Annotated in this window: 88 protein-coding genes and 2 riboswitches (1 of these 90 only partly in view); of the genes, 22 read left to right on the forward strand and 66 right to left on the reverse strand. The window is 34.3% G+C overall.

Going from position 1 to position 115,343, the window contains the following annotated elements:
* The 6 genes from hemW to BCR23_RS06640 form a co-directional block, all read right to left on the reverse strand.
* Window positions 1-225 carry the 5' portion of a radical SAM family heme chaperone HemW gene (gene hemW, locus BCR23_RS06615; protein ID WP_069634700.1) on the reverse strand. 945 nt of this gene lie to the left of the window's left edge, so the window shows 225 of its 1,170 coding nt (coding positions 1-225); its start codon is at window positions 223-225; its stop codon lies beyond the left edge, outside the window.
* A gap of 460 nt (window positions 226-685) precedes the next feature.
* Window positions 686-2,005 (reverse strand): sensor histidine kinase, encoded by a 1,320-nt coding sequence (locus tag BCR23_RS06620; RefSeq protein WP_069634701.1) that lies wholly within the window; start codon window positions 2,003-2,005, stop codon window positions 686-688.
* The gene (locus BCR23_RS06625) at window positions 2,002-2,715 is read right to left on the reverse strand and encodes a LytR/AlgR family response regulator transcription factor (RefSeq protein ID WP_069634702.1); all 714 of its coding nucleotides are present in this window, start codon (window positions 2,713-2,715) and stop codon (window positions 2,002-2,004) included. The genes BCR23_RS06620 and BCR23_RS06625 overlap by 4 nt, the downstream gene beginning before the upstream one ends.
* A gap of 369 nt (window positions 2,716-3,084) precedes the next feature.
* Window positions 3,085-13,908, reverse strand: coding sequence for a non-ribosomal peptide synthetase (locus BCR23_RS06630; protein WP_069634703.1), 10,824 nt, complete (start codon window positions 13,906-13,908; stop codon window positions 3,085-3,087).
* A 26-nt stretch (window positions 13,909-13,934) separates the two neighbouring features.
* The gene (locus BCR23_RS06635) at window positions 13,935-23,030 is read right to left on the reverse strand and encodes a non-ribosomal peptide synthetase (RefSeq protein WP_069634704.1); all 9,096 of its coding nucleotides are present in this window, start codon (window positions 23,028-23,030) and stop codon (window positions 13,935-13,937) included.
* A 2-nt stretch (window positions 23,031-23,032) separates the two neighbouring features.
* Window positions 23,033-26,155, reverse strand: a complete 3,123-nt coding sequence (locus tag BCR23_RS06640) for a non-ribosomal peptide synthetase (RefSeq protein WP_069634705.1) — start codon at window positions 26,153-26,155, stop codon at window positions 23,033-23,035.
* 629 nt (window positions 26,156-26,784) lie between these two features.
* Between BCR23_RS06640 and BCR23_RS06645 the strand changes: the two genes are divergently transcribed.
* The 5 genes from BCR23_RS06645 (at window position 26,785) to BCR23_RS06665 (ending at window position 31,235) form a co-directional block, all read left to right on the forward strand.
* Window positions 26,785-27,513: an ABC transporter ATP-binding protein gene (locus tag BCR23_RS06645; protein ID WP_069634706.1), complete on the forward strand. Its 729-nt coding sequence runs from the start codon at window positions 26,785-26,787 to the stop codon at window positions 27,511-27,513.
* Window positions 27,506-28,210, forward strand: a complete 705-nt coding sequence (locus BCR23_RS06650) for a hypothetical protein (protein WP_069634707.1) — start codon at window positions 27,506-27,508, stop codon at window positions 28,208-28,210. The genes BCR23_RS06645 and BCR23_RS06650 overlap by 8 nt, the downstream gene beginning before the upstream one ends.
* A gap of 4 nt (window positions 28,211-28,214) precedes the next feature.
* Window positions 28,215-28,445: a hypothetical protein gene (locus BCR23_RS06655; protein WP_069634708.1), complete on the forward strand. Its 231-nt coding sequence runs from the start codon at window positions 28,215-28,217 to the stop codon at window positions 28,443-28,445.
* A gap of 345 nt (window positions 28,446-28,790) precedes the next feature.
* On the forward strand, window positions 28,791-30,497 hold the full coding sequence (locus tag BCR23_RS06660; RefSeq protein ID WP_069634709.1) for an ABC transporter ATP-binding protein: 1,707 nt from the start codon (window positions 28,791-28,793) through the stop codon (window positions 30,495-30,497).
* 45 nt (window positions 30,498-30,542) lie between these two features.
* Window positions 30,543-31,235 carry a thioesterase II family protein gene (locus BCR23_RS06665; protein ID WP_069634710.1) on the forward strand — a complete coding sequence of 231 codons (693 nt, stop codon included), beginning with the start codon at window positions 30,543-30,545 and terminating at the stop codon, window positions 31,233-31,235.
* A gap of 301 nt (window positions 31,236-31,536) precedes the next feature.
* Here BCR23_RS06665 and BCR23_RS06670 read toward each other — a convergent pair whose 3' ends face one another.
* From BCR23_RS06670 to rimP, 10 genes are all read right to left on the reverse strand, one after another.
* Window positions 31,537-32,229, reverse strand: a complete 693-nt coding sequence (locus BCR23_RS06670) for a 4'-phosphopantetheinyl transferase family protein (RefSeq protein ID WP_083241906.1) — start codon at window positions 32,227-32,229, stop codon at window positions 31,537-31,539.
* 272 nt (window positions 32,230-32,501) lie between these two features.
* A complete protein-coding gene (gene ribF / locus BCR23_RS06675; protein WP_069634712.1) occupies window positions 32,502-33,443 on the reverse strand; it encodes a riboflavin biosynthesis protein RibF in 942 nt (313 codons plus the stop codon).
* Between the two features lie 17 nt (window positions 33,444-33,460).
* Window positions 33,461-34,381: a tRNA pseudouridine(55) synthase TruB gene (gene truB / locus BCR23_RS06680; RefSeq protein WP_069634713.1), complete on the reverse strand. Its 921-nt coding sequence runs from the start codon at window positions 34,379-34,381 to the stop codon at window positions 33,461-33,463.
* Between the two features lie 214 nt (window positions 34,382-34,595).
* Window positions 34,596-35,840 carry a coiled-coil domain-containing protein gene (locus BCR23_RS06685; protein ID WP_069634714.1) on the reverse strand — a complete coding sequence of 415 codons (1,245 nt, stop codon included), beginning with the start codon at window positions 35,838-35,840 and terminating at the stop codon, window positions 34,596-34,598.
* 294 nt (window positions 35,841-36,134) lie between these two features.
* Window positions 36,135-36,485, reverse strand: coding sequence for a 30S ribosome-binding factor RbfA (gene rbfA, locus BCR23_RS06695; protein WP_069634716.1), 351 nt, complete (start codon window positions 36,483-36,485; stop codon window positions 36,135-36,137).
* 32 nt (window positions 36,486-36,517) lie between these two features.
* Window positions 36,518-39,022, reverse strand: a complete 2,505-nt coding sequence (gene infB / locus BCR23_RS06700; protein WP_069634717.1) for a translation initiation factor IF-2 — start codon at window positions 39,020-39,022, stop codon at window positions 36,518-36,520.
* Between the two features lie 12 nt (window positions 39,023-39,034).
* Entirely contained in the window at window positions 39,035-39,337 is a 303-nt protein-coding gene (locus tag BCR23_RS06705) for a YlxQ-related RNA-binding protein (RefSeq protein ID WP_069634718.1), read from the reverse strand.
* Window positions 39,330-39,626 carry an RNase P modulator RnpM gene (gene rnpM / locus BCR23_RS06710; protein WP_069634719.1) on the reverse strand — a complete coding sequence of 99 codons (297 nt, stop codon included), beginning with the start codon at window positions 39,624-39,626 and terminating at the stop codon, window positions 39,330-39,332. Before rnpM ends, BCR23_RS06705 begins: the two co-directional genes overlap by 8 nt.
* A gap of 18 nt (window positions 39,627-39,644) precedes the next feature.
* Window positions 39,645-40,826, reverse strand: a complete 1,182-nt coding sequence (gene nusA / locus BCR23_RS06715) for a transcription termination factor NusA (protein WP_069634720.1) — start codon at window positions 40,824-40,826, stop codon at window positions 39,645-39,647.
* A 95-nt stretch (window positions 40,827-40,921) separates the two neighbouring features.
* A complete protein-coding gene (gene rimP, locus BCR23_RS06720; protein WP_069634721.1) occupies window positions 40,922-41,395 on the reverse strand; it encodes a ribosome maturation factor RimP in 474 nt (157 codons plus the stop codon).
* 460 nt (window positions 41,396-41,855) lie between these two features.
* Here rimP and BCR23_RS06725 point away from each other — a divergent pair, with 460 nt between their 5' ends.
* The 4 genes from BCR23_RS06725 to BCR23_RS06740 all read left to right on the forward strand — a co-directional run bounded on the left by BCR23_RS06725 (window position 41,856) and on the right by BCR23_RS06740 (window position 45,531).
* Window positions 41,856-42,671, forward strand: a complete 816-nt coding sequence (locus BCR23_RS06725; RefSeq protein WP_069634722.1) for a trypsin-like serine peptidase — start codon at window positions 41,856-41,858, stop codon at window positions 42,669-42,671.
* Between the two features lie 100 nt (window positions 42,672-42,771).
* Entirely contained in the window at window positions 42,772-43,701 is a 930-nt protein-coding gene (rnhC, locus tag BCR23_RS06730; RefSeq protein WP_069634723.1) for a ribonuclease HIII, read from the forward strand.
* Between the two features lie 159 nt (window positions 43,702-43,860).
* Window positions 43,861-44,370, forward strand: a complete 510-nt coding sequence (locus tag BCR23_RS06735; RefSeq protein WP_069634724.1) for a hypothetical protein — start codon at window positions 43,861-43,863, stop codon at window positions 44,368-44,370.
* A 615-nt stretch (window positions 44,371-44,985) separates the two neighbouring features.
* Window positions 44,986-45,531, forward strand: coding sequence for a lytic exoenzyme target recognition domain-containing protein (locus BCR23_RS06740; protein WP_069634725.1), 546 nt, complete (start codon window positions 44,986-44,988; stop codon window positions 45,529-45,531).
* 1,340 nt (window positions 45,532-46,871) lie between these two features.
* Here the strand turns inward: BCR23_RS06740 and BCR23_RS06745 are convergent.
* Both BCR23_RS06745 and BCR23_RS06750 read right to left on the reverse strand, forming a co-directional pair.
* Window positions 46,872-47,777 carry a hypothetical protein gene (locus tag BCR23_RS06745; RefSeq protein WP_069634726.1) on the reverse strand — a complete coding sequence of 302 codons (906 nt, stop codon included), beginning with the start codon at window positions 47,775-47,777 and terminating at the stop codon, window positions 46,872-46,874.
* A 244-nt stretch (window positions 47,778-48,021) separates the two neighbouring features.
* Window positions 48,022-48,936, reverse strand: a complete 915-nt coding sequence (locus BCR23_RS06750; RefSeq protein WP_069634727.1) for a helix-turn-helix domain-containing protein — start codon at window positions 48,934-48,936, stop codon at window positions 48,022-48,024.
* A gap of 1,567 nt (window positions 48,937-50,503) precedes the next feature.
* Between BCR23_RS06750 and BCR23_RS06755 the strand changes: the two genes are divergently transcribed.
* Window positions 50,504-51,013 (forward strand): hypothetical protein, encoded by a 510-nt coding sequence (locus BCR23_RS06755; protein ID WP_069634728.1) that lies wholly within the window; start codon window positions 50,504-50,506, stop codon window positions 51,011-51,013.
* 1,173 nt (window positions 51,014-52,186) lie between these two features.
* Here the strand turns inward: BCR23_RS06755 and BCR23_RS06765 are convergent.
* The 9 genes from BCR23_RS06765 to BCR23_RS06805 form a co-directional block, all read right to left on the reverse strand.
* On the reverse strand, window positions 52,187-52,489 hold the full coding sequence (locus BCR23_RS06765; RefSeq protein WP_069634730.1) for a DUF1292 domain-containing protein: 303 nt from the start codon (window positions 52,487-52,489) through the stop codon (window positions 52,187-52,189).
* A 45-nt stretch (window positions 52,490-52,534) separates the two neighbouring features.
* The gene (gene ruvX, locus BCR23_RS06770) at window positions 52,535-52,963 is read right to left on the reverse strand and encodes a Holliday junction resolvase RuvX (protein WP_069634731.1); all 429 of its coding nucleotides are present in this window, start codon (window positions 52,961-52,963) and stop codon (window positions 52,535-52,537) included.
* Window positions 52,960-53,229: an IreB family regulatory phosphoprotein gene (locus BCR23_RS06775; RefSeq protein WP_069634732.1), complete on the reverse strand. Its 270-nt coding sequence runs from the start codon at window positions 53,227-53,229 to the stop codon at window positions 52,960-52,962. Before BCR23_RS06775 ends, ruvX begins: the two co-directional genes overlap by 4 nt.
* 285 nt (window positions 53,230-53,514) lie before the next feature.
* Window positions 53,515-54,450, reverse strand: coding sequence for an ornithine carbamoyltransferase (gene argF / locus BCR23_RS06780; protein WP_069634733.1), 936 nt, complete (start codon window positions 54,448-54,450; stop codon window positions 53,515-53,517).
* On the reverse strand, window positions 54,443-55,600 hold the full coding sequence (locus BCR23_RS06785) for an acetylornithine transaminase (protein ID WP_069634734.1): 1,158 nt from the start codon (window positions 55,598-55,600) through the stop codon (window positions 54,443-54,445). Before BCR23_RS06785 ends, argF begins: the two co-directional genes overlap by 8 nt.
* Entirely contained in the window at window positions 55,597-56,349 is a 753-nt protein-coding gene (argB, locus tag BCR23_RS06790) for an acetylglutamate kinase (protein ID WP_069634735.1), read from the reverse strand. Before argB ends, BCR23_RS06785 begins: the two co-directional genes overlap by 4 nt.
* A 28-nt stretch (window positions 56,350-56,377) precedes the next feature.
* Window positions 56,378-57,409: an N-acetyl-gamma-glutamyl-phosphate reductase gene (gene argC / locus BCR23_RS06795; RefSeq protein WP_069634736.1), complete on the reverse strand. Its 1,032-nt coding sequence runs from the start codon at window positions 57,407-57,409 to the stop codon at window positions 56,378-56,380.
* Window positions 57,410-57,621: 212 nt separating this feature from the next.
* Window positions 57,622-58,011, reverse strand: coding sequence for a GyrI-like domain-containing protein (locus tag BCR23_RS06800; RefSeq protein WP_069634737.1), 390 nt, complete (start codon window positions 58,009-58,011; stop codon window positions 57,622-57,624).
* Between the two features lie 82 nt (window positions 58,012-58,093).
* Window positions 58,094-58,792, reverse strand: a complete 699-nt coding sequence (locus BCR23_RS06805; RefSeq protein ID WP_069634738.1) for a DUF554 domain-containing protein — start codon at window positions 58,790-58,792, stop codon at window positions 58,094-58,096.
* A gap of 237 nt (window positions 58,793-59,029) precedes the next feature.
* Between BCR23_RS06805 and BCR23_RS06810 the strand changes: the two genes are divergently transcribed.
* The 3 genes from BCR23_RS06810 (at window position 59,030) to BCR23_RS06820 (ending at window position 60,981) form a co-directional block, all read left to right on the forward strand.
* The gene (locus BCR23_RS06810) at window positions 59,030-59,782 is read left to right on the forward strand and encodes a threonine/serine exporter family protein (RefSeq protein WP_069634739.1); all 753 of its coding nucleotides are present in this window, start codon (window positions 59,030-59,032) and stop codon (window positions 59,780-59,782) included.
* A 211-nt stretch (window positions 59,783-59,993) separates the two neighbouring features.
* Window positions 59,994-60,470: a threonine/serine exporter family protein gene (locus tag BCR23_RS06815; RefSeq protein WP_069634740.1), complete on the forward strand. Its 477-nt coding sequence runs from the start codon at window positions 59,994-59,996 to the stop codon at window positions 60,468-60,470.
* An 82-nt stretch (window positions 60,471-60,552) separates the two neighbouring features.
* Window positions 60,553-60,981, forward strand: a complete 429-nt coding sequence (locus tag BCR23_RS06820; RefSeq protein ID WP_069634741.1) for a GNAT family N-acetyltransferase — start codon at window positions 60,553-60,555, stop codon at window positions 60,979-60,981.
* A 41-nt stretch (window positions 60,982-61,022) separates the two neighbouring features.
* Here the strand turns inward: BCR23_RS06820 and BCR23_RS06825 are convergent, their stop codons facing one another.
* From BCR23_RS06825 to yycF, 7 genes are all read right to left on the reverse strand, one after another.
* Window positions 61,023-61,871 (reverse strand): TIGR03943 family putative permease subunit, encoded by an 849-nt coding sequence (locus BCR23_RS06825; RefSeq protein ID WP_069634742.1) that lies wholly within the window; start codon window positions 61,869-61,871, stop codon window positions 61,023-61,025.
* Window positions 61,872-61,885: 14 nt separating this feature from the next.
* Entirely contained in the window at window positions 61,886-62,788 is a 903-nt protein-coding gene (locus BCR23_RS06830; protein ID WP_069634743.1) for a permease, read from the reverse strand.
* A 207-nt stretch (window positions 62,789-62,995) separates the two neighbouring features.
* Complete coding sequence (locus BCR23_RS06835) at window positions 62,996-63,802, reverse strand: MBL fold metallo-hydrolase (protein ID WP_069634744.1); 807 nt, start codon at window positions 63,800-63,802, stop codon at window positions 62,996-62,998.
* A gap of 53 nt (window positions 63,803-63,855) precedes the next feature.
* Entirely contained in the window at window positions 63,856-64,737 is an 882-nt protein-coding gene (locus tag BCR23_RS06840; protein ID WP_069634745.1) for a two-component system regulatory protein YycI, read from the reverse strand.
* Window positions 64,737-66,047 carry a YycH family regulatory protein gene (locus BCR23_RS06845; protein WP_069634746.1) on the reverse strand — a complete coding sequence of 437 codons (1,311 nt, stop codon included), beginning with the start codon at window positions 66,045-66,047 and terminating at the stop codon, window positions 64,737-64,739. The genes BCR23_RS06840 and BCR23_RS06845 overlap by 1 nt, the downstream gene beginning before the upstream one ends.
* A complete protein-coding gene (walK, locus tag BCR23_RS06850) occupies window positions 66,044-67,873 on the reverse strand; it encodes a cell wall metabolism sensor histidine kinase WalK (protein ID WP_069634747.1) in 1,830 nt (609 codons plus the stop codon). The genes BCR23_RS06845 and walK overlap by 4 nt, the downstream gene beginning before the upstream one ends.
* Window positions 67,874-67,879: 6 nt before the next feature.
* Window positions 67,880-68,584, reverse strand: coding sequence for a response regulator YycF (yycF, locus tag BCR23_RS06855; protein WP_069634748.1), 705 nt, complete (start codon window positions 68,582-68,584; stop codon window positions 67,880-67,882).
* Window positions 68,585-68,771: 187 nt separating this feature from the next.
* Here yycF and BCR23_RS06860 point away from each other — a divergent pair, with 187 nt between their 5' ends.
* Window positions 68,772-69,731 (forward strand): S66 family peptidase, encoded by a 960-nt coding sequence (locus tag BCR23_RS06860; RefSeq protein ID WP_069634749.1) that lies wholly within the window; start codon window positions 68,772-68,774, stop codon window positions 69,729-69,731.
* Window positions 69,732-69,785: 54 nt separating this feature from the next.
* On the opposite strand, the gene BCR23_RS06865 is transcribed toward BCR23_RS06860, so the two are convergent.
* On the reverse strand, window positions 69,786-70,151 hold the full coding sequence (locus BCR23_RS06865) for a MerR family transcriptional regulator (protein WP_069634750.1): 366 nt from the start codon (window positions 70,149-70,151) through the stop codon (window positions 69,786-69,788).
* 98 nt (window positions 70,152-70,249) lie between these two features.
* Between BCR23_RS06865 and BCR23_RS06870 the strand changes: the two genes are divergently transcribed.
* Window positions 70,250-71,017 (forward strand): SDR family NAD(P)-dependent oxidoreductase, encoded by a 768-nt coding sequence (locus BCR23_RS06870; RefSeq protein WP_069634751.1) that lies wholly within the window; start codon window positions 70,250-70,252, stop codon window positions 71,015-71,017.
* 61 nt (window positions 71,018-71,078) lie between these two features.
* Here the strand turns inward: BCR23_RS06870 and BCR23_RS06875 are convergent, their stop codons facing one another.
* From BCR23_RS06875 to BCR23_RS06905, 7 genes are all read right to left on the reverse strand, one after another.
* Window positions 71,079-71,744 carry an MIP family channel protein gene (locus BCR23_RS06875; protein WP_083241907.1) on the reverse strand — a complete coding sequence of 222 codons (666 nt, stop codon included), beginning with the start codon at window positions 71,742-71,744 and terminating at the stop codon, window positions 71,079-71,081.
* Window positions 71,745-71,941: 197 nt separating this feature from the next.
* Window positions 71,942-72,799 (reverse strand): DegV family protein, encoded by an 858-nt coding sequence (locus BCR23_RS06880; protein WP_069634752.1) that lies wholly within the window; start codon window positions 72,797-72,799, stop codon window positions 71,942-71,944.
* On the reverse strand, window positions 72,792-73,361 hold the full coding sequence (locus tag BCR23_RS06885) for a DUF1836 domain-containing protein (protein WP_069634753.1): 570 nt from the start codon (window positions 73,359-73,361) through the stop codon (window positions 72,792-72,794). The genes BCR23_RS06880 and BCR23_RS06885 overlap by 8 nt, the downstream gene beginning before the upstream one ends.
* A 139-nt stretch (window positions 73,362-73,500) precedes the next feature.
* Entirely contained in the window at window positions 73,501-74,148 is a 648-nt protein-coding gene (locus BCR23_RS06890; RefSeq protein WP_420809723.1) for a TIGR01906 family membrane protein, read from the reverse strand.
* A 1-nt stretch (window position 74,149) separates the two neighbouring features.
* Window positions 74,150-74,920 (reverse strand): TIGR01457 family HAD-type hydrolase, encoded by a 771-nt coding sequence (locus tag BCR23_RS06895; protein ID WP_069634755.1) that lies wholly within the window; start codon window positions 74,918-74,920, stop codon window positions 74,150-74,152.
* A gap of 6 nt (window positions 74,921-74,926) precedes the next feature.
* Window positions 74,927-75,586, reverse strand: a complete 660-nt coding sequence (locus BCR23_RS06900) for a YutD family protein (RefSeq protein ID WP_069634756.1) — start codon at window positions 75,584-75,586, stop codon at window positions 74,927-74,929.
* Window positions 75,587-75,620: 34 nt separating this feature from the next.
* Window positions 75,621-77,000, reverse strand: coding sequence for a bifunctional metallophosphatase/5'-nucleotidase (locus BCR23_RS06905; protein ID WP_069634757.1), 1,380 nt, complete (start codon window positions 76,998-77,000; stop codon window positions 75,621-75,623).
* A gap of 91 nt (window positions 77,001-77,091) precedes the next feature.
* Here BCR23_RS06905 and BCR23_RS06910 point away from each other — a divergent pair, with 91 nt between their 5' ends.
* Window positions 77,092-77,547, forward strand: coding sequence for a methylated-DNA--[protein]-cysteine S-methyltransferase (locus BCR23_RS06910; RefSeq protein WP_069634758.1), 456 nt, complete (start codon window positions 77,092-77,094; stop codon window positions 77,545-77,547).
* Window positions 77,548-77,671: 124 nt separating this feature from the next.
* On the opposite strand, the gene BCR23_RS06915 is transcribed toward BCR23_RS06910, so the two are convergent.
* From BCR23_RS06915 to BCR23_RS06945, 7 genes are all read right to left on the reverse strand, one after another.
* The gene (locus tag BCR23_RS06915) at window positions 77,672-78,097 is read right to left on the reverse strand and encodes an Asp23/Gls24 family envelope stress response protein (RefSeq protein WP_069634759.1); all 426 of its coding nucleotides are present in this window, start codon (window positions 78,095-78,097) and stop codon (window positions 77,672-77,674) included.
* Window positions 78,098-78,123: 26 nt separating this feature from the next.
* A complete protein-coding gene (locus BCR23_RS06920) occupies window positions 78,124-78,357 on the reverse strand; it encodes a DUF2273 domain-containing protein (protein ID WP_069634760.1) in 234 nt (77 codons plus the stop codon).
* Between the two features lie 12 nt (window positions 78,358-78,369).
* The gene (gene amaP, locus BCR23_RS06925; protein WP_069634761.1) at window positions 78,370-78,933 is read right to left on the reverse strand and encodes an alkaline shock response membrane anchor protein AmaP; all 564 of its coding nucleotides are present in this window, start codon (window positions 78,931-78,933) and stop codon (window positions 78,370-78,372) included.
* Between the two features lie 227 nt (window positions 78,934-79,160).
* On the reverse strand, window positions 79,161-80,342 hold the full coding sequence (locus tag BCR23_RS06930) for an AI-2E family transporter (RefSeq protein WP_069634762.1): 1,182 nt from the start codon (window positions 80,340-80,342) through the stop codon (window positions 79,161-79,163).
* Between the two features lie 258 nt (window positions 80,343-80,600).
* A complete protein-coding gene (locus BCR23_RS06935) occupies window positions 80,601-82,289 on the reverse strand; it encodes a ribonuclease J (RefSeq protein WP_069634763.1) in 1,689 nt (562 codons plus the stop codon).
* A gap of 31 nt (window positions 82,290-82,320) precedes the next feature.
* Window positions 82,321-83,193 (reverse strand): 4-hydroxy-tetrahydrodipicolinate synthase, encoded by an 873-nt coding sequence (gene dapA / locus BCR23_RS06940; RefSeq protein WP_069634764.1) that lies wholly within the window; start codon window positions 83,191-83,193, stop codon window positions 82,321-82,323.
* A gap of 180 nt (window positions 83,194-83,373) precedes the next feature.
* Window positions 83,374-84,438, reverse strand: coding sequence for an aspartate-semialdehyde dehydrogenase (locus BCR23_RS06945; RefSeq protein WP_069634765.1), 1,065 nt, complete (start codon window positions 84,436-84,438; stop codon window positions 83,374-83,376).
* Window positions 84,439-84,674: 236 nt separating this feature from the next.
* Here BCR23_RS06945 and BCR23_RS06950 point away from each other — a divergent pair, with 236 nt between their 5' ends.
* From BCR23_RS06950 to BCR23_RS06960, 3 genes are all read left to right on the forward strand, one after another.
* Window positions 84,675-86,321, forward strand: a complete 1,647-nt coding sequence (locus BCR23_RS06950) for an alpha-keto acid decarboxylase family protein (protein ID WP_069634766.1) — start codon at window positions 84,675-84,677, stop codon at window positions 86,319-86,321.
* A 106-nt stretch (window positions 86,322-86,427) separates the two neighbouring features.
* Complete coding sequence (locus tag BCR23_RS06955; RefSeq protein ID WP_069634767.1) at window positions 86,428-86,886, forward strand: S-ribosylhomocysteine lyase; 459 nt, start codon at window positions 86,428-86,430, stop codon at window positions 86,884-86,886.
* Between the two features lie 244 nt (window positions 86,887-87,130).
* Complete coding sequence (locus BCR23_RS06960) at window positions 87,131-87,844, forward strand: lipoprotein (RefSeq protein ID WP_069634768.1); 714 nt, start codon at window positions 87,131-87,133, stop codon at window positions 87,842-87,844.
* Between the two features lie 276 nt (window positions 87,845-88,120).
* Here the strand turns inward: BCR23_RS06960 and BCR23_RS06965 are convergent, their stop codons facing one another.
* On the reverse strand, window positions 88,121-89,422 hold the full coding sequence (locus BCR23_RS06965; protein WP_069634769.1) for an MFS transporter: 1,302 nt from the start codon (window positions 89,420-89,422) through the stop codon (window positions 88,121-88,123).
* Between the two features lie 475 nt (window positions 89,423-89,897).
* Complete coding sequence (thiT, locus tag BCR23_RS06970) at window positions 89,898-90,500, reverse strand: energy-coupled thiamine transporter ThiT (RefSeq protein ID WP_069634770.1); 603 nt, start codon at window positions 90,498-90,500, stop codon at window positions 89,898-89,900.
* A gap of 55 nt (window positions 90,501-90,555) precedes the next feature.
* A riboswitch (TPP riboswitch) is annotated at window positions 90,556-90,653 on the reverse strand.
* Window positions 90,654-90,812: 159 nt separating this feature from the next.
* On the opposite strand from thiT, the gene BCR23_RS06975 reads away from it, so the two are divergent.
* The gene (locus BCR23_RS06975; RefSeq protein ID WP_069634771.1) at window positions 90,813-91,910 is read left to right on the forward strand and encodes a zinc metalloprotease; all 1,098 of its coding nucleotides are present in this window, start codon (window positions 90,813-90,815) and stop codon (window positions 91,908-91,910) included.
* A 136-nt stretch (window positions 91,911-92,046) separates the two neighbouring features.
* Here the strand turns inward: BCR23_RS06975 and BCR23_RS06980 are convergent, their stop codons facing one another.
* The 15 genes from BCR23_RS06980 to BCR23_RS07045 form a co-directional block, all read right to left on the reverse strand.
* Window positions 92,047-92,508 carry a phage tail protein gene (locus BCR23_RS06980; protein ID WP_069634772.1) on the reverse strand — a complete coding sequence of 154 codons (462 nt, stop codon included), beginning with the start codon at window positions 92,506-92,508 and terminating at the stop codon, window positions 92,047-92,049.
* Window positions 92,509-92,683: 175 nt separating this feature from the next.
* Window positions 92,684-93,181: a hypothetical protein gene (locus BCR23_RS06985; protein WP_069634773.1), complete on the reverse strand. Its 498-nt coding sequence runs from the start codon at window positions 93,179-93,181 to the stop codon at window positions 92,684-92,686.
* A 202-nt stretch (window positions 93,182-93,383) separates the two neighbouring features.
* The gene (locus BCR23_RS06990) at window positions 93,384-94,355 is read right to left on the reverse strand and encodes a diaminopimelate dehydrogenase (protein ID WP_069634774.1); all 972 of its coding nucleotides are present in this window, start codon (window positions 94,353-94,355) and stop codon (window positions 93,384-93,386) included.
* 106 nt (window positions 94,356-94,461) lie between these two features.
* Window positions 94,462-95,133: a phosphatase PAP2 family protein gene (locus BCR23_RS06995; RefSeq protein ID WP_240482533.1), complete on the reverse strand. Its 672-nt coding sequence runs from the start codon at window positions 95,131-95,133 to the stop codon at window positions 94,462-94,464.
* 110 nt (window positions 95,134-95,243) lie between these two features.
* A riboswitch (M-box (ykoK) riboswitch) is annotated at window positions 95,244-95,411 on the reverse strand.
* A gap of 153 nt (window positions 95,412-95,564) precedes the next feature.
* Window positions 95,565-97,412 carry an ABC transporter ATP-binding protein gene (locus BCR23_RS07000; RefSeq protein ID WP_069634776.1) on the reverse strand — a complete coding sequence of 616 codons (1,848 nt, stop codon included), beginning with the start codon at window positions 97,410-97,412 and terminating at the stop codon, window positions 95,565-95,567.
* A gap of 15 nt (window positions 97,413-97,427) precedes the next feature.
* Window positions 97,428-99,809, reverse strand: a complete 2,382-nt coding sequence (locus BCR23_RS07005; protein WP_069634777.1) for an ABC transporter ATP-binding protein — start codon at window positions 99,807-99,809, stop codon at window positions 97,428-97,430.
* A complete protein-coding gene (locus BCR23_RS07010) occupies window positions 99,809-100,255 on the reverse strand; it encodes a MarR family winged helix-turn-helix transcriptional regulator (RefSeq protein ID WP_069634778.1) in 447 nt (148 codons plus the stop codon). Before BCR23_RS07010 ends, BCR23_RS07005 begins: the two co-directional genes overlap by 1 nt.
* 471 nt (window positions 100,256-100,726) lie before the next feature.
* Window positions 100,727-102,058 (reverse strand): phage tail tip lysozyme, encoded by a 1,332-nt coding sequence (locus tag BCR23_RS14730; protein ID WP_167352159.1) that lies wholly within the window; start codon window positions 102,056-102,058, stop codon window positions 100,727-100,729.
* 43 nt (window positions 102,059-102,101) lie between these two features.
* Entirely contained in the window at window positions 102,102-103,418 is a 1,317-nt protein-coding gene (locus BCR23_RS07020) for a peptidoglycan amidohydrolase family protein (protein ID WP_069634779.1), read from the reverse strand.
* Between the two features lie 529 nt (window positions 103,419-103,947).
* Window positions 103,948-104,094 (reverse strand): LPXTG cell wall anchor domain-containing protein, encoded by a 147-nt coding sequence (locus tag BCR23_RS15000; RefSeq protein ID WP_420809724.1) that lies wholly within the window; start codon window positions 104,092-104,094, stop codon window positions 103,948-103,950.
* 304 nt (window positions 104,095-104,398) lie between these two features.
* Window positions 104,399-105,169, reverse strand: coding sequence for a hypothetical protein (locus tag BCR23_RS07025; protein ID WP_071870091.1), 771 nt, complete (start codon window positions 105,167-105,169; stop codon window positions 104,399-104,401).
* Window positions 105,170-105,212: 43 nt separating this feature from the next.
* Window positions 105,213-105,587, reverse strand: a complete 375-nt coding sequence (locus BCR23_RS07030; protein ID WP_069634781.1) for an LPXTG cell wall anchor domain-containing protein — start codon at window positions 105,585-105,587, stop codon at window positions 105,213-105,215.
* A complete protein-coding gene (locus BCR23_RS07035; RefSeq protein WP_069634782.1) occupies window positions 105,568-106,245 on the reverse strand; it encodes a hypothetical protein in 678 nt (225 codons plus the stop codon). The genes BCR23_RS07030 and BCR23_RS07035 overlap by 20 nt, the downstream gene beginning before the upstream one ends.
* Before the next feature lie 58 nt (window positions 106,246-106,303).
* Window positions 106,304-106,822 (reverse strand): hypothetical protein, encoded by a 519-nt coding sequence (locus BCR23_RS07040; RefSeq protein WP_069634783.1) that lies wholly within the window; start codon window positions 106,820-106,822, stop codon window positions 106,304-106,306.
* Between the two features lie 13 nt (window positions 106,823-106,835).
* Window positions 106,836-111,653 carry a bacterial Ig-like domain-containing protein gene (locus BCR23_RS07045; protein ID WP_069634784.1) on the reverse strand — a complete coding sequence of 1,606 codons (4,818 nt, stop codon included), beginning with the start codon at window positions 111,651-111,653 and terminating at the stop codon, window positions 106,836-106,838.
* 320 nt (window positions 111,654-111,973) lie between these two features.
* On the opposite strand from BCR23_RS07045, the gene BCR23_RS07050 reads away from it, so the two are divergent.
* Both BCR23_RS07050 and BCR23_RS07055 read left to right on the forward strand, forming a co-directional pair.
* The gene (locus tag BCR23_RS07050; RefSeq protein ID WP_069634785.1) at window positions 111,974-113,500 is read left to right on the forward strand and encodes a helix-turn-helix domain-containing protein; all 1,527 of its coding nucleotides are present in this window, start codon (window positions 111,974-111,976) and stop codon (window positions 113,498-113,500) included.
* A gap of 242 nt (window positions 113,501-113,742) precedes the next feature.
* On the forward strand, window positions 113,743-115,212 hold the full coding sequence (locus BCR23_RS07055) for a helix-turn-helix domain-containing protein (RefSeq protein WP_069634786.1): 1,470 nt from the start codon (window positions 113,743-113,745) through the stop codon (window positions 115,210-115,212).
* Window positions 115,213-115,343: the final 131 nt, after the last annotated feature.

Consider the following 115,343-nt stretch of genomic DNA (forward strand, 5'->3'; position numbering starts at 1 on the left):
TGACGTTGGTGTTCCACCGCCAATATAGATTGTTTCAGTATCTTTACTTGGGTACTGCTCTTTTGTTAAACGTATTTCTGTTAAAAGACTTTGAATATATTCATCAACTGGCTGGCCTTCTAAAAAGACTTTGTTGAAGTCACAGTAATAACAGATATGTTCGCAAAACGGGATATGAATATACGCTGAGATACCGTTATTGTTTGGTTTGTTTATTTTTGACATTTGTTTATAAATCCTCCAAAAATTGTTTTTCTCACTGCATTGAAATATAGTATTATGATATGCAGTGAACAACATAACAGATAAGTCAACACTCTACAAGTATTAACTTTAGTTTGCTTGATACAATTTTATCATATAGTTATTTCAATGCTATGACAATATACGCAAAAAAATCCTTAATTTTCCGTAAGGATTTCGTTCAATTAATTACATTATACTAATAGAAAAGAACATCGATAGTCAAAAACAAAATGCTTCTTTACTGAAACAATTGCTAGCTACTCATTACAATTGTTAATTTTACAAAAAGCCAAAAAATCCACACTACTCTATATTTTCGTCGATTGCTCCTACCGATATTCCGACTGTTCTCTTTCATACTATACAATTAATTTTAGATAACATTTTTTAATTCCTATCTAAAAGCCCTTTGATCTAACACTACAATACTTAAAGGACACTATTCTTTGCTCGGAGCTTTCATCCATTCATTATCTGACAATGAAATAACAACGATAAACATGTTCCCCTGAGTCTTATTTGTAATAATTCCTTCATATTTTTCCACAACAGTCACAACACTCTTCATTCCCCAACCATGATGCTTTGTTTTGATTTTTGAACTTTTCCAAATATGTCCTTGTATCTGATATTCTTCCAAAAATGTATTTTCTAACTTTATAAACATCATCTGTTTAATCTTTTTAATAGTAAGCTTAATCATCCGATCCCCTTCTTGGATTTTCTCACAAGCTTCAATTGCATTATCTAAAATATTAGCTAGAATAGTCACCATATCATTATCTGCAATTTTCAATACAATAGGAACGTCGATTTCGATTTCATAAGAAATGTTTTCCTTTATCATTAGCTCTATTTTTCGATTGAGTAAAAGGTTGATTACACTATTTGAAGTAAATTCTTTCTGATAATAAGTTTCCAAAATAGGTTCAGAAATATTCGTGATATATTCCAGAGCTTTTTTAGTTTCCTCTTGCTCTATCATATTATGTAAAACCAACAAATGATTATTCAAATCATGATAAACTTTAGCATTAGCCTCATAAATTTCTCTAACTCTGTTAAAATTTTCTTGAGACATCTCCCGCTTTAACTCAATTCTCTCTTTTTCTTCTTCTTTTTCATAATACGTCATGCAAAGTATTATCAAAAAGAGGGTCAAAACCCCCAAAACAAAGAATCCTAATTGATTTGGAAGGAGTTCCTCATTGATATATTCAAATGAATGTTTTGAATATAATAAAAGAATAGTCATAATTGCCACCGAAAACAAAAAAAGTGCCATATAGTATTTAATGAAAAATTTTGTTCCTATTTTGGGAATAGCCAACCTATAGATCAGAGGTAAAAGTAAAAAAGAGATACCATGAAGCATATATACGAAAAAAACAGTTGTTTCGTAGTTATTTGATCTTATGGTTACCAACCACTTACTTAAAAATATTCCAAAACTATTATAAATAGTAACAATCAAAAAATGAACTGATATGGCCCCAATAATATATCTCAACTTCGTATCAAATAAATTCATAGATGTAACTACAATATATAGTATAGAAAAAAGAAGCGTCAAAATATTTGGAAGAAGCAGTAAATTAAATATATGAATAATAACTACTAATAAAATAGAAAAACAAAATACATATTGGATCTTTTTAAATTTTCCAAGTACTCTAATCGGAAAAATGAACATAAGCATTCGATAACCCACAAGTAATGAAATAAAAACAGTTATAAAATTAATGTTAAAAAAAGTCATAGTAAATGTCCTTCCCAGAACAAATTAATTCTGTATTTCAATCCCTTTAAATGGTTTCTACTTACTAATATTATTTCTCCATTTACTAAAACAGCTGATCCATTTTCAATTTTTACAATATACAATAAATTAACAATAATTCCTTTATCAATATAGATAAATTCTGAAGCGTTTAATTCAGAATAGACTGCTGCTAAGGCTTTTCTAACTTTTATAGAATCATTTTCAGTCATAAAAACTGTATTTTTTCCCTCTTTATAGATATACATAATATCATTCAAAGGAATTTTTTGAAATCTGTTTTTAGTTTGTACTAGATAATATTCCTTAATTTCTAAATTGATTGTTTTGATCGCATCCTTCACAGCAATTGGTAACTTTTCAGCGATTTTATTTTTGGGTATATATCTAAAAATAGCCAACTCAAAAGAGTCAATAGCGTACTCCAAATGAGAAGTAATGAATATAATGAGTACATTGGGATTTTTTTTCCTTACAAATCTGGCAATTTCCAACCCATTTATATTAGGCATTTCAATATCTAATAAAATTAAATCATAAACTTTTTCTTCATGATTAAATAGAAATACCTCTCCTGAACCAAATACATCTATCTCTGATAAAATTTTCTGTTCCTTTAAAATTGATTTCATCAGATTATACTCTTCCCTTAAGATTTTTTCATTATCATCTACAATACTTATTTTCATTTACTATTCCCCATAAAAACATTATAAAAAGCAACAAATACAGTATACATTATATCATATGTCACATAAAAAAAACAATTTCCTCTAAAATGAATATAAAATTGATGTTATTATAAAATTAATATTATATATATATTATGCAATTCCCACTTAAGCCTACGAGAATATTTTAAGCTAATAGATGGAACAAATGTCTATGCATCCTTCTCACACTTGAATCGTCAATTCTGGTCTTACTCTTTTCTGATAAATAAAAAAGAGTAAAACATTAGTTAGCTTCTGTACGAAGTTATACGCACAGAAAAACAGCTAATGTTTCACTCCTAAACTTAAAAATATTTTAGTTTATAAAAATCTCGTAGCGTCTAATTAATCAAGAAAATCAGATAATGAGACATAATAGTCTTCCTCATCCAGTTGACTGGAACGCCCCTTTGTCTTCTTTGCAATTTGCTCAACTGTTTCCAACATAAATAATTCCTCAAGACTTAACCTAATTTTCAAATTCATCTCAAGTAAATTAATTAATCTAATCGCCTTCAATGAGTTTCCACCAATATCAAAAAAGCTGTCTGTTACACAAAATCTCTCTGTTCCAAAAACCGTTGAAAAATGATCATAAATCTGCTGTTCCCAACTATCTCTTGGCAAGATCAGCTCTTTTTCTCGAACATTAAATTCTACTTCTGGCAAAGCTTTCATATCTATTTTTCCATTAATGGTTATTGGGAACTGTTCCATAAAGACAAAACTCTGAGGTATCATAAATTCTGGTAATTTTTCCATCAAATTTATTTTTATTCTATCAACATCAAGTTTGTCAGTTGTAATTAGATAGGCACTCAAATAATTGAACCCATTTTTTTGATTCAATCTTACCAATGCATTTTTTACTCCATCAATACATCTCAATACATTTTCGATCTCATTAAGCTCTATCCGATAACCATTTAATTTCACTTGATTGTCCATTCTACCAAGATAAATTAAATCGCCTTCAGCAGTCCACTTGACCAAATCTCCCGTCCGATAAATCTTTGCATTTTCTTCAGAAAATGCTAAACTGTCTTGAAATTTTTCTGACGTCAACTCTTTATTATTTAGATATCCTAGTGCTAAACCTGGTCCGGAGATGCATAGTTCTCCTGGCATACCTATTCCACAAACAGTGCCTTGTGAAAGAACTAATACACCTGTATTGGCGATTGGTTTTCCAATTGGAACAATCTCCCCAATGCTTTCTTTATTGGGGATTTCATAAAACAAAGTAAAGGTTGTCGCTTCAGTCGGTCCATAAACATTATATAGTCTCAAAGAATCTGCTTTATTTTCAAGAAATTGTCGAACGTGTCCAACTGATGTAGCCTCTCCCCCAAAATATAACTGTGTCAAATGGTTAAACAAATGCGGGTTAAGTTCTACATATTGATTAAACAACGCTGTTGTTATAAACATTGTATTGATTTTTTGTTTCTCCAAAACTTCTTCGAGACGCTCTACTGAAGACAATAGTTCTTTTTCTCCGATATATACTCTACCGCCGTTTACCAATGGTCCCCAAATTTCAAAATGTGCCGCATCAAATGATAACGAACCCATTTGAATAGTCACAATATCACTAAAATCAACATAGTTTGTATCTTTAACTAGTCTGACGATTCCTTGATGTGGTACAATTGTCCCCTTTGGATTCCCAGTAGTTCCAGATGTATAAATAATACAAGCCATATCTTCAGCTGAACATTTTACTGATTGGGTGTTGGCTGCTTTTTCCCAAAGTGGTAATTTACTCAGCTCAATCACATTAACAACTGATTCTAATGATATATGATCTTCCATACTCGGATAAAGAACACAAGACATCTTACTATCTGCTATTATATATTCTATCCTTTTTCTTGGATATTCAGGATCGATTGGGAGATACGCTGCTCCAGCTTTCAACACAGCAAGCATAGCAACGATAGAATCAGCTGTTCTCTCAGCCATAATTCCAACAATATTATTCTTTCCTATTCCGTTTGACATCAACAAAGAAGCAACCTGATTTGCTTTCCTATTCAACTCTTTATACGTTAGTTTCTGCTTGTAATCACTGATCGCTATCTGATTGGGATGTCTTTGAACCTGAATTTCAAATAGTTCTGTAACAGAATTATTTATCTTCCAGTTTGGATCATAGCCACTGAATTGATTTACAATCAACCCTCTTTCTTTTTGAGTAATGACGTTTAATTGAGAAACTAATTGACTTGAATCATTCAAAATACTTCTAATAATCGCTATCACTTGAGAAAGAATACGTGTTGATTCCTCTTTAGTATAGGTATTTGCATTCACTAATAATTCAAGTATCAATTTTTCTTTTTTATATCCAACTAGCGTTAAATCATAACTAGTTTGCTCTCTTACTTCATTTGTTGTCAATTGCAGAACATAATTGTCTTTACTTTCCTGCTCAGCATAATTCTCAAATACGACAATTGAGTGAATAAGTTCTTTCCCCAAATCGGTACATTCAGTTTGGATATCAGATAATGAAAAACTATCATATCTGCTACTTTCAATCGCTTGTTCTTGAACTTTGCTCAATAACCCTTTGATTGTTTGATCTGAATCAGCTACTATGCGAACTGGTATTGTATTTATAAATAACCCTACTGTTGTTTCAATATTTTTAGCAACTGCATCTCTACCAGAAACAATTTTTCCGAAAACAACATCTGTGGTTCCAGAATATTTTTGTAGCAAAATTCCCCATGCTGTTTCAAGCAAAGAATTGATTGTAGTGCTATTCTCTTTGCATAATCGTTCTAATGCTTTTGTTTCCTCTTTATTCAAAGCCTGTTGGGTCACTAAAACATCTGTTGTTTCCTCTTTATTGTTATTATTCTGTTGCTGGATCACCGCTGGTTGATCATACCCTTCCAACTTTCCCTTCCAATAGTCTCGCATTTGATTCTTAGAACAATCAGCTTCTTGACGGACAAAATTATCGTAATCATATCGAGTCGTCAATTCCCGTTTCAGCTGCTCTTTTGTTTTACCAGAAGCTAATTCAGAATAAAATTGGTTTAGGTCATTTATCAAAATCGAAGTACACCAGCCATCCATAATAATATGATGGAAAGTTAGAACTAATTCTGTTTTTCCGTTTTCATGATGTAACACTATTACTCTAAATAAAGAATCTTTTGCTAGATTAAAACCGCGCTCTACATCTGCGTTTAAAATATCTTCACGTTCAGATTTAGCTTTCCTAGAAAGATGAATCTCAGTAAATTCAATTGGACGCCCTTTTAAAAGTACTATTCTTGGTTCACTGACACCATGATAAGCAATATTCGTTTCTAAAATCCCATGCTTTTGTTGAAGAAGTTCAAGACTTAATTGCAAATACTCTAAAGAGCCAAGTCCTTCAACAGTGTTTACATACTGAACAACATAAGCACTAGATTTATCGTCATAAAGCTTATGGAAAAGCATGCCTTCCTGGGTACTTGTTAGTGGTGAAATCCTTTCTATCTCGCACCCTAATTCCTTATAAAATAAGGAAATTTTTTCAAACTCTTCTTGCTCCCAAACCAGCTCTCCAAAATCCGATGGTGTCTTCCAAATTTCTTTCTGATCCGTACAATGTGAAATGATAGCAAGTAGCTCTGCCTTTAAAATATCTCTAAATTCAATCATTTGCTGATCAGAGTAACCAGAATCTTTATACGTCATTGTAATTTGAAGTTTTCCTTCATTTACACCGCCATCCAATGATAATTTCGTATGAAAACTGTCTTCAGACGATACATCACGCCCATGAGCTATATGACTTTCTGAAAAATCTTCGTTCTTTTTACTGAAATGAAATTCGCCTAAATAATTAAACGTCAAATCTGGAATTACTTTATCTAGAGGAGCATTACTTAATTCGGTTAAAATACCATATCCAATGCCATGCATCGGAATTCGTCGGAGCATTTCTTTCACCGAACAGATCATCTCTGGTATATCTCCTTCTAGTTTATCCATAACAATCGGGTATGTGCTTGTAAACCAACCAACCGTCCGATCAATTTGGATATTTGGATCTATATTTTCTCGACCGTGACCCTCCATCTGAACAGCCACTTTTGTCTGTCCTGTCAAGCGATAAACACTTCTTCCCAAAGCTGTCAGCAAAAGATCATTGATCTCTGTATTATATGCTAGACTAGATTTTTTCAACAGAAGATCCGTTTGTTCTTCCGTTAACGTTAAAACAGTTGCTTCATTAAGCGTTTCTTCATCATCAGAGATATTATCTAACTGCAAATAGCCTCCTGCCACGTTTTGCTCTATTTTTTGCCAATAAGATATTTCTCGACCAATACGTTCACTACGACTATATTCACTTACGGCCAAGCTCCATTCTTTAAAAGAATGTGTTTTTTCTGGAAGATCAATCACCTTATCATTAATCAAACTATTGTATACGTATTTTAGATCTTCAATAAGAATACGCCATGAAACACCATCTATCACTAAATGATGAATAGCAATTAACAGATAATCTATCGTTTTTAGCCTGAATATCCCCACTGTAATTGGAGACCCATTTGATAATTCTATGCTAGATTGCAGTTGTTCACTAATACTATCTATTTCGATTTCAGCCTGTTCCTCTGTATAGGAAGTTAGATCGTATACCTCAATTTCCACATCTGAACACTCTTCTACAGAAAGAACAAATTGTTGATCTTTAGTGAATTTAGCTCTTAACATATCATGGTGTTTCTTCAGCTCGTCCATTGTCTGCTTCATTGCTACTTCATTTAACCTTGACGGTATTTGGAGAAGAACAGATTGGTTAAAATGATTTTTTTCTTTCCCTTCATGTTCTATAAAAGCTTTCTGAATGGCGGTAAACGGAACAATGCCAACCACTTCAGATTGATCAATGTTGTTCTTATCATCTAACCTTATCAGTGAAGCAATTTTTTTAGGTGTACGTTGTCCCATGATTATTGAAACATTGCCACTATACCCTAATTCTCTTAAATACGAAACAATTCGAATAGCTTTAATGGAGTCACCACCAAGAGCAAAGAAATCATCTACAGCACTAATTTCCTTATCCGTTCTTAACACTTCTTTAAATATTTGAATCACAGCTTTTTCTGCTTCTGTCGTTGGTAGAATAAATTCACTCGTTGACTCAAGCATTGGTTGTGGCAACGCCTTACGATCTAATTTCCCTGCATGTGAACGTGGAAATTCTTTTAATTGAACAATTGATGTGGGAATCATATAGTCTGGTAAATCAACTGATAATTGGTTTCTTATTTCTTCTGATGTTGGAGCTAGTTCTGATAGATAGTATGCACAAATTATTTTTGAGTCATTCACTATTTTAACAGCAACTACAGCATCACTAATTTCAGGAAGTGCTCGTAATCGATTTTCGATTTCGCTCAATTCTACACGGAAACCACGAATTTTAACCTGCTCATCAATCCTTCCCAAGTAATCGATATTCCCATCTTCCGTCCACCGAACCAAATCACCAGTACGATAGAGCTTACCTTCGTTTCCATAAGGAAGGCTGATAAACTTTTCTTCAGTCAATTCAGGTTGATTCAAGTATCCTCTTGTTACACTATCACCACCTATACACAATTCACCAGGTATCCCTATTCCACAAAGTTGTTTATCATTCAGAACATACAATTGAGTATTTTCAATTGCTTTTCCAATCAACACTTTCCCACTATCTCCCATATCACCAAGGTTATAATAAGTAGCACACACTGTACATTCAGTCGGTCCATATAAATTATAGATTTGATTGATCCTATTACCTACCAAATTCTTTAGTTGTAATACCAAATCATCATCTAATGCTTCGCCCGCCAAATATACTTTATCAAACAGCAACTCTTGTTTAGTATTTTGTGCATACTCTACGATTCCTCTAAATAAGCTAGGTACGATAACAACTTGTCTACCCTCGATTAATTTCAATAGACAACCTAGATCATTCTTCTCTTCCTCATTTATTAAAAGTAGAGATGCTCCATTCAACAACGTTGCAAAAATTTCCCACACTGAACCATCAAATATATAATTGAAGAATTGTAAAACTTCTGTTTTTTCACTTAACTCCATAAAATCACGCTGCCATGTAACCAAATTAAATAAATGACGTTGTTCTACCAATACACCTTTTGGTTTTCCCGAGGTTCCTGAGGTATATATAGAATAAACCAAATCGGTACTTATAGATTTTTTTTCAAGATTACCTTTCTCTCTATTTCGATATTCACTGATCGCTACAACAGGAAGATCAAATTCTAAAGATGAGTGTGAAACAATGAGTTTAGTTCCGCTATCTTGAAGCATATATTGAATTCTCTCCTTGGGAAATTCAGGATCAAGCGGTAAGTAACCAGCCCCAGATTTGAGAATGCCAAAAATTCCAGCAATCATTTCCAATGAACGATCCGCAACAATACCTACTAACTGGTTACTCTCAGCGCCCATTTCTCTTAATTTCTCTCCTAAAGCATTGGCCCAAGAATTTAACTCATGATATGTCAACTTTTGATCATCAATTTTTACAGCTACTCGGTTCGGATATTTTTTAACTGTTTCTTCAAATAATTCAATAATTGTCTGATTGGCTAACCTTTTTCTGGCTTGACTATTAAATCTTTCCAAAACAAGCTCTTTCTCTTCAATTGTCAACATTTCCAATCTGCTGACTTTTTTTTCAGGATCAGCAAGAATAGCGGCAAGCAGCATCTCTAGTCTATCTATCACCCGCTCACAATATTGTTGACTATATAGCTGACTATTATATAGTAACCTAAATTCCAAATAACCATTACCAACAATATCCAATGACAAATCATAATTAGTTTCCTCTCTAAGACCATCAAATGTCATCGTAAATGTTTCGGGAGATTCAATCTTCTTTTCTGAAAAGTTCTCAAAACCAATCAACGTTGCTACTAGATTATCAATCTGTCCAGCCTCTTTCTGAATGTCACTCAATGCACAATAATCATAATTCATACTTTCTAGTGCTTGATTCTGAACCATAGTAAGCATATTACTTACTGTTTGATCCTGTTCTATTTTTATTCGGATAGGAATTGTATTGATAAACATGCCAAGCATTTCATTAACAGTATTTAATGGTACATTTCTTCCAGAAACAATTTTTCCGAAAACAACATCCTGTTGGTTCGTATACTGCTGTAACAAAAGCCCCCAAGCTGTCTCTAACACTGTGTTCAATGTCACACTATTTTTTCGACTAAAGGTTTCTAACTTATGAAATTCCGCATCAGAGATTTTTCTACTAATCACCTGCCCTGTTTTCAGTTCCGTCGATTTCATTTCAGGCTCAAAACTAGCCTGGTTTTCATATCCTTCCAACACATTTCCCCAATAAGCCAAGGCATGTTCTTGATCTTTTTCTCTTATCAAGCGGACAAAGTCTTCAAAAGTTTCTGTTTCTTCACAAATCTGAATCTTTGAAGTACTGCCATCATTTTTTTGAAGCTCTTTATAGTAAAGCAGAAGATCATCAATCATGATCGAAGTACACCAACCATCAAGAATGATATGATGGTAGCTCAATACAAGTTTATACTTATCTACCGAATATTTAATAAGTTGTCCTCGTATTAAGGAATCCTCTTGTAAATCAAAACTTTGCTGAATATCTTCCAAACATAATTTGGCTATTAGTATTTCGCTATCTTTGTGTTCAGAAATATCTTTGTAAAGAAGTTTTGGCTTTCTTCCCTCAATAATTCCTTGTCTGAACTCATTGACTTCTTTGTAGATAATACTTGTTCGCAAAACAGGGTGTTTTTTGGAAAGTAATTCTAGTGCTTTCCTCAGGAGTTCGATATCTATTATACCTTCTATATCATAGGTATTCTGAATGAAATACATCGTTGAATCAGGTTCATTCAGCTTATGAAAAAGCATTCCTTCTTGAGTAGAAGTTAATGGATATAAACGCTTAATCCGCTGATTTTTTTTACTAAAATGTTCTTCTACTTTTCTAAATTCTTTCAACGACCAAGCTAGCTCACCTTTGTCTGATGGTGTTTCTATAATTTCATTTGCTTCAACACAATGAGTAACAAGTTCTTTCATTTCAATTGTATAAAGTTGTTGTAAACTATTGATGAACTCTTCTGAAATCCATTCTTCATCATATAATAGAGAAATATTTAAATTTTGATCAATCACAACGCAATCAACAACAAGTGGAGAGCTGAAACTATTAATTTCTGCTACCTGTTCACCATAATCAGTCTGTTTAATCTTTAAAAGGTGATTACTGTTTTCCTCTGAAAAATCTCCTAGATAGTTAAAGGTAATATCTGGTTCAATTTGTGATAGCTCTTTTTCCCCATAACATTTCAGTACACTATAACCGAACCCATGATTAGGAATTTTTCTAAAGGTCTCCTTAGTATTACAAATATCTTCTTGAAGAGAGCGTCCAATACTTTTTATCGTTACTGGATAAATCGTTGTAAACCAACCAACTGTTCGATCAATAGGAAATTTCTTACCTATACTTTCTCGACCATGACCTTCCATCAAAACTGCCAAATCACTCTTTCCTGTTAGACGATTGATTGTTCTATATAAAGCGGTCAACAATAAATCATTGATTTCTGTATTATATGTTTGGTTAGCATTCATAAGTAGATTTTGAGTCACTACAGAGTCCAACTGAAAGCTCACCACTTTAGTACGTCCTCGATCTGACTTTCTTTCGGGTAATACTAATCCTGAGTGAATATCTTTGTCTACTTGCTTCCAATATCTAGTTTCCTTTATCAATTGTTCGGAATCTCTGTATTTTTCTAACTCAAAACTCCAATTTTTAAAACTATTCGTTTTCTTAGGAAGACAAAAATTCCCGCCATTTTTTCTATTTAAATAACAAGTATTTAAATCCTCTGCAATAATTCGCCATGAAATGCCATCCACAACCAAGTGATGTATACACAATAGTAAATAATCTTCAAATTCTCCTCTAAAAATCGCAGCCTTAAGCAACTGTCCACTACTTAAATCCAGTTGCTCTTGAATCCTTCTTTCAATTGAAGCAATCTCTATTTCCGGGTCTCCTTCTCCCAGTTCTATTAGCTCAACATTAAAATCATCTTTCGTAAACAAACTACTTACTTTAATAATTTGCTCATCATTAGAAGGATAAATAGCTCTAAGCATATCATGATGTTGAACAATAGTTAAAAGTGATTCACTAATAATTTCAGGCTCCAGCCTTAGATGACTTTCAAATAGCACAGACTGATTAAAATGGTTTGGTCGCTTTAATTTTTTTTCAAAAAACTGCTTTTGTATAGGTGTTATTTGAACTTGTCCAATTACTTCTTCTTGATTAATAGCTTCGTCTTTAATTTCTTCCAGATACAGTGCAATTTTTTCCACTGTTTGTCCTTTGATTATCCCTTCAACAGAAATATCAAATCCCTTTGATCGTAAAAGAGATACCATTCGAATTGCCTTGATTGAATCACCACCATAGTCAAAAAAGTTGATTGTAACATCGATTTTTCCAATGCCTAAAACCTCTGTAAACACTTCTGCAATACACGTTTCTCGCTGTGTTTTTGGCTGATTATTTCCAGCAGTGACTTGTCGATCTGGTGAAGGCAGATTCTTTTTGTCCACTTTCCCATTAATTGTTAATGGGAATTGTTCCATGGTTATTACAAAGGTTGGAATCATATATTCTGACAAATACTCTCTCAACCAACTCTTCACTTCTTCTTCCGTGATTTTCTTGTTTGTTAGAATATACGCACAAATATTTTTCCTTCCCGAATCATTCCTCAAAATAACGACAGCATCATTGACTCCTGGTACTTCTCTAATCAGACTTTCAATTCCATCCAGTTCTATTCTGAAGCCTCTCAATTTTATTTGATTATCAATACGACCAAGATACTCGATCATTCCATCTTTATTTTTTCTTACTAAATCACCAGTTCTATAAAGGCGCTCTCCCACTTTTGTCGGATGATCTATAAATTTCTGCTGTGTCAATTCTTCACGATTTAAATAACCTCTTGCAACACCAGCTCCACCTATATACAGTTCTCCTTCCAATACTTCGGTTTCTAAATTCTCATCAGAGAAAATATAGACTTCTACTTGACTAATTGGACGTCCGATAGGAATTTTATCTGTTTTTTCTTTTTGGATTTGATAGAACAAAGCAAATGTAGTTGTTTCTGTTGGTCCATAAATATTGTAAAGTTTAAAATTATTATCTTTTTTATCTAGACATTTTTGAACATGAACAGCTGATATGCTATCACCTCCAACAAACAACTGCTTCAAACTATTAAAAATCTCAGGATCTATATCTACTAACTGATTAAATAACGCAGTTGTGATGAATAATGTGTTGATTTTATACTTTTCAATTGAGTCTCTAAAAGCTATCACATCTCCTAAAATGGATTTATCTGCTAGATGAACAGTTCCACCGTTCAATAATGCACCAAAGATTTCAAATGTTGACGCATCAAATGAAAGCGACCCCATCTGGAGAATCGAAATATCTTCAAAACTGCAGTAATTGCTCTTCTTTACCAAATTGACAATATTGCGATGTTCTACCATTACTCCTTTTGCTTTTCCAGTTGTTCCAGAAGTATAGATCAAGTAAGCTAAATCAGTGGGAGAAATCACTCTTCCTATATCCGCAGCTCCAACATTATCATTATCAAAATCTTCTAAATCTATTGACTGACTCACAAGGGATCCTGCTAAACTCAAAGATTCCTTGTGTCCCAAAATCAAATCGATTTTACTATCCTCAACCAGAGATTGCAAATGTTTTTTTGGATAAGAATTATCCAATGGTACATAAGCATAACCAGCTTTAAGAATAGCAATCAGGCCAATGATTGCAGCTATCTTTTTTTCCATAAAAATTCCAACAAAAGGGCTAATACTATCTTTCATTTTATCTGTAATAACAGCTGCAAGAACTTCTGAGCGTTGATCTAATTCTTTATAAGTAAGACTAGATTTTTTATCCGAAACAGCTAGTTGCTCTGAATGAGTCATTACATTCTCTTTAAAAACCTCAATTAAATTAAGTTGGGAATAGTCTATTGTTGGATTTGCTTGTTTCTCAATTTTATTATTCATCACTGCACTACCACTACTTTCATTTATTATTTACTTTTCTGGAAAGCCTTTAACAGCATGTGTTTAGTATTCCCTTTGTTATTTCTAAATACTGGATAACGAACAAGCAACTGATTTTTACATTTGCTGATTGTTATCTCTCTACTTTTCACATAATTAGTTGAGTGAATATCATCAAGAAACTCTTCTTCATCCATTTCATAGACTCCTAGATAGTTGATCAATAAAACCTTATCAAAAGTATCAAAAGAGCTCCTAAAAAGATTAAGCCAATTCAAATTAAATCTTTCTTTCATTTTTTGAGAAGATTTAAACTGTTCTAAAATCGTGTGTTGATCATTTTTGAAAATCGGCAACATATCAATTATTGGCCCTACGGAACGAGTAAAATCACCCGTCAAAATGTTTCGCTCTTCTTGAGTAAATTGCAATGGCAATTCTGAATCAGTTTCTAATAACTGATTTTCACTAGCTATGATATGAACAATCTCATCAATTATTGCCCAAGTTTCTACCTCTCCGACAACATCTTCCGAAATATTCAAAACAGCTGCCTCAGAACGAATGATTTCATTTTCCAGATGTTTATCACGATACCTCTGAAGAAGACATCTGTAATTTTTAACCATCTCTGAAACCTCTTTATTTTCAATCACTACTGATTGATTATGGTTGGCTTGCTCAGCGTAACTCGAATACGCAAGCTTTACTTGCTCATATGAGTTACGTCCCTGTAGTAAATCCTGTATTTCTTCTTCAATTATCAGAGAACTAATTTTATCCCATACAATATGATGTGATGTTAAATAAAGTTTAAAAGTTATATCGTCTTCTCTAACAAGATAAAGATCCATCAAGAATCTGTTTTCTGTCAATTGTTTAAAACTTTCATAAGATTTAATTTTTTCAATATTATTCTGGTATTTTTCTTCAGAAACATATCTCAAATCAAAATAAGAAATTTCTCGATGTTTTTCAAAAGGATATTCGACTATTTGAGTTCCATTCAGTTTTATACTTCTCATGGCACCGTTACTCTGAATCGTTTGTTTGAGAGCAGAAAGAACTAGCTCTTCATCCCAACTTTTTATTATAATTTCATCTTGAATAACTGAATAAGGGAATGTTAGCAAATACTCTTGAATAGGAGAAAGCTCATAACGATTTCCAACATTATGCCCTAACGATATAGATTCTGATACTTTATCAACTTCTGTCAAAACAGGTTTACTCTTTCTATTATCTTTAGATATCGCTCTTCGAAACTCAGTTTTACTCATAACATTTTCATAATTTTTATAAGTCTTCAAATCAAGAAGATAGTTTGGCAATCCTGTTTGTTCATCCTGATTCCATGCCGTTTTATAAAATATTTTTTTATGAGACTCAGTAACTCCTTCAATAAATAATAAGCAAATTTCCTTTTGATCTACACTTATGATTTTCTCACGACATGTCTTAAATGATAGATCAGCATTTTCTATACCTTCTTTAAAACGTTCTGCTAATCCTGTTTCAATTTTAGTTTTCACATTTTCTTTTAAAATTTGGCTAATTCGCTTTGCTGTTTTTCTGTTCATAATTTCACGGATTCCACAATCATAGCCAACTTTCCTAAGTTGTGTAACCACTTTTATGGCTTTTAGAGAATCTCCTCCAAGATCAAAAAAACTTTGCTCTGAGCTAATTTCATTAGACACATTCAGTACTTCTTTAAATACCTGGATAATTGTTCTTTCTGTTTCACTCAGTTCTTCTCTACATTGGGAAACAGGCTCAAATGTCGGCGTTATTAATGCGTTTTTGTCTATTTTTCCAGTTTTTGTTTTTGGAAATGCTTTTAATGTTTCTATAAAAGTTGGCAACATATAATCTGGAAGATTTTTTTCCAACTCAATCAATGCCATATCTTTTGTAATCAAGTCGTTCCCAACGATATAGGAACAAATAATCGATTCCTCGTTGATTTTTCTAACAACTGTAACGGCATCTATAACACCATCTATTCTTCTCAAGGTGCGGTCAATTTCTCCCAGTTCAATCCGATATCCTCTAATCTTTACTTGTTCATCAATTCTACCTAGACACTCGATCTCTCCATCAGGGGTCCACTTTGCTAAATCACCTGTTTTATAAAGGATTTCATTAGGATTGTATGGATTTTCAACAAAGCGTTCTTTTGTCAGCTCTTTTTGGTTGATGTAACCTTTACTGACACTTTCACCACCTACACATAATTCTCCCTGTATTCCGATGCCGCATAATTCGGTTCCATTCAAAATATAACAGTGTGTATTTCCAATCGGTCGGCCAATTAAAATCCTCTGATCTTTGGAGAACTTGTCAAAACGATGAATAGTAGCACAAACTGTAGTTTCGGTTGGACCATATGCATTGTATACATCTTTAATTTTCCCATTAGAAAGATCTGCATATTTCATCACAACATCAGATGGCAAAGACTCACCAGCTAAAAACAATTTATCAAAACTATTAAACTCCTGAAGTCTATCGTGTTCTATAGCATAATCCAATAATGCAGTGAAAAGTGACGGTACAATAGTTAGCTGCCGACCACAAAAATGCTTGAGTAACTTCTCGGGGTCATTTCTATCTTCTTCTGAGATGATCTCTAGGACCGAACCAGCTAATAATGCAGGAAATATTTCCCAAACGGAACCGTCAAAAATATAATTAAAATATTGTAAAACAGTTGTTGAGGATGTCAATTCAGCATTTTCTTTTTGCCAACTTGCTAAATTTAATACATTACGATGAGATATTTCAACACCTTTAGGACGACCTGTTGTGCCAGATGTATAGATGACATACGCCGTATTTTGAGGTTCTATAGAAATAGAAATCATCCTGTTATTAATCTCTTCTTTTCTTGTATCGCCTAATTCGATTACTGTATACTTTCTTTCTAAATTTCTACTAAGTTTCTGGCTGTCACCAAGCAATATAAAGGAAGCTTCTGCATTATTCAACATGTAGTCAATCCGTTCATCAGGATGATTCAAATCAACTGGTAAATATGCTGCTCCTGTTTTCAAAATGCCAATCATTCCAGCAATCATATCTACTGATTTCCCAACAGCTAAAGCGACAATTTGTTTAGAAACTACCCCACGATTCATCAAAGCGGTGGCAACTTGTTGGCTCCGCTGACTCAATTCTTCATAAGTTACTCTGTCCTCTCCAAATATGACTGCTGTCTTAGAAGGGTTATTTCTCACTTGTTCTTCAAACTTCTGAACTATAGTTTTCTCGCCTTCAAAAATATGATTACTCTGATTGAAGTTTTGGATCAGTAGTTGCTGTTCTGAACTATCAATATAGTTTATATTTCCGATTGGTTCTTCTAATTTTTCTAATATCTCTTCAAGAATTTTTATAAAACGACGTGCAATCAGTTGAACATCTGTTTCTGAAAACTTATCTGTCTTATACATAAAACCAAATTTTAAAACATCGCCCTTAAACGCTGCTAAAGTTAATGGATAATTGGTTTCTTCTCGACCGTTCAATAAATTGAATGCAAGAGCACCCTCTTCTGTTGATTCCTGATTATAATAATTCTCAAAAGCAATAACTGACTGAATCAAACGATTCCCCATATTTGTACACTTAGATTGAATTTCTGCAAGATGAATAAAATCATAGTTTGAGCTATTAATCGCCTGATTTTGAACTGTTTTTAGTGTTTCCAAAACCGTATTTCCTACCTCTGTCTTCATACGAATAGGTATAGTATTTATAAATAAGCCGATAATTGTATCAGCATTAATAACTTCTGTATTTCTGCCAGATACGATTTTTCCATAAACAACATCCGATTTATTTGTATATTTTTGAAGGAGTAATCCCCAAGCAACCTCAACTATCGTATTCAATGTTAAACTTTCTTTTTTAGAAAGTTGTTCAAAAGCCTTCGTTTTAGTCTGATTTAACCCTACTTCCCATACTTTCACCTCTTTTTCTTGCTGATTAGAAATAGTGGCTGGAATTTCAGCATAGTTATCATAGTCTAGCAATAAATTCTTCCAGTAATCATAGCCATCCGCTTTACTTTTCCGATTAACTAAACGAACATACTTCTCATAGTCATACCTTGTTGAAATATTTCTCCGTAGTTGTTCTTTGCTTTTCCCATTAGTAAGCTCCGTGTAAAAATAATTCAGGTCATTCATTAAAACAGCACTACACCAACCATCCATAATAATATGATGGAAAGTTACTACGAGATTCTTTTGGTTATCAGCTAAGTGAACTAGAATCATGCGGATCAAAGAATCAGACTCTAGGTCAAACCCTCGTTTCACATCATCTGCCAACATTTTTTTGTATTCACTTTCTGACATTTCTGACATGTCTACTTCACTTAATTCAATAGGTCGTCCTTTTAAAAGAACTTGCCTAGCTTCACTTACGTCCCGATAAGTGATTGCAGTTTCTAAAATTCCATGTTTGGTTTGAAGTAATTGTAGAGAGTCTTTGAGAGTATTAACAGTGCTCAGTCCTTGAATTTTATAATTACTTTGAACAACATAAGAAGTATCTGTTTCGTCAAAAATTTTGTGGTACAACATCCCTTTTTGCATCCCTGTTAATGGAAATACTCTATCTATTTCACAATTACGCTGTCCATAATAAGAAACAACTTGGTTAAACTCTTCAAGAGACCACTCAATTTCTCCTGCATCTGAAGGAGTTATAATCGTTTTTTCCTGTTTAATACAATGAGTAATCACTTCATCTAAGGACTCCACTATACTTTCCAATAAAAAAGACATTTGACTATCTGAAAAACCAGAAGCTTTATAAGTTAAAGTAAGTTGAAGTTTTCCATTTGATACAAAACTATCCAGTGATAACTTTGTGTGAAATTGATCTTGTTCCGAAATCGCACGACCATGCTCAAGCGGACTTATTGAAAAATCATTTTCATTGTCATCGTCAAAATGAAATTCACCTAAATAGTTAAACGTGATATCAGGCTGTATATTGGTTAACTCAGATTCTGGTAACATTTTTAAAATCCCATAACCGATTCCATTAACTGGTAGTTTCCGTATAGTTTCTTTCGTTTGACGGATCAGCAGACTGATATCGCAACCTAGATTATCCAATACAATCGGATAAACACTAGTGAACCAACCTATAGTCCGATCTATCTGTATATTTGGATCAATTGCCTCGCGTCCATGACCTTCCATTTGGATAGCTAGTTTGCTCTGATTAGTTACATAATAAACCCCTTGAGCCACTGCGGCTAAAAGTAAATCATTGATTTCTGTCTGATAGGCATTTCCTGCTTTTTTTAGTAACTGATCTGTTTTTTCTTTTGTGAGAGTGACAACAATTTGTTCTTCTTTTGCTGATACACGGTCTGGTTCTAACCTAATCTGCCCTTCTAATAACTGCTTCTCCACTGCTTTCCAATATGGAAGCTCTTGCTGAAGTCTAAAATTTTGACTATATTGACAAATCATTTCACTCCATTTTTTAAAAGAATCCGTCTTATCCGGCAGCAGATTTTCTCTATTGACTAAGTCTTTTCTACAAAGAGATTTCAAATCTTCAATAAGAATTCGCCATGATACACCATCAATCACCAAATGATGAATAACTATTAATAAATATTCACTTGTACATAGCTTAAACATCGCTACTTTAACAAGTGGTCCTGTTTTCAAATTAATACTTCTCTGAAGCTCATTCCCTACTTCCTCAAGCATTTTTTCACCTTCTGCCTGGGATAAGCTAGAAAAATCATATGGGTTTATTTTTACCATTGGAGTATCTTTTACGGATAGAATTACTTGTTCTCCCTCATCATAAACCGCTCGAAGTACATCATGATGAATCAATAGTTTCTGAAAGGCATTTTCTAATAACTCACAGCTTAGGTTAGATGGAATTCTTAGCAGCATTGACTGATTAAAATGATGTTTTTCACCACTTTCGGTTTCTAAAAAATCTTTTTGGATTGGTATTGGTGTGACTGGACCACTGACTTCGGCTTGATCAATGATTTTTGCTACTTCTTTTGTAATCCCCTCTGCAATTTTCCTTGGTGTTTTCTTACCCATAATATCTGGTACAGTGACTTGATAACCCTCTTCTCTCAGTTTAGAAACAATACGAATAGCTTTTATAGAGTCCCCACCTAAAGAAAAGAAATTCGCTGTCACACTTAGTTTTTCTTTAATATTCAATATTTCTGTGAACACTTGAATAACAGCACTTTCGGCTTCTGTATCTGGAGGAACGCATATACCATCCGAATGAATGATCGGTTCAGGGAGACTCTTTCGATCCAATTTACCTGTTCTTGTACGAGGAAAAACGTCCATACGAACAAAAAACTGAGGGATCATGTAATTTGGTAAAGTATAGGACAATAGTTCATTTAGACTTGCCTCGGTAACTTCTTCGTCTGAAATAAAATAGGCACAAATTGATTTAGTATTATTTATATTTTTCACAATCACGACAGCTTCTCTAATTCCTGGAACACGCTGAAGTCTGCTTTCAATTTCTCCAAGCTCAATACGAAAACCTCTAATCTTTACCTGCTCATCAATACGACCAAGGTAGTCAATGTTACCATCTTCCGACCATCGAACCAAATCCCCAGTCCGATAGATTCTTTCTCCGGAAGCATAAGGGTTTTCAATAAATTTTTCTGCGGTCAACTCAGGCTGTTGCAGATATCCTCTAGTAACTCCTGCTCCGCCAATACAAAGTTCTCCTGGAACGTTGATTCCACATAAATCTTTGTCGTTCAACACGTATAATTTTAAATTTGCAATTGGTTTCCCTATATATATTTTTTCAGGATTTTTTATTCCTGAAAAATCGTAAAAAACAGCAGAATCAGTTGTTTCTGTTGGTCCATATATGTTATATATATTTGTTAAATCTCTTCCTGTAACTTTCATGAACTGTTCTAATAGTTCTAATGGCAGAGCCTCAGCAGCCAGATACAATTTATCAAAACTAATAATATCATTACATCGATCACTGGTTTCAGCAAAATTCAAAATCTCACGAAACATAGAAGGAACACAGCATAGTTGAGCTTCTTTTAAAAGATCTAAATATTTTCTCGGTTCTTTTTTCTCCTCTTCAGTCAGCATCAACAATGTACCGCCTGCCATCAAGGTAGGAAAAATTTCCGAAACGGAAGCATCAAATATATAGTTGTAATTTTGAATAACCTTTGTTTTAGAGTCGATTTCCCCATTGGTTATCTGCCATGTACAGACATTAACAACACTTTGGTTTTCAACCATCACTCCTTTCGGTGTTCCAGTCGAACCAGACGTAAAAATAACATACATCAAATCTTTAGGTCCTGCAGTTAAAGAAAGATTTTCTTTCAGTTTAACTGATTTATTCTCAACATTTATAATTGCCATATCAGGAAAAGTGGTCTGGACTTCAGCGGCTAGATTATCTCCACCTTCTCCTATTAATACTATTTTTGCACAACTCTTCTCTAGAATATAGGTTACTCGATCAATAGGATGTTTTGGATCAATCGGCATATAAGCTGCACCAGCTTTTAGAACGGCTAAAATAGCAGTCAATGTCTGAATTGAGCTCTCACTAATGATTCCAACAATTTGATTCGGCCCAATGCCTCTATCTTTTAACTTCCAAGCAATATGATTCGATCTGGCATTCAATTCTGCATAAGTATACTCTTGTTCGCTAAACACAGCAGCTACAGCATTCGGACGAATTTGAACCTGTTCTTCTATCAATTGGATGATTGTTTTATCTTTTTGATAAACAGCTTCAGTTTGATTGAAAGTCTCAACGAGCATTTTCTTTTCTCTTACACTAATCATATTCAGTTCATTGATAGGAGCTTTCGGATGCGATATCACTGCCAAAATTAGTGTTTCAAAATGGACAGACATTCTTTCTATTGTCTGTTTTTTAAAAAGATCTGTAGAATACTCCCAGCCAAAAACATACTTTTCTTCGTCTTTTACTAGGGTTAACGATAGATCAAATTTTGCTGTACTAATTTCAGTATTAAGAATTGTTGCCTCCATCTCATCTAATACAATAGCCTCACTAGCAGACTCTTGGGCAAACATCACATCAAACAACGGATTTCTAGACGAATCTCTTTGCAAATTTAAATCTTCTAATAAACTTTCAAATGGATAATTTTGATTTTCGTATATAGAAAAACATTTGTTTTTGAGTCCTTCCAAGTAATCAACAAATTGTTGCTCCCCATCAATTACAGTTCTTATTGGTAATGTATTGACAAACATTCCCAACATACTTGCTAATTGCCTATTGGTTCTAGCAGAAAAAGGTGAGCCTACAATAACATCTTTCTGTCTTGCATATCTGCCAAGTAAAATATTAAAAACACTCAGAAAGAATATAAACTCCGTGATTTCGTACTTTTGACAAAAATGACTAACACTTTCGGAAAGCTCCTTGTCTAAGGTATATTTTAATAGATTACCATTATAAGTCTGTTTATTTTTTCTTGGAAAATCAGTTTGCAGCTCTAAAAGTGGTGATTCATCTTTAAATTCATCATGCCAGAATTGTTTTTGTTTTGTTAAAACTAGCTTATTCTCCCAAGCACTAAAATCTTTATATTGTAGTTTTAATGGATTCAAATTTTCTCCAAGATAAGCTTTTGACAGATCTTTCCAAATCAAGCTAATAGACTCTCCATCAGCAATAATATGATGCAAATCAATCATTAAGTATGATCCTTCATTCTCAACTTCAACCAATTTCACTCTCATCAAAGGGCCAGTCTTCAAATTAAACGGCCGCACAAAATCTGCCATCAAAATTTCTGAATCAATTTCTCGCTCTTTAAAATCACTCTCCAAATAGACTAAACGTTTTGTCGTTACAAGTTGAATAAATTCATTATTTTCAACAGTAAAAGTCGTTCTCAATAATTCATATTTCTCAGAAAGTTCAGATAATGCTTTATCCAACTGAACCTTATCCAATTTACCATTAAAATATAATCCAATTGGCATATTATAAGAAGTTCCTGCACTCTCAGAAGACTCAATTGCATATAATCTTCTTTGCCCCGAACTCATTTTATATTTTTTCATCATAGTTATAGTTCCTCCGCCTCAAAAATCATCATATCTTCAGCAAAACAATTGTCATTGTCGTTTTTTTCTTTCAACTCTTCGATTTTACGAGAAACATTTTCCACCGTTTTTAATGTAAGAACATCTTGAATTGCTAATTGTATAGAGAAAAAATCTTCTATTAAATTGATGACTTCAATCGCTTTCAGCGAATTTCCTCCAAAACTAAAAAAGCTGTCATTCAAACTTATTTTTTCAATATTCAATGTTCTTTCAAATATTTCTTTAATCGTTTTCTGCGTTTCAGTTAACTGAACGTCTATATCTTCGTCTGTCAAAGATGTAGACAAACCGCCTAATTGCTGTAACAATTTTCTATCAACTTTTCCACTAGAATTTGTTGGGAACTCTTCTAGACATAGATAAAAACTTGGAATCATGTAGTCTGGAAGGTACTCTGAGAGTTGCTCCACGATCTCGTTTTGCTTCAACTGAGCATCCGAAAGTATGTAAGCTGCGAGATATTCATTTCCCGTATCTATATTTACGGTTACAACTACATCTTTAACTTGAGTGATTTTCCGAATTCGATCTTCAATTTCTCTACACTCAATCCTAAACCCTCTAAACTTCATCTGATCATCTATTCGACCTAAATATTCAATTTGACCGTCCTCATTCCATCTCCCAAAATCTCCAGTCCGATAAATCCTCTCCTCTAGCCTAAATGGATGTTTAATAAACGTATCGTTTGTTAGTTTTTGTTGATTTAAATACCCTCGTGCCAAACCAACTCCTGATAAACAAATCTCTCCAACCAAGCCGATGCCACACTCCTGATCCTGTTGCATAATTATCACTTGATTACCAGCCACAGGTCTTCCTATAGGTACTTTTTGCCCCTTCACATACTCAGCTAAACTATAAGCTGTTGCACAAACTGTATTTTCTGTTGGTCCGTATAAATTAAAAACATCCTTTAGTTTCTCTCGTTTCAAATCATAAGTCTTCTCTGCCAGCTCTACTGGAAATGTTTCTCCTGCTAAATAAAGTTTCTTAAATGCAAATAAATCGTCTAAACAACAGTTCTTTGAGGAATAATCGAAAAGAACACTAAAAAGTGACGGAACTAATTGACAATGAGTATCTTTCATTTCACTAATCAATTGTTTTGGAGCAAGTCTTACTTCTTCTGAAAGTATTTTTAATGTACAGCCATTTAAAAGTGCTGAAAAAATCTCAGATACCGATCCGTCGAATATATAGTTAAAGTACTGCATCACTTGATCTCCTGGTTGATAATCACCTAGTACACTTTGCATTTCAGCTAGATTTACCACTCCTTGATGCTCAACCAAAACACCTTTAGGATGTCCAGTTGTTCCAGAGGTATAAATGATATAAGCTAAGTCTGAACCCTGGCCTTGGTATTCATTTTTGACTTCGCAGTTTTTTTCAAGCTGATTTATATAAAGAACATTTTCACATTTTAACCTTTGTAAAACTTCAGAATCAGCTAAAGAACCTACTAAAAGTGTTTTGACAGAACTATCAGTCAGCATATACTCAAGTCTACTTGGTGAATGTCCCGAATCAAGTGGCAGGTAAGCTGCTCCTGATTTCAATATTCCCAAAATACCGATAATCATCTCAAATGATTTATCGGTCATAAAGCCAACAATGTCTTCTTTTTTCACACCACTTTTTCTTAAATGTTCCCCCACTACTGAAGAACGTTTATCTAGTTCTAAATAAGTCATTTGTTCCGAGCCAAAGCGTAAAGCAATATCTTCTGGATATTTTTGAACAATAAAAGTGAATTTCTCAATAATTGTTTGTTGCAGCTGTTTCAATTCTCGGTTTTCCGTATGTGATATTCTTGTTTCTGATTGAGCAAGTGCTACTTGAGTCAGTTCTTTTTCAGCTTCAGTAAGTAGTTCATTCAATAAAAAAAGATATTGTTGCGAATATCGCTGAACAGTTGATTCTTTAAAAAGTGAGACATTATATTCCCAAAAAAACTCGAACCCTGAATCTAAATCTTCAATAGATAGAGTAAGATCAAATTTTGAAACCTGATTTTTGACATTTACTGGTATTAAATTAACTTCCCCGAGAGTAAATGTAGTTTTGTCATTGTTTTGTAGAACTAACATTACATCAAACAACGGATTTCTAGACGAATCTGTATTAAAAGAAAGATTACTGAGTAATTGTTCAAATGGGTATTCTTGATGAGAAAAACTTTCCAAACACAACTTATTTACATGATTTAAAAAATGTTTTACTGTCCATGTTCCCTCCATATTAACTTTTAACGCTAATGTGTTCACAAACATCCCCAACATATTACCTGTTTCCGGATGGCTTCGTCCCGATGTCGGAGTACCAATGACCAAATCATTTTGAAGTGAATGTCTTTGAAGTAATATATATAATGCAGCTAAAAAGAAAGAATATTCACTAATCCTATTTTTTCTGCAGAATAACTTTATACGTTTAGATTGTTCTTCGTCAATTCTATTTATCACTTCATCTCCTTTATAGGTCTTTGTTTGACCTCTGGAAAAATCTGTATACAATTCCAATATTGGAACACCAGATGAAAATTTTTCCAACCAGTACCCTTCATGTCTCTCCTCAGTCAGAGAATTTTTCCAGATTGTATAATGCCTATATTGAATTTTTGGTTTATCTACCGATGCTCCTTGATACATTTGGGATAACTCTTCAAAAAAAGGGGCAATAGACCCACCATCAAAAATAATGTGATGGAAATCAAAAAGAAGAAATTGCTCTTCTCTTCCTTCAAAAAATTGAACTCTAAATAGTTCAGGTTTCGCAAGATCAAACGGATAAATAAATGAATACATTGCTTCTTGTAGAGTTTGCTGTTTCTTTTTTTGCTCTATCTTTATATCCCATGGTTCTCCGATAAGTTGACAATATTCTCCATCTATCATAGTAAAAGATGTCCTCAATATTTCGTGATTCATTATCATTTTATTTAGTGCAATTTTTAGTTTTTCTATTGAAATAGCTTGATCTACTTTGAAAGCCATCGGAATGTTATAACTGATGTTCTCCCCTTGAGCTTGATCAAGAACAAACAATCTTTTTTGAACTTCTGACATTAAACATTTCATTATTTTTTAATCTCCTTATATTTTAAAAATTTAATAGAAATAATTTTCTCCCCCCTACCTAAGTCATATATAACTTAAGTGATTAGTTACATTTCGAATATCACAATTGAAAAAATAAAAAAACTTTGCATAAAATCAACTCAAACTAACTTTCAAAATGAGTGGGAATTGCATACAAAGTAAATTTTTAGTATAGAATTAAAACTAAAATAACAACTATTTTTCCTTAAAAAAGTCGTACTGTATGTTACGAAATTTTCTCCAAATAAATCCCACTTGTTATTAATGGAATATCCGTCATCAAATTCAGCTAACTGATAGTTATTATTTTACGCTGAATAAACCTCCAATTTAAAACTTAATACTATATAAGCAAAATACTAACCATTTAATTAAATACACGTTATCTGTTTTTTTAAACTGCAGATTATTTTGTCTCTAAAATGACAGTTTTTGACCTTTAAATATCAATCTCCCATTATTTGTTGACTTTTATATATATTGTGTTAAAAATATTGTTATACCTAGGCGGATTTTGTTTACTCATGTTGAGAACCAAATGTAATATATCTTAAATTCAAGCTTTTGATTTCAGAAAAAATCTAAACTAATTAAGAATAGGAGAAAATATGACGAATATCTTGAAAGTATCAAATATTATTAAAACTTTCAATCAGAAAGAAACAATCAAAAAAGTATCATTTTCTGTTGAAAAAGGAACAATTTACGGACTACTAGGTCCAAATGGAGCAGGAAAGACTACATTATTTAAGTTAATCACTGGTTTACAACAGTTAACAAATGGAAAAATTGAATTATTCAATAGGAATACAGCTACACATAAAAATACTCTTTTAAAGAACATAGGAAGTATCATCGAAGTTCCTATCTTCATTGAACACTTATCTGCTCAGCAAAATTTGGCTATCCATCTACAATATATGAACTGCAAAGAAGGAAATATTACAGAGGTATTGGAAACTGTTGGATTAGATGCTGAAAACACCCAACCTGTTTCAAACTATTCCTTAGGTATGCGCCAACGTTTAGCAATTGCCAGATCCATAGTTCATAAACCAGAATTGCTTATTTTGGACGAACCGATTAATGGGCTTGATCCTATGGGAATTCTTGAAATGAGAGAGCTTTTTTTACGCTTAGTAAAAGAAGAAAATATGACATTGATTATTTCAAGTCACATTTTAAGTGAAATTGAGCTTATAGCAGATACTATTGGATTTATAGTTAATGGAGAATTAAAGGTTGAACTCCCGATGGAAGAAATTCAGAAACATCATCCTGACGGTTTGGAAGAATTGTATATGGAAATTGTTTCAGGAGGGAAAAATTATGCTTGATTTAATGAAATTAGAAATTAAAAAAACTAATATAAAAACATATCTACTATCTAGCATCACACTTACTGTTTGTCTGCTTGCTCTGATCACGCTTTTAGGTTTTGTCTCTTATAACGAGCAAGATATTGAAATGCAGAATTTCACTTTTTTTTCCTATTTAGTTCCATTAGGATCGGCGATCATTTTACTCGCTTTCGGTGTTCTTAGTTCCGTTATGTACTCTAAAGTAGTCATCGAGGCATACCAAGAAAAGCAAGCAGCTTTATTCTTTTTATATCCAGTAAGCAGAAAAAAAATGTTAGTTGCTAAACTAGCAAGTGTTTTTATTTTTATTTTTGTTACCTATATGTTAAGCTCTTTAATTGTTTTTATTGGTTTAAGTCTTATTAACAGTATGTTTACATTTATGTCAGATCGCTTTTCATGGTATTATCTTTTACCAAATATTTTGCAACTTGCTGCATTTTCAGGCAGTATCGGTATCATTTCAGCTAGTATAGGTTTTAATAAAAAAAGTATTCCAACAACTATCCTATCAGCTGTCATTATGGGCTCTATATTCTGTAATATCATTTTCAACCTGACAGACGGAAAACAACTGACAATGCTTTTCAACACTTTTCTAGTTATTGTTCTAGTTGGAGCCAGTATCTCATCATTATACCTAGCAAATAAAGTAGAAAAAATGGAGGTGTAAATAAATGGAGAAATTTGTTGATCGTACTTTAGAGAAAATTTTTGAAGGGCATAATACAAGCTTATTTGGTAGTCAAATCTCAGTGCTACTCATCATTAATATTATATTCAGTGCAGCATTGATAGCAGTTGGTTTGTTATTAAAAAAATATCCAGAAAAAAAATTCTGGAGCAATTCCTTGCTTATTATTGGAGGTTTGATTATCGTTTTTAACATACTTAGGATGTCACTCTAATAGTCATCCTTTAAAGAGTACAAGGCTCCATAAGTACTAGTCAAAATATTACGACAAAGTTTTATTCCTTCATCTATTCTTCGATGAAAGATATTTATTTAGATATTGAAGAGCATTATGAAATAAGCGTACTCATTTTTGACTAGTTTAAAAATGAGTACGCTGCACGGAATAACCATTTTTCAAAGTTGGTTATTTTTAACCTGATAGAATACAACTTTCAGCGGCAAAATTATTTATGTAAACAAAAATTAACGTGCTTTTGATTGCAGTTAATTGTCCTTGAATACTATTATTCAATGGCGTTATGACTCTTTTTCATAGCGAAAGGAATGTTTTATAATTATGAAAAGATATCTTTTACAAAATCCAATTATATCGAGTATCACCATTTTATTAGTTGTTCTGAGTTCCCTTGCAACAGTTTATGTCGCTATATTATTACAACAAGTTATTGATCTTGCAACTAAAAATGACTTTTCGGAATTCACTAAAGTTATTACAACAACCATTATTTATTTTATTCTATTAGGTATTTTAAAATATACCAGTTCATTATTTTCAAAAAAGTTGATTCGCCAGATTACTCAGAACATGAGAAAAGATGCTTTTTTTGGTATTATGAATAAATCCATCAGCAAATTTACGGAAGTAAACTCTGGGGATTATCTATCATTACTAAGTAACGATATCAAATTAATTGAAGAAAATTACTTAAACCCCATGTTACTAATCCTATCAAATATTGCAGCATTTATTGGTACGCTTGTTTTGATCTTGTTCTACAGCCCATTAATTGCTGTTTATCTTTTTATAGCTTTACTTCTCATGTTTGTCGTGCCTGGCCTTATTGGTAAGTCTTTACAAAGAAAACAAAACAATTTGATCAAACAATATGCTTCCTTTACAAAGAAAATTAAAGATTATTTTTCTGGTTTCGAAGTAATCAATTCCTACAATATGAAAGATTATATCAAAGAGAGTTTCCAAAAAGAAAATACTAAGTTAGCCACTAGCAAATATGATGCTGATCGCTTCATTGCTTTAAATGAAAGTATCTCTGATATTCTTGCAACAGTTTCGATGTTGTCTGTCATTTTTATTGCAGCATACCTTGTTCTCATTGGTAATATTACCGTTGGAACTTTAGTTGCACTGATACAATTAAGTAGCTTTTTTGTAAATCCAGTTATGATTATCATGCAAAATTTCCCGAAAATTTCTGGAACAAAAACAATTTTAGACAGGCTAAAAGAACACGCCAAAGAGTCACAGTTGCCTATTAACGAATCATTTGATAAAAATATATCTTTCAATAATGAACTCTTAGTCAACAATCTTTCTTTCTCTTATAAACCAGAAAAAAATGTTTTGAACAATATTTCTTTATCCTTTAAAAAAGGAAAAAAATATGCGATTGTTGGCCCAAGTGGCTGTGGTAAATCTACACTCATCAAGATCATTTCAGGTAGCTATTCTGATTATTCTGGAGATATTTTTTATGATGATCTAAATTTAAAAATGATTGAAAATTCTTGTTTGAATAATATTGTATCTGTACTCCATCAAAACGTTTACCTATTTGATGCTTCTTTCTATTTCAACATCTGCCTCCACAATAACTATAGTTACGAAAGCTTTAATTCTTCCTTATATTTCAGCGGCTTAGAGGAATTTATACAGGAAAACACCATCGATACTACTGACTATCATTTTCCTGTAGGTGAAAATGGCACAAATCTATCCGGAGGACAAAAACAACGAATAGCATTTGCTCGATCTGTTATTAGAGAACCTCAAATTCTGATCTTAGATGAAGGCACCTCTTCGTTGGATATTAAAACTTCCAGAGATATTGAAACAAAGCTGTTAAGCTTAAGGGGAACTACTGTTATTTCAATTACTCATAAAATAAATGAAGAAGTTTTAAATAAATACGATGAAGTGATTTATATTGAAAATGGTAAAGTGATTGAACAAGGGTCTTTCGACAATCTAATAACTAAAAGTGGATTGTTTTCTAAATTTTATAACTCTCAGTATGCAACATAATTACCATAATTTTTCTTATTAACATATTAAAAAGGAGTTCTTACAATGAAACTATTTTGTCTGCCTTACGCAGGTGGAAGTAGTTCAACTTACTTTCAGTGGAAAGATTATTTTTCTGAAAAGTTGGAAATTGTTTCTATCGAACTGCCTGGTCGAGGTACCAGATTGGATGAACCATTGATTACTAATTTTTCTCAACTGGTTGAAGAGATTCTCCAATCAATAATTGAAAACATTGATATAAATGAAGAGTTTCAATTATTCGGACATAGCCTTGGAGGTCTACTAGCCTATTCCGTTTCAAACAGAATAGAAAAGCTCCCGCACGGCAAACTAAATCGGCTTTACCTATCTGCCACTCGCACGCCAGACAGCTTTAGACAAGAGAAAAATAGTGATTCACAATCAAGTGGTGAACTGCTCAAACATTTATCAAATCTTGGTGGAATCCCTCACGAACTTACAAAAAATCAAGAATTTTTAGATTACTTTCTACCAATCATTCAAGCAGATTTCTCAGTTATTCAAAGTTATTCCCTCTACGAAGAGCACGGTAAACCTGCTGTACCAACAGTTATACTTAATGGTAATGATGATGAAACAGTGACTAAGTTTGAAAATAATTGGGCTAATTATCTGCAAAAGATTGTAGAGATTAAACGCTTCAAGGGGAATCACTTCTTTATCAATAAGTATCCCGATCAAGTATGTAGATTCATTCATAATCAAATACAGTAAAAAAATTGGGCTTTATAAACCACTATGAACACTAATCCCTCACCAAACCAAAAGGGTAAACAGTAGTTTAAATGATTGTTTAGATAACAGACTTCAAAGCCACCTATGTAAACTTCTATTAACTCAAAATTCATACTTGGTATTTCGGGTAACTTTTTTTACATTTCTTGAAGTCTGTTATCGATATTAGATTTAAAAATAACATTACTTTCATTTCTTGCTATAACAAAAACACACTAAGAATTAGTGTGTTTTTGTTATAGCATTTATCGAATACTTTGGGCTCTCAAAGCTTAATCAGTCAAAGTATTGATTTGTCCATAAAGTATTTTAATTGTTTTCTATCAAACTTCTCTATCCGATCAACTCGCTCTGCTTCATAACAAATAGAACAAGCGTATTGATTGTCTATATTCAGTATCTCCAGCTTTACGCTAGTTTCTTCACCATCTTCTCTAATTACAGAGTATCTTTCTTTCTCTTTTATTAAATAAAAAGAGTCTAAATTATATGAAAGACCTAGACCAAGGTATTTGACATAACTTTCTTTTAAACTCCAAAAATCGTAGAAATATTTTTTTTGCTGAAAAGAATTTAACTTGTTATACTCTAGTATTTCTTCAGGATGAAAATAGTGAATCAATTCTTTGTGACAGTCTCCATATTCTTCAATATCAACTCCTAAACATCCATTACTAACCCCACAAATAACGTAGTTTCCGGAATGAGAAATATTAAACTGTAATCTACTACCATCTAAATAAGGTTTTCCATACTCCGTTTTCAAAAATTTAATATCGCTCGTAAGAAATGAAAAATCACAAACCAAAGCATTTAGAATTAGTATCTCAGCGATTAAGGATCTTTTTTTATCTTCTTTGAACTTTAAGCTATCAATCTGCTTTTTCCGTTCTTTTGAGATAAGTGCTCCACAAGACGTCAGTAGACCCTCAAAATTAAAATCTAGAATATTAGCGTAATACATAGTCAACATTCTCTTCACCCTTTAAAAACCATTTTTTGAATACTTTTTATCTTTTTAAAATTCCTTTACCAAATACCAAAAGTAAACTGTGCTAAACTCATATCTCATCCCGTTAGAACAAACATTTCCGTCGTATAGTCACCTCTCAAAGGCCACTTCTAAATAATGAAAATCACTTTAATTTTATTTATTCATACTCTTTAAAAACTATTCAAGCACTTATAATGCGATAGTTCCACAAGCATTTTAATAGCTTGTGGAACTAGTTATTACTCATTTGACTAACCTTCCGAAAAATAGGTTGCTGTGTCTACTTCATCTTGTTTTAACTGAATAATTAAATTATCCGCACCATCAAATTTTACTTGGTCACGTAGATAATGATTCCAACGAACAGTTACTTGTTCACCATAGATATCTTGATGGAAATTTAGTATATAAACTTCTACGGTCAACTCTCTACCATCACCGAACGTATCATTATGTCCAATTGAACCCATGCCAACATACCATTTGTCTCCAACTTGGATTTTCACGGCATAAACACCAATTCTAGGTAAACGGACAGTACTTTTCACTTTGATATTAGCTGTAGGGAAACCTAACAAACGACCTCTAGCATCTCCATGGACAACAGTTCCTTCAATTTCGTAAACATAACCTAACAGCTCAGTCACTTCTTCCATTCTACCTTGAGCCATTAACTCACGAATTCGTGTTGAACTGATTTTTTCACCATCCAGCTCTTCTTTGTTCACAGTAACAATCTCAAAACGCCCTTTAGCATATTCAGGCAAATGATCAACATCAGCAATTTCTTTAGGACCATACGTATAATCAAATCCTGAAACCGCAGCTATCCCATGAAGTCCAACAACGTATTGATCTACAAACTCTTGCGGTGCTAGATGAGCAAAAGCAGAAGTAAATTCAATCACATATAAAATATCTACACCTTGTTTTTCCATTAATCGTTCTTTTTGTTCTAAGCTATTTAAATATTTCATATTTTCCGGTAATACTTTTTGGAAAACAATAGAAGGATGCTGATTGAAGGTCATCACAGCTAATTTTACACCTTTTTCTTCAGCTAATTTCTTACCTGTTTGAATTACTGTTTGATGCCCACGATGAACACCATCAAAAAAGCCTAGTACCATAACAACATCGTCTGTTGGAATTTGTTCTGAATTATATGGATGTCTAATTGGAATAACTTGCATGATAAAACTTCTTTCTATTAATTATTTCTTAGCACTTTGCTAGGTTTTAATACATTAGGTTTTGTCGGGTGTGCCATATAGAGACTAACAACTTGGTTTTGATAAAATAATGCCAACAGATCATCAGGCATTTCTTTTAACGATAGTTCACCAGGTGTTAAACGAACACCGTTTTTAACTTTTTGATAAAGTTCATCTGATAAATCAACTCGTTGAAATTGTTTGATAGCTGTTTCAATTGGTAATAATATTTCATCGATTTTACTTTGCGTCATTGTTTCGGAAACTTGATCTAACGTCAAACATTGTTCAGCAGCTAATCCTCCGCTAGCTGTACGCGTTAAATCGGACATGTGAGCTGGCACACCTAGAGCTGTTCCAGTATCTACAGATAGCGTTCTAACATACGTCCCTTTACCGCAAACTACTTTAAAACGCCAACTTTGAGTTCCCTTTTCTACATCAAATATTGGTTCACTCGTCCGCTGAAAAGAGTAAATCATCGCTTTTCTAACTGGTCGTTCAACTTCTTCACCATTTCTGGCATACTCATATAATCGTTTGCCATTAACCTTGACAGCGGAAAACATTGGCGGAATTTGAGTGATTTCTCCTGTCATTGTCTTCATAGCTGCATCGATTTCTTCTATTGAAAAAGGCTGAGAGAGTGTGACCTTTTCTACAATTTCACCACTGGCATCTTCTGTTGTTGTAGAGAAACCCAATGTAATTTCTCCTTCATATGTTTTGCCAGAATCTACCATATATTCAATTACTTTGGTTCCTTTACCAATACAAATAGGTAAAACTCCAGATACATCCGGATCTAAGGTCCCGCCGTGACCGATTTTTTTTGTATGTAAAATTTTCCTTAGTTTAAAAACGCAGTCATGACTAGTCATTCCCGCTTCTTTCCATAAAGGTAAAATACCGTCCATCTATTTGTTCCTCCATTTGGATTACTAACTTGTTTATTATAGCATAGAAGATACAAAAATATCATTTTTTCAAATGCAGTTTTGAACAAACTATCTACTTCTCATCTACACCATTTATCCCACAAAAAAATAAACCAAAACAAACGATCAGTTTTGGTTTATCCTTAATTAGTCCCTTAAAAAATCAAGATCTGCGATTAATTTGAAACTATTATTATGCAGAATGACCCACAATGACATCTCCCACATAACCAAATCCAACACGTGACATATTAGGATTCAACTCCCAATCTCTGTGTCCCGTACCAGATGGAGAGTCCATATTAGTCTCATTATACCAAGCCATGATTACAGAATTTCCAGGCGCAAACATGAAAGCAATCACTTCGTCTCCTCTATTCCAATGATCCGATGGGATCTGGAAATCTTGCATGATCGAAGCTCTGCTAGTTGCTGATGCCGCAAGTCCAGCATCCCAACTTACTGGATTCAGTCCATGAGCTGCACGTAAAGCATTCAACGCTTGGAACGTTGCATCCCCAGAAGTAGCTGGCGGTGTTACTGGGTTACCAGGAGTTTCAGACGGTTTAGTACTTTCCGAGTTATTTGAATTATTTGAACTATTTCCTTGAGCCTCACTTGAACTTGATTCTTGCGTGCTATCAGTTGTAGAGTTGGTAACTTTATCAGTGCTTTCTGGTTGGGCAGCTGTTTTTTCTGTTTCGTTAGTCGCAGCAGCTTTTTTTGTTTCTTTCTGTTTTGCTTCATTTGCAAGCTGAGCTTTTAATGATTCTTGTTGTTGCTTTAATAATGTATTTTTTGAACTTTCAGCACTAGATGTTTCAGAATCTACTTCTGCTTTTAAAACATTCAATTCTGCTTGTTTGGCAACAAGATTATCTTTTTCCTTCTCAAGCTGTATCGTTGCTTTTTCTATATCAGCCAAGTTGTTTTGGATGGTTGATTTTTTACGTTCAATAAGTGATTTGTCTTCTTTTTGTTGTTGAACCAAATCATTATTCGCTGTTAAAATTGAAGAAATTGCTTGAACTCGGCTAACTGCATCTGAAATTGATTCTGAATTTAAAATGATATCCAAAATCTGAGTCCCTTGTCCATTTACTTGAACATTTCTTCCTTGTTTTTGAATTGCTTCTGTACGTTTATTGATTCGCACATCTAATGCAGCTATATCTTTTTTCAATTGTTCAGACTCTTTACCTAAATCTGTTTTTTGTTTATTTAAATTGATTCCTTCATTGTAAATTGAAGATATCTCTTCTTCTAGGCTAGCAATTTGCGTAGATACTCCTTTTTGCTTCTCTTTCAATGCTGAAATTGCTTTATCTTGTTGTTCTATTTTTTTATCAGTTGCCTCAGCTAGTGAGTTAATTGGAGCCATTGTTCCTGTAACTGTCACCATGCAAGCTATTACTAATGATAATTTTATTTTCTTCACGATTAAACCTCCATTTTGTTTGTGGCTGTTTTTAATAAGTTTTGTATCATACAATAATATCATAAAATTTTCTAGTTTGTTCGATAAAACTGTTACAGTTTCTTTCAATCTAGTTACAAAAAATAATTCTCTTGTAAAAAAGTCTTCAGAAATTTTTTTGAAGAATATACAAAAAAGCCAAAAAGGATTTATCCTATTTGGCTTTTTGCTTATATGATTTTAAGCCCAATTAGCTCAATCAATTTATTATCTATCAAGTTTCTAGCAAACGATTTGACTTAAAATCAAATTATCCTAGTCTCCTTGATTCAGCTTACGAATCAACTCATCAATATGATTACCATATTGAACAGATTCATCTTTCTCAAAAATTAGTTCCGGCGTTTTGTATAATGTCAAACGCTGGCCTAATTCTTTACGGATCAACCCTTTTGCTTTATCTAATCCTTGTTGTGCTTTTTGTTGATCAGAAGCCAGATCAGATAACAAACTGTAATAAATCGTCGCTTGCTGCAGATCACCAGTTACTCGAACATCGGTAATCGTAATATCTTGCACACGTGGGTCCCGAACGCGTTTTCTCAATATATCATTGATTTCACGCATAATTTCTTGACCTACTCGGCGGTCACGATAATTTGCCATACAGTTTCTCCTTCTCTCTTACTTTTTTGTGATTATTTTTTTACTTCTTCCATCACAAAGCCTTCAATCACATCGTCAACTTTAAGATCATTGAAGTTTTCAACCATAGCTCCACATTCAAAGCCAAGTTTAACTTCTTTAGCATCATCTTTGAAGCGTTTCAAACTAGCTAATTTACCTTCAAAAATAACGATTCCGTCACGGATTACTCGAACTCCGCTATCACGACGAATTGATCCTTCTGTCACATAACATCCGGCGATTGTTCCAACTTTAGAAACCTTATAAAGCTCACGAACAGTCATTTGACCAGTAATTTTTTCTTCGAATTCAGGATCAAGCATCCCTTGCATCGCTGTTTCAATTTCTTCGATTGCTTTGTAGATGATACGGTGTAAACGAATATCCACTTCTTCTTGTTCTGCTTGTTGTTTCGCTTGCGGTGTTGGGCGAACGTTAAATCCGATGATAATCGCATTACTTGCTGCTGCAAGTGTAACATCACTTTCATTGATTGCACCAACGGCCGAGTGAACGATTTTAACACGAACACCTTCAACATCGATTTTTTGTAGGCTGGCAGCTAATGCTTCTGCTGTTCCTTGTACATCCGCTTTAATAATTACGTTAACATCTTTCAATTCGCCTTCTTTTAGACTTTCAAACAAATTGTCTAATGTTACACGGTTATTAGCAGAGCGTTGTTCAAGAACGGCACGTTTGCCACGTTCTTCACCTGCTTGGCGAGCTGTTTTTTCATCTTCAAAGACAACAAAACGGTCTCCAGCTTGTGGTACGTCATTTAACCCTGTGATTTCAACTGGTGTTGCAGGTCCTACAGCTTTATCACGGCGACCGATATCATTTGTCATCACACGAACACGACCAAATGTGTTTCCGACAACGATTGGATCACCAACTTTTAGAGAGCCTTGTTGAACAAGTAATGTCGCAACTGGACCTTTCCCTTTATCTAAACGAGCCTCGATTACAGTACCGATAGCACGCTGTGTTGGATCAGCTTTCAAGTCTTCTACTTCAGCAATTAAAAGAATATTTTCTAATAATTCGTCAATGTTTTGGTTGAATTTCGCTGAAATGTTTACGAAGATCGTATCTCCGCCCCATTCTTCTGGAATCAAACCGTGTTCGCTTAATTCTTGTTTTACATGATCAGGATTTGCACCTGGTTTATCTACTTTGTTGACTGCAACAATAATTGGCACTTCCGCTGCTTTAGCATGGTTGATTGCTTCAATTGTTTGAGGCATCACACCATCATCTGCTGCAACGACTAAAATCGTAATATCAGTAATACCTGCTCCACGTGCACGCATGCTTGTAAAGGCCGCATGTCCTGGCGTATCTAAGAAAGTGATTGGTTTACCATCGATATCGATTTGATAAGCACCGATATGCTGAGTGATACCACCTGCTTCACCAGAAGTTACTCGTGAATTACGCAATGTATCTAATAAAGTAGTTTTACCATGGTCAACGTGACCCATAATTGTTACAACTGGCGGACGCGTAACAAGATTTTCTTCAACTAAAGCTTCTGGTTCGAAGAATTTATCAATGTCGGCTACATCCACTTGAACTTTTTCTTGTGCCTCCATACCATAGTCAACAGCTAACAATTCAATCGTTTCTTTATCTAGAGATTGATTTTGGTTAACCATAACGCCCATCATAAAGAGTTTTTTGATGATTTCAGCTGGCTCGCGGTGAATTTTCTTCGCGATGTCTGCTACGTTCATGCCTTCAGTATATTCTAATACATCTGGTAGTTCACGGAACTTACGTGCTGGAACTGCTGGTTTTGTTGATTCTTGATATTTACCTTTTTTGCCTTTTTTGTTGAATCTATTGCGGTTTTGATTGTTGTAGCCATTACGGTTACGATTTTGTCCACCGCCACCAAAACTATTGTTACGATTTTGGTTACCTTGAGAGTTGTTATTGCTTTGTCCTTGTTGCGGACGGTTTTGTTGTCCAGATTGCGCTGGACGATTTTGATTTGTGTTTTGTGTATTACGGTTTTGATTATTCTGTTGTCCTGCTTGAGCTGGACGGTTTTGATTTTGATTATTTTGTTGCGGTCGATTTTGAGTCATATTTTGGCTGCTTCCTTGCATGTTTCGATTTTGGTTGTTACGATTTTGGTTATTTTGTTGTCCATTTTGTGCCGGACGGTTTTGATTTTGATTATTTTGCTGCGGACGGTTTTGTCCGTTTTGTTGTGGTTTATTTTGATTTTGGTTTGGTCTATTTCCATTTTGGTTGGCTGGTTTTGGATTTGCTGGTTTTGTTTGCGCTTGACCACTTTGTGTTGCTTGTGGTTTAGCTACGGGTTTTTGCTGTGGTTGTGCTGGTTTATTTCCTCCGAATGCTTGACGAAGTTTTAATTCATCATTAGAAGAAATTGCACCCATGTGATTTTTCACATCCATACCTAATGCATGTGCTTTCTCCACAACATCTTTACTTGATTGATTGATCTCTTTTGCTAATTCATAAATTCTTTTTTTCCCCATGCAATCACCTTCCTAACCTTTGATTAATTCCTTAAACTTGGTCGCAAAGCCTTGGTCATTGATTCCGATCACCATACGTGTTCTACCGATCGCTTGACTTATCTCTGAATGAAGAAACGACTCATCGCAAGGAACATTGTAATAAGAACATTTGTCCTTTATTTTTTTTCTTGTATTGTCACTAGCATCTGCAGCCACAAAAACGAATTTTGCTTTATTACTGCGGATATCACCGATCGTTAATTCTTCACCAGTTACTAGTTTTCCAGCTCTCATAGCCAAACCTAATAAATTAAGTATCTTCTCTTTATTCATTGCCAAACAACTCTTTACGTGCTTTTTGATGTTCAACATAATCTAATAATTCTTGGTAAAATTCATCCGTTAATTTCGTTTCCAACACACGATCTAAGATGCGTTTATCCCAAGCATCTTGAACCTCCTTGGGTTCTAATGAAACATAGGCACCTCGACCTGGCATTTTCCCAGTTGGGTCGATAGCGACTTCGCCTTCTTTAGAACGTGTAATTCGTACTAATTCTTTTTTCGGTTTCATTTCGCCTGAAACAACAGATTTACGCATCGGGACTTTTCTTTTTTTCATGTTATTCCCTCCAAATCCTTAGACTTGTTCTTCGTTTTCTGCTACTTTTTCTTCAAATTCTACATTTTCGTAATCATCAGCAGTCATGTCAGATTCTACGATAGCATCATCATGTACTTCTACTGGAGAAGTTTCTTGGTTTTCTGCTTTCTGAGCGTAGTATTCTTCCATTTCAGATTCTGGTTTGATATCGATTTTAAAACCAGTCAATTTCGCCGCTAAACGAGCATTTTGACCTCTTTTACCGATAGCAAGTGACAACTGATAATCAGGAACTACAACTGTGCAGGCTTTGCTGTTATTCGGATCGAAAATAACGTCTACTACTTGCGCCGGGTTTAATGCGTTACTGATGAAAACAGCAGGATCTTCACTCCATTCGACGATATCCATATTTTCACCTTTTAATTCATTAACAATTGCTTGAACACGTTGGCCTTTTGGTCCCACACAAGTTCCAACAGGATCAATATTCGCATCAGTCGAGCGTACAGAGACTTTCGAACGATCACCAGCTTCACGAGCGATACTGACAATCTCTACTATTCCATCATATACCTCTGGAATCTCTTGTTCAAATAATCGCTTCAGTAAATCAGGATGACTCCGGCTAACAAAGACTTGTGGTCCTTTTGATGTGTTTTCAACTCTTGAAACATATACTTTGATACGATCATGAGGTTGATAAAATTCATTTGGCATTTGATCTTGTTTTGATAAAACAGCTTCGATCTTACCTAAGTTCACATAAATGTAACGACGGTCTTGTCTTTCAACGATTCCTTGCATAATATCATTTTCATAGGCACTGAATTCATTATAGATAATGTTTCTTTCAGCTTCACGAACACGTTGTAGAATAACTTGTTTAGCTGTTTGGGCTGCAATTCGGCCAAAATCTTTCGGTGTTACTTCAAAACGGATTTTGTCACCTATTTCGTAAGCTTTATTAACTTCCATTGCCTCTTTCAACGATACTTCTAACTGTGAATCATAGACTTCTTCTGTTACTTCTTTCACTGCGTAAACGTGGATATTGCCTTTTTTTCCGTCAAATTCTACTTCAACGTTTTGGGCTTGTCCATAATGTCTTTTGTATGCGGAAACTAACGCTGCTTCCAGCGCTTCAATCACGATCTCCTTAGAAATACCTTTTTCAGCTTCTAATGCATCCAATGCATTTAACATTTCTTTGCTCATTTTTTTATCATTTCCTCCTACTGTTTAAATGAAAGGTGAACGGTGCTGATCAACCTTTAGCGGGTCAAGTCTAGCCCGTGATAGTCTTTTTATTTTTAAAACTGAATTGCTAAACGAGCTTTTGCAATGTTTTTTCGTTCAAATGTATAGTCTTTGACTCTTGTTTTGATTTTGACTGTCAAGGTCAACTGATCTTTATCAAGTGTTTTTAAAGTACCTTCAAATTGTTTCTCACCATCAACTGATTGATATAGTGAAATATGAATGTATTCTCCAACTGCTTGTTCATAGTCGCTTTCTTTTTTCAACGGACGTTCAGCTCCCGGAGAGGACACTTCCAGAAAATATGCTTGCGGAATCGGATCAGGATCCACAGCGTCAAGCTTTTCATCTAGCTGTTCACTGACAAGGGCACAGTCTAAAATATCGATGCCACCTTCTTTATCAATAAAGACACGGAGAAACCAGTCTCTTCCTTCCTTGACAAACTCTACTTCTACAAGTTCAAAATTTTGTTTTTCTAAGATTGGCGTGACTAACTCGGTAACAGTTTCCACAACACTACTCAAAATTTTCGCCTCCTTCGAGATTTATGTAACGCACTAGCATTATTTAGAAAAGCAGAGTGAATCGGTTAGGTTTAAGCGATTATAAAGAAAAACAGTGAGATGTTCTTTATCACAATTTTTTATGTTAATCACCGAAAACCTGATTCATACAACTAGATCATAGAAAAACGGAATAAATCAACATTTCATCAACCATTTCCCTTAGGTTATTCCATTAAAAAGAGTGAGCAGAAATCCGCTCACTCAAACTAGTATCATTACTTATCATTCATTTTATCATAGATTTTCTGAAAACTCAAATTCGCAGTATAAATCCAAATTCATTCATACTCTATTAAATATATTAGTTTTTCTCAAATTTAAGATTAATCGCCATTACTAACAATAAAATCATATTAATTGATTCCAACCTTATTGTAAGATATAATTAACCGAAAAATAAATACAAAGGAGCCTTTTCATGAAAACAATTAGAAATCTATCAATTTCAACCTTTTTAATCCTATTAATCACTTTACTCTTCCCATCACATTCTAACGCACAATTGAATGGAAATCCTTCCGATCACAGACAAAAAATGATATACAGAAATCAATCTATTGTTAGAATTACTAACACAAATAATGACCGTATCTGGGGTACAGGTGCAGCAGTGGGACCAAATAAAATTCTTACCGCAGCACATGTAGCACAAAATTTGCAAAATAACTCTAAAGGCAGAATGGTTGTCTATCCTGGTGAACACAATGGTAATAGACCTGCAGCAGTTGAAGTACTCAGAGTTGATATCCATCCCAAATATAATCCCTCAGCAGCTGATAAACGCTTGAATGATGTCGCAGTTCTTACTGTAAACTACAGATTTCCAGAATATTTTCAAGCTTATCCCATAACCAAGGCCGATTTAGCACCTTGGCCAGTGGTCGATAAATTCTCTTGGATAGGCTATCCGTCCGACTTATTTACAGCAACGGATCGCTCTTTCTATCAGTGGTCTACTGAAAGCTTTGACATGATCAATAATTCAATCGTATACATCCCTCAAGACAATGGGATGATTGATATGGTTTCAGTCCCTATTCCTGATAATGTATTTAGGTTCAATGAAGTATCCACACAAGGTCAATCTGGTTCCCCATTGATCAACATCCCAAGTGTTGAACGAGGCCATAGGGTTTTCGGTGTTTTACAAGGTGGTCCTTCAGATGATGTCACAGATTTCACTTTATTAGTTCCAGAAAATTTTGATTTTGTTTTAAATGCGCTTAGAACCTAAAGATATCAATTGACTTATCAGTATTAAAAAATATAGACTCTACTTCACTTTTCATCTTTTTTACTATACTATAAATAAGAAAAGTGAAAGGAGTTCTTTTATGTCCCAAACCCAAGTAATCAAAGTCACAAAAGATACAATGAAAAAAATGCATGCTTTCTACGAAAAAAATCGTTTAAATAAAAACGTTCCTTATACTGAATTTGTTGCTAAGTCAGGAAATACTACTATCACAGCCTATACTTCTGGGAAAATAGTGTTCCAAGGTCCAGATGCAGCAAAAGCAGCAGCTAAATGGGGAAATCCACTTCAAAGCAAAGGGACTAGCAATACTTCTACTCCAAAAAACAGTTCATTACCAGCTAATTTCAACCAACTTTCTGTTTTAGGTAGCGACGAAGTTGGTAACGGTAGTTATTTTGGTCCTGTTACTGTTTGTGCTGCTTATGTAGACAAGACAATGGTTGCTAAGTTAAAAGCGCTTGGTGTTAGAGATTCTAAAGAATTAACAGATCCTCAAATCATCCAGCTTTCAAAAGTTATTAAAGAATTGATTCCATACAAACTGTTGATTGTCGAACCAGAAAAATATAATGAGATTCAGCCCAAATACAATGCAGTTCATATGAAAGTTGCTTTGCATAATCAAGCGATTCATCTGTTATTGAATGAAATTTCTCCAACGAAACCAGAAGCAATTTTGATTGACCAATTTACGCCAGAAGGAAATTATAAAAAATATGTCAGAAGCGAAAAAAATCAGGTTTCTGAAAAACTGTATTTCATTACCAAAGGCGAGCAATACCATGTAGCAGTTGCGGCTGCTTCTATCGTCAGTCGAGCAGCTTTTTTAGAAGAGCTTGACAAAGAGTCGCTAGAATTAGGAATGAAAGTTCCATCTGGTGCTGGAGCGGCTTCTGATAAAGTTGCCGCTAAGGTTTTGGCTAAAGGCGGAATGGAATTACTGAGTAAGTATGTAAAACTTCATTTTGCAAATACGGAAAAAGCGAAAAAAATCGCTTCAAAATAAGAGAAAACACCTAAGACAAGCTGAATTTTTGTCTTAGGTGTTTTATTCTGCTTTTTTGGAACTTTTTGTCCAACCTCTGATAATGAATAAGGTAATTACGTTTGAAATGAAACGAACTTAATGTTATAATTAAGTTACCAAAAATAAGGAGTGTGTTTTATGAAAAAGACTTTATTAGTAGCAAGTTGTTTGGTAACAGTTGGTTTATTCGCAATGCCTGAAGGCGTTAGTGCAAACGAGGTGGATTCACCTTCTATTAGTCTCTCACCTCAAGTTCGTGCTTTAGCAGACATTCGAGAGGTGACATTAAAACCAGGAGAATATATGGAGTACAATGTTGGGGGATTTTCTAGTGTTGCACTAGGTTCAAAATTCACAGTGAAATTTAAAATTGATTCTAATGAACCTGAGACAGTTGTTGTTGATCGATTTGGAAACTATCAAAACCAGCATCGATATAGTTCTTATTTTGAATACGGTACTCACGGAACAATTAATTTTAATAATTTAGAAGATAATTTACCTTCTTATAATCTTCTTGGTAAAGAAAGAATTAGAGTTATGAACGCATCTGCAACTACTCTGAATTTTACAATAGGATTATCATCAGGTATTCATCAGAAGTCGCAAGAATGTGTTGATTACAGCAATATTGATTTTAATTTATAATAATCTACTAAAAAGAGATGGCCTTTAAAAAGCTATCTCTTTTTGTTGTGTTGTTTTTTTTACCTATTAACGCAACAGTATCTAGATCCAACAAATAACGTATTGACTAAACACACAACTAGAGGAATTCGTTTCAGCAGGTGGTATTTCTAAAACATATCAATTAGGTGGTCTAGTAAATGAAAATTATTGTTCAAAATTTGTTATTAAGGTAAAAGCTAATGATCCTGAACCAGATTATTTCACTCTGGACAGAAAGGGGGGATACTCAACAAGTGCAATTCACTGCTCTCCCCCCCAACAGTGCGTACACTTAACAATTCGCAACTAATTTATATCACTTTGTAATTAAATGTATTTAGCACAATATTATCTAACAATGGAACTTAGCAAAATTTAATGGTAATGTTGTGGAATCAGTTATTGATAGCAGTGTGGCTCAATGAGAGTTTAGAAGATGGGATAAAGTCATATTCGTTACTGGTATTGGGTGCGAATATCAAGAATAAGACGGCAGTGTTATGGGAGAATTTCTTATTGACAACGATCAAAAAACACTTTAAGATATATATATAGTACAAATAATACTATATATTATTATTAAGGAGTGATTTTATGTTAAAGAGAAAATTATTGGTTGCTACTGTTGGTTTAGGATTACTATTTTTTGGTAATAACTTGCAAGCAAGTGCTGATGTAAAGGTTAATCCAGATGATTTGAAAATCAATGCAAAAGCTAATGAAGAAGCTATCAAATTTGTTGAAGAACATGGCGGTTTAGAGAATAGCCCTGTTCCACCTGAAAACTTGACTACAGAACAACCTTCAAGCTTAACTAAATCGTCTCTATACAATAACCTAAGAGCTATCCCTAGGGTCTATGCTTACGACGCTCTAAGTTCATTTAGGCAAGAAATAAGATGCAATTATCTAGCTCCAGCTGGTTTTACTTGGGCGGATAATGGTATTCCTTTTAGTGCAGTTAACTTTCAAGGAGGACGGCTGTTCACCTTTAATCGCTCAAATGTCAAAGATGAGAGAAAAGCTGGCTTAGGTACAGGCGGATGGTATTGGCGCTTTTTTTCTTCAGAAGTCCCTGGAAAGGGTAGAGTATACTATTGGTTGTCTGCCTCAGATTTAAATCATTTAATTTACGGATAAATATATATTAAGTCCTTACAAATGAGTAAGGACTTTTTCTTCGTACAAAAAAATACCGACCGCGGTTATGCCGGTATTTTCATTGATAAAACAGAATACGAACTTAACATTCTATATGTTCCTTTGAATATATCCTTAAAATCATTATCATCTTTATTTATAAGAAATTCATAAACCTCTTCCTATCGTTTCAACTTGTCTAACCTGTTGTCCTGAAACTCTCTTTTTAACTCTGTAACATTTTTGGGATTTGAAAAAATCTCTAGCATTACTTTATAACTCCCTAGAAAACTCAATAAATCTTAACTTTGCACAAACAAACTTTTTTTGTAATGTAAAATAGCTTTTTATCCTTCAAATCCTGCCTTACTAATTCTTTAAATTCCGTAGCATCCTCTTTAGAGATTGAGAGAATTTCCATTAAATCGCTATCTTTCTTTTCGACTACCTTCTTTAAGTTTTTTCTTGATCACTATTTAGCATTTCTTGTACTATTACAATTTTCCGATTTTTTCTCACGAATAGCAAGGTTTTAATCTCACCAATTCAGATAAAGTAACTAACTTCAACATCATCAACGCAGGATAACGTCAAACAAAATAGTCCAACAACAAACAAAACTAACGCAACAGCTGAAACCATAGCAATCCACATTAATAACATTTTAATTACCTCTTTCAAAAACTGGTTTTAGTTTATCCTAGAATCCTAGCAAAATAACAATAACTTGAAATATAATATTTATTAAATATACGGATGAATTCATTTTAAATTCGTGAATACTCAGAAAAAAGCACTCCACTAAAATAAAAGCCAGATATAATAAAAATCACATTCGCCATTCTATAAAAGAAAATGATGTGTCTCTTGGTAAACTTCCTAATGTTTGAAAAAGTGAAGTCTAAGTATATGTTTCATCAAAGTTGGTAAAGCAAAAATAAAAACGTAACTATCCGATTTATTTTTATCTCGATTAAAAATTTGATTATTCTTTTTTTTCACTTATTCACCAGTTATCTTTGACCAAAAAAACTAACCTCTCTGTCCAACTTATAATCCAATGTTATCATTATTCAAAAACACATTCACTAAAACAAAGAAAAAGCCAAACCCTTGTATACTAAGGATTCAACTTTTTCTTTTAAACTCTATTCTTCTTCTTCCGCCATGAATGACTATAGCCTTTCGTAGTATTGAATTTATTGTCATCTAGTAACTTGTAAGAAGAAAATAGTCATAGTCAATCACCGAATATCATTAATCATTTTCTTAATGGCATTCATTTTGGCATTCACTAAAATTCTCATTAGCGTGGGGCGCTATATAAATACTACAGAAAATTATTTTTCTCTATTTAAATATGCATTTCTCACTTCTTTAAATTTTTCCTTTAGAGAAGATTGATTTTCTATAAAATAATCATCTATTTCTTTACCATTGTATTTTTCTTTATAATGATTTTTTAAATCACTAATTTTATCGTCTACTTGCTTTGGTGAGTATATCTCTTTTTCAGTAATAAATAATACACTGTGTTCTGTCGGTTGTAAGATAGGACGTATTAAATCCGGATCATTTTTAGACTTTACTTGTTTAATCACCGTTTCGATAACTGGCATTACATAGGTTATTGAAACCGTATTATTATTGTCAACTGTGACTACTAAAAATGGTGCTTTTTTAATTTTAAAATAGTCACTGCCTTCTATTTTCAATTTCAAATTTGCTTTGTCGCCTTGAAAGACAAAATCATCAATAGTTAGTTTTTTATCAATATGTAAATCTACCAAATAAATTGTATTTATCGCCCCCTGTAGTATTTTGTAATCTAGTCTAATTTCTCCAGAAAGATTCAATTCATAATTAGTATGAATTGAATCTACTGGAAATTTATCTTCAGTTACTTTAAATTCGGTATTCACATTTTTTAAATCTACATAACTGATTTTGTATTGCAGTGGCAGATTAGCTTTGTTCAGCTCTGCTACATTTTCTGATAATTTTAAATTATTTTGGCTTATTTCTTTTTGTTTATAACTAACAAATGCAAGTGTGACTAAAGTTAGTATACTTCCCAAAATTGTTCCAAATCCAGATATCTTATCTTTATGTTTTGTAAACCAACTAACTTTTTCTATTTTTTCGTCTTTTTTTTTGCAATTTTCTGTAGCTAGTTGCTTTAAAATTTCATTTATATCCTCAGAATTTTTATTAATTTGATTCCACATTTTGCTATCTTTTCCCACTCTATCCCTCTCCCTTTTGATCTAATCATACCAATAGTAAGAATAAATTTCTATATTGATTTTTATAGGATATCTCCTTCCTTAGACTGCTCTTCAAATTGTCGGTCTATGATCTTTTCAAGTTGACTAGAAATAATCTAGTTGATTTTATCCGAAATCGACAACTTCCATTTATTCATGTTTAAATCAAAAAAAGAGAAATTAAGCATTTTGCTAAACTTCTCTGTTACCTTTAAAAAAATACTTACCCTTTTAATATCCCTATAGGAAAATCATTCTCATCCATCTTTACAATATTTTTATTAGTATAAGTTAAAATTTTTACCTCTTCTTTTATCGCTTCTAATGTTTGGTTGTCACCAACAAACTCAAGCAGAATAATATATGTTTGTATATTCTTCATATAAAAAGCTTCACCAGTTATCAAATATCCTAATAAATTTTTTAAATATTCAATATTTAGAGCTAATCGGTAATCTGTTTTACTTATATCAAGCGTTTCCGTCTTTTGTAAATATCTTTTTGCTCCAACAAAATCTTTCCTATATATTCTAGAAGTGATTAAATTTATCAGTACTTGACACACAATTTTCTTCACTTCGTTTGTTCTTGATGATTCATCTTGAATAGGAACAGTTCTAGAAAGTAAGTATTCCTGTTGATTATCTTTCATCAATAAAATAATATTACTTATTAGAGTATAATCGTATTGTTGATAATAAGTCTTAGCTTTCAAGTAATTAAATGCTTCATCTAACTCTTGCTCAGTAACAGGATCAATCTCTTTCCAAAGTTTTGAAAAATATATCTTAACACTAAAATAATTTACTAACTCTTTTAAACTTTTTTCTTGGTTTCTGATTGTTTCATAATAAGAAACCAATTCTTTTCTTGCTAGCTCATTGTTAGGATTTTCTGCACACTTGTAGAATAGCTTTTTCCATTCATCTTGAGTTTGATCCGTTAAACATTTTGCAAAAAACTCTTCTCTCGTCAAAGACATCGTATTTAAAATTTCGAATAAAGCATCTATTTTTATTCCCTGAGTCCCTTTTTCAATACGTGAAATTGAGGAAGCTTCTACATGTTTATTGACCAATTCCTTTTGCATAAAGTCTAATTGTTCTCTGAAAAATCTAATTGTTTTCCCTACACTCATTATCTATCCCTCACAAATTCTCATATGGATTTATACCTACTTTTTTATTATAAAATCGTCGAAAAAGTAACTTTTTTGTTACCTTGAAATCCCTAATAGCAAGAGATTTCCTCTTAAAAAACTTTATTTAGAGTATATTATTTGATACAATTTACTTAATGAAATGTGAACACATTTTCACGTTTTATTAAGTTTTATAGGTAAGGCTAAGAATTTATGATTGAGTTAGTTTCTAGTGTGATTTCATTGTATCAGTGGATGATAATTATTTAAAAAAATTCCCACCTCATACTCAAATCTTGGGGAAGAAAAAAATATGAAGTGGCATTACTCTAGTTAGCAACATCGTTACTATTGACATTTTATCATATATTCATAACACTGTCATTATCACTTTATACTACTTAGGAATTAAAAAAAAAATATCCAGCCATCCACAAATTTGTACCTTCCTAGTCGTAAATTGAGATAATATCATTGATATGTTAATGGTTTATGCCAAAATAACACAAATAAAGATTCGGTCAAATCTTTTAACATCCTTTTCTCAAATCACCCTTAAACGTTAATCCAAGCATAAATTTCAATAGGTATTCTTAGTGTCAAACGTATTTCGTTTCTATCTATTGCTAAGTGTATGTTTTGATTTATGTCACATAAGTTCTTACCCTACCTTATGATATTTTAAGTAAACACAAAAAAAGGCATACTATTATCAGTAGGTCTTCTTTACGTTTATTTGTAGGTTAATAGCAAATAAATTCTATAGCACTCTCTGATCCTGGTGAAACATTCTACATAGGGAGGGTACACCCAAAAAACGCAAATCTCCGCTCGTTGGCGGCTTACTTTTGAGCTTTCATCATCTTATCAGTGTGGATACTTAACAAAACCTAACTTTTAGGATAGAAATTACTAGATTTTACTACATGTCACTAAGTTCTAGTTTGCTAAAGTTACATGCATATAGCACTAACATTATCTAACAATGATTGCTAAAAATCCCTAGACTTAATACTAGGCTTTACTAGGTTCTGTATCCACTCCTTTATATTGATTCCTTTGAAACATCTCATATCATCCGTTTTATATGGTATGAAAATAAGTAGTCTTTTAGTTTCTGGATACCGTTCCAGATGGGACAGTATCCAAGAGTGAACGTTTCGTTCTCGCTTGCCGTTGGGTTCCAACGTTGAAGAGTCGTGTTTCGCTACATTAGAACAAAGGGGGCGTAAATCCTCCTCCCCCTGTACCTAAATGTACATCTGCAGCAGAACAGTGCAGTCCTTCCCTTATAAAATCACTGCTTTTCAACTTTTCTTTTTATTGAGTATTGTTAACCTCATTTAGTCACCTCACCATTGATACAACAGTATTTTAGCTCAACAAGAAACCCAGTAAAAACACTCAAAATATAAAGGAAAACTACAATGTTATTATGGCAAGATGGTTAACATAAATGGCTTACGGTATTCACTAATTAATAAGCTAAAAATTAATTAACTATTGTATCATTACATTCTTTATGTTAAATTTTAATTACAAATAATAAGGAGTGATTTATTTTATGAAAAAGAAAAGTTTACTAGTTGCAAGTTGTTTGGTAGTAGTAGGGCTGTTTATTGGAACTAAGACAGCAGATGCTGAGGAATCAGTTACGAGACCGACTACAAGAGCAACAATCGTTAGGCACCAACTAACCCTACGTCCATTAGAAAGCCGAATTTTTTACTTAGAAAGTGCAAATCAAACTAAATTTGCTACAAAAGTTATTTTTAAGATAAAGCCAAACAACAAGAATAATGATTACTATAATTTGGAGCATTATGGAAGTTACAGAAACGAAATTTTTCAAAGAAAAGATTTAATGTTAAATGATGATAAAGAAATTACACTGAAATGGTCTCCTGCTAATGATGACGCACTAAAAGACGTAATTACTAAAGGTAGAGAAAATTTTCTCATAACTAATTATTCTCCAGTTACAATGTATTATAATATAGCCTATACTTCTGGATTACATTTTAAAACAAACGGCTGCGTAGATTATAGCGATATAGATTTTAATTTAGAATAAAAAACAAGGAGACAGCTCAACGGCTATCTCCTTTTCTTGTGTTTTAACATCAATTGAAAAACTGGTCACTTATCTTACAAATACATTTAAGTTGTGATAAATCTTCCGCCACATTTGGAAAACAATAGCTTATTCCGTTTTTTCGGAAAAACCCGATAAACTATACATCTATCCAATTCTGGACACATCCTCTTAGATGTTATGACACGCTTACCACCACACTTTTGTGGACATTACACATCACCGTGCAATTTAGCCACTAGTTGCTTATTACGCCCTCATGATCCGCTAGGGCATCCAAATCTAATGTACTGATACATCGAACTAGTACGGAGGGTCGCCACAGATTTGTGGTTATCTATTTTAGGTCAGGTAACTTTTCACCTCACATATTTTAGGACTAGCCACTTTTGGTGAATCCTAAAGCTATAGATAAAAAATAACCTCTAGTTATAAGAAAGAGAGTTATGAATATTTTTGTTCATATCCGACAAAATGGCGTACATGAAACGAACTAGAATCATTCTAACCAGTTTTGTTTACTGACGATGCCAAATTCTTTAGCTCTTTTGCCATTCCAGTACTTATACAGGACTTTAAAAAGTTTACGATCTACGTAAGTCTGTACTTGTATTCAATAAGAGTGATGGTTACACTTGAGAACTAAAAATATCTCCCATCTATCGGTTTCCCGATTTAATAATTCACCTTGAAAGTTTTAGAGGGGGATATGAACTAGAGAGATACAGCAATATACTACTATTTACTACATGCTAAAAAATGTATGAATATGTTTAACTATAACCTACTCATTGGGGTTGATATCAGCGAAGTTGTAGCTTTGAACTGGAATGATATTGATAAAACATTAAGCAAAAAAAATTCTCAAAGGATGGTAAATTAACCACCCAAAGTATATGCTAACTATTGGCATAGCTAATCCGAAACTTATTTTCTACGGCATCTACATTCAAGTAGTTACTCACCACAGTACCTATCAAAGATTGCAAACGATCACAGAAAAAAGTGAAATCCCTTTTCTATCACAAGAATCAAAAGAAAAAACAATTGAAAAATTAGTAAAACACTTAAGTTTTTAACGGAAAGCATTCACTAAAACAAAGAAAAAGCCAAACCCTTATATACCAAGGATTCAGCTTTTTCATTTAAACTCTATTCTTCTTCTTCCGCCATGAACGTATTGAAAACTTCTTCAATCATATCCCATTCAGCGTCTGTTTCGATTTGTTGTAACTCGCCTTCTGTTCCTTCGTTGTTTTCGATGTAAGCATAAGCTTGCAATTCAACATCTTCTTCTTCTGGAACACCAGCTGGGTATAGAAGGACGTAATTTTTACCGAATTCTTCTTGACCATCTACTGTTAGAAGGATTTCATATAGTGTTTCGTTCCCTTGTTCATCAACTAACGTGATGTGCTCGTGTCCTTCGTGATCGTGGTTATGTTCTTCTGCCATTATTTTGCTCTCCTTTTATTTGACGCTTGTTTTAAAACAAGCGGTTTAGATTTTATTGCTAGCGCCGTCTAAATAATTTTGTAAAATCATGACTGCAGCTACTTTATCGATGACTTTTTTTCTTTTGGCTCTTGATGTGTTGGCTTGTTCCACTAACATACGTTCTGCTTGAACAGTGGTTAACCGCTCATCTTGATACGTAACAGGTATTTGGAAAAGTTCTTCGATCTTCTTCCCGTAAGCCATGGAAGCTTCTGCTCTTGGTCCAATCGAATTATTCATATTTTTCGGTAATCCAACGACAAATTTAGTGACTTCATATTCTTTCACTAATTCTGCCAAACGTTCAAAACCAAATTCTTCCTGCTCTTCATTGATTCGGATGATTTCTACACCTTGTGCTGTCCAACCGAACGGATCACTAACAGCAATCCCCACTGTCTTAGAGCCAACGTCAAGCCCCATTACTCTCATCGAATAGTGATTCCATGGTTTGATAAGTAATATTTAACGAGCTCTTCCATGATCTCATCTCGTTCGTGACGACGAATCAAATTTCGAGCGTCTTGGTAACGAGGAATGTAGGCGGGGTCTCCAGAAAGCAAATAGCCCACAATCTGATTAATCGGATTATATCCTTTTTCCTCTAAAGCCTTGTATACAGTAGCCAGAGTCTCACTTACTTCCTTCTTACGACTGTCATCAAAATCAAAACGTACAGTTTCATCTGTAAAACCCATTTATCTACACCTCACTTTTATTCTATTCATACAGTCTCATTCTACTAAAAACAAAGCAAAACTACAAACAAAACTTAATATTTTCTTCTATATATTAAAGATTTCCTTTAATTTTTATCAGAATTAACTGATTATCAGAGAGATAACATCTTTTTCAACAGACAAAATGATAGTTTTTCAAAAAATAAAAAAACTAGAACTTAACTCCGTGAGTTATGTCCTAGTCTTCCGGAATCCAGATAAACGGTGGAATCAGAATCCCCTACTTCTGACCCAACCTCTCTTTTATACCTCCGACATCAATTTAACCATTAATGCTTTTTGAGCATGTAAACGATTAGCCGCTTCTTGATAAATTGCTGAATGCAGACCATCAATAATATCAGCGGACACTTCCTCTCCTCTATGGGCAGGCAAGCAATGTAAAAAGAGGTAATCTTTTTTTGCTTGTACAGCTAATCGATTATTTACCTGAAAGTTTTTAAACACTTTCTCTCGTTCTTGCTGTTCTGACTCATCACCCATACTTGCCCATACATCTGTCACTAGAACATCCGCATTTTTTACAGCTTCTGCTGGATCATTCAATATCTCGATCACACTTCCACTTTCTTTCGCATTTTTATGAGCAATTTCAACAACTTGGGCCTTAGGTTCATAGCCTACAGGCGTAGCAATACTCACATCCATTCCTATCAAGCTTCCGCCGATTAAAAATGAATGAGCCATATTGTTCCCGTCTCCAACATAAGCTAACTTGATCCCTTCAAGTGTTCCTTTTTGCTCATAAATCGTTTGAAAATCAGCTAATATCTGACACGGGTGATGATCATCTGTCAATCCATTAATAATCGGAATGGATGCTTCTTTTGCCAATTCAGCGACCATCTGATCGGAATAAGTCCGAATCATAATAGCATCCACATAACTAGACATTACTTTTGCGGTATCTTTAATTGGTTCTCCTCGTCCCATTTGGGTACTTTTAGAATCCAAAACAATGGCTTGTCCCCCAAGTTGGATGATTCCTGCTTCAAATGACATACGAGTCCGTGTGCTATTTTTCTCAAAAATCATAGCTAAAATTTTTCCTGACAATACACCACGATAGGCCTTTGGCTTGGCTTTTATCGCTACTGCAAGGTCAATGATTGATAGGAATTCTTCTTTTGTTAGTTCGGTTAAATCTAATATACTTTTGCCATACATAGAATTAATCATGCTCTTTCTCCTTGTTTAATACTTTTTCCAATATTGTCAGACCCTTTGCCATCTCTTCATTTGTAATTGTCAGTGGTGGTAATAATCGTAAGACTGTTTGTCCTGCTTTTAAAGTAAGTAATCCTTCCGCTTCAAGTTGTTCACTTACTTGATTTAAGCTATTTTGATCAAACAATTGAATACCAATCATCAGTCCTTTCCCACGAACTGCTTGTATGAGCGAACTTCTTTTAGCAAGTTGGTCTAATCCTGAAAATAATTGCTCACTTTTATTTTGAACGTCTTCTAAAAATGCTGACTGGTTGATTCGATCAATCACTTTATTCGCCACACTCATTGCTAACTTATTACCGCCAAAGGTCGATCCATGACTGCCTTGTCCAAATGCATCCCCAAGATTACTTTTACCTAACATAGCACCGACAGGAATCCCATTACCTAACCCTTTTGCCAAGGTAAAAATATCGGGTTCGATCTGATAATGCTCATACGCATAAAAAGCGCCAGTACGACCAATTCCAGTTTGAATTTCATCAATGATCAACAAAGCACCAAACTCACGACAAAGCGACTGAACATCCTGAATCCATTGTTCATCTGCCGGTATCACTCCACCTTCTCCTTGAATCAATTCCAACATAACTGCTGCAGTATCTTGGTCAAGTTCTTCTTTTAATGGTTCGATTTGATTAAAGGGTAAGTAGATAAAATCTGGCACTAATGGCTCAAATCCTGCGTGGATACTTTCTTGTCCTGTCGCACTCATTGCACCATATGTTCGTCCATGAAAGGAATTCGTGAATGTGATTATTTTTCTTTTTCCTGTTGCTTTACGAGCTAATTTGATTGCTGCTTCATTGGCTTCTGCGCCACTATTACAAAAATAGCCAACGTAATCTTTTCCCTTCGCCAATTTTTGAGCTACTTGCTCTTGCAAATGATTTTGGTATAAGTTGGGAGTATGCCATAAAAGAATAGTCTGATCTGCTAGAACTTGATTCAAATCTGGATCATTATAACCTAAGTTCATCACACCAATACCGCTAGTAAAATCAAGATAATTTTTGCCATTATGATCTGTGAGCATATTTTTGGAACCTTTGATGAATTCCAATTTTTTTCTTTGATAATTGGGAAATAAATAACTCATACACATACCTCCTTAGAAGTAATCGTTGTTCCAGTGTATTGAATTTGATTGGTGATATAGACTTTTTTTACACCTGCTTTAATTGCTAAAGCAGCACTTTCTAATTTTGGCAGCATACCACCTTTGATGACTTCTTCTCTTTTCAACTTAGAGATGTCATTGGTAGAAAGCTCTGTAAGCCATTGATCCTCTTTTTTTACTCCTGGAACATCCGTTAATAAATAAAGCTTTTCTGCTTTTAATTCCTCTGCAATTTTACAAGCGACATGGTCTGCATTAATATTTAGCCATTCTCCAGCCTCGGTCAGTCCCAAAGGAGCAATGATCGGAATGTGATTAGTCTTAAGTAAATGTTCTAATAGTTCAGTATCCACCTGTTTCACTTCTCCAACTGCCCCTAATTTTTGTCTATCTAGAAAACTTCCTATGATGATGTGACCACAAGATGCGTTTAAACCAACAACTGAAAACCCTTCTTGTTGAAATCGTGTTGTAATCATCGGCTGGACTTGACCAATCAAAACCATCTTAGTGATTTTCAATGTCTCTTCAGTTGTTACACGTAATCCTTCTTGAATTTTCACAGGCACATCTAAACGATGCATCATTTCTGAAATATAATGTCCTCCGCCATGAACGATCACGACTTTTTTCCCTTGTTTTTTCCATTGATCAACTTGCAAAAAAAATGATTTTGTCAGGTTGTCGCTAGCCACTCCACCCATTTTTATAACAATAACCTTCTTCATATACGTCGCTCCCTTAAGTTTTACTTCACTATGGATAGATCGGCAAATTATCCAAGCCGCATTTCTCATCAAATCCTGCCAAAATATTCAAGTTTTGAATTGCCTGCCCAGCAGCTCCTTTTCCTAAATTATCGATGACGGTTACAATCGTGATCATGTTCGTTTCTTGATTGTAGGCGAGACCTATATCACAATAATTTGATCCTATCACTTGCTTAAGTACAGGATAGTGGCTCGCTTTTTGAATACGAATAAATGGATTCTTTTCAAAATGCTCTTCATACAATTGAACTAATTTCTCGTCAGAAATAGGTTGTTTCAATTTTGCATATGTTGTTAAAAATATCCCTCTAGTTACTGGGATCAGTGTCGTAGAGAATTGAATCGCTTTAATTTTTGGCTCCCAGATCTGTAATTGTTGGATAATCTCAGGGATATGCTGATGTGTATTCATTTTATACAATGTCATATTATCATGTGTTTCAGAAAAATGAGTACTTTGTGATAACCCTTTACCAGCGCCAGAAATACCAGACTTAGCATCTACAACAATCGAGTCAAGCAGAATTTTATCCTCTATCAACAATGGTGCTAAGGATAATTGCGCAGCAGTAGCATAACATCCTGGATTGGCGATCCATTTTGACTGTGGGTATTGTCGATATTCAGCTAAACCATAATCAAACTTTTGAATTAGATTATTGGGAGCCGCTGTCGAAGCATACCATTTTTCATACTCACCTTGTTTTTTCAAACGGAAATCGCCAGATAAATCAATTACTGGAAAATCTGCTTCTATAAAGGGAAGAGCTAGCTCTTTAGAAATTCCAGATGGCGTTGCTAATAAAACAAGGTCGCTTTCTTCCATAATTTTTTCTGGATTGATTTCTTCTAACGGTAAGGTGATGAGTTGTTGCAAATGTGGATTCACATCTCCAAATGATTTTTTATTCATTGAATGACTATGAATTGAAACAACTTCAACAAATGGATGTTGTCTAAAATATCGTAAAAGTTCCAATCCACTATAACCTGTAACACCAATAATAGAAACCTTCATCCACTTCACTTCATTTCTTTTTATTTTTTATCGATCAGAGGTTGTTTTTCATATTATACGTTTTACCGCAATGCAAGTCAATGGTTTTTTATTTACAAAAATACATAAAAATAAGTTTTTATACATAACAAGCGTCGATATAAATTGAAACTTGAATAAAAAGAATCAGAGATAAAGCTCATTTAGCTTTATCTCTGATTCACATAAACAAATTATACCGAAAGATAGATCACTACTGTTCCATCTTTTCTATAGTGTTCCACATCACTCTTATACGTACGTCTTTTTTCTAATTCCTCGTCTTTCCAAATACCTTGCCATGCTTCACCCACAGCCTCTGGACTAGCCTGTTTTACTGGAATTTTTACATACTTCCCCTCATAGATTACAGTACTATCAGGATAGTTTGCTTCTTCATTACCAATCAATAAATCATAGTCCCCTCTAAAGTTACTCTCGTAGTTAGAGTACACTGCAAAAAATTCACCTTCTAGTTTCATCGCTGGAACCTCGCTCCACAAAGCAACAATCTCTTCTACCCTCTGATTACTCGTGCGGATTTTCTTTCCTTTAATTGTTTTTTCGCTTAACTGAATTGTCATATTCTTCATCCTTTCGACTTTCTAAGCCGAGCATAACACAATAATAATGACACCTATCTGTCATCATTTATCTTTGTATTGATCACATATAAAACTGAACAGTAACTATTAGGATCAAAATAAGAATCCCCGGAAGGTAATTTGATACTCTGATTTTTGTCACTCCCATAATATTTAAACCAATTCCTAACATCATCAATCCACCGATTGCACTAATTTCTCTCATGAGTAAATCAAGAAGTTCTTTAGGAATATAGCGCATCAAAACACTAGCTAATATGGCTATAATTCCTTGATAAAGCATAACAGGTACCGCAGAAAAAAGGACACCCATACCTAATGTAGCGGTTAACATGATTGATAAAAAACCATCCATCACAGCTTTTGTGAAAAGGATTTGATGATTGTTTGCCACACCACTTTCAATAGCGCCGATGATACCCATAGACCCGATTACAAAAATTAGCGATGCCGTCACAAATCCTTCAGCAAAATTACTTCCTGGTTTTGCATACCGCTTTTCCAATGTCAAACCAAAAGAATTCATCTTATCTTCTAAAGCTATTCCTTCACCAATCATTGCGCCTATACACAAACTAATTAAGATCACAATGAATGAAGATGTTTTAAAAGACATTTGAATCCCTAAAGCAAGAACTCCCAAACCAATACCTTTTGTTACTGTATCTTTCATCGTTTCTGAAATATTTCTTAAAATGGCACCTAGCAAACTCCCAACTACAATTGCAAGGCCATTAACTAACGAACCTAATAAAATCATTTCCCCATCCCGCTTCCATTTATTCTTAGATTTTTCTTATTATACGATAAGAATAGAAAAAAGGAAATTTTGTTCTTACATTTATCAGAAGAATAAACAAATCGTACTTTTCTTCGTCATTTGTGCAAGATATCTGGTGGATAATAATTTTTTTGTAGTCTCGTGCTATTTTTTACATCCATTATCAACTATACTAATCATATATAAAATGAGACAACTAAAGAGAGAGGAAACAAAATGACAACTATAGATATAGAAAAAGTCCTAGAAACCTGTTTACTCGCAGGGAAAATCATGCTAGAAAGTGATGCAGAAATGTATCGGGTGGAAGACACTATGAGCCGAATTGCTTTAGCGTCAGGAGACTATAGATTAGTAAGTTACGTGACCCAAACAGGGCTTTTTGTTGGTCTGGACGGCACATCTACCATTCGCATGGTTCAGATTTTGAATCGTTCGATTAATTTAGAAAAAGTCTCAAGAATCAATCAACTTTCCAGAGAATATGTGACGGGTACCTTCACTTTGGAAGAACTTTTAGACCAGCTAAAAACGCTAGAACAAGAACGTAAGTTTTTCCCTTTGTGGTTACGATTTATCAGTGCAGCTGTTGTCAGCGGAACCATCATGATTTTGTTTGGCGGGGTTTGGACTGATTTACCTTTGACATGCTTGATTGGAGGATTAGGTTATGGTCTTTATTACTCTAGTTTAAAAGTTTTACGTATCAAGTTTCTCTCGGAATTTCTTGCAGCGTTTTCCATTGGTTGCGCAGCTCTTTTAAGCACGCAAATCGGACTAGGGGTAAATCAAGATATGATTATTATTGGTTGTGTCATGCCTTTAGTTCCTGGTGTTCAAATGACAAATGCCTTACGAGATTTATTGGCGGGACATTATCTATCAGGGGTTTCTAGAGGGACCGAAGCGATGATGACAGCGTCTATGATTGGTTTTGCTATTGCTTTTGTTTTCCAATTGTTTTATTAGAGGGATTAAACTCCTCAGTCAGATTTTCCTATTTTTCTGTCTGAGCCAACGAGCCCATTACGCTTTTATTTTATCTAGCTCCAAGGGCTTGCTCCTCGGAAAAAAGATAAAATATGAATGAGGCAAAAAACTCCTCAGTCAGATTTTCCTATTTTTCTGTCTGAGCCAAACGAGCCCATTACGCTTTTATTTTAAGGAGGTGCATCATTTAATGTTCAATCTACTAGTTCAATTTTCGTTTAGTTTTTTAGCATCTTCAGCCTATGCTATTATTACCAATGTCCCTCGTCGTTCATTGGTTGCTTGTGGTTTATCTGGAGCGTCTGGTTGGATGTTTTATTGGATATCAGTTCAATTAGGTGCCAGCGCTGCTTTAGGTTCGTTATTGGGGGCTTTAAGTGTTGCTGCAGTTAGTTTTGTTTGTTCACGAACGTTAAAATTGCCTGTTACTATTTTTAATATCCCCGGAATGGTTCCTTTAGTTCCTGGTGGTCTTGCTTATCAAGCCGTAAGAAATCTAGTTATCGGCAACTACGAGACTGCTGTTTACTCAACCGTTCAAGCTATCATGATTGCTGGTGCAATTGCATTAGGTTTAGTTTTATCTGAAGTTTTGAATCATAATATTCGTAACTTTAGAGAAAAACGAGAGATATTAAGTTTGATCAGAAAAAAAGAAGAAAAGTAAATTTTATACTAATTGCAAAAGAGGTGACTAAATGAGTGTACTAGCTATTCTTTCATAAATGAATAAAGAAAGGATAAAAATAATGATTAAAAAAATAGAACAGATCTCTACTAAAGAATTAGAAGAAATACTAACAATTTGGCTGACTGCTAACATTGAAGCTCATACTTTCATTCCAGAAAGCTACTGGCAAGAAAACATTGACTTTGTTAGAGAACAGCTACCTCAAGCTGATTTGTATGTATACAAAGAGACAGATAAAATTGTTGCTTTTTTAGGAATGAATGAGACTTATATTGCAGGTATATTTGTACTGAATGCGTATCGCAATCAAGGAATCGGTCAAAAACTTTTAGATGCAGTCAAACACTCCAGCAAAACTTTAAGTCTCAATGTTTATGCAAAAAATCAAAACGCCTTAAAATTTTACACAAAACAAGGATTTCGTGTAGTCTCCGAACAATTAGACACTACAGGTGAACTAGAATATAAACTCGTTTGGGAAAGTTAATTATAAAAAAAGTACCAGCCAAAAATCGGCTGGTACTTTTTTTAAAATGAACGGTATACATATTGATTCTTCGGCGCATCAACTTTTTTTACTTTGGTAACATCTACAACGGGAATGTCTCGCTTAAATGGTGCATAGTAGTTTGAATGGATCGTCCCTGTCAGTTCCACCCAATCATTATTTTTTAAGTGTTGTTCTTTAGGCATATGTGTCAATAATCCAAACACACCAGAATCAGCTACACAATGAATAATACCAAATCGGAAAACAAAAGCATCCGTCTGCTCATTTTGCGTAGAATTAAAAACAAATCCTTTATAAGAGACTGTTTTACCAATAAATTCACTTGGATAATTGTAGATCAATTCCATTACTTCCAAATAATTTTCATCTGTTACTGCCACATGATCATCTTTAATATATTTTTTTAAGGCTTTTTTCATTTGCTCATTGTAATCAGTCTTATCAAAATAAATACTGGTATCTGGTTTTAAATATTGTGTTTGGACATCAGGATCTCCAACAGACTCCTTGCTCAATGGAAAATTAAATCCTTTCGCTTCAACAATTGATGTATCCAAACTAATTGTCGGAAACATAAATCCAACAATCAACGGCAACGCCAGTAAAAAATAGGCAATTCCTTTTTGATAAGGTTTATTCAAGCCATGATCGTGTTCGTCATGGTTATGATGATGGTGATCTGATTCTTTTTGATCCCCTTCTTTATTCCAAATAATCAGTTGAACAATCGCTAAAACAAAAGACAGTACCATCGATAGAATCGCTAGATATTGATAATGGACATTTATATATTGATTCAGCCTGCCAGATACCTGTAAGTACATCATTAAAGTCGAATATCCTACCAAAATCAAAAATCGAATCATTCATTCTTCCCTCCTTAAATTGCTAACGCATAAAGACTGACAACTACGGTAACAATGCCGACAAATTTTAACATAAATGATGTTTTAAAGTAGCGTTTCATCATTAATAAATTCTTGATATCCACCATAGGTCCAAAAACAAGGAAACCTACGACTGGTCCACTACCAAATAAACTCAATAAAGATGAACCAATAAAGGCATCTGCTTCAGAGCATAATGATAAAGTAGCAGCTAGCACAAGCATGACTAAAATAGCTAAAATTTTTGTATGGCCTAATTGTAAAATGGCACCTGTTGGTAAATAAGTCTGCATAGCCGCAGCTAAAAGCGAACCAAAAATCAAGTAGCGTCCCGTATCAAAAAACTCATCGATTCCATGAGTCAATACAGACCAACACTTATGCCAAATGGTTTCTTTTTTATGATGATGTTCTTCTTCAATTGTACATGTAGCGTTCAATACTGATTGCTGTAGAATAGGTTCTCTATTGATATAAGCCAACCAAACACCCACAATTAAAGCCACTAGCATACTTCCTAACACTCGCCAAATAACAAATTTGACTGAGTTTCCAAAAGCAATATACGTGGAAAATAAGACAATTGGATTGATAATTGGTGCCGTGATCATAAAAGCAAAAGCAGTGTATGTCGGCACATCTTTTTTTACAAATTGATGAACAATCGGAACGATACCACATTCACAAGATGGAAAAAAGAAACCCAGGAAGCTTCCTACGATAATTGATAAAAGTTTATTTTTAGGTAATAATTTTTTCACTCTTTCCGGGGTTAGAAATACATGCAAAGCACCTGAAATCACACAACCAAGCATAACAAAAGGTAACGCTTCGATCACGATTGATAAAAAGATAGTGCCCATTTGCAAAACTGAATGAGGTAAAAATTGAAACATCTAATTCCTCCTACTGCTGTTAAAATAACATCAGTAACTGTATCTGTACATCTGTTTTTTAACATTCAAAAATATAGTTAACTATACTGCACCTACTGAAAAAAAACAAGCTAATACAGCATTTATTAAAAGTTCTATAATATATTCTATACCGAACAAAAAAGAGTAAAACAAAACTAATTATTTAGCCTTGTTTTACTCAGTTTCTTAAATTGCAAACAACTCTGATGCTGATTCTGGATCGGTGTCATATACATTAAAATCAAAATTAACACCTAATCCTTTTTCCGTTAAAATTGATTCCATTGCCATACGAGCATGTTCTTTTGTATTATTTTCTTTACTTAAATGTCCCAAATAAATTCGTTTTGTCTGATCACCAATCACGTCAGCCATAGTTAAGGCACCATCATCATTTGATAAATGACCTTTATCTCCTAAAATCCGCTGTTTTAGACTCCACGGATATGGACCCATTCGTAAAATCTCTAATTCATGATTACTTTCGATTAAATAGGCATCCGCATTTTTGATTGTTCCTCGAAGATGATCGCTACAATAGCCAGTATCCGTCAACATGACAAAAGAACGATTGTCTTTAAAGAAACGATAAAACTGTGGCGCCGCAGCATCATGGGAAACACCAAAGCTCTCGATATCCATGTCGCCAAAAGTCAAAACTTTGCCCATATCAAATATATGCTTTTGCTCAACAGCCACATTACCGATCAAGGGGTCCATTGCTGCCCACGTTTTTTCATTCGCATAAACGTCTAATTTATATTTCCTAGCAAGTACCCCCACACCGTGAATATGATCTCGATGTTCGTGGGTAACTAGAATAGCATCCAAATCTTCTGGTTTGCGATCAACCTCCGCTAGCAGTGAAGTGATTTTCTTTCCACTTAGCCCGGCATCTACAAGTAGCTTTTTGTTCTCTGTTTCAATAAAAAGGGAATTACCGGTACTTCCACTAGCAAGAATGCTAATATTAAAAGCTTTTTCTTGACTCATTTATCTGCTCGCTTCCCTTCTTTAGTCTACAGCTACCTATTATACAACCATCATTAATGATTTTCCACCTTTGGGACAGTATTATTTGTAATGATCGTATTGCTCATGGCATTCACTTGCTCGATCTGTAAGTTATTCTCACCAGACTTAATTCCGATAAACCATACAGGAACATAAACATTTTTCTCACGAATTTTATAAATCCTCGTATAAGCTAATTTCATAAAGGAAATTTTTGAGTTACTCGGAATCTTATTATTTATATACAAGGTTTCGATTGCATCCCGCTCAGATGATAAATCCATCTTATCTCGTAATTCTTCGATCCCTTGAATATGAGTTTGGGTATATTTGTAAATTTTGTGAATTCCTGCAGATTCATCTGATTTTTCTAGTTTTAATGAAATTTGAGCTGTGTCATCTTTAAACGGAATATTCTTATAGCTCTGAGAAACAATCACTTCCGGGAATTCGCCATCCAAATTAGAGAAATCAGGTAAATAGTGGTATTGATTACCAAAAAGAACACTATCTTTATTATTTAGAAAAGCTTCAAGTGATCTGTTCACACTCTTTTCATCAATAAAATAACTAGTTTGACTATAGCTCATTTGAGGATAAACAATTAACGAGTTATCAATCAGTTCGACTCCGTTTTTAAAGAAGTTACGATCTCTTGTTGTTCGTTCATTTTGAATTGCATCGTCAAAATTCGTTTGTTCTCCGCTTAAATAGTACCCCTCCATTTTTTCACTAGAAAGCGCATTTTTATAGGTAATCCCATCTTTGCCTAGACGTTTCTCAATACTATCTGTCTGGTCAGAAAAAGAAACGTTGTTTTCTTCTTTTAATCCTTCTTGATAAATCCCGAAGAGAAACATATTTAAACCTAAAAAGGCGATGAAAAAAATCCATTCGATACGTTTGAAGTCCATTACCCCACCTCCAACTTCGCTAGGTGTTCTAGTAATTCACGTTCCGGATACCATTTGTTATCATAGCGAATATACCATTCCGGAGTTAGATCGACAACTTGTGTTATTTCCTCGATCTTATGCCACGTGTAACCAATAACCATTGAATTTATTTTCTCTTGATCGGCACCATTTGCAGCTAGTTGTTCTAATAAATTTTCCGTACTTTTTAAAATCACTTCTTCTTCTGATGGAATCGGCACTTGAATCGTATCCACACTTGTTTCAATGACTACACTTGTTTTTTCGGCTTTATCATTGTCAATCGTAATGCGAACTTGACCTTTATCATTCTCACTAAATACTGGATACCCCTCCACAAACGTTCGATAATTGATCTCAGAATTGGATCGATCAAAGTAACGAATATTCCCCATATTTGTACCTAATTTTTTTACGTAATCAAAACTATCGGAATAAATGTTATCTTCAGGTGTTCGCGTCCCTAACTCACCATTAAAATGGATTGTTCCAAGTTTTTCTTCTGCAACCAAACGTTCACTACCACTAGTATATGACAAATCTTTGCTGTCTTCGTTTGTTTGAATATTTTCCGTATTGGAAAAAAAAGCATTACGAAACTTAGTGACTGGCTGAGAGGCTAAGATATAACTGTATTTTTTCATTTTTAAATCTTCTGACATAAAATAGTGTTTCCCTGCTATGGCTTGTTGTTCTGAGATTTGATTGTATTGTACAGAAACTTTATTCATTAGAGTTAATGCTTTTTCATTATCAATAGTAATCGGCGCTTCATAAACATCCTTACGATTAAAATCTAAAAAGCGAATTTTATTTTGACTTAAATCAACTTGAATACAGGTAAAATAAATATCCGCATTATTATTGATATCCGTCAAATTGAGAGCTAAATTATAAACAGAAATATATTCACTTAATAAAAAAGGACCCTCATATAGCAGTTCAAATCCTTGATCCATTACTAGGTATTTATCAAACTGTTCTGAATTCCCTTGAACCGTTTGAATCAATTCTCCGAATTTACTATTCTTGATTTCATTTTGAATATTCGTGATTAGATTTTCACTGTTATTCATTTCAGATTTGCCATCCTGCATACGAACTAAACGCATCGGTAAAAAAACATCTGTATCTGCCCTTTCGTTCACAACTGCTGTAGCAAGTTGAGGATCGTTTTTGACTGGCTTTTCTTTTTTAGCTGAGCTAACCCAGATACTGACCGAAAGATACAGACTGAGCAACACTAAAAAGACCAATCCAATGCGTACGATTCGTTCCGTCATTTTCATTCCCACCAATCCTCCTCATAAGGTTCATAAGGCAAGGATATATAAAAGGTAGAACCTTGACCTTCTTTACTTTCCACCCAAATTGCTCCATTATGGGCTTTGACTACTTCTCTTGAGATGGCTAATCCAAGTCCTGTCCCGCCTTGTTCACGGGCACGAGCTTTATCCACTCGATAAAAGCGATCAAACACTTTATTAACGTCTTTTTTAGGAATCCCAAGGCCTTGGTCCGTTACACTGAACACGACATTATTATGTGTTTCTAACAAACGACAAGTGATTTCTCCCCCATCAGGAGAATATTTGATAGCGTTATTTAAGATATTATCCAAGACTTGAATAACTTTGTCTGTGTCAAGCTCGACCCATAAGTCTCGTTTGGTGAACTCACGATGTATCGTATATTTTTTATCATTTCCTTCAACCATCATATCAAATCGATCTAACACAAAATTGATCAACTCATTAAAATTGACATACTCTAACTGTAATTCACCGTTACCGGAATCCATTCTTGAAAGATTTAGTAAATCATTGATCATTCGAATCATCCGATCAGTTTCTTCCAATGTCACTTTCAAGAAATTTGGAGCAATTTCAGGATTTTCCCAAGCGCCTTCGCTTAGTGCTTCAATGTAGCTTCGCATACTAGTTAATGGCGTTCGCAATTCATGAGAAACATTAGATACAAATTCTCGACGTTCCCGCTCATTCTTTTCTTGTTCCGTTACATCATGAAGTACACAAACAAGACCAGTAATAAATCCCGATTCACGACGAATCATTGCAAAATCAACACGAATGATCATTTGATCTTCTTCCATTGAAGACGACGATCGATCAATCAAAATTTCCTCTGGTTCTTCTAGTAATTTCCGCAAAGTATAATCCGTTTCAATGTCTAAAAGTTCCAATAACGAAGAACCAATCACGTGCTCATCTTTAACGTTCAGTAAAGAAAGGGCCATTTCATTGATCGTAATAACCTTTCCTCGTCTATCTGTCGCAATAACACCATCCGTCATATGAGCCAAAACACTATCCAAACGATTTCGTTCAGCCTCCATTGTTTCTTGGGCTTCTTCAATTCTTTCAGATAACTGGTTAAAGGTTTCTGCCAACTGACCTAACTCATCTTTTCCGTAGACTTTGACTTTTCCAGTATAATCACCTCTGGCAATCCGCAACGCTTGTTCTCTCATCTCACCAATTGGTTGAGTGATCGATCTTGCAATCAATAGTGTCACAATAATCGAAATCGCTCCAGCAATAATTGAAGCGGTGAAAAAGATACGGGCAGTGTCTGTAATTTCCTGGTATTTCCCCTCGATATTGCTTTTAACATAAAGAACCCCGATGACTGTGTCGCCAGTCGGGGATTGGATAGGCTGAACATTAATGTATACACGTTTATCTTTATCCATGGCTGAATATTTTTTAGCACTAAAATCATTCAAGTCACGATAATCATTTTTTTTACCGATAATTCCTTGCTGATTCAAATCACTTGAAGCACGTACAATCCCTTTATCATCAACGACACGAGCTTCAATCGTTTCAGAAGCAGATAAGTCACTCAGTGTTTTCTTTAGGTTAGCATCGATTTCTGTACGATCACGATCTTTTTCTCCTAACTTAGTACTAAGTGTACTAGCCAGTTGGGTTACTTGTAGGTCAACAGTTTTTTTATAATCATTTATAGTTGTAGACTCCAACTCACGGATGAAATAGCCTCCAATGATTTGGATTGCTATCAATAGTAATAAGATAAATGATAACGCAATCTTAAAGTTTACCGATTGAAAAAAGTGAACTTTTTTCTTCATAAATCACTACTCCTGTTCAGGGTTTCGAAGATAATAGCCGACACCACGACGAGTGACTAAATAAGTCGGATGGCTTGGGCTATCTTCAATTTTCTCTCTTAAACGACGCACCGTTACATCCACTGTACGAACATCACCAAAATAATCATAGCCCCAAACAGTTTGGAGTAAATGTTCACGTGTCATCACTTGTCCAATATGTTTGGCTAAATAATAAAGCAATTCAAATTCACGGTGTGTCAGCTCGATTTTATCTCCTCGCTTAGATACCATATAAGCATCTGGGTGAATCGTTAAATCGCCAATCGTTAATTCTGATTGCGTTGTTGATTCTGCTTCTTTAGCACTAGTCGCACCACGGCGTAGATTTGCTTTGACGCGGGCTACAAGTTCACGATTAGAAAAAGGCTTTGTTACATAATCATCTGCACCAAGTTCTAGTCCTAAAACTTTATCAATTTCAGAATCCTTTGCAGTCACCATAATGATAGGCATATCATAGGTTTTACGAACTTCTCTGGCAACTTCCAGTCCGTCCATTTTTGGCAACATTAAATCTAAGATAATTAAATCCGGTTCTACTTCTTTCACTTTTTCAACAGCTTCTTCACCATCATAAGCGGTGAACACTTCGTATCCTTCTTTAGTAAGGTTGTATTTCACAATTTCCGAAATCGGCTTTTCATCATCTACAACTAATATTTTTTTCATATAAGAGGCACCTCTTTTTTCTTTTGTCTTTTCACTAATTAAATATATTCTCTCTTATTATACCTTATTTTGTCCACTGTTTCACCTTTGATAGAAGAGTCCTTACTCTTTCTTATCTATATCTTGCAAAAACTAAGTCTTTCCGACTATAATTAAGAATAAGTTTTTTTAAAAGGAAGCGATAAAAATGAAAGCACCACGATTACAACCTGGAGATGAAATCCGAGTCATTGCCCCCTCCAGCAGTTTTTTACGATTAACCGATTTGGGAATAGAAGCAGCCGTGAAAAAATTGACAGATTTAGGGTTTAACGTCACTTTTTCTGAGCACACAGACGAACAAGATATACTTGGATCTTCTTCCATCATGAGCCGTGTCAAAGATTTACATGAAGCTTTTTCAGATGAGAATGTCAAAGGTATTCTAACAGCGATCGGAGGCTTTAACAGCAATGAATTACTCCCTTATCTTGATTTTGAACTAATTAAACGACATCCTAAAATTTTTTGCGGCTATAGTGATATCACTGCTTTATGCAATGCAATTACTGCACAAACAAAATTACTTACGTATGTCGGCCCGCATTTTTCTAGTTTTCAAATGGATGAATTGCAAGAATATCAAACAGAATTCTTTTTACATGCAACAACGGATGAAAAAGCTTTTGATGTTTACGCTTCTGAATCATGGAGTCAAGATGAATGGTATTTGCCAAATTCAAAACGAACATTGATTGCTAATGATTGGAAAGTCTACAGTCATTCCAATCCTGTTACGGGAATTTGTTACGGCGGTAATTTAGGGACGTTTCAACTGCTTTTTGGTACACAGTTCCTACCAAAACTTGAACGATCGATTTTATTTGTTGAAAATGCTGAAGAAGATGACTATCATGATTTTGCACGTGGTTTAGCTTCATTACTACAAGTAGTGAAACATCCTCAAGCATTATTGATTGGACGGTTCCCTAAAGAAACGGAAATGACAGAGGAACGTCTTTTAGCAATTCTAGGAAAATACCCTGTATTACGTGAGATTCCTGTTATTTATGATATGAATTTTGGACACACACAACCGATTTTTACCATTCCAATTGGCGATCAAGTGACTGTTGATACAACTCAGAAAAGACTCACCTTTTTTTAAAAATAAATCCACTAACGTTTACTTCGCTCATCGGCGGAGCAAACATTAGTGGATTTATTTTTTATATTCTTTTTCCAACTGTTCATATAATGCGATTTTATCATCCAGCAATTCAAGATGATTTCTGACTTTTTCATACTCTAACATGATTTTTATACGATGGTTTAATAATAACTGTTTACGCTCAGAAATCGTTGCGTCGCCGACTTTTCTTAACTCGGTATATTTTTTAATTTCTTTTAAAGAAATTCCTGTGTTTTTTAATTTAATCACAAAAGTTGCCCAGTCACTGTCTTCTTCTCCATAAACACGATAGTTATGTTCATCTCTTGATGGTTCAATCAACCCTTGTTTTTCGTAATACCTTAGTGTATGTTCACTAATACCAATTTTTTCAGCAAATTCACTGATCGTATACACTTTTTCACATCCTTTTTGATTTCCTTCTTGCTTTAGAGTCGCCTCTAAACTCTATACTTTAATTGTACCACCAAATCCATTTTTAGGAGGAAATAATTATGAAGTATACAGCAATTACAGGAGCCAGTTCAGGGATTGGTCTAGAAACAGCCAAAGCATTTAGCAAAATGGGGAAAAACCTTATATTGATTGCTCGACGAGAGGATCGGCTTACTACTTTAAAAGAAGAAATTTTATCTGAGCATCCTAACAGAGATATTATCATCAAGACAACCGATTTGTCACAACGTGAAACTGTTTTAGCTATGTATAATGATCTAAAAATTTATGATATTGAGACTTGGATTAACAATGCTGGGTTTGGTTATTATCATTCTGTTTCTGATCAAGACTTAGCTAAAGTAAGCCAAATGCTTCAGTTAAACATTGAAGCCCTGACCTTATTATCAACTCTTTATGTTACTGATTACCAAAACAAAGACCAGACTCAGTTAATTAATGTTTCTTCTGCAGGCGGTTATAAGAATGTCCCCAACGCAGCAACCTATTGCGCCAGTAAATTTTACGTGAGTGCTTTTACTGAAGGCATTGCTCTAGAATTACAAGCCAAAGGTGCATCTTTAAAAGCCAAAATTTTAGCTCCAGCTGCAACTGAAACAGAATTTGCCCAAATCGCCAACGGTTCCACTTCTTACGATTATAATAAGGGATTTTCTACATTTCACACAGCTAAACAAATGGCGCAATTTCTTATAGAACTTTATCTAAGCCAAGATGTTGTTGGACTTGTTGATCGAAATACATTTGAGTTTAATTTATCAGGTCCACGCTTCGACCATTATGAAACGGGTATAAAAAATTTGTAATTTATTTACACTAAAAAACTTGCCTGACAGAAATAGTCTATCAGGCAAGTTTTTTCTTCTTTTATTCTTCTGTATCTAGCAAGTACTTACCAACTAAGGCTGCAAGGAGACCGCCGATCAGCGGAGCTACAATGAATACCCAAACTTGTGATAAAGCCTCGCCACCAACAAAGATTGCTGGTGCTAAACTTCTAGCTGGATTGACTGATGTACCAGTTAGCGGAATCCCAACTAAATGAACCATTGTCAATGTTAAACCAATCACAACTCCGGCAAGTTTTGCGTTGCCTTTTTTAGCACTTGTTACAGTCATGATAACCAAAACGAAAATAAATGTTAAAATAATTTCTACTGTTAAGGCACCTACCGCACTCAAATCACCAAAAGCATTTTGACCTAAGTTTATTGTTTCTTTTCCAGATGCGTTCAAAATAGACAACAAAGCAAATGAAGCGATCAAACCACCAACGATTTGTCCAACAATGTAATAGATCAACTCCATTGTTGATATACGTTTATTAACCCACATACCTAATGATACTGCTGGATTTAAGTGAGCACCAGACACTGTACCAATACTATACGCAGCCGCAATAATCGTTAAGCCAAATGCTAATGCAATCCCTGTTGTACCAATACCTTCCATCCCATTTCCTAAAACAGCGGTTGCTGTACCAAAGAAAACTAAGATAAATGTTCCAAGACATTCTGCAATTGCTTTTTTCATAATTTTTTCTCCCTTCAATTTAACATTTCAATAGATTACCATAGTCTCGAAAATTTTCATGATAGTTTCAACTAAAATTAAAAGAAAATTTAATGAGTAATATCTCAATCTAATTGATACATTTAATCATAAAAGCAAACGAAAAAAAATACCAACAAAAGACATCGAAATAATGTACATTTGTTGGTATTCAAAAATTAATCTAAAAGCTGGATACCTACACCTAGAAGACCCGGACCAGTATGAACTACTAGTGCTGGACTTATTGTACCCAAATAAATTTTTTCAGCTTGGGGAAATTGTTCCTTCAGCTTTTCATAAAACGCTTCTGCTTCTTCTACTGCTTGCCCTTGAGCGACAGCTAAAACAAATTTCTTATGATCGCCAACAAATGCTTTAACTAAATCAAACGTCTTATCTAAACTTTTCTTTCTGCCTCGAGCTTTGGCCACCGTATGATAAACGCCCTCTCCATTACAAGAAATAATTGGATTTAACTTCAATGCATTTCCTAAAATAGAAGCAACTAATCCGATCCGTCCGCCTTTTTGTAAATACTCCAGAGTAGCAACATTGAAAAATACTTTTGCTTTAGTCACATTGCTAGTCAATTTTGTTTTGATTTCATCCCAAGAAAGACCTGCTTCTATTAATTTAGCTCCTTCAATTGCTTGAAGACCACTACCGATTCCAATACTTTTTGTGTCTAAAACAAATGTCTCTAATCCTTCAAATTCTTCTGAAATTAACCGTACAACATTATACGTTCCACTTAACCCACTTGAAATCGTCACAGCTAGAACTTTTTCGTAACCGTCTGCTTTGATTTTATCAAAAATCTTTGTGATCGTTTCACCATCTGGTAAAGAAGTACTAGGAATTTCTATAGGTAAGCGCTCATAGACTTCTTCTGGCGTAATATCCACTTTATCTGTATAAATACGATCTTTATAAATAATCTGTAAAGGAATCATATACATCCCGTATTGTTCAACTAATTCTTGAGGGACATCTGTTCCTGAATCAACTAATAAGGCGATTTTCTCTTTATTCATGCTCTTGTTCTCCATTTTCTTCTAAATATTTTTGTTCCAACTCAATGACTTTTTCAGTAAATAATTTTGTTGCAAAGGACAGTGTGGCACCTTTTACTACCATAAACTCGACAGAAATCGAATGGTCAAAAGCAGCAATCGGCTCTTTTCCCATTGCTTGTGAAACAACTACTGCTAATGCAGCTTCTTGTTCATCACAAAACAGGTTATACGCTTCACGAATACCAACCGCTGCACCTTGAAAAATAATTCCTTGTTTGATTTCTGGTATAGTTAATACTTGCTTCAACATTGTAATGGCTATTAAAAAAGCTAAATGCTTTTGATTGTAACGTTTTTTCTTTGGTGCTGGAATCAATCCTAATTTCACATAATTATTGACCATAGATGATGTTAGTAATGTATGCTTTTCCTTAGGAATAACTGGAGACAAATAACGTTCAACTAAGGTGATCACTTGATCCATATATAACTCTATTTCAGGTAATTCATGCCACCTAGGCAAATGAACATTTACAAGTTCTTCTCCCCAAACTCGCAAAGAGGATTTTATTTCATTCACAAGACCCCTCCTTCTACTTACAAAAACAGTTTAACATTTTTTTGAAAAACATTCAATCTAGTTTTTAAAACTAGATTAGAATTAGAAAGAAGACCAGAAACAACTCTTAGAGTTCTGCTTCTAGCCACTTAACTATATTCTATAATTTTTTCAATTCTCGTTTCCCAGCAACAATTCCGATAAAAAAGAATAGCTCCAATAAAACAAAGAATAAAATAAAGCAATGCATAAAAAATTCTTCTGGTAATACATTAATAATAGGGTCTGTTACAGGATCAAATAACCAATCATCATTATTAAAAAATAATCCATGAAATGCTACAAAAAACTGATCAAAACCAATAGCCATCAAGACACCAAAGAATACTGGAATGATCATTCCCCATTGAAATGGACGAATCAAACGCCAGATTCTTTTCGTTTTAATCAGTCGAAAAATAAAGATTCCACTTGGAATGATTGTCAAAGCCAACACGCCATAACAAAGTAAAAATAGTCGTTTTACTTCATAAAAATGAAACGCTCCGCTCTCAGAAACTGGAAAATCGGATAGTTTCAACGTGTGATTAAAGGGATTATTTAAATAAGCCATCAATTGATCAAAGTTTTTTAAAAGAGTTGATTTATCCATTGACATATAATCTAAAATCTTCAACGAATCAATATCAATCACATACAACAACCGAAAATTAATGGTTATTGTAATGGCTAAAGAGATAATCGTCAAAATCAAACACAAAATCCCTGCTCTTTCAAACCAAATCCAACTTCTTTCTTTTGTTTTCATATCAAAAATCCCATTCATCTAAAGACTCAACAATATATGTTGGTTTTTCAGGTAAGCTTTCAACTGCTGATTTTGAGGTAAATCCAGACAAAACAAGTAAACTGTCAATGCCATTTTTAAGGCCCGACTGAATATCAGTTTCATAGTTGTCACCGACCATGATAACAGACTCCTTATCTAGGTTCATGACTTTTAGCGCCTCATTCATGATAATGTCATTTGGTTTGCCGATCATGATGGGGTCTTGTTGTGTTGCCGTTTGAACTAAAGAAACAAATGATCCTGCCCCTGGCAACAATCCTCGTTCAGTCGGAATGCTTTTATCAGGATTTGTGCCAATAAATGTTGCGCCATTTCTGATGCACAATGCTGCTGTTGCAAATTTTTCATAATGGATATCCGTATCCAATCCGACAACCACATAATCCGGTTGTTCTTCATCCCATTCAAAACCAGCGGATAAAATCAAATCCACAAGCCCTGACTCACCGATCACAAAAACGCGATTGCCTTTACCTTGTTCTTTCATATAATCGATTGTCGCTAAACTGGCTGTATAAACAGTTTTAGCAGACACATGAATATCAAATTCTTGCGCTAACCGATTAGCAACAGCTTCAGGAGTTTTAGTTGTATTATTGGTCACAAAGAGAAAAGGCAGCTTTAGTTCTTGCAAACGTTCTACAAATCGTTTTCCTGCTGGAATAACTTCTTTGCCTAAATAAATTGTGCCATCTAGATCAATTAAATATCCTTGATAATCCTTTTTCACAGATGATTACTCCTCACGTTGACGAATAGTAAATGAACGTCCTTGACTGGCGCCATTATCTTTTTTACCAATGACTGGTTTTTTCGTCTCATTCTCTTTACGGTTTTTAATCACTGGTTTGGGTTTATTCGTTACTGGAACACGTTTTTCTTCTGTATGAGCTTGAGTTTGATTCACTGGCTTTTTATTTGTTTTCTTACGGCGTGGTTGCGGTTTTTCGCGTTTTCCGCCAACTCGTTCGATTACAAAATAAGCACAGCCAAAATTACAATACTCATATAAGTAATCTTCCAGTGTGTCGATTCTTTGTTCTGGGGAAGCTTTGCGATTTGATTCATTGAAGAATCCTTTTAAACGAAGTTGGTCATATCCCCAATCACCAACAATATAATCATATCTTGAAAGAACATCACTAAAGCGTTCTCCTAATCTTTCTGCATCAAAGGCTTCCCGATGATTCTTCACTAAAAGATACTGACGTTCGCCAATTGTCACATGAGTATCATCAACAATTGTGACGATTTCACCTTTTTTCTTTTCTTTGACAGGTTCTTCTTTTATTTCTTCAAGGACAGCAGTTATTTCTTCTGTTAAAGTAGCTGCTGGCTCTTCTTTATGTTTAGTTGATTTATTAGATTTGTATGGTTTTTTTACTTTGTCTGTCATTTTTTCACCGCCTAGATTTTATTATACCTTGTTTTTATAGGATTGGGTAGTGGGCGCTTAAGTAGTTTCCTAAAACTGTTCGAATAAATTCTGGAAAAATAAATTCTACCTCACCTGCTAGCTCAATTGTTGGAAAAAATGGAATGAACATGAAATGATCAACCGTAGTAAATGTATATTTCTGCTCTAAATTGATGGGTTGATTATGCCAAAGAACTTGTTTTTTTAGTTTATCATAGGCCAATCCATCATAGTAAAGTTCACCAAAAATCTTACCGCGAAATCCCATCCCAGTAATTGGAAACTTACGTAAATAATCACGATTTTTTTCCATCTCTCGAATCATCCGAATCAATTCACTTCCCACTAAGGTTACCCGAATAAGATGCATAGGATGAGGCAAGGTCTCGTGCAGTTGATCTTCATCAACAATCCCTTTGGGAACATCTGTCAAAAATAAGCCATTATTTAAAATTGCAGCTTCTGTCTGACCTTTTTCTTTCAACGCCTTTAAAGTCGTTACAATCAACGACTGCTGCTCATTTAAATCAACCGACAACTTATAAGGTAGCTTTGCAATTTGTTTTTTCTTTAGCAGTTCATGTCCCAAAGCCAGATAATCCTGGGTTTCTCTTTGATCTCCTGACAAAGCAGGTAGATCGGTGGTAGGTACTGCTTTAGCTTCACTATAAATAATTTTTCCATTGGCAACCGTTAAGTGAACTTCTCCAATATAATGACCGAATTTACCCGCAGCAGATAATTGAGTCCCATTAATTTTCTCTCCATGTTTGAATACGTGATGCGTGTGTGATCCTAGTAATACATTGATTTCTGGATACTCATTTGCAATTTTAAGATCCTCGTCAATGCCTAAATGGCTCATTAGAATTACGAGATCACATTGAGCTTGAACGTCTCTGATCAAGTGCGGCAACGTGTCTTTTGTTGAGCGAATAGACCAACCATTTGGCTCATAAGTTAAGGGAAATGGTGCCGTTAAAGCAATCAACCCAATGTTTGTTTTGTCTTTTGTTTCTATGATTCTATAAGGTTTTGTCCAATCAGGTGCTTGACCTGTATTTAAATCAAATAAGTTACCCAACAAGACATCAAAATTCCGATGATCATATAGATGATTCAACTGTTCTTTGGAATTACCGATCCCTTCATTATTGCCAATCGTTGCAGCATCGTATCCTACTTCATTCATCAACGCTATATTGGCCTGTCCATCTGTTGCTTCTGTCAGAGGATGCCATCGATCAATGAAATCTCCAAGGTCAAGTACTATAACTGTTTTTCCTTCATTTTTGTATTTTTCTTTTTGATTAATCAAATATCGTCTGATTTTGGGCCAATTTTCCAAATGTGAATGTAAATCGTTTGTATGTAAAATTACGATTTCTTCCATTTATATCGCCCCCAATTTTAGTATATAAAAATATAGTACCATACTTCCAGATGAAGTATAATAAACTAACCGCTAAAAAAAGGAGAAAAGCATGAAAATTAATGTACCTTTCGGATCTATTTGGTTAGACGCTGATAATCAAGGCTTAACGACCGTTTCTTTTGTTGAACTTAACGATCATCAGACAAATCAGTTTACCGAGCAAGCTGCTAAAGAGTTAACGGAGTATTTTTCGGGTAAGCGAACGACCTTTTCTGTCCCTTTATCCATTAAAACTGGTACAACCTTCCAGAAAAAAGTTTGGGATGCACTGTATCTGATTCCCTACGGAGAAACGCGTAGTTATTTAGACATCGCACATGCCGTGGATTCACCTAAAGCTGTTCGAGCAATTGGTCAAGCAAATAGTAAAAACCCCATTCCCATCATCATCCCTTGCCACCGAGTAATTGGCAAAAACGGCAAATTAACTGGTTATTTGGGTAGTTCTGAGCAGGATGGTCTTAGTATAAAAAAATTCCTCTTACAAGTGGAAAATAAATTCTAGATTCTAAAAGTTCCACCTTTTTTAATAGCTTCAAAAAAAGAATGGGCAACAAAACGGTAATCGTTCTGTTAGCCCATTCTTTTTCGTTGTTGATGTGTAACTGGAATGAAAATTCTCTTAAAATTTATTCGTTATTGTCCTTATTTTCTTCACTATCTTTGCCACGGTATTTTTCTAAATATTGTTCTTTTGTCATGACATCGTCCACATTCATATTAAACTCGATAAGATCTAATCCTGTCATATGATGAATGGCTTCTTTTACTCTTTCAACTGTTTGATCAAAGACATTGGACACGGTAACATCATATTCACAAATCACTGATACATCTACAGCCACTTGTTTTGTCCCAACCTCCACATCAATACCTTTCGTGATATCTTCATTATCTCTAAAACGATCTGCAAAATCAGTAAAAAGATTGCCACTTAACCCTAAAATGCCCTCAACATCTGAAATAATGACCCCTACAATTTTTTTGATAACCACATCACTAAACGTCAGTTTGGTTTTTAAACCTTCTGCATTACTTTGTACATCTTCTACCAATTGCACTCACTCCTTTAAAATAGTTTTTAAATTCCTATCATAGATCTTAATGAATCTACCAAGGAATAAAAATCCAAGTCTTCGTCACGCATTTTTCCGATGGTATAACCTACCGCTGCAAAAATCAATAAAACAAGTGTTTTTCCCAAACCAATAAGTAATAAAAGTAAGGCTAATAGAAAAAACAGAGTTGTCCAAATAATTCGGAAGCGATAAGGTTTAAGCAATTCAACCCATCGTTCTTTTTGTTCTTGTTTCATTACTTTCCCCTCCTATATTACCCGTGATTTTTTCTTGTTGAATGTCGCAGACGCTTTCTGATCTTTTTCATTTAAACGAACGGTTACATGACTATCAATTGATTCCAAAGCTTCAGATAGTACTTTTTGTATCTCTACTTTAATCTCTTCTCCCATTGGTTGGTAACGTTCTTTACTACGAACATCGAGCTTGAGATCGACAGCCACTTTTTCTTTTCCTTTGATTTTGACTGTCATTTTTGTTTTATCTGGATGGATACTTTTACTGTACGCCTCTTCTACCAACTGCTTTACCGTACTTTTGGGTATTTCAATTCGATTTTTCCCTTCCTTCACAACTAAGCGTTTTCTTTGACCAGAAACAGAAAGAACGACCACCAAACTGAGAAATAAAAGCACCCCTAGTATAAGTAAAATGCCTTCAAAGAAAGAGAATAGCCATGAATAGCTATAAAGAAGTGAGTCTACTTCATAGGATACCCAAGGGATGTCAATCATTTGACTTAATAAACCTATAGTCCCTACAAATAACAGGAGTATGATTAGTGCAAAAATTATTTTTAACAATCGTTTCATAAACTTCCCTCCTTTAAAGACTCGTTGTTTTACCGTTAATCAAATTGTAACGCCTAAAAAAAAGTATTACAAAAGATACGAATTGTCTTTTTTAGATGATCATTCCTCTTTAGAAGACAGCAAAAAAGATCAATCCTCTCTCATCCAGTTTAATTACTTACTGAATCACAGATGATTGATCAATTAATTGTTCATTTTATATGCTAAAAATGGCCATTCTTATACTACTACTCATCAAGGTACTCTTCTTTAGAAAATTCCGTATCTTCATACTCGCCGCTATCACCATAGAACTGATTGTAACGTTGTTTAAACTTACGAAAAATATAGGTAACTAAAACCTTAGCGATAGCATAAATTGGAATCCCAAATATAAAGCCAAACATCCCTAATAAATCTCCCATGACCAATAACACAATGATAATCGTCAATGGATGAACAACAAGCCGTTTGCCCATGACTTGGGGAGCAATTAAATGTCCATTTAGCATTTGAACAAGCATCCAAACAATCGTCATTTTAATAAACATCCCAAATGACGCCATCAACGCAACAATAGCTGCTGGTATGAATGCTATAACTGGTCCAATATAAGGAATAACTGCTGTCACTCCCACAATAATGGACAACGTTCCAGAATAAGGCATTTGAACAATCCAAAATCCAATAAACGTTAAAACACCAATCGCAATTGACACTAAAATTTGTCCTTTTAAATAAGCTCCCACCTGACTACTCATTGTTGCCCCAATCTCTTTGGCGTCATCTCTAAAACGTGGTGGTATGATCTGTAAAATAAAAGAGAAAAACTTCTGATCATCTTTTAATAGGAAAAAAGTAATGATTGGTGCTGTTACCATCACTAAAGCAAAGCCTGTTAATGTAGTAAACACCGTGGACGCACCTTCCACTGCTTTACTGAAGTAACTGCCAATCCCATCAGATACATTATCAAACCATTTTTGAACTCCTGCTAACGCATTAGCCAAAGGTTTCTCCAAAGCTGAATTATGGAAAAAATCAGTAATCATCTTATTTAAATCAACCATATACTGGGGAAAACTCTTGATTAATCCATCTACTTGTTTTTGTAAAATCGGAACCACAAGTATAATCCCTACAACTATCAATGTAACAAGAATCATAAAAATAGCTGAAACACTGTACACTCGTTTAACTTTATACTTTTCTAGCCAATTAACCAACGGATTAAACAAGTAATACAAGATCAGTGCTAAAATTGTCGGACCAATAATCGTTTTAAAAACAACACCAATTGGACCAAATATAAAACCAACCTGATGAAAAACAAAAATCACTGCCCCCAATAACAATAATGCAACCAGTGTGAATAGTAAATTTTTTCCACCTAGAAATTTAATCCATCTTGTTTCTTGTTTTTTTTCCATCTTCTTCCCTCCTTAAATTAAACGTATAATAGACTCGTTTAGCCTCGTAAAAAAACAAAATATGTTTGTAATGCTTTTTGTCACAGGTAGTTTTTATCTTTTTCCAGAGATCTTCAATCCTTCAAACTAGATATCATCACTTCATTTATTGTAACAAAAAATCAACATCGATAAAAAAATAATCTCTTTCTGTTTTTACTTGTAAAAAAAGATCACCTAGTCGTTACTAACTAACTGACTGAGTGATCTTTTTATATCTTAATTCGCTGCTTTACGTCCTTTACGCTGTGTTGCTTCCATAATCACTGGAAGAATTACTGGACGGCGTTTTGTTTGTTCAAACAAGTAACGGCTAAGCTGTTCACGAATGTCTTGTTTTAATTTACTCCACTCAAAATCGCTGCTTTCAAGATGTTTCTCAACGATCTCAGTCACGATATTGCTGCTTTCTTTCATCAAGTCTTTACTTGTTTTTACATAAACAAACCCTCTTGATGTAATTTTAGCAGGTGAAACGATACGTTTTTCACGACGGTTGATTGTTACTACTGCTACAAAAATACCATCTTCAGATAAAATACGACGATCTCGAAGGACGATATTACCAATATCTCCAACACCAATTCCATCGATCATGATATTATCAGCCGTTGTGCTGCCAGCAACCGTCATTTTTTGTTTGCTGTATTCAAGAATATCACCGCGACCAGTAATGAAAATATTTTTGTAAGGTATGCCTAGTTCGTGAGCCAAATCAGCATGAGCTGCTAATTGACGATACTCGCCTTGGACAGGAATAAAATATTTTGGTTTGATCAAGTTTAACATTAATTGTAGATCATTTGGACTTCCATGTCCTGAAACTCGCATATTATCGGAAATCTGTTTAACTACACCACCTGCACGATAGACGATGTCTTCTGTTTTTGCTACAGCTGTTTCCATCGCAGTTGTTGGTGTTGTTGTGATATAAACCAGGTCGCCTTCTTTAATTTTGATGACACGATGTGTGCCATTCGCCATTTTTTGTAAGGACTTGATTGGTTCACCCATGGTTCCTGTTTCTAAAACAATTAATTGTTCTGGTTGATATTTTTTCATATCTTTCACACTAACAATCAAATCTTCACTTGGTAATTTTAATTTATCCAACTTAATGGCTGTATTGATGATTCTTTGGAAATCTTGACCTGTTAAAACAATTTTCCGATCAGATCGATGGGCAGCGTCCAAGACTTGTTGAACACGTTGTAAATTACTTGCCACACAAGCCACGATAATTCTACCTTCCCAATAACGAATCGTATCAAATACTTCATCAGCAATTTGAAGTTCGGAAACAACTTGAGCTGGATTTTCAGCATTAGAAGAATCACTCAATAAAGTTAAAACCCCTTCTCTGCCAATCTCAGCTAAACGACCAAAATCTGTTTGATACATAGGAATTGCACTTTGATCAAACTTGAAATCCCCTGTATAAACAATATTGCCTTCCTTGGTTTTTAAATTGACTCCGATAGAATCAGGAATCGTATGTGTGGTTCTGAAAAAACTAATTGTTGCATTAGCAAAGTCAATTTCTGTATGAGCATCGACTACATGAAAATCATTGAAATCTTTAGATGCTGCATGATCTCCTACATTTAATTTTGCTAACTCAATTGTTAATTCAGTACCGAATACTGGTACATGAACTTTAGATAAAAGATATGGTAACGCTCCGATCGCATCGGCATGACCATGTGTTAAGAAAACTCCTGCAACACGGTCAATATTTTCCTCCAAATACGTAAAATCGGGAATTACTACATCAATCCCTAATAGTTCATTTTCTGGATATTTTAATCCACAATCCAGTACAAAAATTTCATCTTCCACTTCTGCGATATACATATTTTTACCATTTTCACGAACGCCGCCTAAGGGAACGATTTTTATTGTACTCACTAGTTTCACCTCTCTATATTCTCATACCGAATCAAAGATCCAGTATGCTTAAAATTTTCGCCTTTTCTTCAGAAGTACATGATACAAGAGGTAAACGTAATTCGCCAACCGATATGCCTAGATGATTCAACACAGCTTTGACAGGTGCCGGAGACGGCACTGAAAACAATGCATTCATTTTAGGTAGTAATTGACGCTGAATACTTGCTGCTTTTTTGATTTCACCTTGATCAAGTGCCTTAAACATATCGTGCATATCAGTTCCAAATACATGACTGGCAACTGACATAACCCCTTGTCCTCCTATAGCTTTATTTGAAAAAGCTAAGGAATCTTCTCCAGTATACACTAAAAAGTCTTTTGGCGCCTTTTCTACCAACTCAGTTAGTGCATCTAAACCAAAACATTCTTTTATGGCAATGATATTATCCAGTTCAGCTAACCGTAAACTTGTTGATACATCAAGACTTGCCACGGTTCTTCCTGGTACATTATATAAAATAATCGGCAAATCACTTGCCTCAGCAATTGCTTTAAAATGTTGATACAAACCTTCTTGATTTGGTTTATTGTAATAAGGAACAACTGCTAATCCTGCATCAATTCCTCTAATTGCTGAAATTTCCTTCACAAATTCAACAGAATCTCGTGTATCATTGGTTCCTACACCACAGATGATCGGCACTCGTCCGTCGACTAAGCGAATCACCTCATTGAACAACTCGATTTCTTCATCATGAGTCAATGTAGGTGACTCTCCCGTTGTTCCCGCTAAAATAATCCCTTCAGTATGATTATCAAGCAAATGTTTCACTAGTTGAGGCAACTTAGCAAAATCAATTGCGCCACTTTCATTAAAAGGTGTGACCATTGCTGTGATAATCGTTGCATTTTCTAAAATCATACTTACTACCTCCTAATTTTAAAAGCATAGCAAGCTCGTTCAGTTTCGACTGAAAAATAGGAAAATATGTTTGTGGCTCCCTATTTTATCTTTTTCCCGAAGAGCTAGTCTGCGTAGCTAAATATCGTATCAGTAACAACCTTACACTTCTCGTCTACTTTTTGACATCAGTTCATTCGATTAACTATGTTTCAAAGTAACCAAGTCCATCTCATGTAATTTTTCCGCAATTTGAACGGAATTCCAAGCTGCACCTTTTAATAGGTTATCTGAAACAACCCACATATGATACCCTTTGTCGATGTCGACATCTTGACGAATTCTCCCGACAAACGTCTCTTTACGATCAATACTTGTTAAAGCTTGAGGGTAAAGTTGTTGACTTGGATCATCTTGTAAAACTGCCCCTGGAGCATCTGCGATCAATTGTTTTATTTTGCTGACATCAGAACCATCTTCTTTAACTTCAATATAAATTGATTCAGAATGACCAGATAAAACAGGAATCCGCACACACGTTGCAACGACTTTAATGCTGTCGTCTTCCATGATTTTTTTAGTTTCATTGATCATTTTCCACTCTTCATAAGTGTAATCAGCATCTGAAAATACATCGATTTGCGGTAATGCATTGAATGCAATTGGAAAATGTTTCTTGTCTCCACCGCAAGGTAAAATATCCGCTTCTAACTCTTCAGCAGGCGTACCGTTTATATAAGCTAAAGCTTGTGATTTCAGCTCTTCCATAGCATTGATCCCAGCGCCGCTGACTGCTTGATAAGTTGAAACAATCAAACGATCTAACCCGTATACTTTACGAATCGGTTCAAGAGCCACCATCATTTGAATCGTTGAACAGTTTGGATTTGCGATGATTCCTTTATGACGCCTTAAGGCCTCTGGATTAACTTCTGGAACTACTAATGGAACCTCTGGATCCATTCTGTAATGACTTGTATTATCAACCACAACAGCCCCACGTTTGACCGCTTCTGGTGCAAATTGTTTTGAGATGCTTCCGCCAGCGCTAAATAACGCAATATCAACACCATCAAAAGATTCAGGCACAAGCTCTTGGATTATAAGGGTTTGTCCTTTAAACGTTACTTCTTTTCCCGCAGAACGTTTTGAAGCTAAAAGTTTTACCTGATTTATTGGTAATGATGTCTCTTCCAACATCTCAATCATTTTTGTGCCAACAGCACCCGTTGCGCCTACCACGGCAACATTATACATTTTTTTCATACTTATTAATCTCCTCTCAAATTCCTGAAGAAAGTTGCTTTTTCTATTTTACCATAATATTGGCTTTTACTACATAGGAAGTAAAACGATTTTTCATCAAAATAAAAGATAACATGTTTCAAATGATTCTTTAATGTCGTTCTTATGATCTATGCAACTTAGTCGACTAATTGTTTTTACAGTTTTATACTAGCCTAGCAACTTATTTTAGCTAGCTTCATTGGAAGGATGATTAAATGTACACCGTAGCAGATTATTTGCTAGACCGTTTAAAAGAAGTAGGGATCGATGATATTTTTGGCGTTCCTGGAGATTATAATTTGAAGTTTTTAGACCATATTACCGCTCGAAATGATTTAAACTGGATCGGTAATGCTAACGAGTTAAATGCTGCTTACATGGCAGATGGTTATGCCCGAACAAAAGGGGTTTCAGCTTTTGTCACAACTTTTGGCGTTGGTGAATTAAGTGCGATCAATGGATTAGCGGGAAGTTACGCAGAAAATGTGCCCGTCATTGAAATCGTCGGCTCACCAACAACAACTGTTCAAGAAGGCAAAAAGCTTGTTCATCATACATTAGGAGACGGTGACTTTTCACACTTTGAAAAGATGCATGAAAAAGTGACCGCTGCAATCGCTCACTTAACAGTCGAAAATGCTCTAACAGAAATTGATCGTGTATTGACAATCGCCATGACTCAAAAACGCCCTGTTTATCTTAATTTGCCGATTGATGTAGCAGAAATCAAAGTATCTAAACCCAATACACCTTTACTAACTGAACAAAAAGAGCTAACGAATACTGAATCAGAACTTTTAGACATCGTAGAAAAAGCTTTAACAAATTCAGTTAATCCAGTTATCATTGCGGGTCATGAAATTTTAAGTTACCATCTTGAAAAACATTTAGATAACTTTATTCAAAAATACAACCTTCCAGTAACAACTTTACCTTTTGGAAAAGGAGCCTTCAACGAAGAAGATCCGCATTATTTAGGCACTTATTCTGGTTCTCCTACAACAGAACCATTGAAAAGCCGAGTAGATGAAGCGGATTTAGTTCTGCTTTTAGGCGCAAAATTAACAGATTCAGCAACTTCTGGTTTTAGTTTTGGCTTTACAGATAAGCAAATCCTTTCTATTGGAAGTACAGAAATTTCCATTCATGGAGAAAAACAAGCGGGTATCCAACTAGATCGTTTTATCCCCGCACTAAAAACAATCAATTATTCTGGTTTTATTGGCGAAATCAACCCTCTAAAACGATTATCAAACGGAGAAAATACAACTGAAAAACTGACCCAAAAACATTTCTGGGAAATGGTTGAAACTTTCCTTATCCAAGGTGATACGGTGGTTGGTGAACAAGGAACTTCTTTCTTTGGGCTAACAAATGTTCCATTAAAAAAGGCGATGCATTTTATCGGTCAACCTTTATGGGGATCAATCGGTTACACCTTCCCTTCTGCCTTAGGTAGCCAAATGGCCAATAAAGCTAGCCGCCATCTATTATTTATCGGAGACGGTTCATTGCAATTAACGGTTCAAGAATTAGGAACTGCCTTACGTGAAGGACTAACTCCTATCGTTTTTGTCATTAATAACAATGGCTATACTGTAGAACGAGAAATTCATGGTGCCACAGAGCCATACAACGATATTCCAATGTGGGATTATCAACATCTGCCATTGGTATTTGGCGGGACCAAGGACAGTGTTGCAACATACAAAGTTACAACAGAAATTGAACTTGATAATGCCATGAAAGCTGCTAGAAAAGATACCCAACGATTACAATGGATCGAGGTTGTGATGGATCAAGAAGATGCACCTGACTTATTAAAAAAACTAGCCAAGAATTTTGCAAAACAAAATTCTTAGTATCTAAGAGGTTGTTACATTTCAACATCATTGGAATCTATTGACTTTAACAGGTGTTTTGTTATAGTTAAAAGCGACATTTACTTAATTTGAAGGAGTGAATTAGATGGCACGTGTTGAAAGTTTTGAATTAAATCACAATACAGTAAAGGCCCCTTATATTCGTTTAGCGGGTACTGAAAAAAATGGTGAAGCATTGATTGAAAAATACGACCTACGTTTCTTGCAACCAAATGAAGATGAATTGCCAACAGCTGCAGTTCATACATTAGAGCATTTACTAGCAGTAAACTTACGTGATCACTTAGAAGGAATCATTGATATTTCTCCAATGGGTTGCCGTACTGGATTTTATATGATTATGTGGAATGAACACTCACCAAAAGAAATTCGTGATGCCTTGGTTACGGTATTGAACTTTATCGTTGAGACTGATTTTGTTCCAGCCGTTTCAGCAAAAGAATGTGGGAATTATAAAGATCATTCTTTATTTTCAGCTCAGGAATATGCGAAGATTGTTTTAGAGAAAGGGATTAGTTTGGATCCTTTTGAGCGAGTGATGTAAAGACGATTTAATAAAAAACAAAAAACTAGTAGGTAAGAAGATGCTTCGATTCTTACTCTCTAGTTTTTATTTTTTTACCACCAAACTATTTAAAGTCACATATGTAAATTAAGCCACAATACTATTTCAATAGATTAAGGTGAAATTCATGTTAAGCAGTCTTGAACGCATTCATTTTCTAATTTTTTTATGCTATTATACTGATAATTGACCACAATGAGTTATGGAAGGAACTAGGAGTAAAATGAAAAAGTATCTATTCATATTATTAAGTCTTTTATTATTAGCTGGATGTTCATCTGCTAAAAGTGAAGAGAAAGAAGAGAAAAAAGAACCTGAAAAACCTTGGATCACATTTGACACAACCGATATTGAAGCAAATGAATACGGTAGTTTCACTTTAACTGGAACAGCTGAATCAAATTTCGATTTGAAATACAATAATCATAACCGTTCTATTTTTGTTAAAGACAACAAATTCAAAATAATGGCTCTGTATGACAAAAATTTTCCAGAAACGATTGATATGACATTTGTACCCTTTCCAGGTGCAAAAAACACCACATCTATCAAACAAACATTCACTTTAGACTACAGCAAATATATCGCAAAAAAAGAAGAAAAAGAACAACTTTCTCAAGATATCAAAGACAAGATGCCTACTCTTTTGGAAGAAATCGTGGCTGATTCTAATGGACAAATCATCAATATAAAACCTACCTTTGATAATTACCTGACCTTGAAGGTTACACTTCCACTTGATTTAAAGTATGGAAAAAACGGAGAAAAAAAACGAGCAATGGATACTTTAGGTCATGATATTCAGACGAAAACAGCTAGCATAGCAAAGAAGGTCCCTTATCTTACGTTTAGATATGATCAGACCAATGAATTGATTGGACACTCTCAACTTATGTTTAAAAATAGGTTTACATTAGTAGATAAAGACACTAACTAATAGAAAAAAAACTTCACGAACTCAGATAAGTTCGCAAAGCTACGTCACACGTAATTAAACCTTGGCACCTCAATCATCTGGTGGAAACCAAATCCATGTGGTCTATAAAGACAGCCTTGACTACCAGTACAAGTTGTCGGTAACTAGTACCAAAGAAAGTACGAGCATATTTACTGTAATCATATCTATTGAAAACGATGAGGGGTATGCCTGATCGTTTTTTATTTTCCTAATAATCTTGGCTTGCTTTTTTTCTTTTGCATCCCAATGTTAGTGTTAAATAGTTGTATTGTCTAAATTTTCACTGTTTTGCTCTTTTTCTTCCCTTAATTTCTTTTGCAATTCCTTGTCATAATTTCTCGCCACTGGAATTAGAAAGTTGATCACACCACATACTAACGCACCAATACCTGCAATCACAAACATTTTCTCCACACCAATTTTATCCGCTAACGGTCCTGCAAAAAGCAAACCCACTGGTCCTGTAACACTCATCAACGAATTCAACACACCAAGTACTCGTCCTAGAACATTCGGTTCATAACTTTGTTGAATCATCGCCATCAATAAAGTATTGAAATAAGGTGTTGCAAAACCTGCAATTAAATTTAGCCCCACAAAATAGATAAATCCTCTGTTTGTTGCCGGCAGCAAACCACTTAATCCAATTGTTACACCAATCACGAAATAAGCAAAAAAGATTAGATTCATACGATTTTTCCATTTTCCAAAAATCCCGATCACAGCACCACCTAGCAACATTCCCACAGAATAAATCACTTCGACCAGTCCGGCTTGGCCAACAGTTCCATTAAAGTAATTCATAGTCATCAGAGGATATAAACTAGCCGCAGGCATAAACAGCAACATAAAGATGGCTCCAACAATAGTGATATACCAAAGACCTTTATTTTCAAATAACTTGTTAAACCCGAACTTAGTATCTTCTAAAAGATGGATTGGCTCCCCTTCTGAGGTAATCTTTGGAATCGTGACTATAATTAATAGCCCAACACCTAAGAACGCCCCAAGAACATCCAACAAAATGAGGAAATTCATTGGAATCATAGAATAGAGCACTGCACCCATCGCTGGAGCAATTATAAAGTTAGCCGATTGAACCATACTAAATTGTCCATTGACCTTCGTCAACTCATCTTCTGGTACCATTGTAGGCAATATTGACTGGATCGTCGGCATTTGAAAAGTTTGTGCAATTGAACGAACCAATAATGAGATAAATACTAGCCACAATGGAAAATCGGATGAAATCGTTCCGACAATTGATAATATTAATGCGAAAATAGCCACAATGACATCTGTTACAATTAATAAGACCTTCTTATTCCAACGGTCAATAATAGGACCTGCAAACGGACTCAGCAGAACCATCGGCAGCATTCCCAAAAGCATGGCTAAGCTCAAAACAGTCGCTGAACCCGTTGTCTTTGTCAGATACCAAATAATAGAATACTGTACGGCCATACTTGTGATTCCCGATAAAAATTGTCCTGTCAAAAACAGGTAAAAATTTCTTTTCCATTGAGTAGGTTTAAATACAGTTGAATTTTTAGACATAAAAACACTCCTCGGCTGATTAATTATTATTCAATTTTAGTCATAATAATCCTTCCTAATTTTGAAGCGCTTGTCCAAAATCAGAAAAATTTATCTTTTTTTCAAACGGATCGAATCAATAGTTGCCTTCATCAGATAAATCATGTACTACTTCCTCTCTTTGTTATTTTCCTATAGGTTGATTTTAACTGACGTGTTCTTTTCAAACAAATAATTGATTTATTTTTTTTTAGCAATAATTAATTATGAAGATAATTACGTTTCTTACGCAAGATTTTAGCTAGTGTATTTGTCTCTCATTAACGATGAAAGCTCTGAATAGCTAACCTTCCCATACCCTCACCTCCTCATCTGAACAGTATAAAAAAATCTCCTGTAGCTTTCAAAAAATATCTTTTATTAACAAAATAAAAAAGAGCTAAAACAATGTACGTTTTAGCCCAGATCACTTATCTATCTCTACTTTAGAATAGTATTATTCAACGCCATTATTATGTTGGCTCATTCGTGACATCTTTGTAGGAATAAATAAATTAGGATTTATTTTAAGAAGTAATAGTAACACAACTGATGTTGCTATTGCTGTTGCAACGCCACTAACCCCGTTCATCACAAATGAAAACAGCCATGGATTCATCCCCCAAAGAGCAAAACTTCCCCAGAAAATAACCCCTGCGATAAAGTGCCAAAAGTAACGCATAAGTGTACCGAAAAATGACGCATAAATAATAATTCGACTACTTTTTACATACTCTTTATTTCGGACGGCTTGTTGTAGCTTATCACTGTACACTCCTGCAAAACCTGCAAAACCAAAAGCCAAAATATATTCAATGATCACTTGAATTGGCGTTAAATAGTAAACTTGGGCCGCTGGAAAATGGAGTAAGCCCCAAATAAATGCTGAAAAAAATCCTGCCTTCGCCCCTCTTCGTAATGCATAAAGAGTGATGGGGATCATTCCCAATGAAACCGAAAAACTACTGCCGATATTGGTTGGAATAAAAGACAAAACCATTGCGATCGCCGCAACGATCGTTCCTTCAATCCAAATTTGCAACTCTGCTTTTCTTTGCATACAAAAACTCCTCCTTGTAGAACGACCAATTCACAAAGGAGGAGTAAAAGTATCTATTTTACTCCATCACAATTCCTACGCTCGTATTAACGAACAGGTTCGAAGGGTTTAGAGTTGTACTCATTCTCAGCCAAGGCTCCCCTTTGTGATGGGTTCTATTTAATTTTTAGTTGTTCTCATTTTACTGACAACACTGGAATCGTAACATGATGATTGTTAAAAGTAAAGAAATAAATTTTTGGTTAATACTCGAATGCCCATCGTTTTGCTTATCTATTTAAGGTAAAATAAAAGGATAAAAGGAGGTGTATTATGAAAAAAAGTGTAAAGAAAGTTGCTTCTATTTTGATTATGGCACTATTTGGAGGAGTCATCGGTTATTCTGGCAGCTATCTGATTGGAAGTAATAGATTATCAATCTGGGATGCAGTAATTTTTCTGTTCGCATTGCTTGTTTCTTTTAATCTCCACGTTATTATCCACGAAGCAGGCCACGGTATTTTTGGGAAACTATCTGGCTATAAAATGGTTAGTTATCGGATTTTTTCATTTATGTGGATTTGGCAAAAAGATGGGAAGGTTGTGCTTCGACGTTTTAAAGTCCCAGGAACATTGGGACAATGTTTAATGGCACCACCTCCATATGTGAAAGGAAAATTCCCTTTTCGCCTATACTTACTAGGTGGCGTTCTAGCGAATTTAATTACTAGCAGTATTGTTGGTATGCTTTTTTTGCCTGATTCCATGATAGCTGCTGCCTTTTTTATTACAGGCATGTTTATTGTGATAACAAATGGCTTTCCTATAGGATTTAATGATGGTATGACTTTAAAAATTGCATCTTCTAGTGAAGAACAACAATATTTGCTCTATGTACAATTTGAAACAAACTACCAATTAAATCAGGGAAAAACATATCTTGACCTACCTGAAAATTTTTTTCAGGTAGCTACTACCAACACTAAACAAACCTATCTCAATGATTATCAATACTTTTTAAGACTCGCTCGTTTTTCAGAAAAACATGATTGGAGGCATTTAAATGATCAGATCGAAGCCTTGTGGGATCAACTGGACCTTTTACCACCTCCGTATCAAATTGAAGTGAAAAAAGAACTACTTTTTTCGCTTGCTATTACCAAACCAGAAGATGAACGTATTTCTCAATTGTGGTCTGACAAAAAAGTACAGCTTAGTTTGAAACAGCCCTTGATGGGAAATAAACGAATAAAGGCCTCTTATTACTACTTTATAGAACACGATCTTAAAAAGGCTTTGGAATACTTAAAGGTTGGGAAAAATTTAGTAGACAAAGCTCCCAATTCAGGTGATGCAAAAGCTGAAATGACCTTGAATGACTGGCTACAGGAACAAATTTTACTAGAATATGACGTTCAAACTAAATTATAAATAAAAAACAATGATAAAAAAGTAACACCTAGAAAATAAGAAAGAATTCACGAAAATTGTTCTTCCAATTTTCGTGAATTCTTTCTTATTTCGTGGAACTAAATACTTTGTTCAAATCTCTTTTTGTATAAGTTTTCTAATACTCACCTTTAATAACAAAAAACGAGCCGCGAATAGTTCCTGCCAACTTAGATTTTTGACGAGCAAATTTGAACTTTCCTTCAAATTCAACTGGGATTTCCATACCGTCAGAAAGTTTAAACCCTACTGCACGTTTCCCACCTTCTTCAAGTGTATACATCACATTGACAGCCAAACCATTTTCATAAAAAACATACGCCATCTTGATTCCATCCACTTCAAAGCTTGATACTTCTAATGGTTTATATGGGAATTTCATGTCTCGCTCAGCTAAAATCTCTTCAATCCAAGCTAAAGTTTCGGGAGCTTCACTTGTTGGCACCGTTACAAATTCATGTTTGTATTTATTCCAATAATAACGAGCTTCATTCGCACGTAAACCTGCCATTGCTTCGGCAACTGGAGAGCTTTCAAATCCAACTGTTGAAACGTTCTTGAAATCTACTTTATAAGACATTTGAACTCCTCTTTTCTTTTGATTTATGGTTATTATAAGTAATGATCTATTCATTGACAACTAAAGTGTATTTCGATTTTCTACAAAAAAAAAACACTTCTTTCATAACAACTAGAAAGGAGTGTCTATATGAACCTAAATTTTTTTCACTGTTTGAATATAACGTATTCAATTATTATTGAAATTTCCATTTTGTTTGGTCATAACCGCTAGCTTCACCCAACGTAATGTAACTCAATATACCCCCACCCCAGAAAAAAGTATTCAGAGGAACGCCATTATGGAATATATAAAAATAACCATCACTTCGTTTGTTGATTACAAATGGCGTTGCGTTGCTCTTCTTATCTAAGTAAATATACCCTCTAGAACTAAAATTCCAGTAATCGTAGCCTTTTGTATAAGGATTAGCAGATCTTATAGTATAGATGTTCAATCCTTTATGCTCTAAATAAACACCATCACTACTTGTACCTAGAACAGCGTATTCCCAATTCCCAGTCTCAAGGGTTCCTCTAAAATTTCCTTTAAAATATCCATCCATTGTATAAGCACTCATTTTTACTTTACTTCCAGTTGGAGGAGATGCTTCAGCATTTTCTCCAAAGTATAATGCAACAGCTAGTAAGCTGCATAACAGTGCTAAAACACCTATTCTTTTTTTTACTTTCATTTTTTACCTTCCTTCTTTCTCTTTGTGAAGTTCGTTACAATTTAATTATAAATTATTTTTTCATAAACAGAAGTTCATAATTGTTCTTTTTAAACAAAAAAAAGAGCTTTTTGTCTGTATTATATTCATTAAAATAAAAATTATCTTTCTTTAAACATAAAAAGCGAATGTCATTATAGACATTCGCTCATTTATTGACCTTTTATAATAATTCTTTTCTCAATTCTTCATCCGTACGGTCAGATAAATACTTAGGTGCAATATCCAAAACTGTATACGCGCCAAATTGTTTTTCCTTAGCCAAACGGACACAAGCTCTAGCATAAGCCACTAACACGCTTGCCGTAAATTCTGGATTACTTTCCAATTGTAACTTATATTCAATCACTTGTTTCGTATTTTCATGGGTTGTACCAGTATGAAGAACTGTTCCACCATGAGGCATTGCTTTATGGTTTTGATTTAACTCAGCTTGAGAAATAAAGTGAACTTCCGTGTCATAATCAGCAAAATAATTTGGCATAGAAATGATTTCTTCACGAATTCTCTGTGAATCTCTCTCGTCTTCTAGAACAACAAAACATTCTCTAAAATGCTTATCACGAGTCGTCAACTGTAGTGTTTCACCTGCTTTGAGTTTCTCAATCACTTCATTGTTTGGAATCGTGTATTGAACTGCATCTACCACACCATCAATTCGTCTTAAGGCATCCGAATGCCCTTGGCTAACGCCTTTCCCCCAAAAGGTGTTGGTCTCACCATCCGGTAAAATACTTTGTGCATACAACCGATTCAAGCTAAACAACCCAGGGTCCCATCCCGTTGAGATAATTGAGGTCGTTTGGTTTTCCTTAGCCACTTGATCCACTTTAGCAAAATGCTCTGGAATTTTGGCATGCGTATCGAAACTATCTATTGTATTAAATAAATGCGTCCATTCTGGCGTTTGCGTTGGTAAATCTGTCGCTGATCCGCCACATAAAATACAAACATCGATCTCATTTTTTTTAGACTTAAGTTGATCCATTGTGAATGCTTGTCCACCTTCTGTTTCAACTGTTTCTGGTGCTCTTCTTGTAAAGATACCTACTAACACCATATCTTGATTTTGTTTGATAGCACGCTCAACGCCCCGACCTAGGTTCCCATACCCGATAATTGCTACTTTTATCATACTTACATTCCTCCACTTCTATGTCTCAAATTATACCAAATGGAAAAGTCATTTGACAATTGGAAGTTACATAAGCAGACCATTTTGTAAAAATTCTTCTTTTGGTTTAACGATTACTATCTTGATCATCTTTAAAAACGTTTAACATTGAGAAATTTCCATGAATAGCCATTTTTTGAAGTAACGCATATGAAAGATTTACCCAAGCAAAACTTAATAAAAACCCTCCAAGCACATCACTAGGATAATGAACTCTTAAATAAATTCGACCTAAACCAATCAACGCTACATAAACAACTAAGCCTATTTTTACATATTGATATTTTTTTGGATCAGTTGAATAAATTGTTTGAATCACTAACATTATTGAACATGCTAGACACATTGCTAATAAAGAATGACCGCTAGGGAAACTATAGGAAGTCTTTTCAGCCAGTTGCTCTACATTCGGCCTTGTCCGTGCAACAGATTGTTTCAGTATGAAACCTAAGGCACTAACAACCAAAACATTACTACTCATCCAAAATGCTAACACCTTATAATTCTTTCGCCAAAGTGCAAAAGAAATAATCAAACTCAGAATAAAAACCGGAACGATCGTAGCTGTTTTGGCAAATAGGTTCACCAAAGCAGTGATCACCTCACTAGGTTTCCAACTAAACTGATAAATAAACGAATCGAACTGAATAAACCACGAAGCATTAGTAACAACTAAAAAAGTAAGTATTGAAAAAAGCAGGATACTTAAAATAGCAGGGGTGAATTTTTTTTCTTTCAATGTAGACATCCTTTCATTCCTAATTCATTATACTTGTGAAGGCGAAGATGTCATTTCATCATCTCAACAGAAAAAAGCCAAACCGTTTTTTCCTAAGACGTTTGACTTCCAATCAATCTCATCGTCTGAGTTTTAGCACTATACAACGTAAAGAACATTTCTTAGCTATTTTATGAAAAGCCTTAATTCGACAATTCCTGTTTTACACATTGGCGTCTTTCGACGTTTCTGCGCAATAGCTTATGTTTGTATAGGAGCCTCACCTAACAAGTTTATTTATTTTTATAAATCGTACCCTTTGATCATTTTTTTTTCAAGTTTTTTTATTTCTCTTTATTCTTTCTTAAATTAAAAGAAAAAAGGGACTCGTCAAAAAACTTTTGATGAGCCCCTCTTTTTAATGTATTTCCTAATTTACGTTGATGCCTATTTTAATCCTCTACTTCTTCAAACTGTGAATTGTAAAGTGATGCATAATAACCACCTTCAGCAAGTAATTCTTCATGTGTTCCTTGTTCTTTAATATCGCCATCTTGCATATAAAGAATTTTATCAGCATCTTTAATTGTTGATAAACGATGTGCGATAACAAATGACGTACGCCCAGCCATTAAATTATTCATGGCTCCTTGAATCAATCCTTCTGTTCGTGTATCAACAGATGATGTTGCTTCATCAAGGATCAAGATTGGTTTATCAGCTAAAATCGCACGAGCAATTGTTAGTAATTGTTTTTGACCTTGAGAAATATTGGAAGATTCTTCATTTAATTCCATATTATAGCCACCAGGTAATGTTTGGATAAAGTGATGAACGTGAGCAGCTTTCGCAGCTTCGTATACTTCTTCATCCGTTGCATCTAAACGACCATAACGAAGGTTCTCCATGATGGTTCCTTTAAACAACCAAGTTTCTTGTAAAACCATTCCAATATTTTTACGAAGATCTGCACGGTTAAAGTCTTTAATATTGTGACCATCTATTTTAATAGCGCCAGAAGTAACATCATAAAAACGCATCAATAATTTAACCATGGTTGTTTTACCCGCTCCAGTTGGTCCAACGATCGCTACTGTTTGGCCAGGATCAACATGTGAACTGAAATCATTGATAATGATTTTATCTGGTGTATAACCAAAACGAACATGTTCAAAGTCTACCATACCTTTTGCTTTATCAATTTTAACTGGATTTTCAACAGTTTGTTCTTCTTCATCCTCACCAAGAAATTCAAAGACACGTTCCGCTGCGGCTGCCATTGATTGAAGTAAATTAGATACTTGAGCTAATTGAGCAATAGGTTGCGTTAAGTTACGAACATATTGGATAAATGCTTGAATATCCCCAACTGTGATCGAACCATTGTAAGCCATGATTCCACCAAAGATAGCAACGGCTACATAACCTAAATTTCCAACAAAGTTCATAATCGGCTGCATCAAACCAGAAAGAAATTGTGATTTCCACGCTGATTTAAATAAAACATCGTTTTGTTCTTTAAATTCTTTCAAAGCGTTGTCTTCATCGTTAAATAAACGTACGATGTTATATCCACCGATTGTTTCTTCTACTTTACCGTTAATCACTCCAAGGTATTCTTGTTGTGTTTTAAAATATTTTTGTGAGTTTTTGACAACAATCATAATTAAAATCATTGAAATCGGTACGATCAAAATTGCAATACCTGTCATCTGTACTGATATTGATAGCATCATTACAATAACTCCAATGATGGTGAAAGTCGATGTAATCAACTGTGTAATCGATTGGTTTAATGATTGACCAAGCGTATCAACGTCGTTAGTGATCCTTGATAATACTTCACCTGTTGTGCGACTTTCAAAATAGTTCATCGGCATACGGTTGATTTTTTCTGATATTTCTTTCCGCATACGATAGGTGATTTTTTGAGAAATTGTCGACATAATCCACCCTTGCATAATCCCAAAAAGAGACGCTACAAGGTAAAGCCCTAGCATAAATAGTAGGATGCCGCCAATTTTTTCAAAATCAATACCACCTGTGCCTTGATATTTTTTGATTAAACCATTAAATAATTCTGTAATGGCTTTTGATAAGATTTTTGGTCCCCAAATATTAAAAATAGTTGAGACAATTGCAAAGATTACTACAAAGAAAACAGGGATTTTATATGCACCAAGATAGGATAATAATTTTTTCAATGTTCCTTTGAAATCTTTGGCTTTTTCTACTGGAGCAATGTGTCCAGGTCCGCCGCCACGACCGCCGCGAGGGCGATTTTGTTTTTGTTCTGACATTCTATTCGCTCCTCCCTACTCAGCTTCTTCTATGCCTAATTCATCATTGCTTAATTGTGACTGAGCAATTTCTTGATAGACTTTTGATGATTGCATCAATTCTTCGTGTGTTCCATGTCCCACTACACGACCTTCATTTAATACGATAATGTTATCAGCATGAAGAATCGTAGAGATTTTTTGGGCTACAATGATTTGTGTCGCACCTTTGATATTTTCAGATAAAGCTTTACGCAAAGCAACGTCTGTTTTGTTATCAAGAGCTGAGAAGGAATCATCGAAAATTAATATTTTAGGATTTTTAGCTAACGCACGAGCAATGGATAGACGTTGTTTTTGTCCACCAGAGACATTCGTACCGCCTTGAGAAATTTCTCTGTCGTAGCCTTTTTCGTTTGAATCAATAAACTCTTCTGCTTGAGCAATTTTAGCCGCTTTTTTCATTTGTTCATCTGAGATATCTGCATCACCAAATTTAATATTGGAAGCAATATCCCCTGAGAATAAAATTCCTTTTTGCGGTACAAATCCAATAATTTCATGTAATTTATGCAAACTCATTTCACGAATATCGATACCGTCAATGGTAATACGTCCACCGGTTACATCAAAAAGACGTGGAATCAAGTTGACGATCGTTGATTTCCCTGAACCAGTTGAACCAATTAAAGCTGTTGTTTGCCCTGGTTTAGCCACAAAGTTAATATGATGCAGCACATCCTCATCAGCATCGCTGTACCGGAATTCTACTGCTTCAAATTTCACTTCACCTTTAAAGTCATGATCATCTTTGGGTTGTTCTGGATCTTTGATTGTTGGAACTGTTTCAAGAACCTCTTCTACCCGACCAGCGGCAACGTTGGCACGAGGTAAGATAATTGAAACCATTGACAACATCATAAAGGCCATAACAATCATCATTGTGTATGTGATAAAGGCCATCATATCCCCAACTTGAAGTTGACCATTGTTCATATTATGTCCCCCGACCCAAACGATCAAGACAGAGATACCATTCATCATCAACATCATAATTGGCATCATAATAGACATCGCACGGTTAACAAATAATTGAGTTTTCATTAAATTGGTATTGGCTGTATCAAAACGTTTTTCTTCAAATTTTTCACGAGAAAACGCACGGATAACTGGTAGACCGGTAATTATTTCACGAGAAACCAAATTCACTCTATCAACCAAGTTTTGCAATGCTTTAAATTTAGGCATTGTTGTTAACAGTAATGTCATAACTAAAACTAAAACAGCGGCAACAGCAACGCCAACAATCCATCCCATGCCGGTTCCAGTTTTATAAACATTGTAAATTCCACCTATACCTAAAATTGGTGCATATAAAACGATACGCATAATCATAACGATACCCATTTGCATTTGCTGAATATCATTGGTATTACGAGTAATCAATGAAGCGGGTGAGAATTTTTCCATTTCTGTGTTTGAAAATTGCAGTGTGCGTTCATATTGTCCCACACGTAAATTTCTTGCCACAGATGCAGCAACTAATGAAGCAATTAACCCAACAATGATTGCAGCAACAGCTGAAACAAGGGTTAAGAGGATCATTTTTGTTCCTGTTTTTACCATATAGTCTGTTTGAATTTGTTGTGTATTCATATCAAGTGCTTTGTATTCAGCCAGTGTTAATTGAATTCCCACTGTTTTCATCGAATCAGCACCTAGGTCGCCTAAACTCTCTTTGGTTGCTTTACGAGCAGCTTCTACTTTAGCTGGCATCGCTTCAGTTTTTGTTTTGATTTCATCAGCTAAAGTTTTAGCTTCCTCACCTTTTGCTTGGGCTTGTTGAGCTAACGTTTGGGCTTCTGTACCTTTTTTAGTAGCAGTAGCAATATCCGTTGCAGAGGCAGCCGCTTCACCAGAGGCCTTTGCTTGTTCACCTAAAGCTGTTGCTTCTTCGCCAAGTTGTTTCGCTTTGGCAGCATCTGCTCCAATCGTTTTATAGTCTTCAATAATTGATTTTGCTTCACTTCCACTCGATGAATCTTTTGATTGAGATGATGCTAGCATCATCATTGGTAGATTAAAAATATCTGCTAGTTTAGCTTCTGTCATATCACCTTGAAGGTTCAATTTGTACACTTCAACATCTTTTCCATCAATCTTTTCTGTTGCTTGTTTATAGTTATCTTCAACTATTTTTTTCTCATCATCGGTCATGAACATTTCAATTCCTTGAAGAGTTGTTTTTCTGATTTTTTCAGGAGTGGAGTATTCAAGCCCTCCTTGTTGAATACCGACATCGACAATACCTGATGTCAAGTTTGGTAAGCTTAAATCACTATTTGCCTGTACGACTAAGAGCACAAGAACTGCGATGACCGCATACCAGTATTTGCCGAGATATTTGAAAATCTTCACTATTGGTCACCTTCCTCTTTAAGGGATATTTTTTGGGAGTAGTCTACGAATTTAGCAGTCAGGTCGATAAACTGTTTGGTGTCTTTTTCTCCCATGTGTTTAAAAATTTGAACAATCTTATCGCGCATTTCTTTCTTTTGAAGCTTCGCTGCTTTCTTTCCACATTCAGTTAAAGTAACATTAATGCGGCGACGATCATTCGGATCCATCGTACGTTCGATTTGACCTTTTTTTTCTAAACTACCTAAAACGACTGCAATGCGAGCACTAGATAAATTAAGGGATTCTGCGAGATGCTTTGGGCTGGTTGGTTCACCATAGCGATAAAGAAACTTGATGACAATGCTTTCACCTTGATTGCTCTTTTCTAATCTACTGAATGCGCTATGCCGATTTTGAACCATTAGACGCATAAGCTCTTGTTCGGCCTCTTCTGCAAATGACATATGACTCCTCCTTTGTTCAAAATAATTGCTTCCACCATTAATAGCTAATAGTGTTAGTAATTAATACTGTTTGATATTAACGCAAATAGCATTTATTGTCAATAAAGTTAGTTTAAAATTATTGATGAATACGTTTTTATTTAAAAATAAGAAAAAAGTGTTGTGATTTTATTTAAAAGAAATTAATTTTCCGAGAGACGACCTGAGCTTGGACACAGTGTCTAACTAAATAATTACAGTCATTCTTCCTATAGATTTCAGCATTGATATAGAAACAATATCATACCATTTACAGTTTAATTGAGAGTATTCATACAAAGTGTTTAACTCTTTATCCTCAACAGACTCTCTCTTCTAACTTTCAAACTCACCTAAAAAAGACAAGTGAAAATCTTTTTAACGATTTTCGCTTGTCTTTTTTATTTTTTGATAGTGTCCCAAACTCATCCATTTTAATCATTATTTATATATTTATTTTGTGACATCCCAATCATAAACCCATGTCTGCCAACCATTTGCAGCTTCTGAGTATACCAATAAAGTATTCCCAATTCGCGTCTTAACTAAAAATGAACGAGTCGTTTTATTATCAATATTGATTGCATCTCCATTTACCCAATGAGTTGCTGATGCTTTGAGTTTGACGTAGTCGCCTCGTTTGAATTGATTGTTCGGTGCTTTTTCTGCTTCTGAAACTTTTATCCAACCATGTATTGTCCCATCTTCTTGCGATTGGATACGAATCGTATTATCGGCATTTCTTTGTAAAACATTGTATACGCTGTTGTATTCATTCAACTTAATCGTTACATTTGAGCTGATTCCTTTGTAATTTTTCCATTTTGTTGCATTTTGACCAAATGTTACTTTCTCATTTGCTTGAATATTGTTTGGATTACCATACGATGGGGTTTTACTCACTTTAAATTTGCTTACTAAAATACAATCCCAATCATAAGTCCAAACTTCCCATCCACCTGCTGAATCAGCGTATAAAAGTAATTGGTTTCCTTTGCGTGCTTTTACATGGAATGTCCGAGTCGTTTTATTATCAATATTGATTGCATTTCCATTTACCCAATGTGTTGCTTGAGGACGAAGTTTTACAACATCGTTTCTCTCAATACTATTATTAGGTGCCCGCTGAATATCTCGTTCATAGACATTACTTCCCCACGAGTCATCCATCATACGAATATAAATCGTACCATCATCATTTAAACGATTTACTCGGAAATTACGCACCATGCTGAAAAATCCTATTTTTGTACCACCAACCCAGTTTGTTGCGATATTTGTAAAAGTCACGATCTCTCCTACCTTAAATTCAGTTGAGGGTGTGGGTTTTGGTTTTTCATTTGCCTTTAAAGTATTGTACCAGTAGCGCGCTTGTGTTTGCCTAATAGGTTGATTGCTATCTAGAGGCCTTTCATAGAATTTAATGAAGATCTCTGCTAAGGCTTCTGGTGATTGTGTACTTTGAGTAAATTGTTTAAACGACATTGTTGGATGATAAAATTGTTGTCCATTAGCTACCTCCCACTCCAAACGTTTACATTGACTAATAACATCTTGATACACTAAACCATTTTGCTGTGCCCAGTGAATATATTTTGTTGCAGGTGTCCATTGTACTAAGCCGTAGCCACCAGTCATGTTTCCGATGTTGTCAGACTCCCAGCGGTCAGCAATAATACCACTTTCTGACTGCATATTTCCTAAAACTCCTGCAACTGCTTCTCTAGTCCAACCTTGATTTGTTAAATAGTTCCAAATCTGTTGAGCTGTTTGTTGTTGTGTCATTATAATCCCTTCTTTCTTCTATTTAATATCTGTTTTCACGTTACTACTTAGTAACATCCCAATCATAAACCCATGTCTGCCAACCATTTGCAGCTTCTGAGTATACCAATAAAGTATTCCCAATTCGCGTCTTAACTAAAAATGAACGAGTCGTTTTATTATCAATATTGATTGCATCTCCATTTACCCAATGAGTTGCTGATGCTTTGAGTTTGACGTAGTCGCCTCGTTTGAATTGATTGTTCGGTGCTTTTTCTGCTTCTGAAACTTTTATCCAACCATGTATTGTCCCATCTTCTTGCGATTGGATACGAATCGTATTATCGGCATTTCTTTGTAAAACATTGTATACGCTGTTGTATTCATTCAACTTAATCGTTACATTTGAGCTGATTCCTTTGTAATTTTTCCATTTTGTTGCATTTTGACCAAATGTTACTTTCTCATTTGCTTGAATATTGTTTGGATTACCATACGATGGGGTTTTACTCACTTTAAATTTGCTTACTAAAATACAATCCCAATCATAAGTCCAAACTTCCCATCCACCTGCTGAATCAGCGTATAAAAGTAATTGGTTTTCTTTGCGTGCTTTTACATGGAATGTCCGAGTTGTTTTATTATCAATATTGATTGCATTTCCATTTACCCAATGTGTTGCTTGGGGACGAAGTTTTACAACATCGTTTCTCTCAATACTATTATTAGGTGCCCGCTGAATATCTCGTTCATAGACATTACTTCCCCACGAATCATCCATCATACGAATATAAATCGTACCATCATCATTTAAACGATTTACTCGGAAATTCCGCATCATGCTGAAAAATCCTATTTTTGCACCACCAACCCAATTTGTTGCAATATTTGTAAAAGTCACAATTTCACCTACCTTAAACTTAGTGGAAGGCGTTGGTTTTGGGGTAGAAATCGCAGGTCTATAAACCGTAATTGGTGGTTGGCTGTTGGCATTCCAGATATTATTATGAGGATTTGTTGTGATACCGTTATAACCAAAATTACAGTGAATAATATTAGCTTTGCTATCAACAAAAATACCAGTATGTCCATACTCTCCACCAGATGCTCCCCTAGTGCCCCAAATAAAAACATCTCCTCTTTGCACTTCAAAAACACCATTTGTCATTTCAATTTGTTTCCAATTGTTCCGTTCTAAATCACCAAATAAAGTGTCTGTATTTCCCATACTTCCATCAGGTAAAAAACCACTTGCTCTCAATGAAAAATAAACTGCTGAACTACAATCATAGCTATTTGGTCCAAGTCGATTGATCATGCTATACGTAACTTTACCTTCTCTGTCTTTCATCCACTTAATCATTGTTTCAATATTTCCCATTAGTAGTTCCTCCTACTTAAAATTAAATTAACGGCGCCATTAACTTAATTTTATTTTATCAGGATTTTAGAATGAAAAACCGTCCATTTACACCCATATATCTTTCATAAAGAAAATAATATTTTTTTAGATATTTAATCATCGCTTTTATTCTTTTGTTACTTTTCAATGTTTAAAAGACCTCATTGATCCAAATACAGTGTTCATTTTAGAATAATGAAGGAAAGTTCCCTTTTTTTCCTGAGAATTCCACTATTTTTTATCCTTAGTTAATTCATTACTACCTAAAAACCAAAAAAGCTCCTTCTATTTTTTCCATTTGAGTTGACTAGCTAGAAAAATAGACGGAGCTTTTTATGACTATTTAAAAAACATCACTTTCTTAACAAATAATTTAGCAAAACGTTTTTTAGCGTATACTAAAATGTACTTTTATTATAAAGTTGAAATCCGTGTAATAGATTTACCATTACGATTCCTTTCAAAATGCATTTGCCTTTACGCTTACATGAATAAACTTGACTCAATTTTACCCACTCATTTTAGCGTATAACATTTTCTTTACAGTTAAAAACAAGAATATTAATGCTAATCCAATGATTAGAAGTAGCAATCTTATTTTTTCTCCTGTAGATGGCAAAGTTTGAATGGACTTATCTTTAATGACCGTTAACACTGTATCACTTTTATTTCTACTCAATGTTCTTGTTCACTGGAATACTAACTTCTGCTTCTTCAAGAATTTCTTCTCCATAAACAGTATATTCCATTACAAATAGTCCAAAAAGAACATAGGTAACAATTAACTATGATTTTTTAAACAATAAAAAAGCTTGTAACGTTATTGTTTAACGCTACTATGTACTTAAAATAAAAAATACCTTCTACTTTTTCTATTTGATTTAACAAACAAATAGAAATCGTAGAAGGAATTTTTTTAACTAATCCATCGAAATAACGTTTTTTAACCTTTAATTTGATTAAACAGTCGGTACAGTTTTAACCTTTTTTCTGTCAATAAAAACATCATATGAGTTAGGAGCTAGTTTAATTATTAAAACAGATTCACCTGGTTTTACATAATAGGTATGAGCATTATCAATAACCATTAAGTTCCCACGAGGATTCGTTCTGCTCCATCGTTCAGACGTACCAAATCCAAGAGTATAATTAGAGCTGTCTTCGCTATTCCTCCATTTACTCATCGACACCTTGATTCCTTCAATCCAATTAGTTAAATTGTAAGCCTTAACATCAATTTTATCTTTCCCACTAGCCTCTGGGAAAAACTGTCCATAACCAGAATCATCAACAGTAATATAGTTACCAGCTTGATTTCTTTCAAAACGGTCTTTATCTTTATTCACAGTGGTTGCAAGTTGGTTCTTCCATGGCCTCGGCCCAAAAGATCCTCGATAAACTTTTCCCTTATCATCCAAAACTAATAATCCTTGATTAGTAGTTGAAAAATAGACATCAAAATTTATATATCCTTGTAATCGATCTTGAAAAGCAACAAGAGCCCCGCGAGAATCTGTCCGTCTCCAATGCTCTGGACGCATACCTTGAAATGAGTAAACATCAAATGATGCAGATCTCTCCCCCCATGAATTAACAGAAACATGTGCGGGTCTATATATCTCCAAATTCAACACTGTCACATCAGCTTCTGATTTGGAAGAAAATCCCAGTAAACATATTCCAGAAAAAACAATCGTAGACATAAGTTTTATTAACACATTTTTTTTCAACAAAAGTCCCCACTTTCACATTCTTATTTATTATTAACTCCATTTATCCATTCATTTTAGCGTATAACATTTTCTTTACAGTTAAAAATAAGAATATTAATGCTAATCCAACGATTAGAAGTAGCAAACTTATTTTTTCTCCTGTAGATGGCAAAGTTTGAATGGACTTATCTTTAATGACCGTTGACACTGTATCACTTTTATTTTCCTCATTATTTGGTTCATTGACTGCTTGTTCTTCACTTTTATTTCTACTCAATGTTCCATTCACTGGAATACTAACTTCTGCTTCTTCAAGAATTTCTTCTCCATAAACAGTATATTCCATTCCAAATAGTCCCAAAAGAACACAGGTAACAATGATTGGTAAAAAAATGATATCTCTTTTTTTCATACTACTATTTAACTGAGTTTCCATCTTTGCCTAAGACTTCAAACTTCAAAGTCATCGCATAAGAAACCGTTTGTCTAGCAGGTTCATCACCTTCAGCACCTTTGTCAGATTCTATTTTTTCCGGTGTCACTTTACCTGTATACTGGAATTTATATTCTGAGCCTTCTTTTTTTCCAGAAAGAATTGGAGATTCCAATTTGCTCATCAATTTGTTCATTTCACCAGTTGGGACACCATCAGCTGCAATAAGATCAAATGGTTTCTCGCCTTCTTTGTTATTTTTGGGTTGTAGACTTAATTTATCAATAGCTTTTGCTGCCTTCGCATTCTGAGGAAGAGTAAAACTTGCTAAATTAACATTTATTGGACGAGCTGATAAATTGGAAACACGGTACTCGCCTGAAGTGATTGCTTTTTCATTTTTTGAGTCTGAATGAAACAATACGGTTGTCGGTATTTCAACTCTAAGCCATCTTTCATCGCCCTCTGGGATATTTTCTTCGGGATCTGTATTATCCATTTTACCTAATGTACCTTTAACTGGGATCTCAACTCCCTTATTAGGATCATATTGTTGCCCTTCTGAATTGTCAATAATCTGATGTTCCGATGCAAAAACTACTTGACTCGTTCCTAAAATGATTCCGCCTAAGAATAATGATGCTAGTACTTTTTTCTTCATATTAATATCTCTCCTAAAAGTTTTTTTATTTATCTTTAACAGCCATTGGCTACTAAATTCATTTATTAACAGTAATTTCGATCACTGCTTGGGTTGTTCCTCTTTTTTCTTTGAGCTTACTATCATATATATCTACCTGAGCTGTTGCTTTGTATGTCCCAGCCTCTAAAGGTTTATCTAATTTAGCTTTTGTTACTTCATAACCAGGCTGAATCATTCCAGATTCATATACGAGCGATTTGTCTTTATCCAATATCACTCTTACGTTGATCGGATATGCATTAACAGGCTCATTTTTTATATAAATATTTCCTTCTGAAGTTTTTTGATCAAAGGTAGCTTCTGGAAATATTGTCAAAGTGAACTGTGTTTCGTCTACTTTCTTTTGTTGATAATCCTTCAATTCTTTATTCGTCATTTTTTTCGCATCTTTTATATCTGGATAATCTCCAGCAATTAATTCTTTCGGATTTTTTTGAGAATTGTACCAATAATAAGCTCCAGCAGTTCCCAGAACCAAAAGAAGTAATAACAAAAGGATCATCCATTTTTTCTTTATTTTTGTTTCTATCTTCATTATCGTTCTCTCCTTAGTCTTTAATACCAAACTTCAGTATTATACTGCTCTCTAAACGTGGAGAGTCTTCCGATTTATCGTTAAAATACTTTCCTTCAAACCTAATATCACTTGAGCTACTAGATGCTAAATTTGTTAAAGGTATTGACGGTGTATTGGCATTTAAACTATTAACTTTTTTTTCACCATCTACAAGTAAGTTCAGTCTTAGTGACTTTTGTTGTTTTGATGGATCTTCGTCTTTTTCTGATAAATAGTTCACACCTGAAGTTTTACCAACAGAAAATGAAGCCATTTCAACTGATAACGATGTATTGGCTGAGTTGTTTTTTATTGAGTACGATTCAGAAATAATTTTGTCTGTTGTTTCCATATCAGAGAAGAACAACATTTTAGTAGGAATTGTTACATTCACCCACTTATTCTCCACATTGACCTCAATATCGTAATCATACTGAACTTTTTTACCTGTTTTAAGAGTTTCTTCTACTCTTACTTTAGCCGACTTCAGTCCTGGTGTTCTGGTGTCAGGTAGATTCACAAATTTCACGGGCTTTATATTTTTAATCTCGTTAGAATCAAAATATTTGCCTATATTATTTTTAAAATCTTCATTTAAAGTCTCAGCCGAAGCATGCAGCACTGTTGAAACCGTTTTTTGCTTCAATTGATTTACTTTCAGTGGTCGATAGCCGTCCTTTGTAATTTCATAGTATACCGAGCTTTGTCCGTTATTGTACTTATTTCGTTGTCCATTTTCGTAAAGATAATTTTTTGTAGGTTCTCTTTGCCACGCTCGAACAATATCACCGTACTGAACGGGTTGCTTTTGGTCTGTTCCCCATTTTTTTAAAGCATCTTGTTTCAATTCTTCTCCCGTAGCTTCAATATAAGTCTTTCCACGTTTGGTCTCGTCCATAGTAATCGTTGTTGTTTCACTTAGATCAAACCAGTCAAATTGATAATAGATGTCTTTAAAATTGGAATGAATGGGCGTATTGTCGTCTTTTAATCCAGAAACTGCCGCTATAATTGGATTTTTGCCAAGTATCAATGGAAACGCTGCACTAGTACGACTGTCTCCCCACGCACCATACGCAACAGTCGATATCCCCCATTCCACTTTAACAGGTACAGAAACATCCACTTTTTCTCCAGTTGAACGCCTCACAACAGTGACAGTCATTGTCTTATTTGCAACGGTGTCCGCGTTTACTGTCTCTTTGATTTCAACTGTGTAATCCTCTGGTTTAATCTCTTCATTTCCTTTTTTCACATTTTTTACAAAATCCTTTGGATTCAAACGATCTATGGACGTTCCTAAGGATAGTGTTTGAGGATTCGCTTCTGCTGATAACTTTTCTTGGACAGTGACCGTAAATTTGGCATTTGTATTCTTTGCTTTCCCTTTAAAAATTAATGTATATTCGTAAACACCTGGTTTACTGGTGTCTATATTCGTCTCTTTATTCGGTACACCTTCAATGCTTATTCTTTTATCCGACCATGGAATATCCTTGCCGTTTTCATCCGTAGCACTAGAAAATCCTTCTTTCCAGCTTATTTTCTGTTCAACATCCACAGTCAAATCTTTTGTCTTTAGTGAAGATTTATCTTCTTTAATAGTTACTGTTGATACGTTACTATACTCTCTACTCTCTATATGAAATACCCGAACTTTGTATATTCCTGGCTCTTTTGTATCCAGTTCCTTCGTTAACCAATCGCTTCCTACTTGTTTCCCATCTGGATAAATATAATAATATTTAAAATCCTCGGCTTTAATCTTATTGCCATCTTTATCTGTGACGTTTTTGAATGGCATATTCGGATCAAACTTCTCTCCTTGATAGAGATCGACATCTTGTAACTCTAGTTTCGTTTTGTCTTCTTTAACGGTTATTGTGGCTTCATTACTATACTCTTTACTCTCTATATGATACACCCGAACTTTATATGTCCCTGGCTCTGTTGTATCCAGTTCCTTCGTTAACCAATCGCTTCCTACTTGTTTCCCATCTGGATAAATATAATAATATTTAAAATCCTCGGCTTTAATCTTATTGCCATCTTTATCTGTTACATTTTTGAATGGCATATTTGGGTCAAATTTATCTCCTTGATACAATTCAACATCTTGTAACTCTAGTTTCGTTTTGTCTTCTTTAACGGTTATTGTGGCTACATTACTATACTCTCTACTCTCTGTATGAAATATCCGAACTTTGTATATTCCTGGCTCTTTTGTATCCAGTTCCTTCGTTAACCAATCGCTTCCTACTTGTTTCCCATCTGGATAAATATAATAATATTTAAAATCCTCGGCTTTAATCTTATTGCCATCTTTATCTGTTACATTTTTGAATGGCATATTTGGGTCAAATTTATCTCCTTGATACAATTCAACATCTTGTAACTCTAGTTTCGTTTTGTCTTCTTTAACGGTTATTGTGGCTACATTACTATACTCTCTACTCTCTGTATGAAATATCCGAACTTTGTATATTCCTGGCTCTTTTGTATCCAGTTCCTTCGTTAACCAATCGCTTCCTACTTGTTTCCCATCTGGATAAATATAATAATATTTAAAATCCTCGGCTTTAATCTTATTGCCATCTTTATCTGTGACGTTTTTGAATGGCATATTCGGATCAAACTTCTCTCCTTGATAGAGATCGACATCTTGTAACTCTAGTTTCGTTTTGTCTTCTTTAACGGTTATTGTGGCTTCATTACTATACTCTTTACTCTCTATATGATACACCCGAACTTTATATGTCCCTGGCTCTGTTGTATCCAGTTCCTTAGTTAACCAATCGCTTCCTACTTGTTTTCCATCTGGATAAATATAATAATATTTAAAATCCTCGGCTTTAATCTTATTGCCATCTTTATCTGTGACGTTTTTGAATGGCATATTTGGGTCAAATTTATCTCCCTGATACAATTCAACATCTTGTAACTCTAGTTTCGTTTTGTCTTCTTTAATAGAAAATGGTACTTCGTACTCCCATTGAACTTTCTTGCCTGATTTTAGCGTTTCTTCTACTAAAATTTTTCCTGTTGTTTCACCAATTTTTGACGTTTCTGGCTTAGAAGTGAACCGTTTCACTTCAATATTTTTATATCCTTTTTTATCAATGTACTCATCAATATGTTTTGTTAAGTATGCATCATCGGCATTCAGAGGTACGGTGCTTTTTTTTGACCTCAGTTGATTGACACGTACTGGACTAAACCCCTCTGTTGTTATCTCATAGTATACAAACTTCTGATCATCATTTTCTTTTGTCTCGTTTCCATTAACAATCAGTCGTTCTCTAGTTCCGGCTTCTTCATGAAAAACTTGTAGTAAATCTCCATAAACTGCTTGATTGTATCCATTCTTATTATCTCCAAATGTTTTTATTTTAGTTAAAATATCTTCTTGTCCCTGTGCCCATTGAAGAGAGTTATTTGAGGTTCCCGTTTTTTGATCACCAAGCTTTTGTGGTGTATCTGTTGGTCGTAACAAACGTAAATCATAGTAAGTTCTGCCTCTATAGAAATCATGAAGTTCTCCATTAGTTGGATTACCTTGAGTAAATGTCAACATGGGGGATGAGTAGTGATTTAAAGTAACCGCACCGACTGATTTATCGCCATACCCCTTTAGAAATACGGCATTGCCCCATTTTACATTTACTTTTAAAGGCACTATAACAGATTGAGAAGAAGTGCCTAATGTTTCCGTTACTGTAACATCAATTGTTTGCTCTCCTACAATTTGAAATAATTTTTCGTAAGCATCTGACTCCATTTTAATTTGAGCATTACTACTACTATCTAAAACTTTAATAACGTCATTTAAATTCACCTTTGCCCAACTCAGACTTTCCCCTAAATTAACTTCAACAGGCTTACTCTGTTCTGCTGATAATTTTCCTTTAACGTTATAATAAACATAAAAAGTTTGTGGTTGATTGTATTCATCCCATACTTTTATACCCGCCCTAGTACTTCCAATTTTGTTAAAATCTGGATATTCAATAATTTCACTGGATACTTTGCCTGCGGATTGTTTTACTGTAAAAAAATCTGTGGCTTTTTGGTTAAATGAAGAACCCAAATCTACTGTTATTTTTTCCTTATATGTCTGTTCAATAGTCAAACTTGGAGCAGCCTCTAGTTTAACATTAAAATCTATAGGCTTATTCCATGCACCACCTTTTTTATTCGTTATTATCTCTATTAGTTTCGGTCCCCCCATATGAGGGGGAAAGTCTTGCCATAACTGTGCATCATAGCTATAGTTGATTTTTGGTTTTACACTTTTAATCCCAAAGTCCTTTGACGTTCTAATAAGGTTAACTGTGAGTGGACCTGTTTTTTGAATACCAATAGTGTCAGTATTTATTTCCATAGAAACATCTTTTAGTTTAAAGTCTTTTAAATATAGCCCACTACTATTAGATTCAGAAACTGGTTCATGTGAAAAATCAATAGTGGCAACTGACCCAAGCGCCCATCCTAAATTTATATCTAAATCTCTAAAAAGACTATTGAACACTTGATTCGCAAGCTTATCTGATACATTATCTTTAGTAAGATTTTTTGGTTCTTTAATTCCTGAATCAAGCGTTCTATTTTCAGAATCAGCAGAGCTTTCTTGACTCTCTTTGTTTTGCTCTCCATCAGAGTTTGATTCTTCTATTTTCCGATTCTCATATGTCCCATTACTCTCTGTCTCAGCAAATACAAAAACTGATCCTGCTATACTTTCAAAAGTTAAAACAACGCACACACCAAAAGACAATATGTTATTTGTCATTTTATTATTTTTCAATTTCAAACATGCCACCTTCCGTTAAAACTAAATACTATTTATAATTGTTTTTTTATTAATAGAATATTTATTTGACACCTCATAATTAATAGAAAGTAACTCCTCTAAATTTCTTCTTCACTATTTAAACATGTTTTATATCCCAGTGATTATCGTCATCTGTTCCCCTCTAAAACAAAATAAAATAAATCACTTTTTTCTACTGACTAGTCAAATAGGTTGATTTCTTAACTCTCTAAATGATATACTCGATGAAATTAATTTGTTTTTTATTTCATTAACATATGTTTTTTTTGAAGGAGATGGTCTTACTGGAAACCTTTCATATGAATTCTATTAATAAACAAAAATACGATTTGTTTGTTTTTATTTATTTTAGCGAAGAGAATGTGTGTATTAAAAATATTACTAATTATTTTCGGATTTCTGCCACTTCAGCAACCAGAAATATACGTGAAGTGAATGAAGACCTTTTGACTATTTTCAAAGATGACAGAATTAAAATAGCTAGAAAAAATAACCTTTACTATTTACAAAACAAAACAAATAAACCAGCAGCTTATATTACTGATAAAGTTCGTCTTGAGTATTTTAAAGATACTGATCAGTTCAAGATTATAGAAGCATTGCTAAAAAAAAGATTTCATAGTGTAAAATCTTTGGCTAACTACCTACATATTAGTACCCCTCATTTATATAAAGCGATAAAAAAAATAAACACTAATCTTGAAAAATTTGAAGTCAACATCTCTTTTCAAAATCCTTCTAAGTTTAGTAATTTTACAAGCAAAAAAGAAATGAACATGCGTATCTTTCTTTATTATTATTATTGGCACTTTTATAAAGGGTTGGAATGGCCATTTAAAAGCCTGTTGGAGCCAAACGTAACTAAATCAAAAATTTTAAAAACCTTTACATATTCTCAAATTCAAAGATTTAATTATTTAACTTCTCTTTCAAATTGTAGAATTTATTCAAGAAAGCAACACATTAAACTAGACGATGAGAGTTTAATAGACTTAACGCCCTTTAAACAGGTAAATGATTTTAGCCTAGCTCTTGTCTCAGACACTTACAAAATTCCTGAACAAATCCTAGAAGAAGAAAAAGTGTTCTTTAATTTTTTAACGCGTTTCTATATTGAAGATTGTGATGATAAAGAGCAAAAAATTAATATTGCCTCGCAATTTTTAAACGCATCTACTCCTCTAACTATCTATACCAAAAAGCTCCTAAAAAAACTTTTTTCGGCTTATCATATTGATGTTCCAAAAGATGTGTGGTTACTTTCTTACTACAATCTAAATACCATATTTCTTTATTTAAAATACATTAATCTTGACTATTCAGATTGGTATAGAACTCGGGATGGATTATCAAATCAAGCTTCACATAATCCAGTATTGGAAATTGTTGAAAAAAAATTCATTTCTTATTTCACCAATACATTTACTGATCTTCCTCCACCATTTAAAATCACAGACGGAATGATCAAATATGTTGCGCACTACCTTCACTACCTGATAGATAGCAATCTAAAAGTGGAACCTATCAAAATTTGTGTCCAGTATGGTCGTTTATTTTATTTAAATGATCAAATTAAACACACTATCAACTTGACTTTTCAATCAAAGAATATTAGTTATGTAGATACCCCTGAGAAAGCTGACTTGATTATCTCTGATAGCTATCAAGGTGAAAATGATACTGCCACTTACTTCTTCTTATATGACACCAATGATGAGAGCAATTGGAAAGCGATGATTACTACCATCAAAAAAATGTTTTACAAAAAAGTCTTTATGACAACAGAGAGATTAGAAAAAAAACCAATTAATGAAATATCTCATTAATTGGTTTTTTAGGTATACTTATTATTTAGTAATACAGCTTTTATGTTAATGCTGAAACCATCTAGCACTATTCATATTTCATTTGCTTCTATTGTAAGTTTTGCTATTTCTACTACAAAAACTTTCAATCAATAACTCCCACCATATTTTGCGATTATTTTTTTTTGATTCCTCTACAACCATTATTAAAGAATCTGCATTACAACAAAGATGCTATAGTTATCTATATATGAGGTGATTGAATGGATTTTTTTTTAAGCGATAAAGATAAAAGAAAATACGAACTTTTAAAAACAATATCGGAGTATCCTAGCATTGAAATGCGCCGTATTAAAGATCATTTAAAAATTTCTTCCACAAGTATTCGTAGATTTTTACGCGAAATCAATCAAGAACTAGCTGAGGTTTTTCTAAAACATACTATTTCAATCCGTTTATCAGATACAGGATACTCACTTACATCCAATAAAATTCCAAATAGTTTTTTATTAGATTCTATGAAACTATTTTATATTAAACAATCTAATGAATTTAATATTTTGAATGCGTTAATTACCAAGCGTTACGCTAGCGTCAACCAGCTCTCACTGAAAATAAATATTAGTCCATCACATCTATACAAATACGTTAAACGTATTCGGGTGTTTCTTTCTCGTTTTAAGCTAGATATTAATTTTTCCGATAATAATACGGGTAACTCTAATCTAGCTGGAACTGAAATTGATAAATTGTATTTTCTTAATGTCTATTTTTGGGAGATATACAAAGCTGTAGAATGGCCTACCTTTCTCTCCGATACTCATCAAATTTACAATACAGCTACTCTATCATCCTTCCAGGAAAAAAGAATAAACTACATAAGTTCAGTCTCTAAACATCCTACGATCAAAAATCGTAAACTTACAACAGATTCTGATCTAAAAGAGATTTTTAATATTTTCCAAAAATTCAACGATACTGTGACATCTGGAGTACCAAAAACTCCTATAGAAAATTTTTTCATTCGATTGTTCATTCCTGAATTCGACTCGGACTTAAATAAACTACAGATAGCACAACTAGCACGTGAGCTTAAGAATAATAAAATTGTATCTTTATCTACTATATTTTTAAACAGTCTCTTTGAATCCTATCAAGTTTTTCCAACTGAATCTCAGTACAATGCTTGTTTCTATCATTCGTTGGTGATACACATTTTTTTAAAGTATGTAAATATCGACTTCTTTAGTCCGCTTGAAAATTGTCCAAGAGTAAGTGAACTTACTACAGAAGACTTAAGTTTTGTTGAACTGGAAAAGAGTTTATTTCAATTTTATGAAGAACTCACTACTCAAAATAAAAACTACTCCATTCAAGTATCAAATGCAAACCTTATATACATGGTTAATTTTTGTTACTTTATATTAGACTACTGCACTGAAACAAAAAAAGTAAACATTTATATTGAATTCTCTAAAAATATTTTTTCAACACAAATGCTTAAGAAAAACTTATTAGGGATATTTGGACATGATAATATTGAATTAACCGACTCTCAACTGCAAGCAGATATCATTTTAACCGATTTTTCGCAGGAAGGGATGGAGCAAGAAAAAATATGTCATTTTGAAAATCCATATAGTCATGGGTCCTGGACTAATGCTTTATTGGTTATCACCTCTATGCTTTACAAAAAAAAGGGCTTTGTCAATAATTTTGCCATTCAAAATTAAGCTATTTGTCATTAGATTTGATTATTTTTTCTGACTTTTCAGTGCATACAATGCAAAGAAATAGATCGCTATTTCAAATTCTCTATTAGCACAAAATAGCTGATTATAATATGAGTAGATACAATTGAACA

This window comes from Enterococcus quebecensis (genome assembly GCF_001730365.1).
Classification (GTDB): Bacteria; Bacillota; Bacilli; order Lactobacillales; family Enterococcaceae; genus Enterococcus_L; species Enterococcus_L quebecensis.

What these genes read in the sequence shown, in the direction of transcription:
- BCR23_RS06620 (WP_069634701.1), bottom strand. Translation starts at nt 2,005, where the DNA reads ATGACTTTTTTTAACATTAATTTTATAACTGTTTTTATTTCATTACTT.
- BCR23_RS06625 (WP_069634702.1), bottom strand. Translation starts at nt 2,715, where the DNA reads ATGAAAATAAGTATTGTAGATGATAATGAAAAAATCTTAAGGGAAGAG.
- BCR23_RS06630 (WP_069634703.1), bottom strand. Translation starts at nt 13,908, where the DNA reads ATGAATAATAAAATTGAGAAACAAGCAAATCCAACAATAGACTATTCC.
- BCR23_RS06635 (WP_069634704.1), bottom strand. Translation starts at nt 23,030, where the DNA reads ATGATGAAAAAATATAAAATGAGTTCGGGGCAAAGAAGATTATATGCA.
- BCR23_RS06640 (WP_069634705.1), bottom strand. Translation starts at nt 26,155, where the DNA reads ATGAAATGTTTAATGTCAGAAGTTCAAAAAAGATTGTTTGTTCTTGAT.
- BCR23_RS06645 (WP_069634706.1), top strand. Translation starts at nt 26,785, where the DNA reads ATGACGAATATCTTGAAAGTATCAAATATTATTAAAACTTTCAATCAG.
- BCR23_RS06650 (WP_069634707.1), top strand. Translation starts at nt 27,506, where the DNA reads ATGCTTGATTTAATGAAATTAGAAATTAAAAAAACTAATATAAAAACA.
- BCR23_RS06655 (WP_069634708.1), top strand. Translation starts at nt 28,215, where the DNA reads ATGGAGAAATTTGTTGATCGTACTTTAGAGAAAATTTTTGAAGGGCAT.
- BCR23_RS06660 (WP_069634709.1), top strand. Translation starts at nt 28,791, where the DNA reads ATGAAAAGATATCTTTTACAAAATCCAATTATATCGAGTATCACCATT.
- BCR23_RS06665 (WP_069634710.1), top strand. Translation starts at nt 30,543, where the DNA reads ATGAAACTATTTTGTCTGCCTTACGCAGGTGGAAGTAGTTCAACTTAC.
- BCR23_RS06670 (WP_083241906.1), bottom strand. Translation starts at nt 32,229, where the DNA reads ATGTTGACTATGTATTACGCTAATATTCTAGATTTTAATTTTGAGGGT.
- ribF (WP_069634712.1), bottom strand. Translation starts at nt 33,443, where the DNA reads ATGCAAGTTATTCCAATTAGACATCCATATAATTCAGAACAAATTCCA.
- truB (WP_069634713.1), bottom strand. Translation starts at nt 34,381, where the DNA reads ATGGACGGTATTTTACCTTTATGGAAAGAAGCGGGAATGACTAGTCAT.
- rbfA (WP_069634716.1), bottom strand. Translation starts at nt 36,485, where the DNA reads ATGGCAAATTATCGTGACCGCCGAGTAGGTCAAGAAATTATGCGTGAA.
- infB (WP_069634717.1), bottom strand. Translation starts at nt 39,022, where the DNA reads ATGGGGAAAAAAAGAATTTATGAATTAGCAAAAGAGATCAATCAATCA.
- BCR23_RS06705 (WP_069634718.1), bottom strand. Translation starts at nt 39,337, where the DNA reads ATGAATAAAGAGAAGATACTTAATTTATTAGGTTTGGCTATGAGAGCT.
- rnpM (WP_069634719.1), bottom strand. Translation starts at nt 39,626, where the DNA reads ATGAAAAAAAGAAAAGTCCCGATGCGTAAATCTGTTGTTTCAGGCGAA.
- nusA (WP_069634720.1), bottom strand. Translation starts at nt 40,826, where the DNA reads ATGAGCAAAGAAATGTTAAATGCATTGGATGCATTAGAAGCTGAAAAA.
- BCR23_RS06725 (WP_069634722.1), top strand. Translation starts at nt 41,856, where the DNA reads ATGAAAACAATTAGAAATCTATCAATTTCAACCTTTTTAATCCTATTA.
- rnhC (WP_069634723.1), top strand. Translation starts at nt 42,772, where the DNA reads ATGTCCCAAACCCAAGTAATCAAAGTCACAAAAGATACAATGAAAAAA.
- BCR23_RS06735 (WP_069634724.1), top strand. Translation starts at nt 43,861, where the DNA reads ATGAAAAAGACTTTATTAGTAGCAAGTTGTTTGGTAACAGTTGGTTTA.
- BCR23_RS06740 (WP_069634725.1), top strand. Translation starts at nt 44,986, where the DNA reads ATGTTAAAGAGAAAATTATTGGTTGCTACTGTTGGTTTAGGATTACTA.
- BCR23_RS06750 (WP_069634727.1), bottom strand. Translation starts at nt 48,936, where the DNA reads ATGAGTGTAGGGAAAACAATTAGATTTTTCAGAGAACAATTAGACTTT.
- BCR23_RS06755 (WP_069634728.1), top strand. Translation starts at nt 50,504, where the DNA reads ATGAAAAAGAAAAGTTTACTAGTTGCAAGTTGTTTGGTAGTAGTAGGG.
- BCR23_RS06765 (WP_069634730.1), bottom strand. Translation starts at nt 52,489, where the DNA reads ATGGCAGAAGAACATAACCACGATCACGAAGGACACGAGCACATCACG.
- ruvX (WP_069634731.1), bottom strand. Translation starts at nt 52,963, where the DNA reads ATGAGAGTAATGGGGCTTGACGTTGGCTCTAAGACAGTGGGGATTGCT.
- BCR23_RS06775 (WP_069634732.1), bottom strand. Translation starts at nt 53,229, where the DNA reads ATGGGTTTTACAGATGAAACTGTACGTTTTGATTTTGATGACAGTCGT.
- argF (WP_069634733.1), bottom strand. Translation starts at nt 54,450, where the DNA reads ATGATTAATTCTATGTATGGCAAAAGTATATTAGATTTAACCGAACTA.
- BCR23_RS06785 (WP_069634734.1), bottom strand. Translation starts at nt 55,600, where the DNA reads ATGAGTTATTTATTTCCCAATTATCAAAGAAAAAAATTGGAATTCATC.
- argB (WP_069634735.1), bottom strand. Translation starts at nt 56,349, where the DNA reads ATGAAGAAGGTTATTGTTATAAAAATGGGTGGAGTGGCTAGCGACAAC.
- argC (WP_069634736.1), bottom strand. Translation starts at nt 57,409, where the DNA reads ATGAAGGTTTCTATTATTGGTGTTACAGGTTATAGTGGATTGGAACTT.
- BCR23_RS06800 (WP_069634737.1), bottom strand. Translation starts at nt 58,011, where the DNA reads ATGACAATTCAGTTAAGCGAAAAAACAATTAAAGGAAAGAAAATCCGC.
- BCR23_RS06805 (WP_069634738.1), bottom strand. Translation starts at nt 58,792, where the DNA reads ATGATTTTATTAGGTTCGTTAGTTAATGGCCTTGCAATTGTAGTTGGG.
- BCR23_RS06810 (WP_069634739.1), top strand. Translation starts at nt 59,030, where the DNA reads ATGACAACTATAGATATAGAAAAAGTCCTAGAAACCTGTTTACTCGCA.
- BCR23_RS06815 (WP_069634740.1), top strand. Translation starts at nt 59,994, where the DNA reads ATGTTCAATCTACTAGTTCAATTTTCGTTTAGTTTTTTAGCATCTTCA.
- BCR23_RS06820 (WP_069634741.1), top strand. Translation starts at nt 60,553, where the DNA reads ATGATTAAAAAAATAGAACAGATCTCTACTAAAGAATTAGAAGAAATA.
- BCR23_RS06825 (WP_069634742.1), bottom strand. Translation starts at nt 61,871, where the DNA reads ATGATTCGATTTTTGATTTTGGTAGGATATTCGACTTTAATGATGTAC.
- BCR23_RS06830 (WP_069634743.1), bottom strand. Translation starts at nt 62,788, where the DNA reads ATGTTTCAATTTTTACCTCATTCAGTTTTGCAAATGGGCACTATCTTT.
- BCR23_RS06835 (WP_069634744.1), bottom strand. Translation starts at nt 63,802, where the DNA reads ATGAGTCAAGAAAAAGCTTTTAATATTAGCATTCTTGCTAGTGGAAGT.
- BCR23_RS06840 (WP_069634745.1), bottom strand. Translation starts at nt 64,737, where the DNA reads ATGGACTTCAAACGTATCGAATGGATTTTTTTCATCGCCTTTTTAGGT.
- BCR23_RS06845 (WP_069634746.1), bottom strand. Translation starts at nt 66,047, where the DNA reads ATGAAAATGACGGAACGAATCGTACGCATTGGATTGGTCTTTTTAGTG.
- walK (WP_069634747.1), bottom strand. Translation starts at nt 67,873, where the DNA reads ATGAAGAAAAAAGTTCACTTTTTTCAATCGGTAAACTTTAAGATTGCG.
- yycF (WP_069634748.1), bottom strand. Translation starts at nt 68,584, where the DNA reads ATGAAAAAAATATTAGTTGTAGATGATGAAAAGCCGATTTCGGAAATT.
- BCR23_RS06860 (WP_069634749.1), top strand. Translation starts at nt 68,772, where the DNA reads ATGAAAGCACCACGATTACAACCTGGAGATGAAATCCGAGTCATTGCC.
- BCR23_RS06870 (WP_069634751.1), top strand. Translation starts at nt 70,250, where the DNA reads ATGAAGTATACAGCAATTACAGGAGCCAGTTCAGGGATTGGTCTAGAA.
- BCR23_RS06875 (WP_083241907.1), bottom strand. Translation starts at nt 71,744, where the DNA reads ATGAAAAAAGCAATTGCAGAATGTCTTGGAACATTTATCTTAGTTTTC.
- BCR23_RS06880 (WP_069634752.1), bottom strand. Translation starts at nt 72,799, where the DNA reads ATGAATAAAGAGAAAATCGCCTTATTAGTTGATTCAGGAACAGATGTC.
- BCR23_RS06890 (WP_420809723.1), bottom strand. Translation starts at nt 74,148, where the DNA reads ATGAAAACAAAAGAAAGAAGTTGGATTTGGTTTGAAAGAGCAGGGATT.
- BCR23_RS06900 (WP_069634756.1), bottom strand. Translation starts at nt 75,586, where the DNA reads ATGACAGACAAAGTAAAAAAACCATACAAATCTAATAAATCAACTAAA.
- BCR23_RS06905 (WP_069634757.1), bottom strand. Translation starts at nt 77,000, where the DNA reads ATGGAAGAAATCGTAATTTTACATACAAACGATTTACATTCACATTTG.
- BCR23_RS06910 (WP_069634758.1), top strand. Translation starts at nt 77,092, where the DNA reads ATGAAAATTAATGTACCTTTCGGATCTATTTGGTTAGACGCTGATAAT.
- BCR23_RS06920 (WP_069634760.1), bottom strand. Translation starts at nt 78,357, where the DNA reads ATGAAACAAGAACAAAAAGAACGATGGGTTGAATTGCTTAAACCTTAT.
- amaP (WP_069634761.1), bottom strand. Translation starts at nt 78,933, where the DNA reads ATGAAACGATTGTTAAAAATAATTTTTGCACTAATCATACTCCTGTTA.
- BCR23_RS06930 (WP_069634762.1), bottom strand. Translation starts at nt 80,342, where the DNA reads ATGGAAAAAAAACAAGAAACAAGATGGATTAAATTTCTAGGTGGAAAA.
- dapA (WP_069634764.1), bottom strand. Translation starts at nt 83,193, where the DNA reads ATGATTTTAGAAAATGCAACGATTATCACAGCAATGGTCACACCTTTT.
- BCR23_RS06945 (WP_069634765.1), bottom strand. Translation starts at nt 84,438, where the DNA reads ATGAAAAAAATGTATAATGTTGCCGTGGTAGGCGCAACGGGTGCTGTT.
- BCR23_RS06950 (WP_069634766.1), top strand. Translation starts at nt 84,675, where the DNA reads ATGTACACCGTAGCAGATTATTTGCTAGACCGTTTAAAAGAAGTAGGG.
- BCR23_RS06955 (WP_069634767.1), top strand. Translation starts at nt 86,428, where the DNA reads ATGGCACGTGTTGAAAGTTTTGAATTAAATCACAATACAGTAAAGGCC.
- BCR23_RS06960 (WP_069634768.1), top strand. Translation starts at nt 87,131, where the DNA reads ATGAAAAAGTATCTATTCATATTATTAAGTCTTTTATTATTAGCTGGA.
- BCR23_RS06965 (WP_069634769.1), bottom strand. Translation starts at nt 89,422, where the DNA reads ATGTCTAAAAATTCAACTGTATTTAAACCTACTCAATGGAAAAGAAAT.
- thiT (WP_069634770.1), bottom strand. Translation starts at nt 90,500, where the DNA reads ATGCAAAGAAAAGCAGAGTTGCAAATTTGGATTGAAGGAACGATCGTT.
- BCR23_RS06975 (WP_069634771.1), top strand. Translation starts at nt 90,813, where the DNA reads ATGAAAAAAAGTGTAAAGAAAGTTGCTTCTATTTTGATTATGGCACTA.
- BCR23_RS06980 (WP_069634772.1), bottom strand. Translation starts at nt 92,508, where the DNA reads ATGTCTTATAAAGTAGATTTCAAGAACGTTTCAACAGTTGGATTTGAA.
- BCR23_RS06985 (WP_069634773.1), bottom strand. Translation starts at nt 93,181, where the DNA reads ATGAAAGTAAAAAAAAGAATAGGTGTTTTAGCACTGTTATGCAGCTTA.
- BCR23_RS06990 (WP_069634774.1), bottom strand. Translation starts at nt 94,355, where the DNA reads ATGATAAAAGTAGCAATTATCGGGTATGGGAACCTAGGTCGGGGCGTT.
- BCR23_RS07000 (WP_069634776.1), bottom strand. Translation starts at nt 97,412, where the DNA reads ATGTCAGAACAAAAACAAAATCGCCCTCGCGGCGGTCGTGGCGGCGGA.
- BCR23_RS07010 (WP_069634778.1), bottom strand. Translation starts at nt 100,255, where the DNA reads ATGTCATTTGCAGAAGAGGCCGAACAAGAGCTTATGCGTCTAATGGTT.
- BCR23_RS14730 (WP_167352159.1), bottom strand. Translation starts at nt 102,058, where the DNA reads ATGACACAACAACAAACAGCTCAACAGATTTGGAACTATTTAACAAAT.
- BCR23_RS07020 (WP_069634779.1), bottom strand. Translation starts at nt 103,418, where the DNA reads ATGGGAAATATTGAAACAATGATTAAGTGGATGAAAGACAGAGAAGGT.
- BCR23_RS07030 (WP_069634781.1), bottom strand. Translation starts at nt 105,587, where the DNA reads ATGGAAACTCAGTTAAATAGTAGTATGAAAAAAAGAGATATCATTTTT.
- BCR23_RS07035 (WP_069634782.1), bottom strand. Translation starts at nt 106,245, where the DNA reads ATGAAGAAAAAAGTACTAGCATCATTATTCTTAGGCGGAATCATTTTA.
- BCR23_RS07040 (WP_069634783.1), bottom strand. Translation starts at nt 106,822, where the DNA reads ATGAAGATAGAAACAAAAATAAAGAAAAAATGGATGATCCTTTTGTTA.
- BCR23_RS07050 (WP_069634785.1), top strand. Translation starts at nt 111,974, where the DNA reads ATGAATTCTATTAATAAACAAAAATACGATTTGTTTGTTTTTATTTAT.
- BCR23_RS07055 (WP_069634786.1), top strand. Translation starts at nt 113,743, where the DNA reads ATGGATTTTTTTTTAAGCGATAAAGATAAAAGAAAATACGAACTTTTA.